The sequence below is a fragment of the Bartonella sp. B23 genome, from assembly GCF_053793815.1.
In genome coordinates this window covers 230,687-346,029 of sequence record NZ_CP200033.1, presented here as the reverse complement: position 1 = coordinate 346,029, position 115,343 = coordinate 230,687, and the positions used below count along the sequence as shown (strand labels likewise).

Here is a 115,343-nt window from a genome sequence, read left to right as displayed (position 1 = left end):
ATTACCTTTTATCCCTTTGACCATTGATCGAGTAACGGGTATTGTCTCACGAGGTGGCTCTATTATGGCAAAGTGGTGCCTACATCATCACAAAGAAAGTTTTCTCTATGAGCATTTTGATGAAATTTGTGATATTGCACGCACATATGACATCTCTCTTTCATTGGGGGATGGATTGCGTCCTGGCTCTATCGCCGATGCCAATGATGAAGCCCAATTTGCAGAGCTTAAAACTTTGGGAGAATTGACAAAAATTGCTTGGGAAAAAGATGTACAGGTTATGATTGAAGGTCCTGGACATGTCCCAATGCACAAAATTAAAGAAAATATGGAGCAACAATTAGATCTTTGTCATGAGGCACCTTTTTATACTTTGGGACCTCTTACAACCGACATTGCTCCTGGTTATGACCATATTACATCAGCAATTGGTGCTGCTATGATTGGATGGCTTGGAACAGCTATGTTGTGTTATGTAACGCCTAAAGAACATCTAGGACTCCCCGATAGAAATGATGTAAAAATTGGTGTAATTGCTTATAAAATTGCTGCCCATGCCGCTGACCTTGCCAAAGGTTTGCCTAGAGCACAATTGCGCGATAATGCTCTTTCGCGTGCACGATTTGATTTTAGATGGCATGATCAATTCAACCTTTCTCTTGATCCGGAAACAGCCTGTGCTTTTCACGATGAAACAATGCCTAAAGAAGCCCATAAATTGGTGCATTTTTGTTCCATGTGTGGACCAAAATTCTGTTCTATGCGTATTTCTCATGATATTCGTGAGGATGCAGCAATAAGAAAAACAAAAGGGGAAGGTATGACCGCCATGGCTGAGAAATATCAAAAAAATGGTAGCCTTTATATGGAAATTATTTCTCCTCAAAAAGAGAAAGTAGACAGTTGAAAAACATTCTTATCAAAGGTGCAGGCGTAGGAGGATTAACGGTTGCTTTTATGTTACAGAAAAAAGGTGCTTCTGTTACTATATCATCCCCCCCTCATTCACCCATAGGAAGTGCTAGTTGGTATGCAGGAGGGATGCTCGCACCTTACTGTGAAAGAGAAAATGCGAAACAGATTGTTGAAGATCTTGGTATACAAGCCATACAGTGGTGGCATAAAACGCTCCCAAACCTTGTCATACAAAAAGGCACTTTGGTGGTTGCACCTACACGAGATAGAGGAGAGCTTGAACAATTTTCTGTACGCACGCATAATCACAAAACCATAGATAATACAGAGATAGCTCATCTTGAGCCAGATCTTGCAGAACGTTTTAACTGTGCGCTCTTTTATGAAAGTGAAGCCCATCTTGATCCTCGCAAAGCACTTATGGCTTTGAAAGAAAAACTTCTCAACAATGGAGCATGCTTTGTTGATGTAGAGACGGCTGAAACAAATTTTGATATTGTTATTGATGCGACAGGAATAGCACGTTTAGGAAAAGACAAAAATATACGGGGCGTGCGTGGCGAAATGCTTCTCGTGCACTGCACCGATATTAGAATTTCGCGTCCAATTCGTCTCCTCCATCCACGGTTTCCTCTCTACATTGTACCACGACAAAATAATATTTTTATGATTGGTGCAACAATGATTGAGAGTGACTTTGATGGTGCCATCTCGGTGAGATCAATGATGGAATTGCTCAATGCAGCTTATACCTTGCATCCTGCCTTTGCTGAAGCAGAAATTATTGAATCTGGCGTTGGTGTTCGTCCATGTTATCCTGATAACTTCCCTTCTGTGTATAAAGATGGTAACTGTATTTTTATTAATGGATTTTATAGACATGGTTTTCTTTTATCTCCAGAAATGGCAAAACAAGCAATGAAATTAGCATTGGAATAAAGTATGCAAATATTTGTTAATGGTGAAAAAGTCCGAACAGAAGTTATGACTCTCGATCTCTTGCTTGAAGAATTGGGGTATGAAGGAATTTGGCTTGCAACCGCTGTTAACGCTGAAGTTGTTCCCATAGATGCACGAAGTCAATTTGTCTTACATGAAGGAGATAAAATTGAAATTTTAAGCCCAATGCAAGGGGGCTAAAATTATGCTGAATCTTTATAAACGGCAATTTTCTTCCCGTCTTCTATTAGGTACAGCGCAATATCCTTCACTAAAAATCCTTCGTGATGCTATCCATAAATCAAATACAGAAATTGTGACTGTTTCCTTGCGCCGTGAAACTGCAGGTGGAAAACAAAGTGGACAATTTTGGCAATTTCTTCAAGAACTTGGAGTCACAGTACTTCCTAATACTGCTGGTTGTTATACTGTTAAAGAGGCCGTAATCACAGCGCAATTAGCAAGAGATCTTTTCAAAACAACTTGGATTAAACTCGAAGTCATAGGAAATCCAGATACCTTACAGCCAAATGTTTTTTCCTTAATTGAAGCAGCGAAAATTTTAAACAACGAAGATTTCAAAATTTTTGCTTATACAACGGATGATCTTATTGTTGCTGAAAAACTTTTCGATATTGGTTGCCGTGTTATTATGCCTTGGTGTGCTCCTATTGGTTCTGCCAAAGGACCTCATAATACTGATGGACTGCGTTCTATCCGTACTTACCTTCCTGATGCTACTCTTGTTATTGATGCCGGAATTGGACGCCCGTCACATGCCACCATTGCGATGGAACTCGGTTATGATGCAGTGCTGCTCAATACCGCAGTTGCTAAAGCAAGTGATCCTGTCTTAATGGCTGAAGCATTTTCCAAAGCTGTTCAAGCAGGACGTATGGGATATAAAGCTGGCATGATCGAGGCACGTGATGTAGCAATCCCTTCAACACCAATCATTGGAAAAGCAGTCTTTTCATGAAACTAGATCCATTTTATCTCATCGTTAATAATGCTGATTGGGTTGAACGTTTGCTCCCTCTTGGTATCAAGCTCGTACAGTTGCGTATAAAACATGAAAATCAACAAACAATCCGTCAACATATCAAGCGCGCAAAAAACATATGCAGTAAATTTGGAGCACAATTAATTGTTAATGATCATTGGGAAATAGCAATTGATGAAAAATGCAATTTTATTCATCTTGGACAAGAAGATTTAAACAATGCTGATCTTCACGCAATTCGTAAAAGCGGTATAAAAATTGGTCTTAGTACACATGATGAACATGAATTGGATATCGCACTCTCTGTTAATCCTGAGTATATTGCACTTGGTCCTATTTATCCGACAATCTTAAAAAAAATGAAATGGATACCGCAAGGACTAGAAAAAATCAAACAATGGAGAAAGCGGATTGGCACTTTACCTTTGGTGGGTATTGGTGGTTTAACGCCAGAACGCGCAGTTGATATTTTAAAAGCAGGGGCAAATAGTGCTGCTGTTGTAACTGATGTTATCCTTCATGAAAAACCTGAAGAGCGTGTACAGCAGTGGATAAAAGTGACAAAAACATGGCGTTGATACCTTCCATTCTTATTGTTGCGGGCACTGATCCAACGGGAGGTGCTGGTATTGTTCGTGATATAGAAACCGCTGCACATTTTCAAATAAAAGCAAATTTAGCAATCACTTGTGTTAACGTACAGGATGATGATTGCGTTGCCGAAATCATTCCAATGCGTGGAGACTTCGTCGCTGCGCAAATGCGTGCTGCCCTAAAAGCAAATCCTATAAGCGCAATAAAAATCGGTATGACGGGAACAAAAGCAATTATAGCAGAAATCTGTAACGTGCTGAAAGACTATCCCCATGTTCCAGTTATTCTAGACCCTGTACTTGTCGCTTCATCAGGAGGAAAACTAACAACGGAAACAATCATCGACACTATGATCGATAAACTACTTCCTCATGTTGATCTTTTAACACCAAATAGAGAAGAACTTGCTCTTCTTAGCCAAAGCCCATTGGCATCTCATAATGAGCAAGCAATACAACAAGCAAAAAAACTTCTATCTTTTGGTCCACTCTCGATATTGATAAAAGGTGGACATGCAGAGGGCCATTTAGTAACGGATAGCTTTATTAATGAAACTGAAATTCTGCATATTTCTGCACCACGTTTAACAGGAACAATGCGAGGAACAGGTTGTACCCTTTCCAGCGCTATTGCTGCGCATTTGGCGTTAAATGAATCTATAACTGAAGCAGTAAAAAAAGCAAAAGCATATACCCACACATTACTTTTAAACCACTGTCAAAAAGAGCTCTAAAATTAACATCACGTTATATTTCGTCAGCATCCCTATAATAATATTAGAAACGAGAATATTATAAAGCTTGAAGAATAATTCTATCTGCTTTATTCATAAGAGGATCGATAGTAAGAAAAAATAATGTCACACCAAACTCAGTATTCAATCTCATATAAAGAACTTCTAAGCTTCTATAAAGAAAGTGGTGCTGATGCCGTGCTGACTGATGCACCTATTAACCGTTTTTGCCAATCTGCTTCTTCAGAGAAAAAATCAACACAAAAAGCAAACATTTCTCATAATCAACAGACATCGCCAACTATCAAGTTGCATCATCATCTGCTGCCCAATCCTAGTGTAGTGCAACGTGAACCTTCTGCTACAGAAATAGCTAAAAGTGCGAATACACTTGATGAATTAAAATCTGCTCTTCTCGCTTTTAGTGGCTGCTCCTTAAAACTAACAGCGAAAAATACCTGTTTTTCAGATGGAACAGAGGGGAGCGCACTCATGCTTATCGGAGAAGCGCCAGGACGCGAAGAAGATATGCAAGGCATTCCTTTCGTTGGAAAAGCTGGTATATTGCTTAATAAAATCCTCGCAGCAATCGGACTCACAAGACAAAACGTTTACATAACCAATACTATTCCATGGCGTCCACCAGGAAATAGAACACCAACACCAAGAGAAGTCGCACTATGTCGTCCTTTCGTTGAACGACATATTCAGCTGGCTAATCCTCGTATTTTGATAGCATTAGGAGGAGTTGCTACGCAATTTCTTACAGGAACTCAAAATGGAATTATCCGAACAAGGGGGAAATGGCATACTTATGCAGGGGAAGGTGAAATTGAAATACCTGTTATGCCAACTTTTCATCCAGCTTATCTTCTCAGAACGCCGAGTCAAAAAAAGCTTACATGGATAGACTTCTTAGAAGTAAAAAACCGCTTAGATAATCTCTCGTAATTCTTCAGCCTTACCTGCCCCTAAAATAGAAACGTCTTTTCTCTCATTCGCACTCTTAAAATACAGTCAGGAAAAAATTATGGAACAACCAACAACACCCATTTATCGTTTGGAAGATTACCAACCAACACCTTACGCTATCCTCAAAACACAGCTTTACTTCTGTTTAGATCCCAAAAAAACTTCCGTGACAGCAACATTGTTGATTGAAGCGCGCCACAATACAAAGGAGGGAATGCCTCTTGCGCTTTCTGGTGATGATCTTACTCTCATTTCTGTCGCTATCAATGGTGAGGCATTGCCCTCAAACGCTTATAAAAGCACACCTTCATATCTAGAAATTACAAACCCACCAGTAACCCCTTTCACATTGCAATTGATCACAGAGCTGAATCCTGAAAGAAACCACAAACTCATGGGACTTTATCTTTCAAACGGTGTTTATTGCACACAATGTGAATCGGAAGGTTTCCGTCGTATAACTTATTTTTACGATCGCCCAGATGTTCTTTCTACCTATACAGTAACAATTGAAGCAAATTCTCAGAAAATCCCTATTTTGCTTTCCAATGGAAATCTCGTAGAAACAGGAACTCTTGAAGGTAACCGTCATTTTACCACTTGGGAAGATCCTTATCCTAAACCATCTTATCTCTTCGCTTTAGTTGGTGGTGATCTTGATAAAATAGAAGATTATTTCACCACCGCATCTGGTCGGCGTATCAAGCTTGGTATCTATGTAGAAAAGGGAAAAACAAAACGAGCAACTTATGCAATGGATGCTCTCAAACGTTCCATGCGCTGGGATGAGCAGTATTTCGGACGCGAATACGATCTTGATGTTTTTAATATTGTCGCTGTCTCCGATTTTAACATGGGAGCAATGGAAAATAAAGGACTTAACATTTTTAATGATAAATATATTCTTGCAGATGCTGAAACAGCAACTGATCATGATTACAGAAATATTGAACGCGTCATTGCACATGAATATTTTCATAATTGGACCGGTAATCGTATTACCTGTCGCGATTGGTTTCAACTCTGTTTAAAAGAAGGGTTAACTGTATACCGTGATCAGGAATTTTCCTCAGATCAGAATGTACGTAGTTTGCAGCGAATTAAAAACATAAAAACATTGAAATCTCAACAATTTACTGAAGATTCTGGACCACTTGCTCATCCTGTTCGCCCTCGCCAATACAGTCAAATCAACAATTTTTACACTGCAACCGTTTACGAAAAAGGAGCGGAAGTGGTTCGCATGGTGCATACTCTTTTAGGTTCTACGCTGTTTCGTAAAGGTATGGATCTCTACTTTCAGCGTCATGATGGACAAGCTTGCACAATTGAAGATTTCATTGCTTGTTTTGCTGAAGTCTCTGGTCGAGACTTCTCACAATTCATGCTGTGGTATGAACAAGCCGGCACACCCCATGTAGAAATCGACCATCATTATAGTGACGGCATTCTCACAATCCATGCAAAGCAACATATTCCAACAACACCGCAACAAAATATAAAAAAACCTATGCTTATCCCTATCGCTTTTGGACTCTTAGGACACAACGGAGAATCTCTCACCTATGAAGCTGATGCGGATATTCAATCAGATGTTATGCTTCTCTCCAAAGAAAACCAAACATTCATATTAAGAGGAGTGAGGGAAAAACCGGTTTTATCACTGCTTAGAAACTTCTCTGCACCTATCAATCTACACACTCCATTCAATGAAAGCGAACTCACCTTTCTTGCCCAAAATGATAGTAACCAAATTAATCGCTGGCAATCACTGAACCATTTAATGACGCAAACGCTCATTCAAGCCATTCAAGATGAAACAAAAGCGAAAGAGGGTATGTCCTCTGCTTTAATAAAATTGATTGAAACTATCATTACAGATGAAAGTCTTGAACCTGAATTTCGTGCATTTTGTTTAAGTTTACCAAGCGAAGTTGAACTTGCCCATACACTTGGTAAAAATGTTGATCCAGAGCGTATTCACCATGTGCGCAATCAGTTTTTAGCTTCACTAGCGCATACACATCAAGGACTCTTCACAAAAGTTTATATGCAAATTGGAACTCATGAACCTTATTCACCAAACACTATACAAGCCGGAAAACGAGCATTGCGGAATGTTATGCTAGACTATCTCTCCATCGCTGAAGCACAACCAAATCGTGCTGCTACACAATATGCAACTGCTAATAATATGACTGACCGTATGGCTAGTATAACTACGTTAGTAAACCGCTTTAATAAAAGTGAGCAGGCGCAAAATGCCTTAAATGATTTTGAACGTCGTTATCGCCATGATCCTTTGATCATGGATAAATGGTTCTCCATTCAAGCAATGGTTGCAGGAGCATCAACACTTGACCATGTTCAAAAGCTTATGCAACATCCTCTTTTTGCAAAAAATAACCCCAATCGTGTGCATGCCTTAATTGGTGTCTTCGCGTCTCATAACTTAACAGGCTTTAACAGAGTTGATGGTGCTTCCTATGATTTTCTTTGCCAAATTATTTTAGAAATTGACAAAAAAAATCCACAACTTGCTTCGCGATTGCTAACAATGATGCGCTATTGGCGACAATTAGAACCCATTCGGCAACAAAAACTTGAAACCGCATTAAAAACAATTGCAGCAGCTCCTCAATTGTCAAGCGATGTAGCTGATATCAGCAATCGTATACTTGCTTAAAAAAACATTATAATCAATATGCCATAGTATTTTTCATGCAAACACATGATTTAGCTCTTCGGCAATGGTAAGCCTCATAAACAGGTTATTTAGATCTGTTTATGAGGCATATTCAGATTCCTTTTCATTTCCATACTCCATGCTCATAAAAGTAAAATTGCTTTTTTTAAAAAAAAGACTGGACAGAAGACTCCTGTTTTGATTCATTGCTCCCTATGGGTTTACTATGAATATTGAAGCAGTTTTTAAATTACATTATTCCATAATTAAAGGAACTAAAGATGGCTAAATTGGACGCATATCATGCGCCAACGGAGGTGTATACTGATTCAAAATCAAGCGCTCAAAATCATAAAGCGCAGAAAGAGCATATTAATCTGTTTTCCGGTTCAGCCTATCAAAAACTTCTTTTTGTTGAACCTTGGCTGCGACGTTCACTCCCATTTGTAATTCTTGCATTTCTTGTTATACTAGCAGCAATCCGTTTCTTATCAATCTATGATTGGCGCAATACAATTGATACGAACACGCGTTCCACCATCACTCTCTTAGCTTCTCATATTACCAATACAATTGATCGCGACTTGCTTGCCGCCGCTCAACAAAGAAAAGCCACTGCTCTTTCTCATAATCATTTGCAAAACATCTTTACCAATCTTCGTAACAAAGGTCTTATCAAAACCAGCACTATTATTGCTATTGTCGATCAAAAAGGAAATGTCTTAGCCTCATCAAGTTCAGAGATTCCTTTTGGAAAGCCTTTAGAGGATTTTACCTCTGAGAGCATTGCTTTACAAGCTCTGGGACAACACGCTGGAATTATGAAAATAACAATAGGAAAAAATGCCCCTGCACTTGCTTTACTGCACAAAACAGAAAATGGACAATATGGTGTTTTCGTCAGCGAAAAAACGCAACATATCTATATGGAATGGCACAAAATTTTCTCGCTAAATATGACCCTGTTTATAGCAACTACAGGTGTTATTTTGGCTCTTTTCTATGCTTATTACAATCAAATTGTACGTGCACGTAATACAGATTTAATTTCAGAAAAAATTCAAACCCGTATTGATATGGCCATGATGCGTGGACGCTGTGGACTGTGGGATTGGAATATGGCACGTGGACGTGTTTACTGGTCACGGGCAATTTATGAAATGCTCGGTTATATACCTCAGGACGCATTGCTATCAATTTCCCAAATTACCGCCATTATTAATCCAAATGATGCAAATTTTTTTGATCTTGCTCAGGAATTAATGGGCGGTAAAAAAAAGCATATCGATATTAATGTCCCTATGCGCCACGCCGATGGTCATTATGTTTGGATGCGCATTCGTGCTGAAGTTACGGATGAAGAAGAACCTCATTTAGTTGGTATTGCCTTCGATATTAGTGAACAACGCCAATTGGCAGAAGAAACAGCACAGGCCGATCTTCGTATCCGCGATGCAATTGAAAATATTTCTGAATCTTTTGTGTTATGGGATTCGGAAGGACGTTTAGTCATGTCCAACAGCAAATTTTGCGAATATGCTGCGATCCCTAAACAAGTGTTACAATCAGGTATCCAACGTGCAACCGTCGAAGCTATGGCCCGCCCTGCAATTAGTGAATATCCCCTCAAAGACGATGGTACCGGTAATTTAACCAGTATTCGCCAAACTGCAGATGGTTGTTGGCTAAAAATTAATGAACGGCGCACACAAGATGGAGGACTTGTTTGTATTGGTACAGATATTTCTGAGCTTAAACAACAACAGGAAAAATTTGAAGACAGTGAAAGACGCCTTTTTTCTTTCATTCAAGAACTCAAACGTGCTCGAGGAAATGCTCAACAACGTGCAACAGAAGTTGAAAAACTTAATAAAAGTCTCAAGGCAGAAAAAGAGCGTGCTGAAAGTGCCAATAAAGCTAAATCAGAGTTTTTAGCTAATATGTCCCATGAATTGCGCACTCCACTTAACGCTATTCTAGGATTTTCGGATATCATGTTGCAATCCACCTTTGGCCCTCTTGGTTCAGAACGCTATAAAGAATATATGCACGATATTTACAATTCAGGAACACACCTGCTAACCCTTATTAATGATATCCTTGACATGTCAAAAATCGAAGCTGGTAGATTTTCCCTTAATTACAACAACATAAATCTCGAGCCCATTATCAGCGAAGCGGTGCGAACACTCACACCACAAGCTCAAGAAAAAAATATTTCTGTTACAACAAATATTGCTCCAGAACTGCACGCAGAAGTTGATATTCGTGCCATGAAACAGATCTTCCTTAATCTTATCTCTAATGCTGTTAAATTTACACCCTCTGGAGGGAGTATTGATATTTGCGCTTTTAGGAAAAAGAATAACCTTATTTGTAAAATTAAAGATACAGGAGTTGGTATTCCTCAATCAGCGATAAAAAAACTTGGACAACCTTTTGAACAGGTCGAAAATCAACTCACTAAAACCCATACTGGTTCAGGTCTTGGCCTGGCTATTTCACGCTCCTTGCTGGAACTCCATAAAGGAAAACTTGAAATTGTCTCTAAAGAAATGAAAGGCACAACTGTAACCATTACAATGCCTATTAAACAAAGTTAAATTCCTCTTTTTGTTCCCTTTGTAGTAAAATCTTTTTTCGCCTTATGCCCCAACGATAACCGGAAATAAAACCATTCTTGCGTACCACCCGGTGACAAGGAATAACCAACGCTAACTCGTTACACGCACAAGCATTAGCAACTGCACGAAAAGCTTTAGGCATACCGATATGTTGTGCTAATGATTCATATGAAATTGTCTCTCCACACGGTATCTTACATAACACCGCCCATACTTTCTGTTGAAAGACTGTGCCATTTATATCTAAGGGAAAATTGTATTTCCTTGCCAACTTGGGAGTTTCTATCATTGCTATAATGTGTGCAACTTCTCTCTTAAATATATTGTCATTATCCACTTTTTTTGCATCACCAAAACGTACCATGAATTCCTGTATTAATTGTTCTGTAGTATCTCCAAACGCTATATTACAAATCCCCTTTTGAGACTTTGCTACCAAAAGCCCCCCTATTGAGACGTTTCTCAAACAAAATATTTTCTTTTGAGAACTGTTCAGTATTTTAGCCTTTCTTATATTTCTAAAAGATTTAAACAGCACAAATAAAATAAAGAGATTTCCTCATCGCACTCTTTACAAGATAAAACAAAACAAATTCCTAAGGAAACAGAAAAGTGATTCTTACCAAAGGTATTTCAAACAAGATAACTTCTCTCTTTAAAAGAGATGTTTCACAATATATACTTGAAACAATAAAAGCTCCATTCAAAAATGGAGCTCTTTTAAAATTCAAAATTGCAACAAATTAAAATTTGTACGCTACGCCAATACGGAAATCATTCGTTCTGTAGTTAATTTTTACCCTTTCATGTGCTAATTTCTTCTTACGATAATCTGAATAGCGATATTCTGCACGTACAATAAAATTATCAATCATTGCAAAATCAATACCACCTCCAAGGGTATAACCAATCATCTTCTTTTTCTCATCATGCCACAAATCTGTAGAATCATCTGCTCTACTTGTTGTATCACCTGTTATCTCATAAATATTTCGAAGCTGCGTATAAGCGACGCCTCCTGCAACATAAGGCATTATACGATCAGCAGAAAGACCAATTCGCACGCGCATAGCACCAAACCATTTTTGTTTTAAAGTATGGTGCACAATTTGATCAGACATCATCTCATTTTCTTCCACGAGATCTTCTGTTGAACCCGTTATTCTGAGCTCTTCTGATACGACTGTAGTTTTGTCCTTCCTCGACGACTTAATGTCTTTTGTACTCTTTTTATCAGACCACATTATATCTGTATCAATACCTATAATAAAACCATCATCGATATCAACATTGTAACCTGCATAAACACCACCTACGAAACCAGAAAGTTTAGGAAAAAGCTCCTTTCTAATTGGAATCCACTTTCCTACACTCTGATCTCTTAAATAACTTGAATTAACCTTACTTGAAAAACCACCAATTTGACCCCCAAAGTAAAGCCCCGCCCAAGAAAACGCCGGAACCGTAACAATAGGTACCGGATATTCTGGTACATTAACATCCACTGCTTGTACTTCAGAAACTAAAATTAAAGAAAGAATAGATGCTGTAATTAAGTATTTTGTAGCCATAATTGCTCCCCTAAAAGCTAATGTTACAACTAATAATTGAATTTATTCATATTTTTTCAAAAAATCTATAGTAAAAATGATACAGTTACATAATAAATAAAATTTATATTCAAAAATATAATAAAAATTTAAACAAAAATTATGATAATCTCTAAAGTATTATAAACTGTACTTGTTGCATCTTTCATCATTGCGCAGCAGTGGGCATATAATCATAATATCAATTACTGAAAAAAATGAGATTTTCTTACGCAATCAGTAAAGCTTGTTGCTCTCCTTCACTCAATATATTTTCGTTCTGCATCTGTTAAAAACACACATAACTACAATCTGTGTGAAATTTTGTAGCATCTCTGGGCTTATGACTGTATATGATTTAGTATGCTTTTCTATAATTAAGTGGATGATATGTCATGGATACACATTAACTAAGAAAAACTGATAAAGGGTGCTATCCATTAAAAGACGGAAAAAAATTTTCCAAACTTTCTTCATGAACAATAATACCTAGAATGAACTGATTTTAGTACAAAAAACATAAAAACCAGTGTAGGAGATGAAATACAAATAGGTTTTGCTGTTTATTCTCTTAAAATCCACGCTTAAATAAAATATAAAAAAGATAAAAAGTTATTATAATGTATTCAGTATTTCATTACACGTGTAAAAGCTGAACATACTGATTGTTCAGTTTCCTCAAGTAATTTTTCGACACGAAGCAAATCCGGCTCTCCAACGCACCTTAACAAAAGATCACTTAATCCAGGTGGCATATCATGAGAATCAATAGAAGAATTTAAGCAAAGTCGTATAATTTGGCTCAAATTTGTATAGAGTCTATAGGCATGATGTAAATCAGAAATAAATGACTGATTAAGAAAACTGTCTGGCAACTGGGCTAAAATATCCGTTGTAGTCGCTCCAATTTGAAATACAATCACATGCGTAATAAGAGCAAATTGAGCAATAAACTCTAAGTCCATGATACCACCAGGCATTGTTTTCAAATCCCATTGATTCTCTGGCGGCTTTTCTTTTGCAATCAAAGTACGCATTTCACATACCTCTTTTGCTACATCCTTCTTATTACGAGGAAAAGAAATAATTTCACACACTTCTTTCTCTAACTTTTGTAAAAAATCAGGATCCCCTGCAATGCCCCGTGCCCGTGTTAAAGCTAGATGTTCCCATATCCACGCTTCTTTGCGATAATATTTTTTAAAAAATTGAAAAGAAACAGCAACAGGTCCTTTATTTCCTAATGGTCGCAATCTTAAATCAACAGCATAAAGGATACCTTTGCTTGTAAAAGCAGATAAAGCTGCAACCAAACGCTGTATCAAACGGGTATAATATTGAGGGATATAGAGAGGTTTTTCTCCATCAGATATTTCTGCATCCTCATCATGTTCATAAAGAAAAATAAGATCAACATCTGAACCAGCCGTTAATTCATGGCTTCCAAGCTTTCCCATACCCAATATTCCAACACGTCCTCCTTTAATACTTCCATGAAGACTTGAAAATTCTTTTTGAACCGCAGCAAATGTTTTTGCAATCATAATATCGGCAAGTGCGGTAAACGCAAAACCTGCTACTTCTCCCGTAATTGCACCATTTAAAATCCTAACACCAATCAAAAAACGTTGCTCATCAGCAAAAACCCTTAAGTGATTCAAAATTTCTTCATAAGAAGTTATACCTTCAAGAAAACACTCAAGCCGTTTTTCTAGATAAGTTTTCGTTGGTAATTCTGAAAAAATAGTTGGATCTAACATTCCATCAAAAACGTGTGGTTTACGTGTAATAATTTCCGCAAGACGTGGAGCAGCTCCCATGATGAGCACCAGCATATCCAAAAGAGAGGGATTAGATTGTAACAAACTAAAAAGCTGAATTCCTGAAGGTAAACCTTGTAAGAAACTATCAAAACATAACATCACTTCATCAGCCCGTTTTGTCGCACCAAAAGCTTTCAAAAGCGCTGGGGTTAATTCCGTTAATCTTTCACGCGCCTCTGCAGATTGCGTTGCTTTATAACTCCCACAATGAAGTGTGCGCATAATACGACAAATATCACTTGCTCTTTCAAAACCTAAACGGCTTAACGTTATTAATGTCTCTGGATCATCTTCTTCTCCTGTAAAAACTAAATTGCCAATTTCTAAACCAAGTTCTTGTTCATTCTCAAACAGCGCCGCATAATGTTTTTCAACAACTCGGAAAGTTTTTAATAAATCACGGATAAAACTGCTGTTCTCTTGATAGCCCATCAAATATGCAACACTGGTAAATTGCAAAACATCATTTGGGAGAAAATGTGTTTGTTCATCTGCAAGCATCTGAATACGGTGTTCCACATTTCGTAAAAAAGCATAACTTTTTACAAGACTATCTCTTGTTTTCTCACTGATCCAACCAAGCTTGTGAAGTTCTGTTAACATTGCAGCTGTCTGACGTCCACGCAATTGAGGAAAGCGCCCACCAGCAATGAGTTGTTGTGTCTGAACGAAAAACTCAATCTCGCGAATACCCCCCCGTCCTAACTTTACATTATGACCGTAAGCGGCAATTTGACCATAATTTTTATACGCATGGATTTGACGTTTAATCGAATGAATATCAGCAATTGCAGCATAATCTAAATATTTCCGCCACACATAGGGAAAAAGCTCTTTGAGAAAGTTAAAGCCTGCCTTTTTATCGCCAGCTACCGGACGTGCTTTAATCATAGCCGCTCTTTCCCAATTTTGTCCACGCCCCTCATAATAACGCAACGCAGTCCTTACCGGTAAAGCCAAAGGAGTTGAACTTGGATCTGGTCGAAGTCGAAAATCAAGACGGAAAACATACCCCTCTGCAGTACGTTCTTGAATGATATGGATTAATCGGCGCACCATTTTAGAGAATACATCGATACTTTCAGAAAGATTCCCAATATGCGGCGATGTCTCATCAATGAAAACAATAAGATCAATATCAGAAGAATAATTAAGTTCTCCTGCTCCTAATTTTCCCATTCCTAATATGATTAAACCACAGTCTTTTTCTGGATCATCACGATTCGATAAACTTATCTTACCGTGATCATGTGCTTCTCTTAAAAGAAAACGGAGAGCCACACCTAATATCACTTCGCCCAAATGCGTCAACCAAGCGCATGAAATTTCGTAAGTAAAAACACCGCTCAAATCAGCTAAAGCGATGAGAATATGTGCTTCCAATTTTTTGTGTCTTAAAGCCGCCATCAATGACGTTTCATGTATGGATTCATTCTTATCTATAAGTGCAATATCATCCATAATTTCGCTCAGTCTTGTTTCTATGTCAACATTCAATAGGGGACTGAGATAGGATGGATTAGCGATTAAAACCTCACGTAAAAAAGGCGATAAGGTCATGACCGCACTTATGAAGTCAATCTGCTTTCCCTTGCCTAAAATATAGGAAACAAGTGGTTCTAAATTTTCTTTCCTCGCTTGTTCTTCCATGTCTTTTAACCATTGAGAGCCACTCTCATCAAGAGGACATAAAGGGAGAAGCTGTGTTTTTAAAAAAGCATTTTTCATCTGCACTTCCTTAAAAGGCATTTTACCTTTTTTCTACGCATTATACTGCAAAGAAAAATAGTTATCGGTGTTAAAATCAAATAGTGAAACAAGACCAAATTCAAGGAAATAATAAAACAGCCCTAAGCCCTGGATTTGCATTTTCAAGCAATAGTTCTCCCCCATGCAATTTCATAACAGCTTTTGCTATACTTAACCCAATACCAAAACCTGGCCGTGTACGACTTTCTTCAAGGCGAACAAATCGTTCTGTCACTTTTTCACGTTTATCTGCTGCAATTCCTGAACCATTATCGCTAACGACAACCAACAAATGTTCACCACGATATTCCATCGATAAGCAAACTTCTGCCTTCCTTCCATCTTTGGGCGCATATTTAATCGCATTATCAATAAGATTAAAAATTGATTGTGCAATAAGCTCACGATTCAACTTGAGCTCTTTATCAAATATATCTCCTAATCGAAGCAGAATACCTGATTCTTCAGCAAAAGGTTCATAAAGCTCAACGGCATCTTCAAGGATTAGCTTCACATTCATCGTCTCAAGATGCTCAATCGTACTGCTTGCTTCAATACGCGAAATCATTAAAATAGCATTAAAAGTCCGAATAAGTTGATCTGATTCAGTGATAACACAATCAAGTGCTTGACGATATTCAAGCTTAGTTTTTTGCCCAGAAAGCGCTGCTTCAGCACGGTTTCTAAGGCGTGTCAGTGGCGTTTTGAGATCATGAGCAATGTTATCCGAAACTTGACGAAGACCAATATTTAATTCTTCAATGCAATCTAACATAACATTAAGATTAGCAGACAAGCGATCAAATTCATCCCCTACCCCAGAAACAGGTAAGCGCCCACTAAAATCACCATCCATCAAGCGCTGTGACGCAGCCGTCACATGATCAATCCTTTGCAGTGCGCGCCTACCAACGAAAAACCATATGAGTAAAGCACCACCAACCATTGCTGCAAGAGCAATCATGACTGCTTTACGAATAACCGCTGCAAAACGTTCTGGTTCATCCAAATCCCGTCCCACAAGAATCTTCATAGCATTGGGTAAATCAACAATAATTGCCAAAGCGTGATGTTCACCTGTTTTTCCATGTTCTTCCAAACGTGAATACAAAAAAGAATTCGAATGAAAACCATTTTGATTCAAAATACCTAATTCAATGCGCGCAACATTGCCTGCTAAAATACGTCCCATAGGATCAGTAACAAGATAAAGAAAAGCTCCTGGCTGTCGTGAGCGATAATCAATCGTGCGTATCAGTAAAGGTAATCCACCGTAATTATAAGCATTTTCGATACGTTTCAACTCTTCACGCAAAGCCTGTTCCGTTTGCTCGGTTAACAATGAAATAGAAAATGCCGTTATATAAATAGAAAGCCCTGTTGCAACTAACCCAAACAATAAAATATAAAGTGCTGAAAGTCTTAGCGCTGTTGTGCGCATTATATTGATCAAACGATTCATCGTTTTTTGTCTGGCGCTTTCAACATGTAACCAGCTCCACGCACAGTATGAAGAAGTGGAACATCAAAATCTTTTTCAATTTTTGCTCTTAAACGGGATATATGAACGTCAATGATATTTGTTTGTGGATCAAAATGGTAATCCCAAACATTTTCTAAAAGCATAGTGCGTGTAACAACCTGCCCAGCATGCCGCATTAAATATTCAAGTAAACGAAACTCTCGTGGTTGCAATACGATATTTCTATCACCTCGTTTCACCGTGTGTGTTAGCCTATCAAGTTCAAGATTGCCTACGTAATAAACAGTTTCTACTCCTTTAGAATTTTTTCGCCGTTGCAACACTTCAACACGAGCAAGAAGCTCAGAAAAGGCATAAGGCTTTGTTAAATAATCATCACCCCCCGCACGCAAACCCATCACACGATCATTCACTTGCCCTAAAGCTGAAAGGATGAGAGCTGGTGTTTTGTTGCCTTTAGAACGTAATTCAGTAATGATAGAGAGACCATCACGATGCAAAAGCATCCGATCAACAACCATAACATCATAATTTTCCGTCTCAGCTAGAACATATCCCGTATCTCCATCATATGCAACATCAACTGAGTGCCCTGCTTCTCCAAAAGCTTTTTCGAGATAACTCCCCGTCTCATGATCATCTTCGATAACGAGTATCTTCATAAAACGCATCTCCGTTATTTTATTAAATCGTGTTGTAGGATAGAAGTCTACAAACCCCCTATCCTACCATTAAATAAGGTATTATTTTTTGAAAATTGGCAGAGGAACAAAACGATTTTGATCCTTTGTTCGCACTTGTAGAAGTATAGCTGGCCGTCCCAGCTTTTGCGCATTTTTAATTGCATCAGTAATATCAGAGACTTTTTTAATAGGTTTATTATTTACTGTCACAATCACATCACCTGGTTGTATTCCTTTATCTGCAGCATCTGAATCCGAATCTACATCAGTGACAACCAATCCCAAACCATCATCAGACGGCGCTATAACCAAACCATAATCTTCTAATGTTTCATCTGAATCACTGCGTTCATCTGAATATTTTGAACCCTCTTGCTTATCTACATTTTCAGACATTGAAGCAAGTTTAACCTTAATATTTTCCTCTTTACTCGCTCTCCAAACACCTAATGTCACTGTCTCCCCTGGACTCATATTTGCAATACGCTTCGCTAAATCACGAACATCATTAACCTTTTCACTGTTCACAGAAATAATCACATCACCTGCCTTAATACCAGCTTTTTCTGCTGGTCCCTTTGACGGATCAGCCACTAAAGCGCCTTTAGCCTCTTTCAAACCTACAGAATCAGCAATCTCTTTCGTTACAGGCTGAATCTGAACCCCTAACCAACCACGCTGAACTGAACCTTTTTTGATAAGTTGTTGCACAACCTGTTTGGCTGTCGCTGCCGGAATAGCAAAAGCAATCCCAACATTTCCTCCAGAAGGAGAAAAAATTGCTGTATTAACCCCAACAACCTGTCCATTAAGATCAAAAGTCGGACCGCCAGAATTTCCTCGATTAACAGCAGCATCAATTTGAATAAAATCATCATAAATATCAGCGCCAATCTCACGGCCACGCGCCGAAACAATACCTGCTGTTACCGTTCCACCAAGACCAAATGGATTGCCGATAGCAACAACCCAATCACCAACGCGCAGCTTTGAATCATCACCAAAATCAACATAGGGGAATTTTCTTTTTTCATCTACTTTCAAGACTGCAAGGTCGGTTCGCTTATCCGTTCCAATAAGCTTTGCACTCACTTCTGTACCATCGTCAAGAACAACAGTGTAACTTGTGCCATCAGAAATTACGTGATTATTAGTTACAATATAACCATCAGACGAAATAAAAAAACCCGATCCAAAAGCTATAGGACGAAGTCTATCCGAACGTGTCAAAGGCTTTTTTTTAGACCTATCACGATCATGAAATTCTTCAAAAAACCTTTTCAACGGATGCTGATCTGGCAATTGGTCAAGCCCCGGACCACTGAAAAATTCACTAAAAAACCGATCTTTTCTCTTTTTATTGCTCTTCACTTGCACTGAAACAACAGCAGCTTTGACCTGAGAAACAATATTTGCAAATCCCTGCTGTTGTACTAACGAAGTAGATGTGGAATTCGCACGAGCCTCTGTCGTCCACAAGCTTGCTCCACCTCCACTAAAAAGCAATGAAGTTTCTAAAGCAGCAGAAAAACTTACTGCCGCTAATGCTGTGAAGAAAGTTTTTTTAACCATTTGACATATACTCCTATTCAGTCATATTTTTTTATCCAGATTTCGATTACTTATAAAACACTAGACCTTACTGTTTTCTATCTAAATTATTAAAGTTTTGTAAGATTTTAGATCACAACAATGCATAATTATCAACAAAGCTGAGCGATTCATTTCAACGACCTTATTTTTTCGCATCTGTACCGTCTTATCCGGAAGAAGATGACACTTGCACCCATGATGATAATGACAAAAGGTGATAACCATAAAAACCACGTTGTTTTATTAAATGGTGGTTTCAAGAGAATAAATACACCATATCGCTCAACAAGAAAATCAATTACCTGCTGATTGCTCTCCCCCATTTTCAGTCTTTTGCGGATCAAAAGCCGTAAATCACGTGCTAGTGAAGTATCTGAATCATCAATTGTTTGATTTTGGCAGACTGGACAACGCAAATATGATGAAATCTCACGTGCTTGCGATTCCAAAGCTTTATCCTGTAAAATTTCATCTGGCTCCACGGCTATCGCTAACGACAGAGAAAAAAAAATGATAAAAAAAAGCAAAGCTAAAAACAATCTATTTTTCATCTCAATGCCTTTTCAACAAATTTAAAGCAAGAGGCTATACGTCGATGCAACTCAATACGAAACAAATACCCCAAAAGAGAAAAACATCCGCCCATGGCCATCATCAAAGCTCCTAACCAAACACAAATCACGTAAGGCTTCCACCATACATGCACAACAAGCCCCTGATCATCTATATGTCCTGGCACAATATATAACTGGGATAAGCCATGATTTTGAATACCAATTTCCGTTGTTGAGGTATTTTTGCTTGAATAAAACCGTTTTGAAGCTATTACGTTGTGCACAGCATTTTTATTTTCATATACTGTAAAATGGAACTCCACTGCAGAATAATTCGGTCCAGCGCCATCGAGCACTTCATCCAAGTAAAGAGTTTTGCCTGCTATTGTTACCATATCTCCTATGTGCATGGTTAGAATACGCTCTTGTGTAAAACTTGCAACACAAGTAATACCAAGTAATGTCACACCCAATCCCATATGCGCCATTGCAGTACCAAAAGCGGACCACGGTAATCCAATAAATCTCTTAACCCTCACTGACAAAGCTATCTTTCGATGCCCACTCTTTCCCCAAAGATCAGCTAAACTGGCTACAACAACGAAAGCTGAAAGACCCACTCCTAAAGCTGCAAAAATATCGCGAAAAGATGCTGCGTAAAATATTATAAAACAGATTGCACAGACTAATATAAAAACGAACCACAACCGCTCAAAAACTGCGAAAAAATCACCGCGTTTCCATGCCATCATTGACCCAAACGGAACCAACAACAACAGTAACACCATTAAGGGCCCACAGGTAAGGTTAAAAAAAGCAGCACCTACAGAAATTCTTTGTCCAGTCAATGATTCAATAAAGTAAGGGTAGAGTGTGCCAATTAATACTGTCGCTGTTATTGTTGCAAGTAACAGATTATTTAAAACAATAAAACCTTCACGCGAAATTGGCTGAAATAATCTCCCTGTTTTGAAAACAGGTACGCGCAGCCCAAAGAGAAGAAAAGCTCCTCCCGTGAAACAGAATAAAAGTGCAAGAATTGCCAAACCACGTGCTGGATCAACAGCAAAACTATGAACAGACGTTAAAATACCCGAACGAACAAGAAAAGTTCCCATAAGGGAAAGGGAAAAAGTCAGAAGTGCTAAAAATAAAGTCCAACTTTTCAATGTCTCCCGCTTTTCAAGAACAAGAGAAGAATGCAAAAAGGCCGTACCTGAAAGCCAGGGCATCAACGAAACATTTTCAACTGGATCCCAAAACCAATATCCTCCCCATCCCAATTCATAATAAGCCCAATAGGATCCAACCATAATACCCAATGTTAAAAAGCACCAAGAAAGGAGAAGCCAGGGACGAACCAAACGCGCCCAAACCCCATCAACATGTCCCATAATCAATGCTGCTATTGCAAAAGAAAAACAAAGTGAAAAACCAACATAGCCTAAATAAAGAAGTGGTGGATGAATTGCTAATGCGATATCTTGTAAAAGGGGATTGAGATCATTTCCCTGCAATGCCGGTGGATTAACACGTAAAAACGGGTTGGACATAAAAAGAATAAACAAAAGAAAAGCGCTTGTAATCCAACTTTGGCATATTAAAACGAGTGCCTTAAACTGTTCTGGCAAATTTTGACTAAACAACGCCATCAATGCACTAAAAAATGCGAGACTCAAAACCCATAACAACATGGACCCCTCGTGATTCCCCCAAATACCAGTGATTTTATACAACAGAGGTTTTTCCGAATGAGAATTCTCAACAACATTCAAAACAGAAAAATCAGATACGATATAGGCGTGAACAATAATCAAAAAAGATAAAAGCGATAATGCAAAAGTAATATATGTTAGGGGAACTGCCGTTTGCATCAACGAACGCTCCTTCCACCAAACACCCAAAGCAGGCAAAAATGCTCCCAATAAACTCACTGCAAAGGCTGAAGCTAAAAAAATATGACCAAGTTCAACGAGCACGATCGAATTATTTCTCCACACTTTTATGTTTATTCAAGCGAGCAGCTGTTTCTTTAGACATATAAGTTTCATCATGTTTTGCCAAAACGCGCTTGCCGATAAACAACCCCTGTTGATCGAAATATCCTTCCACGATAACCCCCTGTCCTTCACGAAAAAGATCGGGTAAAATACCACAAAAAATAACTTTTTTGTGCTTTGCATTATCCGTTACGTAAAAAGTAACTTTCATCTCCCCAAGATATTGAACCGTTCCTTTCTCAACAAAACCGCCTAAACGCAAAGGGCGCCCCATTAGCATATCTTCTTTTGTGATTTCAGATGGCATTCGGAAAAAACTGACTGTATTACGCATTGCATACATAATGAGACTTATCGCAATTCCCATGACGAAAAAGTATAAAAAAATCATCAGCAATCGTGTTTTTTTTCGCTGCTTTAAAATAACCTTCAATGAAGGAGAATTCTTAAAAGATTGACTGTTCATAGATATTCTACGAAAAATACTTTTATAAATGCATTGTATAAACATTCATTTATAATTATGCCCTATCTTTAGTAAGAGTTTCGCACATCTTGTATACGAGTGCAACTTTTTATCCAATACCTCTCTTCCCCAAGTGATGATCTTCTGATTTCAATACTCTTCAACTGTCCACACTCACTTTCTGGGCATTCTATTTGGATAAATCACGTAATTGAATTATCTTCGCTTCAACGCGCAATCGCCCTACAAAATCCTTAGGCATTTTATCAAGAAAATTTTCTAAAAACTGCACTGCCTGTGCATGCTTACCCTCTTGGCTAAATGCTTCAGCGAGTAATAAACGAGGATAAAAATCTTTTGGCGCTAAATCCGCTGCTTTTTGAAACGCCTTTTGTGCTTCTTGCGTAATTATTCCACCCTCATAACCAACCAATGCCAACCCATATCCAACAAGCCTTGGAGCTGTTTCCCCATTTAGGCGCATTGCGTCTAAATAAATGTTCACTGCATCCTGAAATTGACCTTCCTCGAGGTATCCTACCGCCAACGCATCCGCTAACCTGCCATCATGAGGTGCACGAAGGAAAAGGACTTGTAGACGAACGAGTTGTTCACGTTTACTGAGCGTCTTTGGATCCTTATCTATTAAGGCACTAAAAAAATAACTTTTAACTTCTGGATTGCCTGTTAAAGTGTAAATGCTCCATGTCATAAGAAAAACAAACAAAATACTAAGAACTTTAATAGTTTGTATAGTTTTACAATGCTTGCAAGACTTATTGTATTCAACAAAACATGTACAATTTCTGTAAATATTATCAGCTGAAATACTCCTATTTTGGAAAAATTTACAGTTAAAATGTAACGAGAAAAAAAGAAAAACCGTCAATAAAATAAAAAAAAATGCAACCAAAATTAAAAAAAGCATATCACTTTGGTACCAACAAGAACAATCAATCATCCTACCTCTCTCATTCGTTAGAACATTGATGTAAAATGATAGAAAACTATTTTTTCACATGTAAAATTATGAGGTTTATCATAAATTTTTCTAAAAATCTTATTTCTCTATTCTCATTACAGACAGATAGATACGGATTCAAAATCCTGAAATCATTCCATCCTTTATACATTATACGCACAGATATTACTTCATTTTTACAAATTTTAATATATACACGCCGCATAGAAGTAAAATACGTTCATTTCTTTGGTAATACAATTTTTGCATATAATCCACCTAAGTTAGAACGCGATAATAAAAGACTTCCGCCATATTCGTTGACCATATCTGAAACAATCGCTAACCCTAAACCTGTCCCCGGCTTACTTTCATCAAACCGATGCCCTCTTTTTAATGCTTCATCAATTTGTTCTTCTGTTAAACCAGAACCGTCATCTTCTACAAGGATACTAAAATATTCTGCTTCTTCAATATTTTCTTCTAGACAACAAGAGATTAGAACTTTTGTAAGAGCCCACTGAGCAGCATTCTCAATCAAATTCCCTACAATTTCTTCCAAATCTTCTCTTTCTCCAGAAAAAACAATATCATTAACATCCATAATAAATTTAAACTGTTTTTCAGGATTAAGCTTTTCCATGACCCGCACCAAACGATCAATCACTGTGCGAACTGATGTGTGATAAACAACACTGCCACATTGTGCGGCAATCCGAGCACGCTGTAAATAATGATTTATTTGGTTTTGCATTATTTGCACTTGCTCTTTCAATAAAAGATCCTGTTCTCCAGACATCTTATCAATCTCATTCACAATCACTGACAAAGGTGTCTTTAATGAATGTGCAAGATTACCAACCTGTGTGCGAAACCGTTCAATAATACGCTGATTATTATTGATGAGAGCATTCATCTCTTGCGCTAACGGCATAACTTCGCTTACTAAATCCGTATTCACATAATTAACCCTGCCTTCACGAATATCATTCAACGCTTGTCGGATAAGTTTTAACGGTTGAAAACTAAAGAACATAATAGCAATGTTAATAAGAACGCTCCCTATACCAAAACTCCATAAAAAAATTTGTAAAGTCCGCTTAAATTTCTGCACTTGTGCATGTGCTTCATCGATATTCCCAACGAGGCGAAAACGCGCAACACGATTTTGATTATCAAGAACCACATCACTCTCAATCACTTGCAGCTTCTGACCGTTTTTTCCCGTTATCCGGTAAGAACGAAAGAATTTATTGTCAAAAGGTACATCGACATCGCCAGGTGAAAATATTTTCTCAGTTCCTAATGATGGAGATGTCAGTCTTCCTTGTAAATTAGGTGATACAGAAACGACCTCCCAATACCATCCTGATGCTGGATCTAAATAGCGAATATCATCAATTCCAAAACTTCCTTTCAAGCTTCCATCAGGTGTTACAGTTACTGTTGCAATAAGACTGTACAGTTGAGTAGAAAGGATACGTTCTAGATTTTCTTCACTTGAACGCCGATAAAATAAAATACTGACTGCAGAAATCAATGAAAGAGAAATAACAACCCATAATGTTGATAAAATCATAACGCGTAAGCTAAGAGATCTAACAATTAGAGAAATCATTTCCCTAAGCGAGCCCTTATTTTTTGGAACTCTCATTAATCACCTAGCTTTTTCACTCTATAACCTAATCCACGAACGGTCTCAATTAAATCAACCCCAAGTTTTTTACGTAACCGTCCCACAAAAACTTCAACCGTATTCGAATCCCTGTCAAAGTTTTGATCATAAAGATGTTCGGTAAGTTCTATCCTTGAAATCACCTTGTCGCAATGGTGCATGAGATACGAAAGAAGTCTGAATTCATATGATGTCAATTTAATCAACTGACCATCAACAAAAACACGAGAAGTTTTAGTATCCAATAAAACCTCTCCACAACGTAACGCACTTGTCGCGTGGCCTGTAGCTCGGCGAATTAACGCTCGCAACCGCGCCATCACTTCCTCTAAATGAAATGGCTTAGCAACATAATCATCAGCACCTGCATCAATGCCAAGTACCTTATCAGACCAGCGATCTCGCGCCGTTAGCACTAAAACAGGCATTAAATAACCTTCTTTGCGCCATTTTTCAATAACACGAATCCCATCTAGACGTGGCAAACCAATATCAAGAATCACCGCATCATAAGACTCTGTGCTTCCTAAAAAGTAAGCCTCTTCACCATCAAAAGCGCTATCTGAAACATATCCCGCATTTTTCACAGCTTCTGCTAATTGATGATTGAGATTTCGATCATCTTCAACAATTAAAATACGCATTACAATATCCGCTAAATACTAATCTAGAGGAACAGAAACTTCAACACGGCGCAACTTTTCACCCCCACGAGCAGGAACAATAACCACAACCTCACACATATTTTTTCCGTCCTGGATAATGGGAATTGAACGCACTAATACCCCACTCTTCTGGACAGCTACTTTCTTACCCATTTCGGCGCAATCAGCAGCAAGAACGGAATCTGCTCCCAAAAGAACCACTGTAATTATAAATAAAAAAGATTTTTTCATCATAAATATTTTATAATCTACCGTAGATGAATATAAAATGAATAATATTTTTATCCATTCAAAAGTCACGCAAGAAAAATACATGATCTCTATGCAACAAAATAACACGTGGATGTTCCTTAGAGCTTTAATGATTTTAAAATAAAATCTTCTTAAAGGCTACATCAAAAATTGGAAGAGAAAATCTACAAGAACTAAATTGTCATAATTCTAAAATAAACTCTTTCTTTGTTAGCACTATGGCAAAAAACTCTCTTCACTCCATATAGTCATGAAAGATTTGTTCCGTCCTATCATTTTGTCACAGGCTCTCTTTTAAATGTTTCATTTTTTTAAAAAAAAGAAAGCACAAAACAATAAACCATTTCGTAGTCCTGCACTCATCGAATTAGATGCATGGTTAGACACAGCACTTTATCGCATCCGCTCTGCCAACAGTTCCTTCTGGAACAAGGAAAAAGTAGCTTCACAGTGTTTTCATATACAAGGGTGGAAACGATTGATTGTTGAACTTCTTGATGAAACAATGACATTAGGATTAATTGCTTTTACTCTCTTCACCATAAATGGTATCTCTGTTTTTGAATTAACTAAAAAAGACTGGTCTTCTCCTAATAAGTTTTCTATCCTTTTTCTAGATCGGTATGGAAATCCCATCGGCCACCGTGGTGCATCACCAGCTGCATCTGTTTCTGTTGAAGAAATGCCCGATTATCTTGTTAAAGCTGTTATTGCAACGGAAGATCGCCGTTTTTTCAATCACTGGGGCATTGACTTGCATGGTCTCACGCGGGCAATCTCAAAAAACATGCAAGCTAAAAATGTAGTCCAAGGCGGCTCAACCCTTACACAACAATTGGCTAAAAATTTGTTCTTAACAAATGAAAGAACCATAGCACGCAAAATAAAAGAAGCTTATCTTGCTCTTTGGCTCGAAGCAAATTTTAGCAAAAAACAGATTTTGCAACTTTATCTTGATCGCGCATATATGGGAGGAAATAATTTTGGTATCGCAGCAGCTGCAAAATTTTATTTTGGTAAAAATGTACGCAATGTATCTCTTAGCGAATCCGCTATGTTAGCAGGATTGTTCAAAGCCCCAAGCAAATATGCTCCTCATAATAACCTTCTTGCCGCTCAAACACGTGCCAATGTAGTCCTTTCTAACCTTGTTGATGGTGGATTTGTAACTGAAAGCCAAATTATTAATGCCCATCGCCATCCTGCCAGTGCTGTTAAAAAAATAAAAAATAGTCAGCCTGATTATTTTCTTGATTGGGTTTTCGAAGAGGTCAAAAAAATGAGTGACAAACTTCCAAGACATAATTTGATTGTTCAAACTACCCTTGATCCAGATATTCAAAAAGCTGCAGAAGAATCAGTCACCTATTATTTGCATCAATACGGCCAACAATACCGCGTAACACAAGCTGCTACCGTCATACTCGATAATAACGGAGCTGTATGCGCAATTGTTGGAGGATTGGATTATAGTAAAAGCCAATTCAACAGAGCAACACAAGGGGGAAGACAACCTGGTTCTTCATTCAAGCCTTATGTTTACGCAACCGCAATGGAACGTGGTCTATCTCCCTCAACGACAGTCTTAGATGCCCCCATCAATTGGGGAGGTTGGTCGCCAAAAAATAATTCTGGTCGTTATCTTGGTAAAATCGATTTAGCAACGGCTTTAGCCTTTTCTATCAATACAGTGCCTGTATATCTTACCTATCAATATCTTAACCGCGATACCCAACCCATCATAGATCTGATCAAAAATATGGGGATTCATGCGCATATTTTATCACACAAAACTATGGTTCTAGGCACATCCAATATGACACCCATGGATCAAGCGACCGGTTTTAATGTCTTTGCTAATGGGGGTATAGCTGGAAATCGCCATGGTTTCACACAAATCAGCACACCAGATGGACATGTAGTGTGGAACTTCGAGCATAACGGGAATAAACCACATCGGATTCTCAGCGGACAATCAGCAGCTTATATGAACCAAATGATGGTTGGTGTCACAACACGGGGATCTGGTAAGCGTGCCGCGCTACCTATGACTCTTGTTGCCGGAAAAACTGGAACATCACAATCCTATCGCGATGCATGGTTTGTTGGCTTTACCGGTAATTATACGGGGGCTGTATGGATGGGTAATGATAATTTTTCACCAATGAATCGCGCTTTTGGTGGTGGTGTTCCTGCCATGATATGGCACCGTATCATGCTCTCTGCACACCAAAATATCATGCTCAAACAGCTCTACGGTGTCGAAAACTCTCTCCTCCCTTATCAACCACCACCATTCCCTTCCCGTAGTGATTTTGAGCCTACACCCCAAATACCCCACACGCTCTCCCGCAAAACATTAAATATTGTGCAACTGATTAACAAAGATTTGAAAAAGACATCTGCAATCTCTTTGAAATTGAAAGCACTTGGAGATTTAACACATTGAATTCAAAATATTCTAAAGTGCTTGTTAACATTGCGATTCCCTTTTTCATCTTCACCTTTTCCATTTTTTTTGGAACAATCAGTGTTGGTTATGGACTCAAGTCCTTTAAAAATTTAGGGCGTTTTACAATTGGTGAATGGAGTGCTTACCCAGAAGCAGGAACCGCTAACACTGATCCCTATACCCGCGCACGCACTGCCAAAAGAGGTGAAATTTCGATTGGGCGTACAGAAGGGCTTATTTTTCAACTTTGGAAGGATGACCATGGGCATCCACTACGCTCCCATTGCCACTATTTGCTCAAAGGACATATCCCTAAAACACGCCTCTTTACCCTTTATACAGCTGACAAATCCCTCAAACCTTATACTTCGTCCAAGGAAATACCTTTCAAACTTTATACCGATAATATTATCTATGAAAGTGACGGCTCTTTGCGCATCAACATCGCACCCACACCACAAATTGGCAATTGGCTTGCAACAGTCAGCCAAAAAGAATTCGGACTTATTCTTACTTTGTACGATACCTCAATTATCTCTGCAACGGCATTACAAAAGCTTACGATGCCCTCTGTAAAACAAATTCCAACAGGACAAAAAAACTGTGACTAAATTTATTCACGCCGCACTTCTTGCAAGCATTGGTGCTATCATTGTTCATATTTGTGTTTTGTTTCTGACTCCATATTGGGCACAAAATAATATATGGATACAGCTTAAAAAATCCGGAGATCCTTATCAATTTGTTAACTTGAACGCTCACAATCCTATCCAGCAGGCTACCGATCCCTTCTTTCTTATTAAAGTCTGTAGATTTAATCTCGAAAATGGCCCTGTTCACTTAAAAGCTTTAAAGACAACTCAATTTTGGTCACTCGCTGCCTACACACACGACGGAATCATTTTCTACAATCTTAACGACAGAACAGCCCCTGATACGACTCTCGATCTTATCATTGGGAAACCTATACAAATCATAGAACTCAAAAAGTCAAAGTCTACAAAAAATACCAATTCAGTTTTAATCGCTCAAAATTTGAATGAAGGTTTTGCACTGCTACGCGTTTTTTCTCCTTCTTCGCTTGCAAAGAAAAAAAGCGAAACCTTCTTTTCATCTGCAACTTGTCGCATATTTAATGGGTAAAAGCACCACGAATTATAATTGTACAAATTTTTTCTATAAAAGTGAACAAAAGCATATCAAAATGACTATTTTCAACCTAAATCAACTAAATATTAGAATTAAGGTATAGTCTTTGTTTTAATTTTTCAATACATAGATTTCTGATAAAAATAAAAAACCACTAAAAATGATCTCTATAAAAACAGTTACAAACTTAACCTTTAATGATGTACATGGTATAGTTAAATTGGCACCAAAATGAGCAGCACTAGCACGGGTAGTTATCATAGCACATTTCCCTTGAACAATTGAAAAAAACTACCTCTCGTAAAATTATAATCGAGAAATGGGCGCTATAGTAAAATAAACCCCTCCTATTACTGCTAGTGATGTCGGGATCGTATCATGTTGCCTTTCCAAACTTTGCTAATCTTTATAACCATTCCTATCCATTTGCCTCGCTGCCAATTAGTATATAGGAACAATCAATCCTTTGATGTCTGGATTAAAAATTCATTGAGAAATTTAAAACATACCACTGCGGTAATAACAACAGCTACCATAAGCACAATATTTTTCATTACGGACAGTCCCCCATTGAATCAATAAAACGCACCCATCTCCTTAATTATAGTTTAGAAAAAACTTAATTTCTTTATACATACAGCAACATCAATTAATGCACATTCAGCGTTTGTTACATAATTGTTATAATTGTCAACAATAAATTCGTTTCTTTTTTCTTTCGTTAAATATAACAAAATATATGATGCTATAACCTCTATGCCATTTATATAGCTTAACATTTCTCTGTTAAGATATAAATCTTCAAGTATACAGAACAAATCAAATTCGGCTGAAATATAGTAAAAACGCAATTAAACAAAAACAAATAGTAAAAAATTTTTGACTAATAATATACGTATCAACATTAAAGTTTTCTGCATTTATGGTTACGTGATTAGAACTATTGCTTATAAAATTCAATCAACATATAGAAAAGGTGAAAATTGCTCACACGAATTACTGGCATAATTACCGAAAGTTGGTGAGACACAAACCATCCTTGACCTTTAAAATAAGTGCTTTACTTTTGTCATATGACTGGAATCTTTCTATGAGATAAGAAATTTCAAGAGAGTTTTGCTTATGGTTCATGGTTGAGGGGAAAGAGCTTCATGAAGAAGATATATGTTCGGTTAGTCTCGAGGGCAGCGGTATGGTCTCCCCGTTTTGGCGGATTGGCATTCTTGATTTTGTTATTTTCAATGTTTTTACAGCGCTTTTCTGTGATTGACGTAACTGACTTCATATCGCTAATAATCGTTTCTGCTTGTTGTGTCGCTGTTTCTCTTTTTCTTGCTGTAAAAGCACTTCATAGCTTATGGGTATATGGCGCTCTAGGTGGAATGAAAGCTTTAAGAGGTATCATTTATTCGTTGATAACAGCCACACCATTGGTGTTATTTTTTGGATTTTGGTTTTCTTTTCCAGCTCTTCATGATATTTCTACCGACACACAAAATCCACCAGCTTTTTTTCGAAAGACACGCCCTAGCGATGCTTTACCGCTTAAGAGCATTTTGGCTAAACAAGCAGCTGTACAGATGGCATCATGGCCGGAAATGTCAGGACGTCGCTATGATGGTTCACCTGAGCGTATTCGCGAATCCGTTCTCAATGTTTTAGCAGCCTATGATTGGCCTGTTGTAGCGCAACGAAAGTTTCAAGGTGAAGAGGATGCACTATATATTGAAACAATGGCAAAAACTTTTTACCTTGGCTTTATTTCAGATATTGTTATTCGTTTAACTGACGAAGGGGATACAACTTTTGTTGATATGCGTTCTGCTTCGCGTTATTTGCCAAGAGATTTGGGAACGAATGCTGCTTTTATTATTGATTTTATGGACGCACTTGATACAGAAGTCGCTTCTCTCCCTCTTTCTCAAGATGATGAATAAAATTTTAAAACATAGTAAGTTACATTTAGTAAATCAGCTTATTTCAAAAATAAATTTTGAGACACACAAAAACGAACAAATCGATTATAACTTCTCAATGACTGTGAGCAATTGACGTGTTCTTGACTACTCAAAAACAACTTATAGCCTCTTTTTAGTGCGTCACACGCAGATAAAATATCTAAATTCAAATTCTAAATTTCAATGCCATACTTGATTTACGCATATTTTTTATGCTCAGAAATATCATCATAAGGATGGGAAATAAGACTTCTATGATAAAGAAATTAAACATTCCATACAGACTTATTTTTCTAATGAGAGCAGAAAATCGTATCTCCATCAAGATAGAGAAACATATTGATCTAACATGATGTAAACTCACATAGTTACAGAAAAAATTAACAATAAAAAACACACTTAATTATAGATGATAATGTTTTACAAATTTTTTTAAAACTGTAGGTATTAAATCTTCAAAACAACAATACAGTACACACAAATTCACAGATAATTGTCACAATCAATGATGATTGCAGTTTTGTAAACAAAATGTATAATAATAAAATGAAAATTATATATAATTACAAATATACGATGTTTTCTTGTATGTAATTACAATTATTTAATTTTTGTACATTTATTAACCAACAACTATAACAATATTTACTTCAGAGATATCTTTCTGAATATTATCTATAAATTGCAATTAGCACATCACCTCTACCGGTTGAATCACTCAGTGTAGTTATCCTCCAAAGTGGATTACATTAGAAATTTGAGTGCACATTTACATCCATGTTTTAGGTTGATCCCTGCCCACTTTGCACCACTGGCAAGTGGAGAAATTGATAAAATCTATGATCTCTTAACGGAAAAATCTATGTAAAAAATAATATGCACAAGATAAATAAAAGTATAATTATTGTCACTAATAATTCAATGAAAATACCTATAACAAAAAATCAAAAATAAAATATCTATTTATCATAAATAATAAATATCCCTGAAATCATTTTCAGCTATATATTTTAAATTATGTTTACAATATTATTGGTATTAAAAACATCTTTCCAGCTATTTTCTAATAAATTAGAAACAGCATTCCTTCATTTTATCGACATGGTATTTGATCTAATTTATCTACCAAAGCGTCACTAGATCATAATATTATGCCTCTTACTATTCAACCGGCAAAAAACAGCACCTACGGGGCTTTGTACCGTAACAGAATCTGCTGTTGCTTCACTTAATTCTCTTCCTATGAGATCATTTATATTTGTTTCATAGAGATAATTAATTTTATTATCACCTTCATAGTGAATAAAATTCATTAAATTACTAAATAAATTTTAACTACACATTTTATCTATTTAAAAAATATGTTGTAATGGTATATTTTAAATATATTATCATGCGTTTTAAATAATTGTAAAAATTACATTTACATTGTTTCTGAGATCAATATTGTTGTTACTATTTTACACATAAAAATTGAATAAATATAATTGTTATAATGAAATTATTAATTTGCATCTTACTTTTTTATCGCGCAGGAAAGCTTTATGATATTTCTGTCCTTACGGTAATTACTATTCTTTTTTATTCAAGTGATAAAAAGCACCAAACCATGAAATCAACGAAAAAACTTAGAATAGAAAAACAAACGAAATTCAAAAATACAGGATTTCCAGAATCTAAGATCTTTGAACTTGTAATTTAAAATTGATTTAATTCACTAAGAACCGGCTGGGGTACCTGGATTCGAACCAGGGAATGCCGGTACCAAAAACCGGTGCCTTACCGCTTGGCTATACCCCAAAAGAAAAACACGCTCACTGTTATTTTTGCACCTTATAGCGATTCCCGTGATTATGCGCAATATCTGAAAATAAAAGCTTTTGCTTTTTTATCATAAATTTTTTGTTAGTATTGCTTTGACGTAAAATTTACAACAAAAATTTATATTAGCTTGTAAAGTTAATATAAGTAACAGCTCTTACTCCGTCATTTATTTTGCATTTTTCGTATTTTGCTATTTTATTTATTCATTTCAAGGCAGTAAAAATGGAAATTTTATGCCTTACTGTAATGTATTTATAGAATGCCATAAAACCGCATGTTTCCTTCATGTACTCAAATCCAAACATTGAAATAAGGTAGGAGAATAAACAGGCTTTATATGCTGATGATTTTTTGTCTTTTTAATCACATTATCAACCTTTATCTGTTCAATGTACAACAATGCACTGCCTCTTACTTATAGCTTAGACGAATACGCATAATAAACATAAATTAGCTTATCATGAATAAGTGCATCTAAGATCAATATCTGCAAACTATCAGATACTATTGATCTTATATAAATTTTCACAGTCTATGCAGAAATCAATAATATCTGCAAAATAATCGCTAACACTCTTTTACAAACACTGTGATAAAGCGGTGTATACTCGCAAACAAAACAGGAAAAATTATGTAAACATCAAAGATACTTTTATGATATTTATAGGGATACTTTAAAAAACAAAAAAATAACTTATGGCTGCCCAAATTCACCTTTCTAGCTATTAATTGATACACCTCTTAAACAAGATAATAACATTTTTATTAGTTCGAAGATGGAAAAAACTCTTTAAAAGCTGTATGATACAAATCAATGATATATTTGTTAATTAAGCACATATATTTAAAAATATCCTTATAAAGAATGATCATCAAAATTAATTTAATGCAAGTGGATATTCAACATTTGCTTTTAAATTCTGTAAATGGCAAATTGAATTTGTGAAGTAAACTTAACAATTAGAATCGAGGAGATTTTAAATGGCTTTTGAATTGGCTCCGTTGCCTTATGATTATGATGCCCTTTCGCCTTATATGTCACGCGAAACACTTGAATATCATCATGATAAGCATCATCTCGCTTATCTTACCAACACCAATAATTTTGTGAAAGATTTAGGCTTAGAAAATGAAAGCCTTGAAGATATTGTTAAAAAAAGTTTTGGGAAAAATATTGGGTTGTTTAATAATGCAGCGCAGCATTACAATCATAGTCATTTTTGGCTTTGGATGAAAAAAGACGGTGGTGGTCAAAAGCTTCCTGAAAAGTTAGCAAAAGCTATTGACTCTGATCTAGGTGGTTATGACAAATTCCGCACTGATTTTATTGCTACTGCCGTCGCACAATTTGCTTCCGGATGGGCATGGGTTGCTGTTAAAAATGGGAAGCTTGAAATTATGAAAACGCCCAATGGTGAAAACCCTTTAATTCGCGATGCTCAACCTATTTTGGGTGTCGATGTATGGGAACATTCCTATTACATTGATTATCGTAATGCGCGCCAAAAATATCTTGAATCTTTTGTAGATCATTTAATTAATTGGGACTATGTTTTGAAACTTTATGAAAACTGTGGATTTTAAGCGTAGTTTTCTATCTTTTATTAAGGCTCCAAAAGCGTATAAACGATTGGAGCCTTTCAAAAGAATAAAGATGTTTTAATTAACAGCAATTTTTTTCGCTATTTTTAGAATATACGCGTAGATATATGCAACTTCTTCTAGCTTTGAAAAACGTCCAGCTGCACCTGCATGACCTGAGTCCATATTAATACGCAATAAAATCGCATTGTTGTCTGTTTTTAAGTCTCGTAATTTTGCCACCCACTTCGCGGGCTCCCAGTAAGTTACACGAGGATCTGTTAATCCTGCTATCACAAGCATAGGGGGGTATTTTTGAGCTTTGACATTATCGTAGGGTGAATAGGAAGTAATAAGCTTATAATCCTCTTCCGATTCAAGAGGATTTCCCCACTCCGGCCATTCTGGAGGTGTGAGTGGCAATGAATCATCTAACATAGTAGTTAAGACATCAACAAAGGGCACGTCCGCCACGATTGCAGCAAAATCCTGTGGAGCTATATTGGCAATGGCTCCCATCAACATCCCTCCTGCTGAGCCACCATGGGCAATGAGTCGGTCGTAAGAAGTGAATTTATTATTTACAAGACAACGCCCACAAGCAATAAAATCTGTAAAAGTATTGTATTTAAAGAGGTGTTTTCCTTTTTCATACCATTCAACCCCCTTTTCTTTTCCTCCACGAATATGAGCAATGGCATAAATAAAACCTCTGTTAACCAAAGAAAGTACATTGCTGTTAAAGCTAGCTGGAATGGAGATTCCATAAGCACCATAACCGTAAAGCAAACAGGGTGCACCACCATTAAGAGCGGTAGTTTTGTGATAAAAAAGTGAAATAGGGATTTTCTCGCCATCGTCTGCTGTTGCTGTAATACGCCGTGTTACATATTCATCTTTATTATGCCCAGAGGGAATTATTTGCGTCTTTAAAAGCGTTCGTTTGCGACTTTTCATCTCATAGTCAAATACTTGATCAGGTGTTATCATAGATGAATAGGAAAAACGAATAGTTTGACTGCTATATTCTACAGCACCTTGTAAACCTAAAGAATAAGCTTCTTCAGTAAAAACAATAGAATGAGTTTTCTTGGTAGCACGCTCCATTACTTTTATACGAGGAAGCCCTTCAAAACGCTCAATCCAAATCAGAAAATCTTGATAAGCATCATGGGATAGTATCAGACGTCCAAGCTGATGTGGAACAAATTCAGACCAATTTTCTGATTGTGGAGATGTGTATGGCGCTACCATAATTTTGAAATCTTTTGCATTATCTAAATTGGTCAGGATATAAAAGACATCACCGCCTTCTGTAAGTGAATATTCAATACCTTTTTGTCGCTTCCGCACACATTGGGGAGCAGTAAAAGGTGCCTCAGCAGGAATCAACCAGATCTCTGACGTTTCATGATCATGAATATTAACATAAATAACGTCATTAAGCTTAGAACCACTTACGTGTAAAAAAAATCCTGGATTATCTTCATGAAAAATAAGCTTATCTTGCGATTGGTCTGTTTTTAATCGGTGATAATATAGCTCAGAAGGTCGGTGACTTTCATCTAACTTAGTGTAGAAAAAACCTTCAGATTTAGCATCCCATACAATTTGTCCGGATGTATCAGCGATTGTATCCATATAGTCAGACAATGTTTCCAAATTACGAATTTTCGCTCTGTAGAATTCTGATCCCTTGTCATCATAACTCCATACAACATGTTTATGATCAGGAGATTCTTGAACTGAACCAAAATTAAAATATTCTTTACCTTCAGCCAAAGCATCACCATCAAGGTAAACATTTTTTTCTCCACCATTTCTTGGTGTACGAAAATAATGTGGTTGTTGACCTCCGGTAACATAAGAGAATCCGTAAGCAAAAGGACCATGTTTTATAGGAACAGAACTATCATTCTCTTGAATACGGCTTTTCATTTCAATAAAAAGGAAATCCTGTAATAGCCTTGTATCAGCCATTTGGGCAGCTTGATAAGAATTTTCATTCTCGAGATGATGTCGAATATTTGCGTCAAGACAATTAGGGTTTTTTAAAACATCTTGCCAGTTAGATGCACGCAGCCAATGATAGGGATCAATACGACAAATGCCGTGATGTGTTTCTTTATGAATAATTTTAGATGCTTTTGGGGGAATTACAGAAGAGCTAGTCATACACAGTCCTATGTTAAAATATGTTGACAATTTTGTTTATATGTTAGAATCATACTGCTTATACAGGTGCTTCGATCCGCAAGTTTTACTCGCTCACAAAAAATGCAGCTACAACAATTTCTGTAATAATACTCTGTATTTCTATTTATTGCGTATTACAGGTATTGCCTTCTAGACGTGTAATGTTTGCCTTTATGAAAGATAATAGGCCAAAAAATAAGGCTATTTTGTAGCAAAATTGATTTTTTTTCAAACAGTAGAAATAGCTTTTGGATATATACAATAAAATTTATTTTATTAACATACCTATAATATTGTTGTTATGTAATGTAAATAAAAAATACTTCATGTATCATTATGGAACGTTATTATGTATTTATTAGTGATATTATATTATATATATTATTATATATATTTTTTAATTTCATTAAATACACTTTTTTAAATTAAAAAAATTATAATATAATTATTATTTTATAATGAATTATTATTATATAAAATTAAAATTAATTAAAAATAAATAATAAAATATTATAATAAAACTATTTTTTATATATAAAATTTTTTATTATATATATTTTATCTATAAAATAAATAACTTTATGCTATATATTTTTTTATATTTATGATAATATTTTATATCATACATGATGTTTTTATATAATAATACTACATTATAACAGGTAAGAAATCGGCTCTTCTTATTGAATATTATGACTAAAAAGGGGTGTTTATTTGATTTTTTTGTGTTTTTGCGATTTTATAAAATAATTGAATTGACAAAAAAGATTTTTGTACAATATGAAACCTACGTGCATGCGATCTCTGTATTATGAGTATATATGCCGTATCTCGATTTTAAATTACTCAATTTTAAATTAAAGGAAACAAGAATGGAACATCGCCCAGTCTTAGAGACTGAAAGCAATTTAGTTATTACATTGGTTGCTGATATTGTTGCTGCCTACGTGAGTAATAATTCTATCCGACCGACTGAAGTGCCAAGTTTAATTGCTGATGTTCATGCCGCTTTTCGTAAAGCGGGGAATGTAGAATTAACAGAAGTCGAAGTTGAAAAGCAAAGGCCAGCCGTTAACCCAAAACGTTCAATCTTTCCGGATTATCTCATCTGCCTTGAAGATGGGAAAAAGTTTAAATCTTTAAAGCGTCATCTTATGACACATTATGGAATGTTGCCAGAAGAATATCGTGAAAAATGGCAGTTGGACAGTTCTTATCCTATGGTGGCACCTAATTATGCAAAAGCACGCTCGGCTTTGGCAAAAGAAATGGGACTTGGCCGCAAAAGCAAACGGAAGAAAAGTAAGTAATTGCATTTTGCAAAAAAGTATATATCTCTGACACATAAATGTGTTTTTAGCAGGCGTGTTTTCTGTAGAGGTTTTTTGTAGTTTAGTTTTTGCTATGACATGTTAGTTTTATAAATAACTTTCGTTACGAATCCGTTCAATCATTGATTTGAGACCATTTGATCGTTGTGGTGTAAGATTTTCATTTAAACCAAGTGTTTTAAAGAGTCCTTCAGCATCAGCGTTACGAATTTCAGAGGCTTTTTTACCTGAATAGAAAGCAAGAAGAATGTAGATAAGCCCGCGTACAATATGAGCATCGGAATCACCTTGAAACGTTAATGTTGGATTTTCTGAATTATTACGTGAGACTAAAAGCCATACTTGGCTGACACAACCAGACACTTTGTGAGCATCGTTTCGAGCGCTTTCAGGAAAAGGTGGTAGTTCGCGACCAAGTTCAATCACGTAACGATAACGATCTTCCCAATTATCTAAAAATGAAAAATTCTCTATAATATTATCAATCGTTTCTGCCATAAACTCAATCCTGTCTTTTTTTCATGATTATGTTAAGCGCAATTGGTTGATAGATAGGCACCTATTCTTCTTAGCATAACCCCAATGATGAACGTTAAAAAATTTCATCTTATGATAATGCTATATGTTTCTATTTTTGTATGGACTCTTGTGTTTCTACTTTAGGAGTAACACTTGAAGAAGCTACTGTATTCTTCTCTTCCAATACACGTCCTAAATATTCGTAAGCTGCTTTTGCACCATGATATGCACGTTCACCAAGTGAATTTAAAAAGGACTTTCCGACTTTGCAAGCTTCTATATTACGATCGCAGAATGTTCCTAAATCATTTAAAGTTTCCTTAAAAGCAGTAATCACATCGCTCACTGTTGCCTCGCTATTTCTTTGAGAAGAGAAATGATCACCGCTCGGCTTTGCTAAAAACAATGAAATGATAACAAAAACAAAAAACAAAAATAGTGACGATTTAATCAAAAAGCGTATCATAAGTGACCAGCGTACTGCAATTGTAGATGAAACAAAAACAGCATTCTATATTCTCCTTCTTTATAAAAAATTTATAAAATTGGTATTTTATGAAATTGAACATCTGTTTAGCAAATTTACATTCTACATGATGGAGTTGTACAAAACGAGATACATCATTTTCGATTAAAAAATTATCGTCAAAATTACACAGTAAAGAATAAGAATATTGAAGACACGTAAACTTACACTCTCATTACATACAATGAAAGACAATCTGTTTAAACAGAAAAAAATATAGGTAATAACCATGGCAATGAGTAAATACTAGAATATTGTACAATACAATAGTATAACTTTATATTTTAAAAAATTACATTTATAAAACTATAAGGATTAAGTAGCTAGCTTATTTTCTGGAAAATATTTAAAAATCACTTCTGTTAGCATTTATAAAATTTATTAAATATTAATAGGATTGTATTTATACTAAAGTATGTATGATATTGGGAAATAGTTATGCTCAGTACTCCACATTGTGCATGAGTTTTATCCTCTGTAAATCTGGGGTATCGAAAAAAATACATCCTGCTCTCAACTGTGTAGCGTGATGAGCGAATGTGTTTCAATTTGATTTCAAATACTACCAAATATGTGCGCGAAAAGAATGAGAAAATGATGTAGCGCCTTCTGTTTACATGGTGATATGTGGTGATGTAATTTATAAGTGTAAAAGGTTATCACGTGGTTTGGAGCTTTTTTTATGCATACTAAAATGCTGTAGAATATAAAATTAAAAAAACTGCATGAGAGCTATCATTCATTTATCAGCTTATATAGTCTATATGGCAACTTATTTGTTCAGCAATTTGTAAAGAGAAAGCGATAATATGGATGCATCTCCCTCTCACCAGAAGAAGAATCGTTTCTGTTCATTTCTGTGTATTAAACAATCGCAATTGGAATAAAAAATAAGAATAATGACAAAAAAAACAAAAACACGCAAAACAAAAACCGTGAAAAAACATAAACAGTATAGTAGCTTCGTTGTAACATTTTTTCTTATGAGTGGTCGTTTTCTCTTTTGGACAGCAAAAATGCTTTATTTTTATACACGCAAAAATACTTTATTTTTTGTGGGAACTTTTCTTTTCATAATCAGTTTTGGATTTGTTTCATTTAATGCCTTATTTTTACAAATGATAATGCATGAGGATGTCTTTGCTAAAATGAAATTCACATTTGCTCCAGATATGGAGCAAAATTCTCCTTTGTTCAAAAAAAAAGCAAAACTTCACGCAGTTTCTCGTGTTACTTCCGTACCCTTTTCAAACCATCTACATAAAAACCCATTGTCGCATTCTCCATCAAAAAACACGCTAAAAATGCAAAAAAAACTCGCAAAATTGGGGCTTTACGATGGTTCTTTAGATGGAGTAGAGGGACCTAAAATGCGTCAGGCCATAGTGCTATGGAAACAACAAGCTGCTCAAGAGGTACAAAGCGATATTTTACCTGACTCCACAGCCGATGAAGTTGCAGTATTAATTAAACAGAGTGAAATAGAAATGGCAAATGAGACAACAAAGACAAAAGATGTATCGCACTCAAAAAACACTACTTTGAAACCTCTTGCTGCAAGCACTACACAAGTACAAAAAGCTTTACGCACTTTTGGCAATCAGGATGTCATTGTCACGGGTATAGAAGACCAGAAGACAAGAGAAGCTTTAAAACAGTTTCAAAAAATATTTGACCTTCCTATAACAGGTAAAGTTGATCACGCAGTTTTGACGAAAATGCATGAAGTTGGCTTGTTGAATTAAGAAAAAACCTCTATCTTACAAAGCAGACAGTGAAAATATGGAGACAACGTACTATTCTGTCTTATGCTTTTTTTATCAGCACATAAAGGGCACGTCGTCTCTCTCTAATATATACAATTCACAGCATCTTCTAGAAACTTCTTTTTCATTTTTACGAAAAAATAGAGAGTACACACAATTTATTCTGTACATTATTCTGTACACCGCAATAAATATATTGGCTTATAAAGATAACGCATTATTTTAGCAATTTGGAAGAAAATGCCTCATGTAGAGATCCTCTTATCTCTCTATTATAAATCAAAAGAAGCATCGCTTATATACAACAAGAAAAGTGAATGTATGAATAAAATACCTCTTATACATCCACACAATGAAAACATCTCAAGACCTCTCTATGTCTTTTTTACTATTGCAGCTTGAGCTGCTGCTAAGCGGGCAATTGGCACCCGAAAAGGAGAACATGAAACATAGTCCAGACCATTTTCTTCACACAAAGCAATAGAAGCAGGATCCCCTCCGTGTTCACCACAAATTCCCAATTTAATTTTTGCACGCTTTGAGCGTCCACGCCGTGTAGCAACGGCAATGAGCTCCCCTACTCCATCACGGTCAATAGATACGAAAGGATCTTGTTCTAAAAGTCCTTTTTGAAAATACATTGCTAAAAAAGGAGCTGCATCATCCCGTGAAATACCAAAAGTTGTTTGCGTCAGATCGTTTGTTCCAAATGAAAAAAATTCTGCAGTTTCTGCAATTTCATCCGCTCGAAGAGCCGCTCTTGGAAGCTCAATCATAGTCCCAACCATGTACTGAATAACGCCTCCCTTTTCCTTCATCACCTCACAAGAAATCTTATCAATATGTGCTTTTACAAAATCTAGCTCAGATTTAAGTGCAACAAGTGGCACCATAATTTCAAGCATAACAGGAGATCCAGATTCTTGAGCAGCTTCTGCTGCTGCTTCAAAAATTGCTCGCGCTTGCATTTCCACAATTTCAGGATAAGTAATAGCCAAACGGCATCCTCTTAACCCAAGCATAGGATTAAATTCACGCAACTGTTGCGCGCGCTCGGTAAGCACTTCAGCAGAAACTCCCATAACCTTTGCAACATCAAGAATTTCTGCATCAGTTTTTGGTAGAAATTCATGAAGTGGAGGATCCAATAAGCGGATAGTAACAGGCAAACCAGACATAATTTTAAATAACTCAGCAAAGTCTGAGCGCTGCATTGGAAAAAGCTTATTCAGAGCTTTACGACGCCCACTTTCATCATTGCTTAAAATCATTTCACGCATGGCGACAATACGATCTCCAGAAAAAAACATGTGCTCAGTACGGCATAGACCAATACCTTCAGCCCCAAAAGAACGCCCCATACGTGCATCAGACGGTGTCTCAGCATTGGCGCGAACTTTGAGACGCCGCATCCCATCAGCCCACTCCATCAATTTTGCAAAATCTCCACAAAGCTCAGGTTGCAACATCGCAACCTTCCCTTTAAAAATTTCTCCACTACCACCATCAATTGTAATGACATCGCCTTTTTTAAAGTTTTGTCCTGAAACAAACATCATGTTTGTGTTATAATCAATCCGTATACTCCCTGCACCAGAAATACATGGTTTTCCCATACCACGTGCCACAACAGCAGCATGACTTGTCATGCCACCGCGCGTCGTTAAAATTCCTTCTGCTGCGTGCATACCATGAATATCTTCTGGACTTGTCTCTATGCGTACCAAAATCACTTTACGCCCTTCTGTTGCTGCCGTTTCTGCCTCTTCCGAAGTAAAAACGATTTCACCAGTTGCTGCTCCCGGCGAGGCAGGTAAACCACGAGCAATAATAAAACGAGCTGCCTTGGGATCAAGTGTGGGATGGAGAAGTTGATCTAGCGATTTTGCATCAATTCGCATTACCGCCTCTTCTCGGCTTATCAACCCCTCCTCAACCATTTCAATAGCCATTCTTAGAGCCGCACGTGTCGTTCGTTTTCCCGAACGAGTCTGCAACATCCACAATTTACCCTTTTCAATTGTAAATTCGAGGTCTTGCATATCACGATAATGCTGTTCAAGTTTCTTTGCGATCTGACACAACCTCAAAAAAGCCTCCGGCATGATTTTTTCCAAGGATGGTTTATTTGAACCTGCAACAATACGCGCATTTTCTGTGATATTTTGGGGGGTTCGAATGCCTGCCACAACATCTTCACCTTGCGCATTCACTAAAAACTCTCCATAAAGCTCTTTTTCACCCGTCGATGGATTGCGGGTAAAAGCAACACCCGTTGCTGAATCCTCACCCATATTGCCAAATACCATCGCTTGTACATTCACTGCTGTTCCCCAACTTTCAGGAATATCATGTAAACGACGATAAGTGACTGCGCGTGCTGTCATCCAACTTGAAAAAACTGCTCCAATTGCTCCCCACAATTGTTGCTCAGGATCCTGCGGAAAAGGTTTCCCTAATTTTTCTTCAACATATGCTTTATAAGAAATAATAACATCTTTCCAATCAGCTGCTGTCATTTCTGTATCGATAGCATAACCATTGCATACTTTTGCGTCATCAAGAATTTCTTCAAAATACGAATGATCTAATCCAAGAACAACATTAGAGTACATTTGAATAAAACGACGATAACTGTCATAAGCAAAGCGCTCATTGTTGGCTTGTAAGGCAATTGCTCTTACGGTCTCATCATTCATACCAAGGTTAAGTACTGTATCCATCATCCCTGGCATAGAAGCCCTGGCACCTGAACGAACAGAAAGTAAAAGTGGCCTCTTTTCATCACCAAACTCACGCCCTGTTTGTTCACCAACTCGTTCTAGTGCCTGCTTAACAACTCCCCTTAATTCTTTTGGATATGATTTATCATATGCATAATAAAAATTACAAACTTCTGTTGTAAGGGTAAATCCGGGAGGTACAGGCAAGCCAAGATTACTCATCTCCGCCAAATTAGCCCCTTTGCCACCAAGAAGATTTCGCTTACCCGCACTTCCTTCTGCACTACCATCCCCGAAACTATAAACCCACTTTTTCATAGCACAAGTCCTCTCATATCAGCACCAAGATATCATTTGATTCTAGGTTCACCATCATAAGTAATGCTTAGCTTCATAATTGATAAAACTAAAGAAAATAGCATCGTAAACACACAAAACAAATCTTCTCAATAGGGAGATAACCACAAAGATTAATACACATCTTCTGTAAAGAAAATTTAGTTTTTGAGAAAACTATCAATCACCGAAAAAAAAGATTCTACCGACATAACACCTTCATACTTATTGCCATTAATGAAGAATGTAGGTGTTGCTGTAACACCAAGTTCTTTACCACGCTCAAAGGATGCATTTACCTCATCTAAAAGGGTCTGATTTTTCAAGCAAGCAGTAAAACTTTCATCCGTAAAATCTGCCATTAAGCCAATTTTCTTCAGCGGCGTTAGAGCATCTTGTCCCCAAACCCACTCATGCTGTTTTTGAAATAAAATTTCTATCAAAGGAAAATAACGATCTTTTGGTGCACATCGCGCCAACATAAAACCTGCTGTTGCTCTAGGATCAAAGGCATATTCTCGGAAAATAAGTTTTACTTTTCCCGTTTTGATATACCTTTTACGAACTTGGGGAAGTATATCATTATAAAAATGTGCACAATGAGTACAGGTTAACGAGGCATACTCAACAATTGTTACAGGCGCATTCGCCTCTCCTTCAAACTGATCTTCCACTTTTCCCGATTGAAGAACCTCTGCCATATCAACCGTTGCAACCGGTTTAATTTCACCAGCGCAAACAACAATTGCACTGATTTGTAAGGTTACCACTGAAAGAAAAATAATCGCGCAGGCAAAAAAAGAACGAAACTTTATCATAAATAATACTTTTCTGTTTATCACAAATAATACTTCTCTGTTATTATTAAACGAATAAGGATTCAACACCTTCTCATATACTAAAGGATAATACATAAAATATCTTGCTATTTATTATTTTTTTCTGCAAAAATGCAACAGCCAAGTTTATAAAGTGATTGGCGTAAATTTTCATTTTTAACTTCCTCAAGCATTTTTTTTATACGTTTTTTATCTTTTTCATTCAGAACAGGTATTATCGGTAAGTGATTTTTTAGGTCGGATATACATCTTTGCTCAATCTTGATACGATCAATAGCAATATACCCAAAAAAAACGTTAATCCTATGGAGCAATGCATCTGTTTCGTGCATCAATTTCAAGGCAGTAAATCCTTCACATGCTACAATAAGCGTTGCAGGTTGGAACACTTCATCTTGAACTGAACGAGACTTCCAAATAATCTTAATCGGCATTGTATGTTCACCGATATCATAACCTGCAATCTGTGACCAATGCTCCATCAATGCGATATTAAACCCTGTCCGTTTACGTAAAACTGGATCAAGCATTTTGGATACCATCTCAGAAAGAGAATAAAAATGGTGCTTTTTAAATTGTTTGCTCATTTTTCTAGATCATCATTCAATTAATCTACTCAATTATAGCAATTTATTTTATTAAAAAATTGTTCCCTGAACCTGACTAAATACCAACAAAGCCTAATTCTCATCTAATTAACGTTTTGGTAACAAAAAGATAAAAATAAAGTAGGAATTTTAAAACAAATATTTTTTTTTGCATTTTATACCATCCTATGGTTGAAAACAAACATGCATGAAATTTCTTCGCGCCTCCTTTCCTGGTACGATCAGAAGCACAGACTTTTGCCATGGCGGATCACCCCTGAAGAACAAATACAAGGCATTCGCCCTGATCCTTACCGCATTTGGCTTTCTGAAATCATGCTTCAACAAACAACTGTCGAAGCTGTAAGACCTTATTTTAAAAAATTTCTGAAACTTTGGCCTGATCTCTCTTCTTTAGCAAAAGCCTCACAAGATGATATCATGAAAGCATGGGCCGGACTTGGCTATTATTCACGTGCACGTAATCTTAAAAACTGTGCTAGACAGCTTGTGGAAAATTACGGAGGACAATTTCCACAGTCTGTAAAAGCACTGCGAACTCTCTCGGGTATTGGAGATTATACTGCTTCTGCTATTGCTGCAATTGCTTTTAACCATCCTGTAGCAGTTGTTGATGGTAACGTGGAACGCGTTGTAACCCGCTTATTTGCTATCACTTCAACATTGCCAAAAGCAAAAGCTGAAATCAAAGAAAAAACACAAAAAATTACTGCTTTAAATCGTCCTGGAGACTTTGCTCAAGCAATGATGGATCTGGGAGCAACCATTTGTACACCACGTAAACCATCTTGTTACCTCTGCCCTCTTCAAAGTTTGTGCAGGGCAAAAAAGATGCAAATGACAGAATCTTTTCCAATCAAAGCCCCCAAAAAAGAACGCCCTTCAAAAAGTGGTGTTGCTTTTGTTGTTCTTAATGAAAATAAACAAATTTATTTAGAAAAACGACAGGGGAAAAAACTTCTTGGTGGAATGACCCAGATTCCTAACAATATTGGAATAAATAACGAAAACAGTCTTCAAAACGCACCCTTTATCGCAAACTGGCAATTTAAAGGACAAATTACGCATGTTTTTACTCACTTCTCTCTAAAACTCGATGTCTACTATACTAACAGTGTTCATGAAATAAATCATGAAAATGGCTGGTGGTGCGATATCCACAATCTTGCTGAGGAAGCACTGCCTACTGTTATTAAAAAGGCTATTTCTGCAGTGATCCCCGATTCTTTTAGATCTCGATAACCCTCATTAATAAATTTTTGGTTTAATACGTAACATCTCATGTTTTATTTTTTACAAGGTACACCAACCTATAATGGTCATTCACTGTTTGCCAATCAAAAATGAAAGTCTCAAATACAATGATAATTTCTTATTTTTGCCCATTTTATGATAAATCATCATAAAAGCATTCACTTTTACATCACAAGTGGAATTTGTATACAAATAAAAATGTTAGAAGAAAGCAAGTATCCCCCTTTATCAACAGTTCGAGCACAAAAATGCAGAACTGGAAGTTGGTCCATGTAATTATGCTGTTAACTTAGTACTTCACAGAACACCAGTTTTTAGCATTTGTGAACGTATTATCGTTCTTAAGTTGTCTATAGATTTCAACTGTCCCTTTTCCTCATAATACCAAAAAGTCCAACCATTACAGCTTTGTGAATCTTGAGCTTTTCTCCCCATTGCATGAATAGAACCAGCCTCACCACCATGCATGATCGTACCATCGGCTCTTACAATAGCAGATACTTGCTTCTTGCAATCGTACAAAATTTCTCCTGGATAAAGTAAACCCGCTTCAAGTAAACTGTTGAATGCTACACGCGGTTCTGCTTTTTTCTTATCTAAAATTGCTAATTCTGGTTTGTCTAAAGGTTTAACCGCAGCAATCCTCTCACATGCCGCATCAATATAGTGTTGCTCGCGTTCAATACCTACAAAATCACGCCCTAAAAGTTTAGCAACAGCACCTGTCGTTCCCGAACCAAAAAATGGATCAAGAATGACATCACCGGGCTTACTAGAAGCCATAATAATACGGGCCAATAGTGCTTGTGGTTTTTGTGTTGGATGCAATTTACGCCCTGCTTCATCTTTTAAACGTTCAGCACCAGTACAGAGAGGAAAAAGCCAATCTGAACGCATTTGTAAATCTTCATTTGCAGCTTTTAAGGCATCATAATTAAATGTATACTGTCTGTCCTTTTGATCTCGAACAGCCCAAATAAGCGTCTCATGAGCATTTTGAAAGCGACGCCCCCGGAAATTAGGCATGGGATTATTTTTGCGCCAAATAATGTCATTAAGCACCCAAAAACCTACATCTTGTAATGCCGTACCAACACGGAAAATATTATGGTAGGACCCAATAACCCAAAGCGTCCCGTTTGGTTTCAACACACGACGACAAGAAAGCAACCATGCACGCGTGAAAGCATCATAAGCAGCAAAACTTTCAAACTGATCCCATGTATCATCAACTGCATCAACAAGCGAGTGATCTGGACGATATAAAGCACCATTTAATTGCAAATTATAAGGTGGATCGGCAAAAATTACATCAACTGAATGTTTTGGAAGTTTTTCCAATACTGCAACACAATCTCCTTTAAAAATTTTATTGCGCCATGGTACCCATGAAGGAGTGTGAACGAAATCTTTTTTAAGCTGAATAACTGTCATGAAAAACCCAACGAAGTGAACTGAATTTGCCCTATAATCAATCAAAATGGTTTATAGGCCCGCGTTACTGATCCATATTTACAAAATAGAGTAAATGTATAGTTAAAATCCTATAAAATTGATGGATATTTTCGCTATTTCGGGAAAAGTAAAGAAATTTCATGCTGATAAATCCTTATTCTCTTCCCTTCAATATACTGTTCTCGTATCCTTTATTTCGTCAGATGAATAGAAATCACTTTTAAAGCATATTTTTATGAAATAGAGTTATCTTAGTGATATTTTTATAAAAGCTTTCAAGATAATAGATAGTATATAAAGGAACATCTCATGCATCAAATAGATCTCATTATTTTTGATTGTGATGGAGTTTTAGTAGACTCTGAATATCTCGCAGCAAAAATTGGATCTCAATTACTTAAACAAATAGGATATGAAATATCACCTAAAGGATTGAGTGAACGTTATGCGGGGCTGGTTTTTCGCGATATTCTTAAACAAGTTGAACAAGAAACAGGAAAACCAGTTTCTGCTCATCTCATAGATAAAATGTCAAATCTTTTTCGCGCGCAAATAACAACTGATTTACGTGCTCTTGATGGTATAAGGGAAGCAATAGAAATCATTCAAACTCGCTATCCTTACTGTATCTGCTCTAATGCACAAAGCATAGATATAAAAGATATGCTCTCTGCTGTTAATCTTTATGATCTTTTTGATGATAAATATAAGATATTTTCTGCCCCTGAAGTTGGAACGAAAAAAACTAAACCAGCTCCTGATGTTTTTCTTTTTGCTGCACAACAATTATATGCAGAGCCAGCAAACACCATTGTTATAGAGGATTCAATTCATGGCGTACATGCCGCGTCTGCAGCGGGCATGCGCGTCATCGGCTTTACTGGAGGATCGCATAATTATCTTGGACATTCTCACGCACTTGCAGAAGCTGGTGCTGAAACAGTTATCGACAAACACGCCCATTTGCTAGAAGTTTTAGAGGCAATGGCAGTATGGCGCGATTTATCATAAAATTTGTTATGAACCACGATACACCTTTCGATTCTAACGGTATAAATACGACAATCAGGTAACGATTCAATACTGTCTGGTAGAATATGCACCCCAATAATAATCAATATTATGAAATAAGATTATCAATGAACTTAGTATTTCATCTGGTAAGAAACATCATATCATAATTTTCATGTTTATTATATGATAAATATTGAATAATAAACGATGCATTAAAATTTTATATTATAAAAATAAATTATACTTTTTAAATAATTTATAATAAAATTATTATGATTAATATTTTTATATCGATATAGAATATTATATACAGTAAAATATTTTAAAAATATATTTACACGTGCATTATAAATATCCATCATCTCTCCTGATGAATTATATCTTTCTTACAATTTTTGATACATATTGCTATCATCTTAAAACATATTTTTTGGCAATTACAATTATATATCATTACGTATTTTTATTGTTGACTAAAAATACGTAATGATATATTTTTTCTGAAAATAGGTAATTTTTTGTCACAATTTTTATATTATAGTATTTTTGTTTACTTATTTGAGTAAAAAATATTTGAGGTAGAAGTTATGGTAAAAATTTTTAAAAATTATGTATTAGGTATTTTTATAGCATATGCTTTTTTTATTTCACAAATTGTGAATGTTAATGCAAATTATTTAAGAAACGGCCATCAAAAAGAGGATACTTTTGTTTTTTTAATGGAACAAGCAGGAAATGCGGAATCTCAAGCAATTAATATGACTGCTCTTTATGCTTCAACTTTAGATTATGAAATGGAAAACGGAGCTATCATAGAAGGAACAGTTGAAAGGGTAGTTGAACCCATCACGATAGGAACGGGGCTTCTGATTGCCGGACATGTAGTAAATCTCATAAGCGCAATAATAGGGTGGGTAAAGGAGATATTATCAATGGTTAAACAAAGTCGTTCCGTATAAAGCTCTTAGAGTTATATTGTGTGTTTTAACATACTATTTATAGAAATACATAGCAGATCGACTTTCCATTGCTTCAAACAGTGAAAATGGGAAATATGTTCTAGTTTCTAAGTTCATTTATTACACTGATGCATTCATCCACTAATGTTATAAAAGTATAAAATATGTTAGGTGGAATTATGACAAGAATATTTTAAAATTACGTGTTAGATATTTTTTAATTATTATTTTTTTACTTTTACAAGTTGTGAATATTAATGTAGATTGTTTGAGAAGTAGTCCTCAATGAGGCGATATCTCTGTTTTCGTAGCGGGATAAAAAAGAAAAAATAGTCAGTATGGTTGCTATATATCTCCTAGCTTTAAAGCAAAAAGTCGGACTGCTATTAAGGAAGGAATTTAAGGGATATTTTGGTTCATTACATTGGGGCTTCTTATTATAGTAAGGGCTGTGAATTTTGGATCATTAACTGGATCTGTTGTGATTATTGTAACCGCAGTGATCCGGGTGGGCAATGAGCAAGGTTAAAGTCAAATAATCCAAAGTTATTTGGTTACTTTTTCTTGTAAAATATAATATTTAAATTGCGGTCTGCCTAATACAATTAGGCAGGATGTTTTTGTGCTTTCTATGGATAACCTTGTTCATCACCAATAATGCTGCTTAGCATAAATACAATACCTATCAGCATGAAAACGGATAATGCAGACTAAACAAAGATTACTCAATATGCACAAGGTTATGCACAAAATACCATGAAATTACCTCTTAAATTCTCCAACATGAGTCATGCTATACCATTTCGAAAACATTAATTGTCATATAAGTTTTTGCAAAAAATATCTTCGATAAATACTATCTTGTATATTGATCTCAATAATCAGGCAAATGTGTAAGTTGACACGAGTTATAAAATAAGCGAATAAATAATAGAGAAAACCCTCTAAACTATGACAAATTTTCATTAATATTCAATGTATTATATCTCAAAATCAAAAAAAACTAATAGCATTTTTTTATTATTCATAAAAACAAGCAAACAAACTTCTATTCATTTAATAATTTAAATATTATGAAATAACATGGAATAAATACTTCACCAACTTGCCGGAAATAAACGAAAGAAAAGATTTATGAAATATATCAGCACGAGAGGTGAGACTCCTGCTCTAGACTTTACTGAAACTGTTATAACGGGGTTGGCTGGTGATGGTGGACTTTATCTTCCAGAAAAATTCCCCCAATTATCATTCGATGCACTAAGAGCACTCCGCGGTCAATCCTATACGACGATCGCTAAAACCATCCTTTGGCCCTTTGTAAACAACGAGATCGAATATAACTCTTTTGAAAAGATGATTACTGAATCTTATTCTTCCTTTCATCATCCAGCAGTCTGTCCATTGCTGCAAACTGGAGTGAATGAATTTATCCTTGAGCTTTTTTACGGCCCTACTTTAGCATTTAAAGATGTTGCAATGCAGCTCCTTTCTAGACTAATGGATCATATTCTGACTAAAAAAAATAGACATGCAACGATTGTTGCTGCAACATCAGGCGATACAGGTGGTGCTGCAATACAATCCTTTGCAGGAAGAGAGCACTCAGATGTTTTTATTTTATTTCCTAAAGGACGCGTATCATCCGTTCAACAGCGTCAAATGACCACCAATCAAGACACAAATATTCATGTCATCGCCATTGACGGAAATTTTGATGATTGCCAAGCACTTGTCAAAGCAATGTTTAATGACCATAATTTTCGTCAAAAAAAAGCGCTTTCTGGAGTTAATTCTATAAATTGGGCGCGTATCATGGCGCAAATTGTTTACTATTTCTCATCTGCACTTTCCTTAGGAGCTCCTGATATATCTGTTTCATTTACTGTTCCTACTGGAAATTTCGGTGATATTTTTGCAGGTTATGTTGCTGCCCGTATGGGATTGCCCATTGCACAACTAGTTATTGCAACGAATGACAATGATATCCTCGCACGCACATTGACTAACGGTATTTACGAAACAAGACCTATAACAAAGACAACATCACCCTCTATGGATATTCAAATCTCTTCTAATTTTGAACGCTTGTTATTTGAAAGTGGCGATCGTGATCCAATGTGGATTCGCAGTGCGATGGAAAACCTGAAAAAATCAGGATATTTTAATCTCAATGAAAAACAGCTCAAGAATATTCGCTCCCTATTTTCTGCCGGAAAGAGTAACATAGCTGAAACGGCACAAACAATTAAGAGTGTTTATGGGGAAAGTGGTTATCTCGCTGATCCACACACAGCTGTTGCACTTAAAGTAGCGCGTGAAAACAAGCAGCCACATATTCCAATGATTGTCCTTGCCACCGCTCATCCTGCAAAATTTCCTGATGTCATCAAAAGTGCCTGTGGGATTAATGCCCCATGGCCATCTTATCTCAATGATTTAATGGAACGAGAAGAACATTTTATAGGTCTTGCTAATGATGAAAAAATAGTAAAAGATTATATTTCTTTAAAATCGCGTGCATCTTATTAAATTTAGCTGCATTAATTCAAATCAAGAATATTCCAATGCCCTTAAATGGGGTATTTGGCCTCTTTAATGGAGTCGTAAACACATGGGTGTAGATATCAGTCGCCTTAGTAATGGTTTGACGATCGCCACGCGTACGATGAAACACATTGATAGTGTAGCGCTCGGTATATGGGTTAAAGTTGGCTCACGCAATGAAACTTTCGCACAACATGGTATCGCCCATCTTCTTGAACATATGGCTTTCAAAGGAACAGAAAACCGTACATCTTTTCAAATTGCAGCTGATATTGAAAACGTTGGCGGTGAAATCAATGCCACAACCAGTACTGAAACAACTGCCTATTTTGCGCGCGTACTTAAAAACGATATCTCACTTGCTATTGACATTCTAGCTGATATTTTGATGCATTCAAAATTTGACGAAGATGAATTAGAACGAGAAAAACAGGTAATTCTTCAGGAAATTGGTGCTGCCCATGATGTTCCTGATGACATTGTTTTTGATCACTTTACTGAAACAGCCTTTCGTCATCAGTCGCTTGGTCGCTCTATTTTAGGAACACCGAAAACAATTCAATCATTTACATCTGCTGACCTTCATAATTTTATGAATAAACAATATAGTGCAGACCGTATAATCGTGGTTGCAGCAGGAGCGGTACAGCACGAAAACTTCCTGCAAGAGGTTGAAAGCCGTCTTAGCACTTTCCGCTCCCATTCAACAGCGCCCCTCACCAATCTTGCAAATTATGTCGGCGGAGATTTTCGTGAATATCGTGATTTAATGGATGCACAAATTGTTCTTGGTTTTGAAGGGCGTGCTTATCATGCACGTGACTTTTATGCTACCCAAATTCTTTCAATTATTCTTGGCGGAGGCATGTCATCGCGCCTCTTCCAAGAAATAAGAGAGAAACGTGGATTATGCTATTCTATTTATGCTTTTCATTGGGGATTTTCAGATACTGGGCTTTTTGGAGTCCATGCTGCCACTGGACAAAAAGGACTAAAAGAACTACTTCCCATGATTCTTGATGAGCTTTCAGAGATAAGCGAAAATATTCATGACGATGAACTTAAACGAGCACAAGCGCAATATCGCGCTAATCTTACAATGTCGCAGGAAAATCCATCTAGTCAAGCGCATCTAATTGCCCGCCAAATGCTTCTTTACGGTCGACCAATTCCGCTATCTGAAACAATTGAACGTTTAGACCTCATCACTCCTGCAAGATTAACCGACTTAGCTCATCGTCTTTTTATCAATTCCACCCCAACATTAGCTGCTGTCGGACCTGTTGGCTTCCTCATGAATTTTGATGATTTAACATCAATTCTTTCATACAAAATAAAGTAATATTAAACAAGGTTTTCTCAAAATGCTTTCACGCATATTGGAGATGTACAAATTGCTTTTAAAAGCAGCAGCATAATAACGTGCACAAGTTTTATGCTAAAATCTACCACAAACATTCTTCTCACCAAATAAGTTTGGGAAATATTTATCAAAGAGGTGTACAAAACTACCCAATTCCTCCTTGATGTGATAGAGTGATTAATGGGCGAAATTATCTCTATGAAATCTGAAAACTCATAATTTGATTTTGCTCTGCAAAAATATAAAAACCTATCAGATTCAAGCTTCACTGAAGTAAATGAGGGATTGATCTATTTTTGTATAATTTTACAACTTTTTAAAAGAAAATAATAACCGCTTATTGTGTAGAACAACTTACAGAAGGTGGATATTTTTTCTCGAAAATCTAATTAAAATTAAACATCCTAAAATACTGAGAGTGGGACATTGTGAAGAGTTTGCGTAAAATCATTGACATAATTTTCATTATAATCGTCAGTTCTTTTATCCACTTTACGTCAGCACAGGCAATTGAGCCAGTTAAAATTTCTTCTCATGATGCAGCTCTTGACCTTTCAAAAGCAATTGAAATTTATCATACAAACAACTCTATCTTTCAAACAAGTACAGCACCGGGGCAAGATGGTATTGTATGGCGCATTGAAGTGCAGGCAAAAAGCGAAAAATTTTCTGGAAACTGGGCAGTATTTTCTCTTGCAAATCCAACAGATGAACAAATCGACCGTCTCATCGTTGCACCCCATTATCGCATGGCTCATTCAGGATTTCTTTGGCCAGATCTGGGATCGGCACGGATCCAATCAATTACTCCAAGTGAAGGCTTTTCTCTCGATCGTCAAGCTAGCGCAAACTCTGATATCTTTCGTATTACACTGAACCCTGGTGCTGTTGTTACATTTGTTGCTGAGCTTAACTCTGCAAATCTACCGAAAATCTATTTATGGCAGCCTGAAGCCTATAAGGATGCAATCAATTCTTATACACTTTATCATGGTATTCTTCTTGGTATATCAGGTCTTTTAGCACTTTTGTTAACCGTTCTTTTTGTTGTTCGTGGAACAGGACTCTTTCCCGCAACAGCTGCTATCGCTTGGGCAGTACTTTTTTATATTGGCATCGACTTTAACTTTTTAAATAAATTTTTTGCAGTAACATTGACAACACAACCAATTTGGCGTGCTAGTACAGAAGTAGCGCTTGCCGCCACACTCTTCATTTTCCTTTTTACCTATCTATGCCTTAACCGTTGGCACTATCACTTTAGTTATGGTGCAATTGTATGGACTATCGCTCTTTGTGGTCTTGGAGCATTTGCTATTTATGATCCGACGAGAGCAGCTGGCATTGCCCGTCTGTCATTTGGACTGACTGCCGTGCTTGGCATAATTCTAATTGGCTATTTTTCGATCCGAAGCTATGATCGTGCGATCATGCTTATCCCAACATGGTTGCTCATTAGCTTCTGGTGTATTGGAGCTTATGCCTGCATAGCAGGACATTTAAATAATGATATTATCCAGCCAGCATTAGCAGGAGGATTGGTGCTCATTATTCTCCTTATAAGTTTTACTGTCATGCAACAAACTTTTTCTAATGATGCTTTCCACGAAGGAATATTTTCCGATCTTGAACAACAAGTGCTTGCAGCAAAGGGAGCTGGAAATATTATTTGGGACTGGAATGTTGAGCGTGACCGCATTGTTGTACACCCAAATATGGCAACCCTTTTTGGTATTGAAACCGACAAACTCAATGGTTCTATGCACAACTGGATTTCAGCCTTGCACCACGAAGATCGTGAACGCTTTCAAGCCATATTGGACATTATTCTTAAAAATAAAAAAGGGCGTATTGATCAAGTTTTTCGATTGTCTTCTGGTGGTGGTTATTATCATTGGTTCTCCCTTCGTGCACGACCGGCTATGCAAAAAGATGGAAAAATTACGCGTGTCATTGGAACAATTGTCAATATTACTAACCACAAAAAAGCTGAAGAACGTTTGTTGCACGATGCCATTCATGACAGCTTAACAGGACTTCCAAACCAACAAATTTTCTTTGACAGACTGCAAAACTATACTTCTTTGGCAAAAGCAAATATAAAAATTAGACCAACTGTCTTTATGATCGATTTTGACAATTTCCGTCAAATTAATCGCAAATTAGGCATAGCCGTTGGTGATACTGTACTGCTCATAATAGCACGCCGTTTAAGCCGCCTTATTAATTTTCAAGATACCTTATCACGTCTTTCCGCAGATCGTTTTGCAATCATTTTACTCAGCGAAACTGAACCACAGAAAATTGCAGCATTTGCAGATCATCTGCACAAAACAATTTCAGCACCCATTTCACTTACAGAAAAAAAAATAACACTTTCAACATCAATTGGACTAGTTACATGGAGTGAAAGTAGATCAACTGCTAAAGATATTTTAAGTGATAGCGAACTAGCAATGATCCGCGCAAAACAAATGGGTGGCAACCATATTGAACCTTTTCGCCCAAATTTTCGTACTTTCAGCATTGAGCATAACACTATGGGGAAAGATATTCATTACGCCATAAAACGTAATGAAATAAAAATCCTCTACCATCCTATCCTTAATTTATCAGACGGACATATTATTGGTTTTGAAACAATTGTAGAATGGCATCATCCAAGTTATGGAAATTTAAATGTCTCTGATTTTATTAAAATCGTAGAAAATGAAAAAATCGTTATGGATTTATCACAATTTATTATCGATAATGCCGTCACTGACCTTACAAATGTGCAGGAAAAATTCTCCCAACAATCTTTCTTTATTTCAATTAATTTACCAAGCTCGGAAATGGTTCATCCTCGTTTCGTCAGTCAATTGCGCTCCGCTTTACTTCGCTACCCACTCAATAAGGGAGGTCTGATGATAGAAATATCCGAGTTTGTCTTAAGAAAAAACCCTGAACAATCAGCACACTTTCTTGAACAAATTAAAGCACTTGGAATGAATCTTGCACTCGATAATTTTGGAACAGGTTATTCGTCACTTGCCTATCTCGTGCGTTATCCATTCGACATGGTTAAATTGGATCGTTCACTTATCTCAATCGACTCCCTCAAGAAAAAGCTCGTTCTAAAGTCTATTATTAATATGGCAACCGATCTTAATTTGCAAATTATCGCAGAAGGTGTTGAAAACGAAAAAGAAGCAATCTTCCTACGTCAAGAAGGCTGTAAATATGTTCAAAGCACACTTGTGACTAAGCCAATTGCTCTTGAAGAATTAATTACTCTCGTTCAAAATCATTTCCCTTATACAGCCAGAACGTAATGGATAAGCAGCACATGATGGGGTACGACATTGTATAAAATTAAAAATTCGAAAAAGAGCGAAATTCTACGCGTGCCCCATTTCAGAAGCGAGATAGGTCGGGTTGATCCCCATTCGAATCAAACTTTCATCATATTTGCGACTTAGATTGCTCTCAAAAAGAAAACTAGGCGACGTAGAGCTAATTAACCAACCATTCGTAGAAATTTCTGCTTCGAGTTGTCCTGCTTTCCATCCAGCATAACCTAATGCTATCAATGCATGTTGTGGGCCTTGTTCACAACTGATCGCTTTTAATATATCAATCGTTGCTGTAAAACAGATTTTATCTGCAATAGAAACAGTTTCTTCACAAGCATAATCATCAGAATGCAGTACGAAACCCCGTGAAGGGTCTACAGGTCCACCATAGCGTACTGGAAATTTTTTTATTGGTTCAGAAAGACATTTTTTTTGACCGCTGTTTATGACTCCAAGATGAATCAAAAGCTCTGGAAAATCAATATGATGCAATTGATTGAGAATAATCCCCATGGCACCAACATCAGAGTGCGCACAGACATAGATAACGGAACGCATAAAACGTTTGTCATTCATACCTGGCATTGCTATAAGCAACTGCCCCCCCAAAAAGCCATTACACTGCTTCATAAATCTGTTATTCTCCGTAATTTACATGATAAAATTCACTTTAGTTAGTACAGCAGGAAAATAAAGCTCCAATGCAAAAAATTCAAACATTTACAAATTTACAGAATAGCCTAATTTCTCTTTATAAAAAGCTTTTGGTTACTTTAAGCTTAACATTCATAATTTTAGAATTATTTGATATTCCTGTCAGTGCTCAAACAGAACAAAATACATGCTTTTTTGCAACATCCTGGTATGAATCAGATGGTGGCCGTGTCAGATTAGCTATTACTGAACCTTCTCTTTCTGAAAAAAGAGATGGTATTATTGAAATTATTCTAAAACCAGGATGGAAAACCTATTGGCGTAATCCAGGTGATTCAGGCATGGCACCGTTTTTTAACTTCAACCAACAGGTTTCTTACGAAATCTTTTATCCCGTACCACAACTTTATGAAACAGAAAATGGCTGGTCACTAGGTTACAAAAACAGAGTAGTATTACCTTTCAGTCTTTCCGGTTCAAGTAAAAATTTAAGCGGTACTTTAACTCTTGGATTATGTCATAAACTTTGTCTTCCCTTCACTGTTAATTTTGATTTTTCTTCATCTGTTCAAAAAAAGAAACAACTTCCTTTATCTTTGTTAAAGGAAGCTCAAGCTTCTCTGCCCGATACAACGCATCATGAATTTAAAATCAGTGCTGAAAAAGATACAAACAACATTTTCATAAAAATACAAAATAACAGTGAAGCGACACCTTCTTCTCTCTTTTTAGATGGAGGAGAAATGCAAATTGGACCAGCAAAAAAAGTAAATGAGAATGCAGAGTATACACTCTTTAGCGCTCCGATTTATTTTATACCAAATGAAGAAAACCAAATAGTGTTTTATACGATTTCTTTTAAAAGTCATGCTTTGAGTGGCACCTTTACACTCTATACACAACAACCCCCTCTCACTGCTCCATGATAGAAGAAAAAGGATTGCAAAAAAGACTATTTCTTAAAATATCCGTTTTCGCGATATTCAGTAATTGCTTTCCGAGCAAGAGCGTCTGCCCGTTCATTATCGGAGTGTCCTGCGTGCCCTTTTACCCAATGCCATCTGACGGTGTGACGAGAACAGGCCTCTTCAAGAGCCTGCCACAACTCTCTATTTTTCACAGGACTTTTTGATGCAGTACGCCAATTATTTTTCTTCCAACCTTCAAGCCACATAGAGATGCCATTGCGTACATAAACTGAGTCCGTATAAAGATCGACAATGCAGGGGTTTTTTAGTGTTTTCAATGCATGAATCGCTGCCATCAACTCCATTTTATTGTTGGTCGTGTACACTTTTCCACCATAAAGTTCACGTTCATGACCATTCCAACGTAAAATTGCTCCCCACCCTCCAACTCCAGGATTCCCTGAACAAGCGCCATCTGTATAAATTTCAACGACCTTTTGCTTATCTAACATATAATTTAAAAACCTAACTCACTCAGTGAACCTACATTACTGAAAAAACGAAGCTTATGCCAATATTCCCGTGGATCTTTCTTAACGACAAAGCTCTCTGGCGGTGTATTGAACCAATCATAAAGACGCGTGAGTAAAAAACGTAAAGAAGCACCACGCGCCAATAAAATAATAGCCTTCATTTCCAAAGGTATCAATGGTCTTATTTTTTGATAATTTTCCAACAATCTACGTGCTTTGATAAGATTATAAGAATTATCCGGTTCAAAACACCAAGCATTCAGGCAGATAGCTAAATCATAAGCCAAAAAATCATTACAAGCAAAATAGAAATCTATAATACCAGACAGACGATAGTTTAAAAAAAACACATTATCATTAAATAAATCAGCGTGAATAACGCCTGTTGGTAAATTTGATGGCCAATTTTCTTGTAAAAAAGACAACTCCGTATCAATTTTTTGCTTAAACTCTTTCAACAATTTACCTTTGCTCGTTTGACATTTTTCCCACAATAATTTCCAATCCATAATAGAAAGAGTATTTTTACGACTAAGTGAAAAACTCTGTCCTGCTAAATGCAATTGTGCTAAACTAGCTCCTACCTCACCACAATGGCATATATTGGGTCGACGAACCCACACTCCTTCCAGAAAAGTAACAATAGCTGCAGGGCGTCCTGCTAATTCACCAATCATTGTCTCATCATTTTGCACGACCAGCTGAGGGCAAGGAACTCCACGCTGCCTTAAATGTTGCATGAGGCTGCAAAAAAAAGGCAAATCATCTTTTGAAATACGTTTTTCATAAAGTGTTAAAACAAATCTCCCTTCTGTCGTATGCAGTATGAAATTAGAATTCTCTATCCCCTCCTCTATACCTTGATAAAACAAAAGTGAACCTATTGAATAACGTGTCAAAAATGTCCTTAAATCATTAGGATGAATATTTGTATAAACTGCCATTATCTTTCTTTCGTTACAGGCATCTATGTATCTTAATTTTTATTTTTCAACGTCTCAGCTCGACCACTAACAAAAGCTGTATCTCGAGGAGTTAAAATGACATCACGTAATTCGCGACTCACCAAAAATGTTTCTGTTTCCACTACAGTTTCAGCTAATTCTATTGTAACATTATAGCACTCGCGAAAAGCTGAAATGATTTCATCAACAATAATTTCAGGAGCAGAAGCTCCCGCTGAAAGGCTTACAATGGAAAGGTCTCCTAAACGATCAAAATCAATTTCATCAGCACGTTGAACTAAAACAGCCCGCTGTGCACCAAACCGTTCAGCAACCTCTACCAAACGTCGCGAATTGGAAGAATTCGGCGCTCCAACAATCAAAAATAAATCGCTCCCCTTTGCTGCTGCCTTAACAGCATCTTGTCGATTCGTGGTAGCATAACAAATTGATTCTGCAGATGGAGCTTCTAATGTAGGGAAGCGTTTTTGTAATACACCAAGAATCCCTGCTGTATCTTCAACAGAAAGTGTTGTTTGCGTCACAAATCCTAATTTATCTGGATTATTTGGTTGATAGTGTAAAGCATCTTCAATCGTTTCAATTAATGTCACAGCCCCTTTTTCAAGCTGTCCCATTGTTCCTATCACCTCAGGATGACCAGAATGGCCAATCAATATAACATGACGGCCATGGCGTTGATGTCGTATCGCTTGTTTATGAACCTTAGAAACCAACGGACATGTTGCATCTAGGTAGAATAAGTTATAGCGACGCGCCTCTTCTAACACAGATTTTGGCACACCATGGGCAGAAAATATAACTGGCTGACCACGGTGTTCCTCTGGAATCTCATCAAGTTCTTCAACAAAAATAGCTCCACGCTGCTGCAATCCCTCAACTACATAGCGGTTATGCACAATTTCATGACGAACATACACTGGAGAACCATATTTTTTTAACGCAAGAAGGACAATCTGAATAGCACGATCAACCCCTGCGCAAAATCCACGCGGACCACAAAGACGCATTGTTAAAGGAGGAAGTACGATCATAAATCATCCTTAATGATATCTATAATTTTTACCACAGTTTCAAACAGATTATTGTTATGCATGACATCATCCGTGTAAAGAAAAAACTGGAAAATACTACCTTTTCCCGTAACAGCACACATATTCAACGTCTAACGCTCTCTTATCACATTTTCTTCACGCAACATTATTTTTAAAGTTGGCTCTTTTCATTTCACTGTGCTAGAGGGCGATAAAATGCCAAACTAGGGTTTCAATTAAAAGGGTTCCAAAGAGAGCCGCCAAGTAGAATAACGAAAAGAAAAATGTTTTTTTTGCTATTAAAATAGTTGCATCGTGCGTATTAGCTTTCCACAAACGATAAGCAAAATAAATAAAAATAATACTCAAAATCGTTGAAAAAATGCCATAAAAAATTCCTGCGAATCCAGCAATATAAGGTCCAACACCGCATATTGCCATAAGAACAGTATAAAATAATATCTGTTTTTTTGTTGAGTACTCGCCTCGTACATTAGGCATCATAGGAATACCTGCTGCACCATAATCAAGAGATGAAAATAAAGAAAGGGACCAAAAATGCGGTGGGGTCCACATAAAAATGATTAAAAATAATAGGAAGCTATCAATGCTCACTGTACCCGTTGCCGCAGCCCATCCAATCATTGGCGGAAAAGCTCCGGCTGCACCACCAATAACAATATTTTGTGGCGTTATACGCTTTAACCAAATTGTATAGATAACAACATAAAAAAAGATTGTGAACGCGAGAAAAATGGCTGAAAACCAATTAATAAAGCTCCCCATAATTGATACAGAAAGCACAGAAAGAATCATGCCAAAAATAAATGCCTTCTTAGAGCTGATTCTTCCACTAGGAATAGGGCGATTTTTGGTACGTTTCATCACTGCATCAATGTCAGAATCATACCACATATTAAGTGCTCCTGCACCACCACCACCTATAGCAATACACAAAATTGCTAAAGAACCATAAAATAGACTAATAGAAACTGGAGATACAACCAATCCAACTAGAGCTGTAAATATAACGAGCGACATAACCCGTGGTTTTAATAGCGTGATATAATCACCAATACCAGATTTTGACAAAATTGACTTATCACCTGCAGCCGATGATTCTCCTGAAATAGACATTCCACTCAAAGACCTTTTCCATTTCTGTCATCCACAAACAAATATTGTCTAGCATAAGAGAAGTACCAATTAATAGCACAGCATTTTGAAAACATATAGAATACCCCTCCTCTTCCCCAAAAACAGACCGAGATATTTGCAACAAAATTTTTTCAATACACGTTATTTCTTACCCGAAAAGCGTACCATATACATCATACCAGACATCATAAAGCAACGCTAAAAGCCTTATCTTCTATGACATGCTATTTTTCTGCTTTTATTTTGTGCATGTGCATATGGATTAATAGTTTGTGGAGATAATGGTCTCATGTTATAATTTCAGCCCGAGAATTGATTTTTTATGCAGAGCTATGTGTAATAATGTAGTGCTGAGGTGGTTGGGGTTTTCTGTGGTATTTTGTAAATTGATAAAAAAGGCTTTCCTTGTTGGTATTATTGTCTATACACTCTACAGTATTTCTGCCCATCACGCACTGGCAGCGGTGTCTCATGTGCAAAATGTTCCTGCCCCACAAACCTACGGTGCGTGGACAAAGGTTTGTTCTCTACCACCAGGTACACCTAATATACAATGTGAAGTTGTACAAAATGTACACACACAAAGTCGTCATGATATTTCTCTCCGTGTTATGTTTTATAAACTCCCTAAAAATCAGGGAGCTTTGATGCGTGTTTTTGTTCCGATCCGCGTTGAGTTGCGCCCTGGTGTTGGACTTAAAATTGACGGTAAAAATATGGGAAGAATAGAATATCGCCGTTGTTTTGGTGATAATTGTGTTGCTGAAGCTTTTCTTAAAGAAGATATGCTGCAACTTTTTTTTAAAGGTAAAATGGCAACCTACTTTATTTTTACAACTCCTGAGCAAGCAATTGGAAGTATTATTGATCTCCATGGTCTTAGCGATGCCTATGCAAAATTACCAACATAATAAAACTTACGCATATTGAATGATTAAAATCTCATAGTGCACTTCACAGCTTTTTAAACAAGACAAGTGGAAATTTTTTAAGTACTCATGAAAATAGGATAACCACCATGAAATCACTGATTGACCATTTTGATATTGCTTCATCTAAAGTACAATCACTGGTAGAAGAAACGCTTCATCACGCTGATGATGGTGAACTTTACCTAGAGTATACAGAAAACGAAACCCTTTTATTTGATGATGGACAGCTTAAAAATGGATCATTTCATCAAGACATGGGATTTGGTTTGCGCGTTGTTGCTGGAGAGGCCACTGGATATGCACACTCCAGTGAATTATCCGCTGCTGCACTCAAACGTGCCAGTGAAGCAGCGAAAGCTATTACCTATAACAATCATGCAGGGCCTTATAACGCAGCACCTCAACAAACAAACAAAAGACTCTATCAACCACATAATCCCCTTGATACTCCATCATTTGAAGAAAAAGGTGCACTTTTGCAAAAAATTGATGCCTATTTACGCGCAAAAAATGATAAATTGCATCAAGTTACTGTTTCTCTTTCCGGCTCACTACAGCATGTTGAAATTCTACGTGCAGATGGACATCTGGTTCGTGATATTCGTCCTCTTGTACGACTTTCTATATCTATAGTTGCTGCTGAAGGTAATCGGCGAGAAAATGGCTTCTATGGATGTGGTGGACGGCAAGCATTTAGCCAATTCATTAGTGAAGAAAATTGGAAAAAAGCTGCTGATGAAGCCTGGCGTATGGCCTTAATAAACTTAGAAGCAGAACCAGCACCAGCAGGAACATTTGATGTCGTTTTGGCCAATGGATGGCCTGGTGTCATGCTTCATGAAGCTGTTGGTCATGGTTTGGAAGGTGACTTCAATCGCAAAAAAACATCAGCTTTTGCTGGACTTTTGGGCAAACAAGTTGCCGCAAAGGGTGTTACAATCGTTGATGATGGCACAATTCCCCAATGTCGTGGCTCACTCACTGTCGATGATGAGGGAACCCCATCAGGATATAACGTTCTTATTGAAGATGGAAAGCTCATTGGTTTTATGCAAGACAGGCTAAATGCTCGGCTTATGGGGGTTAATCCAACCGGAAATGGACGGCGTGAATCCTATGCATATGCGCCAATGCCGCGAATGACGAATACGATCATGCTCGGGGGAGACAAAACACCTGAAGAAATTTTATCCTCACTAAAAAATGGTATCTATGCTGTTTCGTTTGGCGGAGGACAAGTTGATATCACTTCTGGAAAATTCGTCTTTGAATGTACCGAAGCTTATAGAATAGAAAATGGAAAAATTGTAGCACCAATTAAAGGTGCGACCCTTATCGGAAACGGACCAGATGCCATGAAACGCATTACGATGATTGGAAATGATAGCAAACTTGATAATGGTGTTGGTATATGCGGAAAAGCCGGACAAAACGTTCCTGTTGGCGTTGGGCAACCTCATCTGCGAATTAATAATATGACGATCGGTGGAACAGCAATTTCATAAAATATACCAAATCAACTTGATTAAAAAAATCATCAATGGAATTTAGAATAACTGTTCAATTTAAGCTAAAGCTTCCAGCTTGCCTTTGCTCTACACTTGCTCAAAACAGCAACAATTTCAACATGTGGTGACCATAAAAATTGATCAATCGGTATGATTTTTTCCACTGTATAACCACCTGCAACAAGGAGAGATAAATCACGAGCAAATGTAATAGGATTGCACGAAATAGCCACTACGCGTGGTATTGTTGTCTTAGCCAATTCACGCACTTGTTCTTCTGCACCAGCGCGTGGAGGATCAAAAACGACACTATCAAAACACTCAAGTTCCTTTGCAGAAAGTGGATGGCGAAAAAGATCACGTTTTTCACAGGTTACAGTTTTTAAACCAATCGCAAAACGTGCTGCTAAATTTAGATTTTTTAAGGCTGTCTTATTATTTTCAACTGCATGAACATTCATCTTTTTGGCCATACGCAATGTGAAGGTTCCAATTCCTGAAAACAAATCAGCAGCATTCTTTGCTTTTTTTAAATGAGTCAAAATAATATTGCTTATGGTATTTTCAGCTGCGTAAGTTGCTTGGAGAAACCCACCAACCGGAAATTCAACACAGACATCTCCGAAATAAACCAATGGTTTTTCTCGCTCGACAAAAACTTCGCCTTCGACAGACAACCGCGTAACTCCGCATGAAAGAGCTGCATGAATCATTTTTTGACGAATAACTTCATCTTGCACAAAACAACCACTTAAAGCAACATCTAAACCATTTTGCACAGATGTTATTGTAACATGAAACCGTTTTACATGATTGCTTAGAAAAGCACATAACATCCTAATATCACTCAACCGAGATATAAGCTCTGGACAGCACACTGGACATTCCTCAAAAACAACAATATCATGAGAAAGATAACGATTAAAACCGACTCTATAACCTTGCGATGTCATGGATGCTGTTAAAGTAATTCGCCGGCGGCTGTAAGGCTTGCATTCGATTAAAGGCGAAAGGATAACATCGAGTCCATACCTTTTAAGGGCATCAACAACCAGCTGTCGTTTCCATACACGATAAGCATCGGCATGCCAGTGCTGAAGTGCACACCCTCCACATTCTCCAAAATGCTGACAAAGAGCATTAATGCGTTCTGGTGATTTTTTCTTTAATGCTATGAGTGTACCATATTTTCCGCGAACAGAGATTTCAGCAAACTCTCCTGGTAAAGTAAAAGGAACATAAACTAAGCCATGCAATGTTTTAATTATACCATTACCATTCGCTCCAATATGGTTGATTATGACATCATTATTCACTCTTTTTTTTCTCCGAATAACAAATATTCCAAATTACCATCACTACCTGCAATGGGCGAGAGAAGAAAACCTTTTGCACTCCACCCTATTTGAGTGTCCAGCCAATTAAAAAGCCTTTTAGCAGTTTCTTTAGCCATTGATGGATCTTTTAATACCCCACCCTTACCAAGGTGCTTACGTCCAACCTCAAATTGAGGCTTTACCAATAAAACGGCTTGAGCCCCCTTCTTGGCTAAAGACAAAACAGGAGGTAATGCAAGCTTAAGAGAAATAAAGCTGACGTCTGAAACGATGAGATCAACTTCCCGTCCGCCTAAATGTTCCTGTTTTAAATCTCTAACATTTAAACCTTCTAATAAAGTTATTGCATCGTTTCCAGATAAACGTTTATCAAACTGATGATGACCAACATCAACAGCAATAACATAGGCCGCCCCACGTTCTAAGAGAACCTGTGTAAAACCACCTTTCGATGCGCCAATATCAATAGCCGTTACTTCATTCGTTACAACCGGAAATGCATCAAGTGCACTGATTAATTTTAATGCTGCACGTGAAACATAATTCTGCGCTGGATCGCAAACCACAATCTGTGCGTCATCAGAAATGAGTTTCCCAGCTTTTAAAATTATTTCGCCGTCAACTTTAACGGTCTGGCGTATAATAGCATCACGTGCTCGTGAGCGCGTTGTAAAAAAAAATTTTTCAACTAAAAGAACATCAAGCCTTTTCCTAACAGCCATCTTACACTCGAATTTTCTGTACTGTCCGAATCTTGCGTCCCAAAGCAGTAAAAACGGTATTAACAATACCAACAGCATCAAGTCCAACACGCGAAAGAACTTTCTCTGGTGAACCATGATTTAAATATTCGTCAGGAAGTTTTAATGTACGAACTTTTAAACCATGTTCTAAGAGCCTTTCTTGTGCAAAAAATTGTAATAAGTGCGCTCCAAATCCACCTATTGCGCCCTCTTCAATTGTCACCAATACTTCATGCTCACATGCTAAACGGCGCATCAAATCCTTATCCAAAGGTTTTGCAAATCGTGCATCCACAACCGTCGTAGACAATCCCTCTGCCATCAATTCACCAGCAGCCACCAACACTTCTGACATCCGCGTTCCAAAACAAACTAGAGCTATCCTGTTTCCTTCACACAGAACACGTCCTTTTCCAATTTCTAATAACTCACCACGCTGCGGTAAATCTATACCAATACCTTCACCACGCGGATAACGAAAAGAAATGGGTCCTTGATCATAAGCTGCAGCGGTACGCACCATATGCATCAGTTCAACTTCATCAGAGGGTGCCATAACAACAAATCCAGGAAGAGTTGCCAAAAAAACAATATCAAAACTGCCAGCGTGAGTCGCACCATCTGCACCTACAAAACCTGCTCGATCAATTGCAAAACGTACCGGTAATTTTTGAATCGACACATCATGAATAATCTGATCATAAGCACGCTGCAAAAAAGTAGAATAAATCGCGACAAAAGGTTTATACCCTTCACAGGCAATACCTGCAGCAAAGGTTACAGCATGCTGTTCAGCAATACCAACATCAAACATCCTTTCAGGAAACTTTTCAGCAAAAGCATCAAGACCTGTCCCCGTTGGCATTGCCGCCGTTATACTAACAATCTTATCATCATGCGTAGCTTCTTCTATTAAAGCCTTAGAAAATACCTTAGTATAAGGAAGAGCATTGCTGGGTGCTTTAACCTGTTTACCTGTTATAATATCAAAACGATCAACACCATGATATTTATCAGATGATGCTTCCGCAGGTGCATATCCTTTCCCTTTATGCGTAACCACATGTACCAAAACAGGACCATTAGGATATTCACGAACATTTTTAAAAACGGGCAATAAGTGTCCTAAATTATGACCATCTATTGGTCCAACGTAATAGAAGCCAAGTTCTTCAAACAAGGTTCCCCCAACCAAAAAACTGCGTGCAAATTCCTCTGAACGACGTGCTTTATCCAAAAAGAACTTGGGCAATTTTTTACCTAGTACCTTTACTCGTTCGCGCAAACTACGGTAAGCAGGACGAGAAACCAATCGTGCAAGATGAGCACTCATAGCACCTGTAGGAGGTGCAATAGACATATCGTTATCATTAAGAATAACAATCAAACGTGCATCCAAAGCACCAGCATTATTCATCGCTTCATAAGCCATACCAGCAGACATAGCACCATCACCAATTACAGCAACGATGTTTCTTCTTTCCTCTTTTTTCAAAGCACTAGCCACTGCCATGCCAAGGCCAGCTGAAATAGAAGTAGAAGAATGACCTGCACCAAATGGATCATACACACTTTCTGAACGCTTCGTAAAACCTGACAACCCGCCTTCTTGACGCAATGTGCGAATTTTATCTCTACGCCCTGTTAAAATTTTGTGTGGATAGGCCTGATGACCAACATCCCAAATAATCCTATCCTCAGGTGTATTAAAAACATAATGCAACGCAACAGTGAGTTCAACAACACCAAGCCCTGCACCAAGATGACCACCCGTCACGGAAACCGCATCAATTGTTTCAAGCCGCAACTCATCAGCTAATCTTACCAAATCAGACTCAGGCAATGCCCGTAAATCATGTGGTAAACAAATACGATCAAGTAGTGGCGTCAATGTCCGAGACAAAAAAACTCCTTAATATTATCTTACCAAGAGAGTGAAACGGTAAAAATATGTCTTCTCCCCCTCTTCCATTTATAATTTCGCCTATTTTTACTGAAAAATGCTCCCTATTGGTAATGATTTATAGATTCTCTCATTTCTAACTTATTTCATAAAAAAGAAACCGATAAAACTTGTTTCTTCAAACTAAAATCCTGCATCTTCTACTTTGCAATACATACCCTCAAATTACTTGAATATTATTCAGAATCAAGAAGCTCTGTACCTACTGGGAAGCCTCCTTCTGAAAGTTGAATTTTCTCAACTTTAGCTTCAGCCACTTTCAAGAGTTTCTCACAATGTTTTTTAAGAGATTCACCACGCTCATAAATATCAATTGATTTTTCTAAAGGAACATCTCCGCGTTCTAAATTCTCGACAATCACTTCAAGTTGCTTAAGCGCCTCCTCAAAACTTAACGCTGAAATATCCCCTTTTTTTATCTCTTGTTTCATGCAATCCTCACAAAGTATCTGTCCTGAATATACGAATTCCAAAATCTTCTAAACCCGTACAATGGCGTCCTTTAAAAGCATAAACGATAACAGAACGAATTCCTAAATGTTTCAAAATTTGTGATCCTAAACCAATTTGGCGCCATTCTTCTTCACGTTCAATTGCTTGCACGTGATTTTCTGAACCTTTTTTCGCCATCTCCTGAATGCCAATAGATGATTGCACAACAACAGATCCTTCACGTAAATAAACAAACACACCACGTTTTTCTTTTGCCATCATACATTGCATGATGGCTGTAATATCTGAAGATTTACCAAAAACATCGTTCATAATATTTTCACGATACAAACACACAGGAATATTCTCACCGTCACAAATATCACCAAAAACGATTGCAATATGCTGAACTGCTCCCCAAGGTAATTGATAACTTTGAGCAACAGCCGCCCCTATTGATGTTTCAATATGCATTTCTTCAACATGTCTGATCAACATTTCCTTACGTTGGCGATAAGAGATCAAATCTGCAACCGTTATTATATGCAATTGATTATCCTGTGCAAATTTTGTAATCTCATCTCCATGTTTAACACTCCCATCATCGTTGACCAACTCACCGATAACACCAACTGGCGGCAAACCAGCTAATTTACATAAATCAACAGCTGCCTCCGTGTGACCTGAACGCATAAGAACTCCCCCTTCATGCGCGATCAAAGGGAAAACATGTCCTGGACGAACAAAATCATTCGCACCAGCATTTGGATTAGCAAGACTACGAACTGCTAATGTGCGGTCATGTGCGGAAATACCCGTCGTTATCCCATATTTAGAATCCACAGTAACAGTAAATTGGGTACGGTGTGTAGAGTCATTATCTGATACCATAGGAGCAAGATTAAATCGTTGCGCTTCTTTTTTTGGCATAGGGGCACAAACAATACCCGTTGTATGACGAATGATAAACGCCATCTTTTCTTCTGTACAATGTACAGCAGCAACAGTTAAATCACCCTCATTTTCACGGTCACCATCGTCGGTAACCACAACAATTTCACCACGTTCAAAAGCGTGAATTGCAGAAACAATTTTTTTTTCGTCATACGCCATTATTCACCTTTTCAATCACCCAACCTGACCGCGATGTCTTAGATAATGATCAGCAATAGCACAAGCAACCATCGCTTCTCCAACAGGAACAGCGCGAATCCCAACACAGGGATCATGACGTCCCTTCGTTACAACGTTTACATCGTTACCATCAACATCAATTGAACGACGAGGCGTTGGAATTGATGAAGTAGGCTTCACAGCAAAACGTGCAACTATTGGCTGCCCACTTGATATGCCACCTAAAATACCGCCTGCATGATTGGATAAAAAAATTGGTTTTCCATCACTTCCCATCCGCATTTCATCTGCATTTTCTTCTCCTCTTAAGCGAGAGGCTGCAAAACCATCACCTATTTCAACCCCCTTCACCGCATTAATCGACATGAGTAATGATGCAATATCCTGATCAAGTTTTGCGTAAATAGGTGCCCCTAAGCCTGCAGGAACATTTTGAGCAACAATCTCAACAACAGCGCCAACAGATGAACCATCTTTACGAATTTCATTTATATAATCACCAAAAACCTGCACCATTTCCGCATCAGGCGTAAAAAAAGGATTTTTATCAACCTCTGACCAATTCCAACGATCACGATTAATCATATGAGAGCCAATTGCTATCACAGCTCCCCGTATTATCAAGCCAGGAACAATTTTACGCGCAATAGCGCCTGCCGCAACACGTGCTGCCGTCTCACGCGCTGAAGCACGTCCACCACCTCGGAAATCACGAACGCCATATTTAATATCATAGGTATAATCTGCATGACTGGGACGATACTGATGGGAAATTGAGCTATAATCTTTCGAACGTTGATTTGTATTTCGAATCAATAGAGAAATTGGTGTCCCTGTTGTCACCAATGTCGTCCCATCATTTTGAATAATAACCCCTGAAAGCACCTCTACTTGATCTAATTCTCTGCGCTGTGTTGTATACCGGGACTGTCCTGGTCTACGTTTATCAAGATAGGCTTGAACTTCTGCAACAGTAAAAGTAATACCTGGGGGACAACCATCAATAACACAGCCAAGAGCAGCACCATGACTTTCTCCCCACGTTGTTACACGAAACAAATGTCCAAATGTGTTATGTGACATAAAAAATGACTCGTTTCTTTATAAAATATACGTAACTACAACTTCTGTCGAGTGGTATACAAACAGCCCCCTATTATGAAATACTGCTGGCTATCCTAGATACGGCCAAATCACTACCGTCAAAGAAAACTTTGTAAACCAAATTCTATTCTTTAACGACGGAAATGTCTGGTGCATCAACAGCTTTCATACCTATGACATGATAACCTGAATCTACATGATGCACTTCACCCGTAACAGAACGAGACAAATCAGACAGAAAATAAAGAGCAGAATCACCCACTTCTTCAATTGTCACCGTGCGGTGTAAGGGAGCGTTATATTCGTTCCATTTTAAAATATAGCGGAAATCACCAATACCAGAAGCAGCCAACGTTTTTATTGGCCCAGCAGATATAGCATTAACACGAATATGCCTAGGACCTAAATCTACTGCTAGATATCTCACGCTCGCTTCAAGAGCCGCTTTCGCAACTCCCATCACATTATAATTTGGAACAACCTTTTCTGCACCATAATAGCTCAGTGTTAAAATTGAACCACCATCTAACATCAATTTCTCTGCACGCTTAGCTAGAGCCGTTAAGGAATAAACAGAAATATTCATGGTCATCATAAAATTTGATTCGCTAATATCAATATAACGACCACTCAACTCATCCTTATCAGAAAAACCAACAGCATGAACTAAAAAATCGAGCTTGCCCCATTTCTTCTCTATCAATTTAAAGACCGCATCAATAGATGCGCCATCAGAAACATCACAATGACCGCAAACTAACCCTTTGACTTCCTCAGCCAAAGGCTCAACACGCTTTTTCATCGCCTCACCCTGATAGGTAAAAGCAAGCTCTGCTCCTGCGCTACTCGCCGCTTTAGCTATTCCCCAAGCGATAGAGCGATTATTGGCTAATCCCAAAATTAAACCACGCTTGCCGTACAATAAACCATTACTCTTAGCCATTAGCACTGCCCCATTGTTACTTAAAATCAATATTACTTATCTGCCTATGGCATAGGTCAACTTTTTCTTCAAGCAATTGGTTAAAAATCAAACAAAAACTAATCTTTTTGCATTTGTAAAAATTGTTCTAACGCAGCATCTCTACTTTCCGGCAACATGATGCGAACGTGCACATAAAGATCGTCTCTTGTGCCATTTTTTAAACGAAGCCCTTTTCCTTTCAATCGTAAAACACGATCAGAACTTGACCAAGCAGGAATAGTTAAAACTATACGCCCTTCCAAAGTCTCAACTTCTTCTTTTGTCCCCAGAACAGCATGTTTAAGGGGAACCGGTAAATCAAGATGGAGTGCCCTTCCTTCAACTCGAAAACGAGGATGTTTTTGAATCTGGATAGTTATCAATGCATCCCCTGCTTGCCCTAAAGGCACCTCCTCTCCTTGACCTTTTAAACGAATAGTCTGGCCATCTTCAACATAAGCTGGAAGTTTAATTTTTAATTTTTTTCCATTAGGAAAAATAGCTTCTACCTTTTCTGCTCCAACCATCTGCTCCAATGTTATTGCAAGATTTGCACGAACATGAGCCCCTTGTTGAGGACGATTATATTGTGCAGAATTTGAAAAATTTCCTCCTCTGCCAAACAAATCGCGAAAAATATCGCTCGCATCAAAACCTGCACCGCCCGAAGAACCAAAATCAAAGCCTTTTGTCCCTCCTGAAAAAGGATTGCGACTCTTGCTAAAATTTTCACCAGCACCATAGGTTTGATAAAGCGGTTTACCCTCCATATCAATTTCACCGCGGTCAAATTGTGCTTTTTTGTCTTTATCACCTATAATTTCATAAGCTTGATTAATTTCAGAAAATTTCTCTTTAGCCCTTGCATCGTCCATATTATGATCTGGATGATACTTCTTTGCTAATCTTCTGAATGCAGATTTTATCTCTTGCGGTTTTGCGGTACGTGCCACACCCAAAATTGCGTACGGATCACGCATATTGCCCTCTTTTCAATTTTTCCGTTTTCAAAATATCAACTGATATGTTGCTCAACATCCCTTATAGACTCATCAAGCTATCTCTAACGATGTCATCACCTCTCTTTATATGTCTATAAAGAAACCAAAATACCAGATAAAAGAAATATTTTATTTTAATATATCTCATCACAATCGTGCTAAAAACAAAAATGATTAAATACTTCATAATAGTACATGATGGCATTGGCTTTTTAAAATAAGGAAAACTGTACTTTTCTTCTTGATAAGAAAGTAAATTGAAAAAAACCACTCGTACTCACTGATATTCGGAGATATTATGAACAATAAAGTACAAACAGACGATGGTTTTATGCAAATGCAAGAACCTTTTACGCTTTTTGCAACATGGCTTGAAGAAGCAGCAATGAGCGAAATAAATGACCCTAATGCTATGGCATTAGCAACAGTTGATGAAACGGGCTTACCCAATGTTCGTATGGTCCTTCTTAAAGATTTTAGTCCTCAAGGCTTCGTCTTCTATACAAACTATGAAAGTTGCAAAGGGCAAGAAATTTTAAAATCAATGAAGGCATCTTTATGTTTTCATTGGAAATCTCTCCGCCGTCAAGTCAGAATTCGGGGAATCGTTGAAAAAGTTAGCGCCAAAGAAGCAGATGCGTATTTCCAATCGCGACCACGTGGCAACCAAATTGGTGCATGGGCCTCAAAACAATCTCAGTCATTAGAAAACCATTTTGCCCTCAAAAAAGCAATTTCTCAATATACTATGCGTTATGCGGTAGGGAATATTCCGCGCCCACCTCATTGGTCTGGATTTCGTGTTAAGCCGCTTTCTATCGAATTCTGGCGCGATCGTCCATTGCGTTTACATGACCGCCTACTCTTTACACGAGATTCTGTTAAACATGATGATTGGCAAAGGCAACAACTTTATCCCTAATCCTGCAGGCTTTAAAGCATGAAAACCCCTTCTTCATGAAGATTAAACAACTCTTTACAAAATAACAAGAAGCCGATTGAATTTAGTTTAAAATAAAAAATTACATCTTCAATATAAAACTTAATTGATAACAATTTGTTGTCCCTGCATCGCTTGAAAACAAGTTATAGTTACGCATTTATTCAATTAAAAACTGCTTCAGAAGTCCTTTAATAAAGTGATCAACAGTGTTAAAATAGAGCGTAAAAAAGATGAAACGATCTTGCACATTTCAATCTTGGTGGCATAAATAAGAAGCTAAAATTTGAATTCAAGCAAGGGTAGCTCATTAGGATATCCTTCCCCCTGTTATTAAACAGCAGAATGAAATATCATCCATATACCACCACATACTAAAGCAGAAAAAATCACAAAACCAATAAATGAATTCGATTTGAAAAGCTTTAAGCATTGTAAATTATCATCTATATCAAGGACTTTAATTTGAATAAACATATGGATACTTGCAACAAAAATTCCAAAAAAGCTCAGAAAGGGAACTTGTGCCACATAAAACGCTAAGCTGACGAATATCACAAAACCACTATACAAAAATACCAAAGCACGTTTGGTGGCTTTACCAAAAAGAAGTGCCGTGGAACGTACGCCGACAGTAACATCATCATTCTTATCCTGATGCGCATAAATTGTATCATACCCTATCGTCCATAAGATAGATCCTATATAAAGTAAGATTGGTGCCCAACTCAGGCTTCCATACACCACTGCCCATCCCATTAATGCCCCCCAATTAAATGCAACGCCTAAGAAAAATTGCGGCCAATAGGTTACACGTTTCATAAAAGGATAAAAGGCAACTGCTATCAGTGATGAAATACCTAGAAAAAAACTGTATCTATTAAATTGCGATAAAACACCTAAACCAACCAAACATTGCACCAATATAAAAATTTTTGCCTGAAACCGACTCACATGCCCTGTTGGCAGTGGGCGAGAGCGTGTTCTCTCCACCTGAAAATCAATTTTATGATCAATAAGATCATTCCAAGTACACCCAGCACCCCGCATCGCTACAGAACCTAGAAAAAAAAGAAAAAGATACCAAATCCAATGAAAAAGTACTGATAAAAGAGGTGATCGATGCATTTCATAAGAGAGAAAGGCCATTGTTGTTGACCAGAAACAAGGCCACATCAATAATTGCCATCCTATAGGCCGATCCCAACGTGCCAATTGAGCATAAAACCACAAAGAAGAAGGAAGAAAATGGTATACCCACTGTTTGGAAGATGCATCCATCACTCGTCCCTGACTCTCACAGGATTGAATATGTGCTATATTTTTATTTTTTTTCATCAAATAATTTTACCTTTGATCTTGCGATAGAGATATTTCATTCTTATGACAAGAAAATCTTTTTAATCTTCTTCTATGATAGGAGCAAGCAATGAACATTCTTCTTATCGGCTCAGGCGGACGAGAACACGCTTTAGCATGGAAAATAGCAGCATCTCCACTGCTAACAAAATTATATTGTGCTCCTGGAAATCCTGCAACAATGGAACTTGGGGAAAATATTAATTTGAACATTGATGACCATCCTACCATCATTGAATTTTGTAAAACACATTTTATTGATCTTGTAGTTGTTGGACCAGAGGCACCACTTGTTGCTGGTATAACAGACTCTCTTAATAATGCTAACATCTGTGTCTTTGGACCTACTCAAAAAGCTGCTCAGTTAGAGGGTTCAAAATCATTTACAAAAGATCTATGCTACAAAAATAACATTCCTACAGGAACTTACCAGTGCTTTAATGATTCTGTAAAAGCTAAAATCTATATCCGTCAACAGGGTGTTCCCATTGTTATTAAAGCCGATGGCCTAGCTGCCGGTAAAGGTGTTGTTGTTGCAACAACAATAGAAGAAGCATTCAACGCAGTTGATATCTGCTTCGAAGGTGCCTTTAGTGATGCAGAAAAAAAAATTGTTGTAGAATCTTTTCTTGAAGGTGAAGAAGCCAGCTTCTTCTGTCTTTGTGATGGTAAAATCGCCATTCCCTTTGGATCTGCTCAGGATCATAAACGCGTTGGTGATGGTGATACAGGAGCTAATACTGGCGGTATGGGCGCTTATTCACCAGCTCCTATCATGACACAAGAAATGATTAATCGTACTCTCAGAGAAATTGTTGAACCAACTCTATACAGCATGAACGCAATGGGATCTCCCTTTAAAGGTGTTCTCTTCGTCGGATTGATGATAACACAAAGGGGGCCTGAATTAATCGAATTTAACGTGCGATTCGGTGATCCTGAATGTCAGGTTTTAATGATGCGTCTCAAAGATGATATTCTTCCTCTTCTTCTTGCAGCAGCTCAAGGAAATCTTGAAAAGAAATCTCTTCAGTGGTCTGAAAAAACTGCTTTAACTGTTGTTATGGCCGCTAAAGGTTACCCAGCTTCTCCCCAAAAAGGCACTGTTATTCGTAATGTTGATAAGGTGAATGCTCTTTCTGATGTAAAAGTTTTTCAAGCCGGTACAGTATTACACAATGGAGAACTCATTGCCAATGGAGGACGTGTTTTAAATATAACAGCAATAGGAGAAACTGTCATGCATGCGCAGAAACGTGCCTATGAAGCAGTCGATTGTATTGATTGGCCAGAAGGTTTTGTCCGCCGCGATATCGGATGGCGAGCCGCTGCACTAGAAAGCTAGATTCTTTGAAAAGTCTTTTTTATAACTTGACGTGATAACATGCTGTATAAATTTGCCAATTGTTCTGTATTGCTCGTAATTTTGAAAAAATACTGAATTTACTTGAAAAATAACATACTATAGACAGGTTGTTCATGTCCGACAGATAAAACAAAATTGAACAGATTTCGCAGTGAGAACAGATACTATGACCTTATCATTGCCTTTGCACAGAGAAAACCTAAAATCTCTCCTATTCTAACGTACCAATGTCCTAATGTTGTGAGAACCACAAAGAAAAAAATATCTAACGCAAATGCTAACTGCAAACTTGTCTTGTCAAATCAAAATTTTTATTATAGCCAATAAAATATAAAATAGATGTATATAGCAGCACAATAGAAAAAAATGAATGCATATCAAAATTTCTGCAGCACAACCCGGTTCGCGATCACCAATCGTAAACCCAACAAATTATCGTAACGAATTGAAAAGCACTTTTGCTTAGAATGCAGTGTTGTACAAAAAAAGCGACGTAAGTCAGAACGATCTTCGACAACCATGATGCGATTATCCTCATTAGTCATAAGCATAGGAAGACCATAAGTATCCGCCCATAATCGCCAATCTAGAAGAACATTATTTAAATCCCTAGAAACTAGAAGCGGGATGCACGCCTCCTCATCTGCATGAAGTAATTCCAATGCAACAGCTTTCTCACCCGAACGCATTTTTACAGTGCGTGCCACAATTCCTTTGAAATGATAAGATGGCACCAAACGTGATAAGCTTGAAGGAGTATCCGTTTTAAAAAGAACACCGCACTCACTTAACGAACAAATAATTTGATTGCCCGTTTTTGATGAAAAATATACCGCTGTTTGTGGCAAATGGCACGGATTTAACCGAAATTCAAGCACCGCTTTTGCCCGATTAAAGCATTGATTAGCCATATATAGTGTCCCAATTTATCTTAACAATATACACCATTTAACAGCTTTTCCCCATTGGATTATTAAAAGATTGAATAAAAAACAACAGGTTTCTTTTTTGGTTATTAAAATCTAAACAAAAATACATGATAAAATTCATCTCTCTTGAATTATAGTATTTTTCCAGGATTCATAATCCCTAAAGGATCGAGCATTTTCTTAATTCCTTGCATAATATCCAATGCAACAGGTGATTTAAAAGCGCGAAGCTCCTCACGCTTAAGTTGACCAATTCCATGCTCAGCAGAAAATGCACCTTGATAGTGCATCACTAAACTATAAATGCTATGGTTGATTCGTGACCATAGCTGCAAAAATACAGCAGTATCACCTCCTACAGGCTGTGTAATGTTATAGTGTAAATTTCCATCACCCATGTGGCCAAAACAAACTACCCGTGCACCCGGAATAATATCTTCAACAATATGTGCCGCCTCAACGATAAAATCAGGAATAGACGCTGTGGGCACTGAAATATCATGCTTAATGGATCTTCCTTCTAATTTTTGTGCATAGGATATACTCTCACGCAACTGCCAAAAAAAACCTTGCTGCTTTAACGATTGCGCAATAACCGCATCATCTATCACAGCACCATTTAAAGCTTCTTCCAAAATAATATTGAGCACTGATAACGCTTCGCCATCACCATGCAATGATGCAATATTAATCAATACATACCATTCATGCTCATGCTCAAAAGGAGATTTCTCGCACATATTATAGCTTAAAGAAATTTGCAAACTGAATTTTGACATAAGCTCAAAACCAGTCAACATCCCCCCTCCCTGAGATTGAGCAAGAGATAAAAATTCTAGCGCCTTAGCTGGGCTATGCAATCCCACAAAAGCAACGGCTATTTCTTTTTCTTTTGGAAAAAGCTTCAAAACTGCGGCAGTTATAATTCCTAAAGTACCCTCCGCACCAATGAAAAGATTTTTCAAATCATAACCGCTATTGTCTTTCTTCACAAAACGTAAATCATCTAAAATACGCCCATCAGGCAAAACAACTTCTAAACCAAGGCAAAGCTCACGCATATTGCCATAAGCTATAACAGCTGTTCCTCCAGCGTTAGATGAAAGGTTTCCCCCTATCTGACAGGAGCCTTCAGAACCCAAAGAAAGAGGAAAAAGGCGACCTGATTCATCAGCTTTTTTCTGTAAATCTCGTAAAATAACGCCTGCTTCCACCACAGCAAAATTGCCCTCAAGATTAATACATCTAATCTTGTTCAATCGTTCCATAGATAAAAGGATACTACGCCCATTTTCATCTGGTTGTTGGCCACCCACGAGACCTGTATTTCCACCCTGTGGCACGATTGGTATGCGCGTTTGGCTAGCTAATTGCATAATTGATGAGACCTCTGCACAAGAAGATGGCTGTAAAAGCAACGGTGTTTTTCCATGAAACCGTCCACGCTCTTCAACTAAATACGGTGCAATTAATGCTTGATCTGTTATAGTGTGCGCAGAACCAACAATTTTTCTAAAGCACTCAATTAAATCCTGCTCCATCTTTATGCCTCCTTTGGAGCCGCAGCACGCATTAAACGATCATTAATAGCCTCGCCTAATCCGTACGATGGAATAGATTCGACAGCGATACATTTCACTCTGAGTGAATCCAACTGTTTCATATATTCAAATAAATGCACTGCTGCTTCTTCCAATTTCCCTTTTTTGCTAAGATTTAAAACAGTAACAGCATTTTCAACACCTGCAATGCGTTTAGGTCCAAATGCTAAAAGAGCTTCACCACTTTCTACCTTTTGTACATTTAAACGAACCATAGTATTGGGTGCATAATGCGACCTTAACATACCTGGTGCTTCAATCACTGTCCACTGATCCCGCCGTTTTAGTGGTTTCCCTGCTACTTCTTCAATTTCTTCAGCAGCAATCCCCCCAGGACGTAAAAGATAAATCTTCTCATCACAAATCTTAATAATCGTTGATTCAAGCCCTATCTTAGAAGATCCCCCGTCAATGATTAAAGGAACAGATGCGCCTAATGATGCAAAAACAGCTTCAGCTGAAGTCGGACTAAGACGTCCTGATTGATTTGCACTCGGAGCAGCTAAAGGGCGACCAAAACATCGTACAACTTCCGCAAAACCGTTCGTTGGAAAACGGACAGCTAATGTATCAAGACCAGAAGTCGCTAAGGGATGGATGTTATTATATGCCTTTAAAGGTAAAACTAATGTTAAAGGCCCCGGCCAAAACACTTCCATTAATCGACGCGAGAGAGAATCGATTTTTACAGAACATTCAGCCATAGCGATGCTACTCACATGAATAATGAGAGGATTAAATTGTGGTCGCTTCTTTGCAGAAAAAATAGAAGCTACTGCCCTCCCATTGGTTGCATCACCAGCCAATCCGTAGACAGTTTCTGTTGGTAGTGCTACTAATTTGCCCTGTTCCAAAAGTGCAACGGCCTCTTTTATTGAAGCACTGTTGAGAGGCAAAATCGTCATGAGATATCTTTCCTATCTCCTTTGAGTAATATTATACTCTTTTTATTCATGTACCATATTGATTTTATATGTTTTTTTCAAGGTGCGAAATTCGTAAATAAAAGTTAGGTAATAAAATTTTTCAACATGCCTCTGCAAAGCACATACTTTTTGCTAATCTCCACAAAAAATAAAAACGGCACAGATATATCTAATTTCTTAGCCATATCTAAAAGATGTTCAGAATGATCAATACAAAGTTTACGTGAGGTTTTACCAAATGGTGTTAGCATCTAAAAAGATCCTATTAGAAAAAGAAGCTCTCGCGTGATTCTAGCAGAAATTTTCGGGTTTTGGTTGACATTTTTTAAAAATTATCTTCCTATCATCATTAATACACAAGGTTGTGCGGCGTGACGGATAAATCCTTTAAAATCAGCTTGAATTGTAGTACCTTGTAGTACAATTAAAGAGGAGATTTAGTAATGGGAAAAATTAAATCGTATACCTGATGAAATTCAAGAAGTTGCAAGTGCAGTTATTAAGTCTACAGGTTTAACTGCATCAGATGCAGTACGCATGTTTATGATTCGCATTGCTAGAGATCGAGCATTACCGCTTGATCTGTTCTAACAAAATCCGGAAACATCACAAGCTATCGGGGATGCCGAAATGGGACATGTCAAACGCACGTCATTAAATGGTTTACGAACCATGATTCGCAAAGATAGAATAGAAGTGCACAAATCTGAAAAGCAAACCTAAGCTTGCTATGCAGAAGATTATCTATATGCGTTTATTTCGCCGTGACCTTAAACGTGAAAGCAAAAGCAGATATGCTAAGCTGCTTGTGGCAAAGCGTTAGCGGAGAATGAACCGCTAAAGACGCGTTGGAGAGATCATGAACAAACGGGTCAGTGGCGCAATTATCATGATTGTTATATTAAGCCAGATTTTATTTTGATCTATCGAAAGCAAGATACCAGAATACTGGAACTTTTACGGTTTGGCTCACATTCTGAACTACGCTTATGACTGAATCTCCAATTCATGATAAAAGGAGTTTTTCAAAGTTTTTATTTTATAATAGTTGTTCAGCTCTTTGAGAGTTGTTGTATTAAATGAGCGAAGATATTGTCTATCACATCCATGAGGTATGCAAAATCAAGGATAAGCAAAAGGTAAAGAACGCTCTTCATTCCATAAAGAAAAACATCTCGTCGTACTAACTATCTAGAATAGAGCCATCTTTTTATGAATAAGTGGGCAGCCTATATCACCGATCAAATTTAAGAAATAGGATACAATACCTCTGTAGCTTCGCACAAAATTTTGCCTAATTTGGCATTAGGTTTTGTACCAATTTATTTTTTTCAAAGAGTTTTTAAGAGAAGATTCAAAAACGCTTCAAAAGGTATTTCAAACCCCTTTTACGAATCTTTTTTTTCTTATAAAAATCTCAATTTGAGAAGATCAACTCCTCAGCAAGAATCGTGTTATTTGAAGAACAGTATTTTCCATTATTTGGTTGGTAAGGTCAGCTATCATCATCGAAGATGATAATGCTAAAAACAGTCTCGGAAGAGCAAAGATCATGCAATACCGCAGCAATATCACCACGATTATTGATAAGAGCTGCAGCGCTTTTATTAATCAGTGCTTGAACACCTGCCTGTATCGCGGAATTCATGGCTGTTCTAGAGCCATCCCCTAGAGCGTCGATAGAGGGCACCAGCAGCTTTAAAAGCTGCTCCGCCTGTGGCAGCAAATCCTGATAGCCGCACTAGCTTCTATCAATCTTTTGGCTTTATAATCCCAGTATTTAAATTCAGCCTTAACAGCTTACCAATCCACTTTCTTGGATAACATGGGATCATCACGCAGTTGCTTAATCCATGCCATCTCCTCCCCTTAGGAGCGAAACAATTGCTTAAGAGACTGATCAAAATCACTGATTCAACAGCAATACTATTGCCCGTATAAATCTTAATGCCGCTACAAGCATCTATGGTTACATGCTCGATAGTCTCCTTCAATCCTTTACGCTCTCACTCCACCACACCAGATTCTCGAAAGAGTCAACATCTATTAGCAAATTACCACGTGCTAAGATGTAAGATGTCCCTTCCTTGAAGGTAGCATCCTGTTGCTTCTGCAACGATGTGTCTTGTTGTCCTGTATCTGTTGCCTCTGCGCCTTTATTGGTTAACGCTGCAGCGAAAAGATTCATCTCGCCTGTAAAACTATTCAAAATACCCGCTTCATTAATTACACGCCCTACACGTTCTTTCTCAAGCCCACCCATGGTCAAATTGTCTTCAGAAATGATCTCGTTCATGCTTATTGGTAAAATCACCATTCGTAGAGAGCATTGTGGATTTTTTGACGTAAATCAGCTCGCTATTGTTAACATCCCCTGCCGCATTGATAGCAACGCTCATCACTGGAGCCAAACGCACCAGTATTATCTGATTGTCCTACTGACAAAACAAAAACGCCGCCACTTTGAAGTATAACTTCGTATGTATTCTTCAAAAAGGTTTGTTGAGAGAAAACCTGTTGTAGTTCGGTACCCTCTTATGCGCTTATTATCAGATGCAAATCATGGATTGCGATAAGCATGCCTTGATTAATGAGTGAACCGACATGAATATCGACGCTATCGCCACGCATTGTGCTGTCATTTATGAACCCATCACGCACTTTAAGGATTAATGCTCCTTCTTGTACTTCCACAGTTCCCGCTCGGGTTAAAACGTCAGCACTCAAAACTACACCATTACCTAAAAGAGCACACCGTTCGCGCTGGTTGTGAGTATGCTCCCCACTGTCAACGCAACATTCTGTACACTAACAACATCACCCGTGTGATTAAGTATATCATGGACTTGAAGTGTTGCTTCCCCATTATACCAGACAGCGCCTTCTTGAATCAGAGCACCATGATGCGCATAAAGGTCAACTTTTTGCTTTGCCACTAAATTGGTGCATAATGTAAGCTCTGCAGCTTACATCAAAAGAAAGCCGCCAACACTGCAATGATCAGCACCTACAGTGGACACATCACCAACTTTCAGTACAATATTCTCATTGACACCAATATGGTTGTTTAACGCACTGATTTGATTGATTTCAATGATCATATCACCAAGAAAAGAAACCTCTGTTTGATTATTGTCTTGCATGCGAATCAGATCAATTGTTGCTGCCTGGATCTCTAAAAGATCATCGGATACTACCCACCAATTCCCTACATCAAAATTTGTTACCTTTAAGTGCAAAGAACCCGTGGCTAACTGTGTGCCATCATTGCCAATACCACTTGCTAAAAGGGCATGAGATTAGAGCCTAATCACACCGGCGCGCGCATCAACAACACCGTTCGCCGCAACGTGAGCATGCTCAGCTAGCTCAATACACTTCAAAGTCTTCAATTCAACTGCTTCTTCTAAAAAATCGATCTTTCACATACACACTCACACTATCGTGGTAAGAATGAACCTTCACAGCTCCTTTTGCACGTGCTTTAGCAATCACTAACTTGCCATCGCTTGTTAATCTCATGGCGTCTACATTAGCAACCATGCTCCCAAGCATACAAATACCTTTATCGTCGGCAATTACTCGGATTTGACCCGCACACATTCCACCAAATTTACTGAAATCAATCGCAAATTCCGCTTCTTTACCATCAGAGCCAAACGATGTTTCTTTCCGCTTATGATAATCAAAAGGTTGTGCCCCGCTATAACTGCCAGATCACCATTGGCTTGAATGAGGATCACGACACTGATCTTACGCGAAATAAGATCAAAAATATCTAATGGGCTCCCTCTCATCTTGTAAAAGAAATTGTACACCATGGTAAAATTATATGGTATATGTGTATTGGACGCGGTCAACACATTGAGTGCGTGAAACCTATGAAGCATAAGAGTTTGTAGATAATTCCTAAAATGCACTTGCCGCATTATAAGGGTTTATGCTCCCAAAATCTAAAACCAGTGAACTTGTTGAATGGTTGTTTGCATAGCTGCTTAGATAATATTTTAATAGCATAAATTGAGATAATCTCGCTAAAGCCACAAAAAGACGAAGATAAATCATCATTATGAAGGTGTGCGATTATATAGGTCATATTCCATATCAAGTAATCGAAAAGAAACATATTATAGCCAGTGTTGAGAGTCGTAAAGAAACACCTGGAATGGATAGAGACTTTCTGAAATCACCAACAGGCTCTTTAAATGGGAGATGGAACGGGGACTTTTGAAAAATAATCCAGCTTTAGGAGTTAAAACACCACTTCTCAAAACAAAGACGGATTTCCAGTTTTGCCAGAAGAAGATATTGAAAAATATTATAAAAAATGAGCTGTTGGTACTCATGAACGCGTCTGGATTAACGTTCTTCTCTACACGGACTTGAAACAAGGTGACACCGTTCGTATCAATTGGAAAGACGTAAAAGACAATATCATTCATCTCAGAGTAGAGAAAAGTAAATTTCAAACAAATGTCTTTTTTCCTATTTTACCAAAATTAGCAGAAACACTTAAAGCTGATCCTATCGAAGATGAAGCATTCATTTGCGGAAAAATCGGAAATAAGCTTATTAAAGAAAGTTTTGGCCGGGCAGATGATATCATGGTATCTTTTTATACAAAGAGTGCAAACCGCAGAACACTCGCTCTTAAAGCAATAAAAAAGCTCCAAAAAGATGAGGGATAGACATCAAAAAAACATAATAGAATCAATGATTATAAAATCCCTTGCTCTTGTAATAATTTATTGATTTTAATCACTTTTTATACCATCTTTGAGTGGTGCAAAACTATAACGATGCAATCCCACAACTGGCCCATATTTATCAAGCGCTTCGCGATGTGCTAGCGTTGCATAACCTACATGCTTCTCAAAACCATAATCTTTATAAACTTGTCCCGCACATTCCATCATTCGATCCCGCGTTACTTTAGCAATAATAGATGCTGCTGCAATTGAAACCGAACGTTGATCTCCTTTAATCAAAGCAGCTGCTGGACATAGCAGCTTAGCGGGAATATCACGTCCATCAACAAGTGCATAATGAACCGGAATTGCTAGTCCTGTAATACAGCGGCGCATCGCTTCTAAAGTTGCTTTTCTAATATTAAACTGATCAATCGTATGAGCACAAAAACCAGCAATTGAAATCGCTAATGCACTTTCAAAAATTTCATTGTACAATTTCTCACGTTTTGAGATAGAAAGCTTTTTTGAATCATTTATTCCCTCAGGAATATGGTCTTTATCCAAAATGACCGCCGCTGTCACTACAGGTCCAGCAAGAGGACCACGTCCCACTTCATCAACACCTGCTATATGAAAAAACCCCTGTTTCTGCAAATCCATTTCACATGAAAAATTTGGTTGAAGTGGTAAATTAAGCATCTTTTATAAATCACAAATACAATGAAACATATATCCATTTTTGCAGATTGCTTCTTTTCTGCAAATTCTACAGTAAAAATAGCTTTCCAAGCACTCTAATAAACTCTCGCATAAACACAAAAATAACAGAACGCGATTATGAAGCTCCCTGCACTGTTATTTACTTCCTTTGCTAAAATACTACCCAAGCATATGCCAATTCGATCTAGAAAATAGAAAATAATCGTTTTGCTGCTTAATCGCTCCATTCAACATGATAGAATCATTGCCAAATAAACTCTTTTATCTTTATGTTTATTTATCAAATCTTTCCTAAAGTCATGATCGGTTTCACAAACCAATTTGGATGCATCGATTTGATAAAAAAAGCTGCCTTTTTGGCTGCTTGCTGATCTTTAAAAATACCAAAGCAAGTTGCTCCCGTCCCAGACATACGAGAAAAAAGAGAGCCACACTCATCTAATGCAGATAACACCTCGGCTAATTGAGGTGCAATTTTTAATGCAGGAGCAAAAAAATCGTTACGCGTTTCTTGTAGAGTTTCAACCAATGAATAAACATTTTTTAAAACCTTTGGATCAATTGTTAAATGGGGATGATCGCACTTTTCCAAGGCCTTAAAAATAGCTTGCGTTGGAATTTGTTGACCGTGATTAACTAATACCATTGCAAGAGAACAGGCCTCTTTGAGCCGTGTTATATCTTGACCAATTCCCTTAACAAAAAGTGGCTGCTGATATTCCAATGCAAACAGACACATTGGTACATCGGCACCAAGTGCTAAGCTCATTTCTGCTAATTTTTCACAAGAACAATCAAGATTCCATTGCTGACGCAATACGTTCAGAACACTAGCAGCATCTCCTGAACCGCCGCCGATTCCTGAAGCAACCGGCAATGTTTTAACGAGACGAAAAAAAGCAGGCTTAGCAAACTTAGGAAATGTCTTACACATAAAATTACGTGCACGAACAACTAAATTGCTTGTATCAGAATCGAGCCCATTGGCAAAAGGACCTGTTAAAATAAAATGATCGTTCTTAAAAGGTTTATAGCCTAAACAATCACCACTAAGACTAAAATAAACCAAACTTTCTAATAAATGATAACCATCAGCACATTGGCCCACAACATGCAAGGCCAAGTTCAACTTAATAGGAGTAAATACATAAGAATACCCTTTGAACGAAGTTTGTACATCCGAGATCATCTGACGTAATATTCACCCACACAGGGATCTTTCACAAATGTGCCCCTCTTCTCCATACTTGGCCTAAATTTTGCACAATAAAAACCCTGTAATCTCCTCTGTAATCGTTTTCTTAACAAACAATAAACATGAGAAGCCATAATACACAATAAACTGAATGAATCCATACGTACCATTTAAATTTTTTCTTCCTCACAGCCGTTTTTAGGTAAAATTATTTACCCTCTTGTATTATTTATCAAATTGTATGTTTAATCATAAACCATAACGTTGCCAAAGCGCACGTTCTTGTGCTGCCATCAGTGCACTATCAACTGCTGTATAAACCGCATGAGCAGTGACTCCTGAAGGAGCTTTAGGGCCTAAAAGGCTTTTTGGAGGTGTAATTAAGCGAAGTTTGGCATCATCCCCAAATCGCTCCTTAATAACGGAACGCACGTCATTCAATCCGTCAATAAGTCCAAGTTCAAGGCTTTTCTTTCCACTCCAAAACATTCCTGTAAAAATATCTGGATCATTTGATAGCTTCGCTGCACGTCGCTCTTTAACCAACTCGATGAAAGTTTGGTGAACTTCGAGTTGTAAAGATTTCAAATGCTCAATATCTGCCTTCTTTTCAGGCTGAAATGGATCTAATGTAACCTTATTTTTTCCTGCAGTATAAACACGCCGCTCGATACCAATCTTCTTCAAAAGTTCAGGAAAACCAAAGGAAGCTGAAACAACTCCTATAGAACCAACAATCGAAGAAGGGTCAGCAAAAATTTCATCTCCAGCACAAGCAATCATATAACCACCCGATGCTGCTATATCTTCAACAAATACAAGAACCTGCTTGTTTTTTTCCTCTGCCAAATCACGAATACGCTTGAAAATAAAACGTGACTGTACAGGCGATCCCCCAGGAGAATTGACAATAAGTGCAACAGCTGGTGCTTTTTTGTACGCAAAAGCCTTCTCTAAAAGATTCGCATACCTACCTAGTGAAAGAGACCGTGCTATCAATGTAGTCGAATCCATAATTGCTCCATGAAGGCGCACAACAGGAATCTCAAGTTTATTAGGACAAAAACGATGTGGAATAATATTTCTGATAACGTTCATCAAAACAAAATCTCCTCATAAATTCAAGCAAGGACAGCAAAAGTGGGGAACACGATAATAGCCAAAAGCAGCAATCAATCCCCATATTACAATTAGAAATAAAACTTCATCCAAATCAAAAGCCTTCCTAGAGACTAAAGACTCATTTTAAATTTAAGCAATAAACCAGAAAACACAAGATATCATTTTAAAAGTTCCCACAAACTTATACGTCCGTTATTGATTGCATCAATCTGCGGCGAAAAAGCGTGACCATCACCCTCATGCATAACCAACGCCGGTAATACGGATAAAGCCGCTCTGCTTCCCCGTTTTGCATAAAATAAAATACGAATTGCTACCGATGTTGCACGTGCATGAACAGGAATTATACAGATACTACCAAAACGTCCCTCTAAAGCATTTAAGACATCAGACAGTGATTGCGGGCGTGCAATTAATCCTAAGAATCCACCTGGCTTAACGATTGCTGCTGCACTCCGTAACCAATTATCAAACATCGCTTCAGGCATAACATGTGCTTCGGATTTTTGTTGATCAGGAGTTTTACGATCTGCAGGACTATTAAAAGGTGGGTTCATGATAGCAAAATCAAAAGAATTATCTGTCAATCCTGCTGTTAAGCGACTCTTGCCTTTCAAAGTAACGTCTGCTTCTAATAAACAAATTCGCCCAGCAAGCTTCTCATTTCGTTTTAGCATAAGTGTCTTCTTTGCATAAGACACCATAAAAGCTGATCGCTCGACTAATGTAACATGAACTTTCAGACAACGCGAAGCAACTGCCAATCCTGCTGCACCAGCACCAGCACCTAAATCAACAACTTTTCCTTCTAAATTGTTGGGAACCAAACTGGCTAATAACATAGCATCCATGCCAGAACGATGACCATATTTACGCGGTTGAACCAAATAAAACCTTCCGCGATGAAAACTGTCAATTGTTTCATTAATCTGATTCGTTATTTCATCCATTTGAAAACCTATTTCATAAACTGCACTTTTGCCTGTCAAATGCCTTTTAAACAAAGCTTTTTCAAATCTTTTCTATGACCTCGGAACAATAACATTACACAAACTTAGAAAACATTCCTTGCCAATTATCATTTAAGACTTCCGTTTTAAAGCGTTATCAAAAGCTTGTATCAAAACAAAACCCCCTTTATGCTAGTAGAGGAAATAAAATCATATATGTCTATTGCAATACTCTAGGAGTAAACACATTGAGTGTAGCCACAAAACCAGACAAGATAAGAAATAATCAAATGTCTCTCCAATCCCTCATCAATCTTACCAAACATGACATGGAATGCGTAAATCAACTCATCCTTTCTATGGCAAAATCGGAAGTTGAAATGATCCCTGAAATTTCTAACCATCTTATTTCATCAGGCGGAAAGCGGTTACGGCCAATGATCACATTATCTTCCGCTCGTATGTTTGGTTATCAAGATAATGGGCATATAAAACTTGCAACAGCCGTTGAATTTATGCATACCGCAACCTTATTACACGACGACGTAATTGATGAAAGTAATTTGCGGCGTGGAAAATCTACTGCACGAATGATTTGGGGAAATCAAGCAAGCGTACTTGTTGGTGATTTCCTTTTGGGGCAGGCTTTTAAAATGATGGTTGATGTTGGTTCTATAGAGGCACTCTCTGTCCTAGCAAATGCTGCTGCAATTATTGCTGAGGGAGAAGTTATGCAACTTTCAGCTGCAAAAAATATAGCAACCAGCACTTCAAACTATCTCAAAATCATTGACGCAAAAACAGCAGCACTTTTTTCAGCTGCCGCTGAAGTAGGACCAATTATTGCTGGCTATAAAGAAAAAGAGCGCTCTGCATTGCGCGAATATGGATCATTGTTAGGGTTGGCTTTCCAATTGATTGATGATGCACTTGATTATGGTGGCACCGCTCAACATTTAGGAAAAAATATAGGCGATGATTTTAGAGAAGGAAAAATTACAATGCCTGTTATTCTCGCGTATACACGCAGTGACTCAATAGAAAAAGCGTTTTGGAAACAAGCTTTTGAAAACGGCAATAACAATGATGAAGCCTTCGCACATGCACAACACTTAATAAAAAAATATGATAGCCTCACAGACACAATAGAACAAGCACGCATCTATGGTAAGCGTGCAACCGATGCTCTTACTTCGATAAACGAAAGCCCTGCTCGCAATGCCCTTATTGAGACTGTTGATTTTTGTATCGCGCGTATAAGCTGAGTTATTTGTAAGAATCACGTATTTTTCAATAAAGTAATCGGATATGATCTATAAACCATACAATTTGCTGATTATCTTGAAGAGGATTAGTTTTATGTGCAGCGCAACAATATCCCGCTTTTTTACTATTTTTGTCGTGGGTATTATGCTGATGCCCACTGTTGCATACAGTAAAATAAATACCACTACTAATACAACATCATTTACAGGCGCCTATCTAGCTGGGAGAATTGCAAATCGTGAAAATAAGACGAATATTGCCATAAATTATTTTAAACAAGCGCTCGTTTATAAACCTGATAACATAGAAGCACAAAAAGAGCTCCTTGAGGCTATGCTCTCCATGGGAACCTTCAAAGAAGCTATTCAGCAAGCTCACAAACTAAAAGAGCAAGGTGTCATAACTCCCTTCTCTTCCTTGGCATTATCCGTAGAAAGTCTTATCAAAAAAGACTATAAAAATGCAAAGCTTTTTCTAGAATTAAAAGAACCTCCTGCGCTCAATAACCCAATAGCTGAACTCATCGATGCGTGGGCGACATTCGGATCTGGACAAAAATCTCAAGCAATCGCTGATCTTAAAAAAATCAAAGGACCTGATTGGTATGACCTTTTTATAAGTTATCATATCGCACTCATGAGCGACCTTGCAGAACATACAGAAGATGCAAAAAAATATTTCATTCAAGCGCTCAATAATAAACAAGGGAATCTTATAGCCCCTAATGCTTATGAGCGTATTATCATAGCTTATGCCTCATTCCAATTGCGCCATAATATGCGTAATCAAGCTCTTCAGACTATTAAAAACGGCGAAAAAATGTTGTCAGGCCGAGAAGTACTCAGGAATATCCGAGAAAAAATTGAAAAAGGTGCTCCCTTAGAAAGATTGATTAAAACACCCCAACAGGGAGCAGGTGAGGTATTGTACAACTTCGGAACAACCCTCAACCACAAAAACTCAGGACGAATTGCTCGCATTTTCAAACAATTATCTTTTGCTTTATATCCTCAAAATGATGCAATACTGTTTCAACTGGCACATATTTCTGCCAAATTAGGTGATCCTAACCAAGCAATTAAACTTTACCAAGCTTTACCACCTAAATCCCCTTATTACAGAGATGGACAGCTTCAACTTGCATTCCTGCTTGCAGATCACAATGATTACAACAAAGCTATCAAATTACTTAACTCATTAAGGAAAAAATTCCCCAAAGATCGTCCTATTTTGATAACATTAGCTGCTTTCTATATGCAAGATAATAAATTTGTTAAAGCCATCAAAACTTTGGATCATGCAATCACGCAAATCAAAAATTTTCAACAAGAGGATTGGAAGCTCTTTTATCAGCGTGGTATTGCTTTCGAACGTTTAGATCAATGGCCAAAAGCCGAGATCGACTTACGAAAAGCACTCGATTTTTTTCCTAATCAACCGCAAGTCCTTAATTATCTAGGCTATTCACTTGTTGACCGTGGTCAAAAACTTGAAGAATCACTCCATATGCTGCAAAAAGCCTCCACCTTACAAGAAAAGAATAGTTATATTCTAGACTCTCTAGGGTGGGCCTATTACAAACTCAAACAATATAACAAAGCTGTTCAAATATTGGAATCTGCTGTCAAATTACAACCTGAAAATCCAACATTGAATGATCATTTAGGCGATGCCTATTGGCAAGTTGGACGTAAACGTGAAGCAATATTTCAATGGAATCACGCAATTGATGGAGAAGCAAAAAATTCTAAAAAAATCCAAGAAAAGCTGAAATTTGGCTTGCAATAGATAATGATGCTTGACCACAATCTTATGAAACAATAGACAGTCGTGAAGGCTGAAATTCCTTTAGTCGTTATCTATTGATCAAATATTAAAGAGTATAAAGCGTGAAACTGCCTGAATATCTTAATCCTACACGTTCTTTTCAGGGACTAATTTTAACTCTACAAAATTATTGGGCTCAGTATGGATGTGCAATTTTGCAACCTTACGATATGGAAGTCGGAGCTGGAACTTTTCATCCAGCAACAACACTGCGCTCATTGGGTCCGCGCCCTTGGAAAGTGGCTTATGTTCAACCATCCAGACGCCCAACGGATGGCCGATATGGTAAAAATCCGAATCGCTTACAGTATTATTATCAATTCCAAGTGCTTCTCAAGCCATCTCCCCCCGATTTACAAGAGATTTATATTAAATCTCTACAAACTATCGGTCTTGATACAAAGCTCCACGATATTCGCTTTGTTGAAGATGATTGGGAAAGCCCAACCCTTGGTGCTTGGGGTCTTGGATGGGAATGTTGGTGCGATGGGATGGAAATTTCTCAATTCACTTATTTTCAACAGGTTTGTGGCATTGAATGCGCCCCAGTTTCAGGAGAACTTACTTATGGATTAGAGCGTTTAGCAATGTATATTCAAGGTGTTGATAATGTCTATGATCTTAACTTTAATGGTTTGGATGGAGAAAATAAAATAAGTTATGGGAGTATTTTTTTACAAACAGAACAAGAATATTCATATTATAATTTCGAATTTGCTGACACCAAAATGCTGCATCGGCACTTTATTGATGCAGAACATGAATGCATCGCACTCCTTGAAGCTGGAAAACCAAATAAAGAAAATATTTTACACCGGTGTGTTTTTCCAGCTTATGATCAATGCATTAAAGCCAGCCATATCTTTAATCTTCTGCAAGCACGTGGCGTTATCTCTGTGACCGAACGACAAAGCTATATTCTTCGCGTTCGCGATCTTGCACGCCGTTGTGGAGAAGCCTTCTTACTCACTGAAGCTGGTCAAATGTATACAAAGGAGAAGTTTAATGTCTGATCTTCTTCTTGAACTTTTTAGCGAAGAAATTCCTGCTCGCATGCAGCGGAAGGCGGCTATTGACCTTAAAAAATGTGTTACAGATCAACTTGTAAATGCAGGCTTAACCTATAAAGCTGCGCGCGAATATTGGACACCCCGTCGACTAACATTAGATATACGCGGTCTTTCTATGCGCTCAAAAGATATCCAGGAAGAACGCAAAGGACCTAATACAAAATCACCACAACATGTAATTGATGGCTTTCTACGCGCAACGGGACTGAATGATATTTCTGAGGCACACATTGCACATGATCACAAAAAGGGTGATTTTTATATCGCTAAAATCATCAAAAAAGGACGAAGTGCAGAAGAAATTATTGCTGATATTTTACCAAATATTATTCGCAACTTCCCATGGCCAAAGTCTATGCGTTGGGGCAAAGATTCAGCAAAAAGTGGTGCACTGAAGTGGATCCGATCTTTACAAAACATTCTTTGCGTTTTTGGACCGGAAATTGGTGAAACGCATGTTGTTCCATTTACAATTGGTTCTCTCAAAAGCAATAATCTAACTTATGGTCACCGTTTCTTAAGTGATGGGAAACCGCTCAAAATCCGTCGCTTTGAGGATTATATCACCAAACTTGAAGCACATAAAGTCATTCTGGACGCGGAAAGACGAAAGAATATTATTTTGGCCGATGCTCAAAATTTGTGCTTTGCAAATGGATTGGAACTTGTGCAGGATAGTGATCTCTTAGAAGAAGTTGCAGGACTTGTTGAGTGGCCAGTTACCCTTATCAGCGATTTTGACAAATCTTTCCTTGATATTCCTCCGGAAATCATTCGCCTGACTATTCGAGCCAATCAAAAATGTTTTGTAACACGCAAACAAGGTGAAAAAATAAAACTTTCTCATCATTTTATTCTTGTTTCTAATATTTTAGCAAGTGATGAGGGCAAAGAAATTTCTAAGGGCAATAGCAAAGTTGTCTGTGCTCGTCTTTCCGATGCACTTTATTTTTGGCAAACAGACCAGCATGATATGCCAGATATTAAAAATTTGAAACCATCCAGTCAAAAATTTGATCTTGATTTAAAGAAACCTCTCGATCAAAGAATGGCACGACTTGATCATTTAAATGTTACTTTTCATGCAAAACTAGGAACACAGGGTGCAAGAGTGGAGAGAATCGCTTTTCTAGCACAAAAAATTGCACCTTTAGTGCAAGCAGAGCCTCTTTTAGCTAAACGTGCAGCAATACTTGCAAAAGCTGATTTACAAACAGAAATTGTCGGAGAATTTCCTGAACTGCAAGGAATTATGGGACGAAAATATGCACTCCTTCAAGGAGAAGATCCTCGCGTCGCTGAGACAATCGAAGACCATTATAAACCTCAAGGACCAAAAGATCGTGTTCCACAAGAACCTCTTGCTATAGCAGTTGCTTTGGCAGATAAAATTGATATGCTCGTCGGATTTTGGCTCATTAATGAAAAACCAACAAGTTCAAAAGATCCCTATGCGTTAAGACGAGCAGCATTGGGAGTTATCAGGATTGTACTTTCGCGTGAGTGGGAAATTAATCTTATGTCACTGTTTAATCTGGCAATGGATTTTTTCTTACAACAAAAAGCCAAATATGAAACATTTCAAATAGAATCTGAACAATCGCTGAACCAATTTCTGGAAAAAAAAGAATATATTTTGTTAAATCTGTTGTCATTTTTTCATGAGCGTTTAAAAATTTATCTAAAAGAAGAAGGCGCCCAGCATGATGTTGTTGAAGCAGTCTTAAACAAAGACACTGATGATTTTTTATGGATTGCGCGAAGTGTCGAAGCGCTTATCGCTTTTGTTAATACAAGTAATGGAGGAAGCTTTTTAGGCGCTGTAAAACGCACTATAAACATTCTTGAGAATGAATGTCAAAAAGGCTCAACAATAGCAAATGGAATTAATCCTGAACTCTTTATTGAAACAGAAGAAAAACAGCTGTATCAAGCAGTCATTGAAATAGAAAAAAGGGTTTGTGACAACATCAGTGCTCAAAATGTATCAGGCGCACTCAATACACTAGCGCAATTGAGAGAATTTATCGACACATTTTTCGAAAACGTATTGGTGAATGATAAAAACCCCGATGTTCGTACTAACCGTCTCGCGCTTCTCAAACGTATTCATAGCATTACACAAGCAGTTGCAGACTTCTCAAAACTTGTAGTCTAAAATTTATAAAGTAAAAAAATATTATGAAAAATTTCAGTATGAAATTTAAAACCATTTTAAGATGTTGTAGAATTTGTGGCGTAAATGATATTTTATAATCATTGATTATAAAAATTAAGTAAACCATTAAAAAACAAGTATTTGATTGATAATCATAATTCATTATTCTCCATATTAAATTAGAATATCAATTACAGTAAGAATCTCCCACTTCAAACTTTCTCATCACATTGTGTAGCAAAAATCATTTGCTTGTGCATCATAAGAAAAATCAACATATTCATAAAAAACATTTTAGAAAAAAGGCACTCTAATAAAGCATCTTAATTCAAGAGCAGTCGCAACACTTTAGGTTGATAATATACTATTTTGTGCCTGCATAAGCGCAAAGATAGCAGTATGCTATGAATCCTACGTTACACCTTATGACAACAGTGAAAAATTGACTTGAAAAGTGTAAAGACGCTTATCTAAATTAAATGCGCAAAATACTGGTGCAAGACAACGCTGAAAAATACTAAATATACCTAACATTAAATCACTTACTTTGCAACACTTCAAACTGCCGTTAATTAAGACATGTTTTAATTTTGGTAAGAGATTCTTCACTAAGAGAATCATTAATGAGTTCATTCGCTTTATGAGAATTCAATTCTTTTGTAATAAGCGTACGAGCAGCAGAAACTGCCAAATCGATAGCAGATGAAGAAACCATTCGTATTGCATCAGCTTCTGCTTGAGAAATTTTTTGCTCTGCCAACTTATTGCAATTTTTTACATACTCTTCTGCTTTTGTACGAGCTTCAAAGATAATAGCTTCAACTTCACGCTTAGCTGCTGCAATAATCTCTTGCGCATCCTTTTCTGCTTCCGCATGTTTGCGTTGATACTCAGCTAACACCTCCTGTGCTTCTTCACGAAGACGAAGAGCCTCATCAAGCTCATCTTTGATACGCTTTGCCCGTGCATCAAGGTGGCGCACAGCCAACTGTGGAATTTTGAAATAGACCAAAAGAGCCAAAAAAAGAACTAACCCAACAAAAGCCCAAAAAGTATCTGTCATCTTTGTATCCTTTGGTAATCTACAGCGTGAACAGCTGAACTAACAGATTCCTGGCTGACTTCAACATCAATCAATTTCTTTACAATCTCAAGAGCTACTTCTTCAGCAATTGAACCAACATTTTGCATAGCCTTATCTCTGATCTTTGCTATTTTTTTTTCAGCATCTACCAGCTTTTTTTCTAAACTTGCTTCAATTTCTTTTCGTTCGAGCTCAGTTTTTGCCTTTATCTCCTCACTAGCTGCCTGCGCTATAACATAAGCTTGTGAACGCGCTTCCACTAATTTCCGCTCGTAAGTTTCAACTACACTGTCTGCTTCTTGCTTCAGACGCATCGCCTGATCCAAATCAGATGCGATTCGATCTCGACGTGTTTCAATAACACCACCAATACGTGGTACAATTACACGGGAGATAAAAAGATAAAAAAGCCCAAAAGAAATCGCTAACCAAAAAAGATGTGACCAAAAATGCACAAAATCAAAAGGTGGAAATACACGATCCGCATACTCTGCCGCATTTTTAATATGCCCTACTGGTGTTTCAGTGTTTTGTGCATAAGCGCTAGAAATAAGCATTCTATCTCATCCTTAAAACAGCTTACTAAAGCTCTTTAATTGAAAACAAATGATAGCTGATTAATGGTTTTTTTCAATGCAAAATCCAAATAGCATGCCTGCCTTTCATAAAGAAAGCAGGAATACCCCCCCCTTAAAATGATCAAACCGCAAAAAGAAGCAACAAAGCAATGAGCAATGAAAAAATGCCTAAAGCTTCTGTTACAGCAAAACCAAAAACGAGACGACCAAACTGACTATCTGCTGCCGATGGATTACGCAGTGCGCCAGAAAGATAGCTACCAAAAATGTTTCCAAGACCCAAAGCCGTTCCCGCCATACCAAAGCAAGCAAGACCAGCACCAATATATTTTGCTGCAAGCACCAATTCCATATTATTCTCCTTTAAAGCGAAATTGTACAATCGACGGAAACCCGCCAGTTTTGTTAATGTCCCGGATGGACTGAATCGTTGAGATACATACAAGTTAAAACCGTAAACACGTACGCCTGAAGAAATGCAACCAAAAATTCAAGAGCAGTAATTGCTACGGTCATGATAAGAGGTAAAATTGAACCGCCAATGCCCATGATCCCTGCCCCAATCATTGAGACAATAAAACCAGAAAATACTTTGAGGGTAATATGACCAGCAAGCATATTAGCAAAAAGACGGAGTGAAAGACTAATAGGGCGAGAAAAAAAAGAAATAACCTCAATCATCGTAACCAAAGGCAAAATCATAACAGGCACACCACTGGGAACGAATAGTCTCAAAAAACCAGCCCCATGCTTATAAAAACCATAACCAATAACCGTCAAAATCACCAACATCGCCAGTGAAAATGTGATCATAATCTGAGAGGTAATCGTATAAAAATAGGGAAAAAGCCCAATAAAATTAGCAACTAAAATAAAAGTAAATAAAGAAAAAACTAGAGGGAAAAATTGCATTCCCTGCACCCCAGATGATTCCCGCAAAGTCGATGCCACAAATTCATATGCCATCTCTGAAAGAGATTGCATTCTTGTCGGAACTAATCCACGACTCGATGATGAAACGAATAGGAAAGTAGAAGTCACAACAACCGTAGCTACTATAAAAAACGATACATTTGTAAACGACAAATCTATATTTCCTATAGAAATATTAATTAGCCGCGTAATCTCAAACTGATGGATAGGATCTGGAGCGTGCGATGTCACTTCAACCTCATTTATCGGACCTCTTGGCCCCTTTATCTTTGCGCAATGCGCCTTTTTGCTCTAATTTGCTGGGAGCAATATACCCCACAGACCGAAGAACACTCAATACACCTGCAGCGAATCCAAGAAAAAGAAAAAACACCAAGCCCCATGGCAATGATCCAATTAACTTATCAAACCCCAATCCCAAAACAACGCCCACAACAACACTTGCCAAAAACTCACTAGAAAGCTTAATTGCACGGGCCACTGTCCGCGACTCTTCTCCCTTATCCTCATATCTCCGCTTCTTTAATGCTTCTTTGCGCATTAAAGCTAAACCCAAATTCTTACTACGACATTCCAAATCCTCTAAATGAAAACAGTCCTCTTGCCTTTTCTCTTTAGCTTCCTTTCCCTGCACAACGTGTTCGTTGCCATTCGCCATAATTGGCTCCCTAACAAAAAAGCAAAGTCAAAATGCATTTTACAAGACCGTCATTAGCATATTGTTCCCAAATTTATTCGTCAAGACACTAAAAGAAATCTATCACAATTTATCGCATAAATAACGTGTCCTTCAATTTTATGAACTCTGACTATTCATGCACCCTCAAATGATCACCCTCATCTGTGTGATAAGATGTTACTGCTTCACCTTAAGTAAAGCTATACGCATCCTCATATGACAACTCTAAGAACAGATTGAGAAAACGTCTCTTGAAACAGATTAATTGTCGTACATTCTTATCCTTCATTCATAAATAAAATAAACCTTAAGGATTATTCGTCTTTTAAATCATGTGTTAATTCCTGGTTTATAATGACAAGCTTTGCAAATATTGCCATTCTCTTTTTTCTGTACACACAGCTGTGAACCATGGTGTTTCCGTCCACCAATATATCCTTACTGACCAATAATAAGATGGTAAAAGATTCCTTTCGCAAAAAAATTATTATCTTTTGATAATGACCAATTGCTTTTCAATATTAAAACTCCGTACTTTATGAGAAAGCTTATTTTTTTACTTTCTTTTCAACGCAAACTTCATGAATTTTAATAATAGAGAGGGATTATTTTTTGGAGCTTGGTGCAAAAGGATTTTCAGATGCCCGTAACGATATGCGAATTGGTATACCTGGCATCTCAAATGCATCGCGTAATCCACTGGAAAGATAACGCAAATAGGATTGTGGCATTACCTTTGGCCGTGAACAAGAAATCACAAACCCAGGCGGACGTGTTTTAACTTGTGTTATATATTTAACTTTAAGTCGACGCCCTGAAATTGCAGGTGGGGGATGGTGTGCAATGACGGTTTCAAGCCATCGGTTGAGTTTTCCGGTAGAAATACGGCGATTCCACACACGGTGCATCATCGTGATATTTTTCATCAGTTTATCAATCCCTTGACCATACTGACCCGATAAAGGAACAGCTCTCAAACCACGAACTTGAGGAAGAAGGCGGGCGCATTTTTCATGTAAATCAACCAATGTTATCTGGCTATTTTCAACAAGATCCCATTTGTTAAAAGCAATAATTGGAACACGCCCTTCACGAATCACAAGATCAGCAATTTGTAAATCCTGCTTTTCAAAAGGCGTGTTTGCATCAAAAACAATCACAACCACTTCTGCAAAACGGATTGCACGTAAAGTATCCGCAACAGAAAGTTTCTCTAATTTTTCTTGAATTTTCGATTTTCGACGCAACCCTGCAGTATCAAAAAGTTTAATATGACGACCACGCCATTCCCAATCCACAAAAATAGAATCACGTGTAAGCCCCGCTTCAGGTCCCGTCAACAGACGATCTTGTCCCAACATCCTATTAATGAGAGTAGATTTCCCTGTGTTTGGGCGACCAGCGATTGCAATCCGAAGGGGTTTATTTTCATCATAAACAGAGTCCTCTTTCTCCAAATCATTCACATAATCATCAACAAATGCGGGCTGTGCAGCAATATGTTTTTCTTCGCTTTTGCTTTCAAAAATTCTCTCTTTACCAAGAGAATTCACAACTGCATCGCGGAGATCTGAAAGACCAAAACCATGTTCAGCGGATATTTGACAGGGCTCACCAAAACCTAATGACCACGCCTCATACTCTCCCTCTGTTGCTGCTTTTGACTCAGATTTATTGGCAACAAGCACAATCGGTTTTCCTGATTTGCGAACCAATGAAGCAAAATTTAAATCACTCGATGTTATTCCGCTTTTCGCATCAAACACGAACAAAATAAGATCAGATTCCTCAATAGCAGCTTTTGTATGAGAACGCATACGGCCTTCAAGTGTATGATCGCCCGCTTCTTCCAACCCAGCTGTATCAATCGCATCAAAACGTAGATCTTGAAGTTTTGCCGCATGAATACGTCGATCACGCGTAACGCCTGGCTTATCATCAACCAAAGCCAATTTCCGCCCAACCAAACGGTTAAAGAGTGTGGACTTTCCAACATTGGGGCGACCGACTATAGCAATGGTAAAGCTCATAAATTTATTCCTTACTTGCCTTTCCCTCAGCTTGTATAAGCTCGAGCATAATTCGAGCTCGATCCGCCACTTTTGATCCTAAAACATTTTCTTCAGAAATTTTTCGAAAATAAGCAATTGCATCATCCATTTTATATGCTTTATACGCTGCTAAACCTAAAGCCTCTCTTGCAGACATGCGCATAGGATCAATATCATTCGCCATATCTTTAACACGCTTTTTAACATCATCGAAAGTTCCTGTATCAACCAAAATATAAGCTGCCCGAATTTTTGCCACTTTTCGTAAAATCTGCGGTGCTGCTTCATCAACTGCAACAGAGTCAAAAACCTCAACCGATTTGACAGCATCACCTTGCTCCATAAGTAAAGACGCCTCACGCAAACGAGCAAGAAAAGGATACCCCCCAAAATTAGAAGCTTTAACATTCTCCAAGTGCTTTATCGCTTCATCAAAATGATGTGCATCTGCAAACTCAAGGCTTTTTACAAATGTATCACCAATATAATCGGCTTTCTTTATTTGTTCATGATGATAAATCTGATAAGCAACGATCATCAGTATAAAAATTATGGCTGCCCCAATAATCAAAAAACCGTAACGTCTCCAAAAAGCAAGAGCTTTTTCCTGACGAAATTCAGCATTAACTTCAGCAACAAAACTATCATACGACATATATCATACCCTGAAAAAAATTCTTTTCTGTGCTTTTACGCATAAATGAACAAAGATGGTAGTCTTAATTAACTAAAAAACTTAAAATTTCTTACTCACTAGTCTCAAATCAATGTATACTTGAATCGATTAACCTCTTACAGCTGCAATAAAAAATGATGTAACCACCTTTTGGTTCACATTATAGTTTTATATCTCTTTATATTTTTATTTTGCAAAAAAAGTTACCACTACCTTCATATCTCTCATGTATGCTTACCTATAATCTCAAGAGCTGTTTGAAGCCTCATCATCACATGCAAGAAACTATCTTAAAAGCCTTAAGCTCAGCAATTGTATTTCACTTTTTAAAACTCTCAGTTGTAGCATCACAGTGGGAAAGCAATTTATTAAAAAATCTTTACAAAAAAATATTGTTTAATTCCCATGGAAAATACCTATAACAAAATAAATAAACTTTGTTCTCAACATAAAAAGGATACTAAAATACTATGATAGAATACAATTCAAAATCCAAACTTTCAGCAAAACTCTTTACATAAAATATATTTTTAAAACCTGTCTTTATCTGATTGGCAAACTTTTTGTCGTTGATACCTACAATTTCTAAAATACTTTATTGTAATGGCCAAATCCACATAAGCATTGGAACCGCAGTAATGACTATTAATACCGCCAACGGAGCACCAAAACGTGGGTAATCACTAAAACGATACCCCCCTGGTGCCATCACAAGCATATTGCTTTGATGTCCAATAGGAGTGAGAAACTCACACCCTGCACCAATTGCAACAGCCATCAGAAAAGCCTCCGGCTTATAATGGAGAGAATGGGCAAAACTTGACGCAATTGGTGCTACCATCATCACTGTTGCTGCATTATTCAAAAATGGCGTTACCAGCATAGATGTAATCAACATAAGTGCTAATGCACCAGATGGTGGAAAAAACACTGCTAATTGGCTAAGCCACTGACCTATGAGATCCGTGCATCCTGTCTTCTCTAGTGCTTCACTCACTGGAATAAGAGCTGCTAATAACACTAATATTTGGCCATCTAATGCCTGATACAAGTCACGCGCTGGCAAAACCCGAAAGATAACCATTGCAGCGGCAGCAGAAAAGAAAGAAAATGCAACTGGAATGATCTGGAAAGCCGTAAAAATAACCGCTATAAAGAGGATAGCTAAAGATACGAAACCATGTCGTAAATTGCCAAACACAATATTACGTTTTGCCAGAGGCAAACATTTCAGTTCCCTTAACAAAGTTGGAATAATCGCATCTTGCCCCTGCAAAACAATCACATCTCCAAGATGGAAGATAATATCACCAAGCCTTCCCCGCACCCTTTCATGCTGACGGCTTAGCGCAAGCAAATTCACATCATAACGATCAAAGAGTGAAAAACTTTTCGCACTGATGCCAATAAGAGGCGAATTATGTGTAATAACTGCTTCAACAATATCAATGTCACTATCCTTATCACCTGTGGAGACAGTGCGATCCGTAGAAAATTCTAAACGAGCAGCACTCATTACACTATCTAACCCTGTGTGAGAACCTTCCAGTAAAACAATATCTCTTTCAGACAAAACAAAATCTGGAAGTGGCGAAATGGATACCTCGTTTCTGATGATTTGAACAACCATGACATCACCACCAGAAGGTTTAACAAGATCAACGATGGTTTTCCCAACAATTGGTGAATTTGTTGAAATATGCACTTCAGAAACATAATTACGAATGTCAATAGCATCATCAAACGAAACACCTGAACGTACACGCACAGGTAAACGCCAAGAAAAAAAGATCAAATATAGAACACCGGCAGTAGCAACAGCTGCACCAACCGGCGTAAAATCAAACATGGTAAAAGCAACCCCCGTTAAACGTTCTTGCATAGCTGAAACAACAACGTTGGGGGAAGTTCCTATCTGTGTCATAAGGCCCCCCAATAAAGAACCAAATGCCATTGGCATCAAAAAAATAGATGGTGAAATCTGAGAACGACGAGCAAATTGAAAAGCAATAGGAAGCATAATAGCCAAAGCACCAATGTTTTTAACAAACATTGATAAAAACACTACAGAAATAACCAAAAAAGCCAATTGAAGGCGCACTGATTTCACATCTGGCCATATTCGTTGGATAATGAACTCCATTATACCAGAACGCGATACAGCCGTACTGACAACAAACACACTCCCTACAATAATAACAATATCATTGCTAAAACCACTAAATGCCTCCTTCGGACTAACAAGACCAACGGCGCAGGCAATCAATAATGTACAAATAGCGACAAGATCATAACGAAATCGATCCCAAATAAAAACAACCATCATAAGACCAATGATAGAAAAAGCCATTATTTGATTTTCAGTCATGATACCTATCTCTTCCCGTTAGATTACAATGAGCAACATATCTTTTATGTTTTAACTGTTCCTACAAACAGCGGCAAGATAAAAGCAAACACGATATTACTTTAGAGCGATTTTAAAGTGGTAAAATTATGGTAAGTATGTACTCTCCTCTGTCTGTTATACGTTCTTATCATAACATACTGAAACTAAATAAAATTGGTGGCAGTTAATAAACGTGTTGCAAACAAGATAAAAATGAATCTACATAACATAAAAGGTGCTGAAGGCAGATTATTGAAATTGATGCACACAATATCTGAAGCATTGTTGTTGCTTTAAAGGAATTTCTCTCCATCCTCATGGAGAGTAATAAACGCGAAAGAAGAAATGATGATTAATCTTAATAGTGGGTATCGAGGTAATCTAAAATACTGGCTGACTTTTGTTCTTGGATTGATTGGTGTCCTAGCAATCATGGCTGTCGGTAGCTTTTATGTAGCAAAACCCTATCTTGACAGTTTTATCAGACGAGAAATAGCTCGCCATTCTATAAAAGCCGAAACATCCGAAGTCAGCATCTTAGGGAAAGTCAATTTAACAAATGTTACGCTAAAAGTTCCTTCTGGCACATCACTTAAAATTGGTGCTATCTCTGCCCGTCCTCCTATTTTCTTTATTCCTGGAACCTTCACTCTTTATAATGTTGACTTAAAATACAACGATAAGCATAATGATATCCATGTAAACATTCCCCGAATCTCTCTCAATCGCGTTTCCTTAAAGGAAAAGGATACCACGATCACATCACGCCTTTTGCAATTAATTATGCGTATTGAGCTTTCCTCTATCGTCGCTCCAAATATACAGCTGTTTGCAGACAATACAAATGGACTGGTCGAGAAATTTGAGATAAAAAATTTTCAGCTTTCTGATTTTAAAAATGGTCGTATTCGTTCTGTTGGCATAAAAAATATAGATCTTAAAACGACGGTCATCGATGGTGACAAACAGATACATATGATAGCTAAAAGTGATGTAATAAAAGCACATGATATTGACATAAACTATGCCTGCAATGTTCTTTTGGGAAAGGCTAATTCTGTCAATCAAGTAAAAAACATTACTGGTCCCATTTCTCTGAATAATGTAGTGATCGGCGTTTTCAAAGGAAACGAGAATAACGTTTCTCTTTCTCTTGGTGCATTTAAAACGGCTGGTTTTAAAGTGAATCCGCCCAAACAGATACCCCGAAAATTGTTTAACGCTTACTTGGGTGCACGAGAAAAAAATACACTGCGTGATACTATTATAAATGGCTTGTTTGACATCACCTTAGATGATGCAGAAGTGAATAATCTCACCGTCGATACACCACGATTTAAAGAAACACTCGATTCATTTCAATTTAAACAAAGCTTATGGAAGTATCCTATACCAAAAAAACTTCTTATCTCTTTCAATAACTTGTCAATTTTACCTAAAAAAGTAAAAGAAAAAGACCTAGAGCTCTTTAAAAAAATAGGTATTGAACATTTTGATTTTTCAAAAAAATTGGATATTTCTTATGATGAAAAAAAGCATACGCTTTCTCTTAATACAATGTCTTTTAACATAAAAAATGTTGGATCTGGAGAAATATCAGCAAAGATTGTTAATGTTGATGAAAAGTTATTTTCTGCTCAAAAAGACTTAATGATTGCTGCTTCTCAAGACGTTTCCGTCATGGATGTTGGTGTTCGTTATACGGATGCTGGTTTTATTGATAAGCTTTTTTCTTATCTTACACTGAATCTTAATGATACAAAACATGATCTCAAAAAAGAACTCTATGATAATTTTTATCTGATTATGACACAAAGTCCAAAAATACTTCTAAAAGATCATGATGAAGCTGAAAATATTTCCAAATCTCTGGGTGACTTTGCTAAAAATCCTAAAACATTGACCATAAAAATAAAAGCGATAGACAACAAAGGTCTCACAATAACTGATCTCGAAAAAGCTCTACAAAATGATTTGTCCACAGTTTTAAACAAAGTGCATCTCACTATAAAGAATGAAGCATTACCTTAAAAGACGTGTTCAACTTTTAATATGATGGTCTTAGCTATAAATTGAATACTTTATTTCTCTTTTTTCTTTTGTATGATACAAGGGAGCATCGTATAGGGGGGTTATGCAAAAATATATATTAATAGAATTGCTGATGGTTGGAGTTGTTCATGTCTGATTTATCTTCGAATCGCTTGCCTAACCGTGCTTCTCGTGTCACGAAACAAGCGCTTTCTGCCATTGAGCGTTTTCTCCATATTGAAGCTCTCAGCGGCGTTGTTCTGTTATCAGCTGCTGCTGCTGCACTTGTTTTTGCCAATTCTCGATATGCTTCTCTCTATGAATCTTTCTGGCATACACCTTTTGGCTTTAACTTTGGCCATTTCAACCTCTCATGGGATTTACATTTCTGGGTTAATGATGCTCTCATGACTGTTTTCTTTCTTGTCGCAGGAATGGAAATCCGGCGCGAAATTCATGAAGGTGCTCTCGCTGATTTTAAACAAGCAATTTTGCCAATTGTTGCAGCAATAGGCGGGGTTTGTTTCCCTGCAATTATTTATTTCAGTTTTAACTTTCACGGGGGGCATACGAATGGTTGGGCTGTGCCAACAGCAACAGATATTGCCTTTGCACTAGGAATTCTAGCTCTTCTCGGAAAAAATATTCCCTCTAATCTTCATATCATTCTCTTATCCCTAGCAATTATTGATGATATTATTGCTGTTCTCATCATTGCTTTCTTTTACTCAACGAACATTGATCACAGTGGTTTAATTATTGCCACAGCAGGCATTGCCTTAGTATTATTTTTTCAATGGATTGGTCTCGCTTCAGCGTGGATTTATGTTTTACCTGGTGTAATCATCTGGTGGGGTTTAATGGTAACAGGTGTCCATCCATCACTTGCTGGTGTAATTTTAGGTATGATGACTCCGGTTTTTCCTACCAGAACCTTAGTAGCGCCGCTCACCATGTTAAGCAATGCGATGCAAGTTCTCCAAGAAAAAAATGTAAAAACAGATTTGCATCACATCTCAACTGCATTGAAAAAAATGCGCAAAGGACAACGTGATATGATTGCACCAGTTACACGTGTTCAGAAAGCATTGCATCCATGGGTTGCATACGGTGTTATGCCAATTTTTGCCTTCGCGAATGCCGGTGTTAGTTTTGCAAATTTCGACCTTTCTTCTCATGAATCATTCTTCATTGTACTTGGTATTGTTATTGGTCTCTTTGCTGGTAAACCCTTGGGTATTGTTATTGCTAGTTATTTAGCAGTAAAATCGGGGTTGTGCCGCCTGCCTCCTCAAATGACTTGGACAGGTGTTTTGCTCATTGGATTTTTAGCAGGAATTGGCTTTACAATGTCCATCTTTGTTTCAATGCTTGCTTTTAAGGATATCATTTTACTTGATTCTGCAAAAATTGGTGTCCTCTGCGGATCTGGTTTGTCTGCTCTTTTCGGCCTTGGATATGGGTTTATTTATATTAAGCATAATAAAAAAAATTCTCATAGCTTTTAGTAAACAGAAAGACAATGTCCTCTATGTTAACCTTTTCAAAAGCAATGTGGTTTATTTATTGAGCTGCAGTTTCGCATAATCATAGAAACGAACAAGGAAAAGTACCATAATATATTTTGCTTCTTCGTAGATGAATAAGTGCATTGCCTTTTTGATCTATTCAATTTTATTGTGAAGCTATATGAAAAAAGTCTACCATAGTAGTGTATAACTTGTAAAATAATATGTCTTCGTCTGATTTCATCATTCAGATCTTAATCGATTCATGTAGATAAACTGCACGTGCAAGATAATCAACAAGAAGCAAGGGATACGGAACAAATTGTCTATCAATATCTTCTTCTAAAGTTGTCGATGGCTAGCTTTCGAGTGTCTCAATCTTTATTACTCTTCTAATTATGAAAACTGTGGTTTTCATAATAGGTTGGATTGTCATATTCTTCATTGAGAATTATGGAGCAATCTTTTATTTCGCTTGGTATAAATAAAGAGATATCCAGAGCCTACAAAAATAGGTAGATTAGAATCAAAAATCCATATGCAAAGAAAAAATTCTTCCACGCGATACACATAAAGTTTTTAATAATCATCTGAGAAAAGAAAAACATCAATGAAAAATATCTCATCAACTCTATTTTGCGTAATTTCATGCACAATCTGATAAAATAAAATTTAAGGATTGTATAACTTCACTGAGTATTTGCAAAAATTCCTACCGGACGGGCATATTTGAACACGTAGAAAACTTTTCTTCTTCCTCTAAACTCTTATAGATAAAAATTCCAAACTTATTTATATATATGAATGTATTATATTATTTGAAAATCTTTTTAGAAATAAAAAATGCTTAGCCTTTATCAAGCCCATAAACGGCATGTAGTGTTCTGACCGCAAGCTCAGTATAAGCACTATCAATTAAAATAGAAATCTTAATCTCTGAAGTCGTAATTGCTTGAATATTAATGCCCTTTTCCGCCAAAGCCTTAAATGCTGTAGCTGCAACACCTGCATGGCTGCGCATTCCAATGCCAATAACAGATACCTTGGCGAGATCGCTTTCAAATTGAATAACGTCAAATCCTATATCTCTACGATTTTTCTTAAGAAGCGCAACGGCTTTATCTACATCTGTTGACGGTACAGTAAAAGTCATATCGGTTTTTGAGCCATCTTCAGAAATATTTTGTACAATCATATCGACATTAATCCGCTCTTCAGCTAAAGGACCAAAAATTGCTGCGGAGATCCCTGGGCGATCTGCAAGTCTACGAAGAGAGATTTGCGCTTCATCCTTAGCAAAAGCTATACCAGTAACATTCCGTTGTTCCACAATTTCATCCTCATCGCAAATAAGTGTTCCAGAAGAACTCATTGGATCACTCATGCCTAAAACACCAGGATCCTCAAAACTTGAGCGCACAAAGGTACGAACTTTATGAACCATTGCCAATTCAACAGAACGAACCTGTAAAACTTTTGCTCCAAGAGAAGCCATTTCTAGCATTTCTTCAAAAGCAACTTTTGGTAAACGACGTGCCTTAGGTTCTATACGAGGATCCGTTGTATAAACGCCATCCACATCTGTATAAATATCACAGCGATCAGCTTGTATAGCCGCCGCTATAGCAACAGCACTCGTATCTGATCCGCCACGCCCTAAGGTAGAAATCCGATTATCCGGCGCTACTCCTTGAAAACCAGCAATAACTGCTACCTGACCTTCTTGAAAACGCTGTATTAAAAAAGATCCATCAATATCTGTAATACGTGCACGACTATGTGCACTATCTGTATGGATAGGAATTTGCCAACCGAGCCATGAACGCGCTTTCACCCCCATTGCTTGAAGTGTAAGAGCTAATAAACCCGCTGTTACCTGCTCACCAGAAGCAGCAATCACATCATATTCGTAATCATCTTTATGCATCGGTGAAGCATCACGTATCCATTGAACAAGTTCATCGGTTTTTCCAGCCATTGCAGATACCACAACAGCAACCTCATTACCTTCTTCCACTTCTCTTTTGACATGCCGCGCAACATTACGGATGCATTCAATGTTTGCCACAGACGTCCCACCGAATTTCATGACAATACGTGCCATCAATAACACTCTCACCTTTACGTTTCTTATCTCAAACGATAATATAGATAAGATCTTACTGCCGTATCAAAAATTGTTTTCTCACATACCGAATATCTACAATTTGTGCAAGTTTAGTTATATTTATATTAATTTCTCTTGACTTTATCATAAAATCTACCTGTCTTGATCATAAAAAAGAAAAACGACATGGTAAATGAAATGCGTACCACCATCGATCAAAATGAAATTGACCATTTTTCCCGTATTGCCGAAGAATGGTGGAATCCACAAGGAAAATTTCACTCACTTCATCAATTCAATCCAACACGTCTTGCTTATATCAGAGAAAAAATCTGTTCAGAATTTAATCGCGATCCAGTTTCACTTATGCCATTCGAAAACTTGAGAATTCTTGATATTGGTTGTGGAGGTGGTTTGTTATGCGAACCAATGGCACGCCTTGGTGCTACAGTTGTAGGAGCTGATGCGGCACAAACCAATATTGAAGTCGCAAAAATTCACGCAGCTCAAAACGGCCTTTCCATTGACTACCGTGCCACCACTGCAGAAGCGCTAGCCAATAAAGGAGAGCAATTTGATATCATCCTCAATATGGAAGTTGTTGAACATGTAGCTGATGTTAACCTCTTCATAGCAGCAACAGCAAAAATGCTTAAACCACAAGGACTGATGTTTGTTTCAACACTAAACCGCACGTGGAAAGCGTGGGGACTGGCTATTATAGGCGCTGAATATATTTTACGTTGGCTTCCGAAAGGAACCCATAACTACAAAAAATTCCTAAAACCTCAGGAACTTAAGAATTTCTTATCAAAAAACGCCCTCACTGTCGTTGATGAGATCGGTATTACTTATAATCCATTAAATGATAGCTGGAATCGCTCAAGAGATATGGATGTTAACTATCTTCTTCTAACAAAAAATCTTAAATGAACATGCTCTTATAGCTTCTGTACATCTTGCAACAAAGAATTGAGCTTTCCCTCATCTTCTAAGACGTATAGATCATCACAACCACCGACATGATAATCCCCTATAAAAATTTGTGGAAATGTATTACGCCCATTCGCTCGCTGCACCATCTCTTGGCGAAAAGAAGTTGATGCATCGATATCTGTATATTTTATCCCTTTTTTATCAAGTAAATCACGCGCTCTCGCGCAATAAGGACAGTTAGGACGTGTATAAAGTGTTACTTCTTTCATAGTATCATTCTCCAATGTTTTCAAAATAGTGCCAACCTCAATCTCTTCTCAAGAATCAGGTGATATGGAATCCTCTTTTAGTGCACGCGAAAATGTTAGCACATCCACCTGTCGTACACCTGCACGCTTTAATGTTGCAGCCGCTGCTGTAACAGTCGCACCTGTTGTGAAAACATCATCAATTAATAAAATAGAACGCCCCTTTAAATGCTTTTTAACTTTATGTGGCACCTCAAATGCATTCAGCACATTTAATTTTCGTTCCCTAGCAGATAAGCTCACCTGTGGACGAGTATGTCGACAACGAACAAGCCAACCAGGCTTAAAAATTTTGTTCTGCATTGCTGCGATATAACGAGCAAGCTCTGCAGATTGATTGTAGCGCCGTTTCAAAAAACGACGAAAATGCAAAGGAATGGAAATGATAACATCACAATCATCAATAATTTCGCGCCCGGCAGATACCATCCAACTAGCCATAAAAGATGCTAATTCTATATGATCGCTGTATTTCAATCGCTTTACCAAAGCTTGCGCCACCCCTTTATGAACAATAGCCGAGCGAACACGCGAAAAAGGAAGGGAATTTTTAAGAGCTTCACCACTAAGAAAACCATCTCCCATATCACAAACAAAAGGAATTCCCATAACAGGACAATAAGGTTTTGTGATAAATTGAAGACCCTTCCAACACTCAGAGCAGATCGTGCCACAAGCAGAAACTCCTTGCCTACATCCAGGACAAACTGGCGGATATAAAATTGTCAGCAAGCGCTCAATGAACTTATTTAATATATTTCCGCCATTTAAAGTCACTTCTTGAAAACATAGCATCGTTAATTCGGGCTCTTACAGCTTCCCTGCATAAAAAATCTTCTATATCTTTTAACTTTAATTCCTTTATAAACTCTTACTCTTTACAGTTTTTTCTTTCACACCATAAACTTGACGAAGCTTGTATAAAATGAACCTTCTCAAAACGTATGCATTATAGATCGAAAGACCTTAACGATATGTCGCATCCTTTAATTTTTGATCATGACCGCATTGAACAATTTCGTAAACGCGCTTTCCAAAAAGCAAAAGAGGGACATGACTTTTTGCTGTCTCATATGGCTGAAGATCTCTATAAGCGTCTTTGTACTGTTGATCGTCTCTTTGCATTAGCTCTCGATTTACACAGCCATACAGACCTTGCCGCGCAAGCTTTGATAAAATCTGGAAAAGTCCATTCTATAGAACGTGTTGAAACTGACATACTCTATCAAAGCCACGACAAAAAATTTCATTTACGTTATCGAGAATTGCTTGATTTTCCTCAAAATTATTGTGATCTTATCGTTTCACTCCTTTCATTACAATTAACCAATGATACCCCTGGTGTTCTTAGTCAGATAAAAAATACCCTCAAACCAGATGGCTTATTTTTGGCTGTTATGGCTGGAGCTGGTACCTTAAGAGAATTGCGCGAAAGTTTGCTGCAAGCTGAAATTGAAATCTACGGCGGAACAAGCCCCAGAATCTATCCTTTTGCCGACATTCGTGAAGTAGGAGCTCTCTTGCAACGTGCTGGTTTTGCTCTACCTGTCGCAGATATTGAAGATATCACAATACGCTACAATACAATGTTTGATCTTATGCATGATCTTAAAGCTATGGGAATGCAAAATGCGCTCATCAATCGTTCACGGCGCCCTGTATCTAAGCGCTTTTTTCTCCGTGCAGCCGAAATCTATGCACAACAATTTAGCGATTCTGATGGCCGTATTCGAGCACATTTTTCTTTCATTTGGCTTTCTGGTTGGGCTCCTCACCCAAATCAGCAAAAACCTATAAAGCCCGGATCAGCGCAGATATCTCTTGCAAATGTTTTAGCAAAACAGCAAAAAAAATCATAAACTCAACATGCAAACTACTTTTCAAAGATGTTTTTATCTATTGTTCTTAACATCTGACTGGTTATAGTTCCAGCCAACATTGAATCGCTTACATTTAAAGCTGTACGTCCCATATCAATTAAGGGTTCAATAGACATGAGTACAGCAACCAAAGAAACAGGAAGCCCCATAATTGGCAACACAATCAAAGCTGCAAAAATAGCACCACCACCAACGCCGGCAACACCAATAGAGCTCAGTGTTACAACACCAACAAGAGTGGCAATCCAAGTAGGATCAAGGGGAGAAATACCTATAGAAGATGCAACCATAGTTGCAAGCATTGCTGGATAAAGACCTGCACAACCATTTTGTCCAATTGTTGCTCCAAAAGAGGCTGCAAAACTCGCAATGGATTGCGGAACACCAATCCATTGCGTTTGAGCCTCAATATTTAAAGGAATACTTGCAGCACTTGAACGACTGCTAAAAGCAAATATCAAAACCGGCAAAACTTTTTTGAAAAAACGAAACGGATTAATTCCAGATATACTGAGCAATATACCATGAATCCCAAACATAATGATAATACCAACATAGGAAGCAGCAATAAAGACCAATAAATTTAAAATATCTGTAATATGCGAAGTTGCTCCTACCTTTGTCATGAGGGCATAAATACCATAAGGAGTCAAAGCAATCACAATACGAACTAATCGCGTAATCCAAGATTGTGATACTTGAATAAATAAAAGCGCTTTTTCTCCTTTTTCTCGATCATCTTTCTTTAAAAGGAGAACTGCAGCTCCTAGAAAGGATGCAAAAATAACAACACTGATAATTGATGTGCCCTTAGCTCCGCTTAATTCAGCAAATGGATTTTTAGGAATCAAAGATAAAATCATCTTTGGAACGTTCGTACCTCCAAGTTGAGAAATACGATCATCAAGAATAGTGGAAACATTTTGCCCTTCATGTACCAAACCATTTGCTGTTAATCCAAAGAAATTAACCACAAAAACCCCAACCAACGCTGAAAGAGCAGTTGTAAAGAGCAATATTGAAATTGTTATTATACTCATTTTACCAACCGCATAAACAGAATGCAAATGAGAAACAGCCGAGACAATAGAGACAAAAACCAATGGCATAACAATCATTTGCAGTAATAAAATATAGCCATCACCAACAATGTTAAACCATTCAACGGATTTCAACAAAGTTGTTTCGCCTTCCCCATAAATGATTTGCAAAAAACTTCCAAAAATCAATCCAAGGACAAGTCCTAGCATAACACGCAATGAGAGGCTCCATTTCATTCTCTTACTTTGAACAAGCCATAACAAAAAAATAACAAATAGAAATAAATTGATGAAAAAGTTAAATGTCATTGTTTATGTCCACTACTATCATGCTTGATGTTGAATAATATGCATAGTTCAAAGTCGATGAGTAATACCTTTACATAAAATATAAAGCTTACAAGTTTTTTAAAAATCATTATTTTTTAATTTATCGGTTAGAAGAGAATTTTTTCTCTATTAACAGCTGTTTAAAGAAGATAAAAAATCAAATGAAATTATTTCATGCCTTATTTTATACGGTACTCAATCACCCTACCAATGTAGGAGCGCCATTACCAGCAGCTTTTATCACTGCTTCGTTTACAACGTACAGCACTTTTTGGAATAATAATTTAATTTATAATGATAATTGATCTTTTTGCATATCGAATAAGAAGTTTAAATATCTTAGTTTTTTTTCATTTTAAGCTCCTTCATATTTATTGAATAAACGGAAATCATCCATTCGCACGTCATAACCAAGATTAGCGTGTGGGCAGAAACCATTAAAGAAAAGAGCAAAAATTCCTCTTTTATGAACGCTCTCACCTGCATTATACCCTTTCATGAACGACACAAAGAAGTAGAACGGAAAACAAGATGAAAGATATCTCTAAAAAAAACCGTGAAGGAAAAACAGCAATAATATGTCCTTTTCGAAAGTGCAAAGCAGCTTTTTTGCTTTAAAATTTAATAAA

95 protein-coding genes, 1 tRNA gene and 4 pseudogenes (2 of these 100 running past the window's edge) are annotated in these 115,343 nt (G+C 37.4%); 38 read left to right on the top strand and 62 right to left on the bottom strand.

Going from position 1 to position 115,343, the window contains the following annotated elements:
* From thiC to V4B17_RS01380, 9 genes are all read left to right on the top strand, one after another.
* Window positions 1–907 carry the 3' end of a phosphomethylpyrimidine synthase ThiC gene (gene thiC, locus V4B17_RS01420; RefSeq protein WP_455479740.1) on the top strand. Its footprint begins 929 nt before the window's first position, so 907 of the gene's 1,836 nt are visible here — the last part of the coding sequence; its start codon lies off the left edge, out of view; the stop codon is at window positions 905–907.
* Window positions 904–1,854 carry a glycine oxidase ThiO gene (gene thiO / locus V4B17_RS01415; RefSeq protein WP_455479739.1) on the top strand — a complete coding sequence of 317 codons (951 nt, stop codon included), beginning with the start codon at window positions 904–906 and terminating at the stop codon, window positions 1,852–1,854. The genes thiC and thiO overlap by 4 nt, the downstream gene beginning before the upstream one ends.
* Window positions 1,855–1,857: 3 nt before the next feature.
* Window positions 1,858–2,055 carry a sulfur carrier protein ThiS gene (thiS, locus tag V4B17_RS01410; protein ID WP_455479738.1) on the top strand — a complete coding sequence of 66 codons (198 nt, stop codon included), beginning with the start codon at window positions 1,858–1,860 and terminating at the stop codon, window positions 2,053–2,055.
* A 4-nt stretch (window positions 2,056–2,059) separates the two neighbouring features.
* Window positions 2,060–2,833, top strand: a complete 774-nt coding sequence (locus tag V4B17_RS01405; protein WP_455479737.1) for a thiazole synthase — start codon at window positions 2,060–2,062, stop codon at window positions 2,831–2,833.
* Entirely contained in the window at window positions 2,830–3,435 is a 606-nt protein-coding gene (locus tag V4B17_RS01400) for a thiamine phosphate synthase (protein ID WP_455479736.1), read from the top strand. The genes V4B17_RS01405 and V4B17_RS01400 overlap by 4 nt, the downstream gene beginning before the upstream one ends.
* The gene (locus tag V4B17_RS01395) at window positions 3,426–4,184 is read left to right on the top strand and encodes a hydroxymethylpyrimidine/phosphomethylpyrimidine kinase (RefSeq protein ID WP_455479735.1); all 759 of its coding nucleotides are present in this window, start codon (window positions 3,426–3,428) and stop codon (window positions 4,182–4,184) included. The genes V4B17_RS01400 and V4B17_RS01395 overlap by 10 nt, the downstream gene beginning before the upstream one ends.
* 123 nt (window positions 4,185–4,307) lie before the next feature.
* Window positions 4,308–5,135: a uracil-DNA glycosylase gene (locus tag V4B17_RS01390; protein WP_455479734.1), complete on the top strand. Its 828-nt coding sequence runs from the start codon at window positions 4,308–4,310 to the stop codon at window positions 5,133–5,135.
* Window positions 5,136–5,214: 79 nt separating this feature from the next.
* Window positions 5,215–7,842 carry an aminopeptidase N gene (gene pepN, locus V4B17_RS01385; RefSeq protein ID WP_455479733.1) on the top strand — a complete coding sequence of 876 codons (2,628 nt, stop codon included), beginning with the start codon at window positions 5,215–5,217 and terminating at the stop codon, window positions 7,840–7,842.
* Between the two features lie 281 nt (window positions 7,843–8,123).
* Window positions 8,124–10,445, top strand: coding sequence for a PAS domain-containing sensor histidine kinase (locus V4B17_RS01380; protein WP_455479732.1), 2,322 nt, complete (start codon window positions 8,124–8,126; stop codon window positions 10,443–10,445).
* On the opposite strand, the gene V4B17_RS01375 is transcribed toward V4B17_RS01380, so the two are convergent.
* The 13 genes from V4B17_RS01375 to V4B17_RS01315 form a co-directional block, all read right to left on the bottom strand.
* A complete protein-coding gene (locus tag V4B17_RS01375; protein WP_455480154.1) occupies window positions 10,432–10,965 on the bottom strand; it encodes a methylated-DNA--[protein]-cysteine S-methyltransferase in 534 nt (177 codons plus the stop codon). The two genes, V4B17_RS01380 and V4B17_RS01375, sit on opposite strands and share 14 nt — an antisense overlap.
* 244 nt (window positions 10,966–11,209) lie before the next feature.
* Window positions 11,210–12,037 (bottom strand): outer membrane protein, encoded by an 828-nt coding sequence (locus V4B17_RS01370; protein ID WP_455479731.1) that lies wholly within the window; start codon window positions 12,035–12,037, stop codon window positions 11,210–11,212.
* Window positions 12,038–12,681: 644 nt separating this feature from the next.
* Window positions 12,682–15,606, bottom strand: a complete 2,925-nt coding sequence (locus V4B17_RS01365; protein ID WP_455479730.1) for a bifunctional [glutamine synthetase] adenylyltransferase/[glutamine synthetase]-adenylyl-L-tyrosine phosphorylase — start codon at window positions 15,604–15,606, stop codon at window positions 12,682–12,684.
* A gap of 100 nt (window positions 15,607–15,706) precedes the next feature.
* On the bottom strand, window positions 15,707–17,089 hold the full coding sequence (locus V4B17_RS01360) for an ATP-binding protein (RefSeq protein WP_455479729.1): 1,383 nt from the start codon (window positions 17,087–17,089) through the stop codon (window positions 15,707–15,709).
* Window positions 17,086–17,772, bottom strand: a complete 687-nt coding sequence (locus V4B17_RS01355) for a winged helix-turn-helix domain-containing protein (RefSeq protein WP_455479728.1) — start codon at window positions 17,770–17,772, stop codon at window positions 17,086–17,088. The genes V4B17_RS01360 and V4B17_RS01355 overlap by 4 nt, the downstream gene beginning before the upstream one ends.
* An 81-nt stretch (window positions 17,773–17,853) precedes the next feature.
* On the bottom strand, window positions 17,854–19,365 hold the full coding sequence (locus tag V4B17_RS01350; protein ID WP_455479727.1) for a Do family serine endopeptidase: 1,512 nt from the start codon (window positions 19,363–19,365) through the stop codon (window positions 17,854–17,856).
* Between the two features lie 149 nt (window positions 19,366–19,514).
* On the bottom strand, window positions 19,515–19,937 hold the full coding sequence (locus V4B17_RS01345) for a cytochrome c-type biogenesis protein (protein ID WP_455479726.1): 423 nt from the start codon (window positions 19,935–19,937) through the stop codon (window positions 19,515–19,517).
* A complete protein-coding gene (locus V4B17_RS01340) occupies window positions 19,934–21,919 on the bottom strand; it encodes a heme lyase CcmF/NrfE family subunit (protein WP_455479725.1) in 1,986 nt (661 codons plus the stop codon). Before V4B17_RS01340 ends, V4B17_RS01345 begins: the two co-directional genes overlap by 4 nt.
* Before the next feature lie 7 nt (window positions 21,920–21,926).
* Window positions 21,927–22,406 carry a cytochrome c maturation protein CcmE gene (ccmE, locus tag V4B17_RS01335; protein WP_455479724.1) on the bottom strand — a complete coding sequence of 160 codons (480 nt, stop codon included), beginning with the start codon at window positions 22,404–22,406 and terminating at the stop codon, window positions 21,927–21,929.
* A gap of 190 nt (window positions 22,407–22,596) precedes the next feature.
* Window positions 22,597–23,334, bottom strand: coding sequence for a tetratricopeptide repeat protein (locus V4B17_RS01330; protein WP_455480153.1), 738 nt, complete (start codon window positions 23,332–23,334; stop codon window positions 22,597–22,599).
* A 274-nt stretch (window positions 23,335–23,608) separates the two neighbouring features.
* On the bottom strand, window positions 23,609–25,021 hold the full coding sequence (locus V4B17_RS01325) for an ATP-binding protein (protein WP_455479723.1): 1,413 nt from the start codon (window positions 25,019–25,021) through the stop codon (window positions 23,609–23,611).
* On the bottom strand, window positions 25,021–25,686 hold the full coding sequence (locus V4B17_RS01320; RefSeq protein WP_455479722.1) for a response regulator transcription factor: 666 nt from the start codon (window positions 25,684–25,686) through the stop codon (window positions 25,021–25,023). Before V4B17_RS01320 ends, V4B17_RS01325 begins: the two co-directional genes overlap by 1 nt.
* An 18-nt stretch (window positions 25,687–25,704) precedes the next feature.
* A complete protein-coding gene (locus tag V4B17_RS01315; RefSeq protein ID WP_455479721.1) occupies window positions 25,705–25,941 on the bottom strand; it encodes a hypothetical protein in 237 nt (78 codons plus the stop codon).
* A gap of 316 nt (window positions 25,942–26,257) precedes the next feature.
* Between V4B17_RS01315 and V4B17_RS01310 the strand changes: the two genes are divergently transcribed.
* The 4 genes from V4B17_RS01310 (at window position 26,258) to V4B17_RS01295 (ending at window position 31,497) form a co-directional block, all read left to right on the top strand.
* Window positions 26,258–28,408 carry a transglycosylase domain-containing protein gene (locus V4B17_RS01310; RefSeq protein ID WP_455479720.1) on the top strand — a complete coding sequence of 717 codons (2,151 nt, stop codon included), beginning with the start codon at window positions 26,258–26,260 and terminating at the stop codon, window positions 28,406–28,408.
* Window positions 28,409–28,425: 17 nt separating this feature from the next.
* Window positions 28,426–29,022 (top strand): DUF1214 domain-containing protein, encoded by a 597-nt coding sequence (locus V4B17_RS01305; protein WP_455480152.1) that lies wholly within the window; start codon window positions 28,426–28,428, stop codon window positions 29,020–29,022.
* Window positions 29,015–29,554 (top strand): DUF1254 domain-containing protein, encoded by a 540-nt coding sequence (locus V4B17_RS01300; protein ID WP_455479719.1) that lies wholly within the window; start codon window positions 29,015–29,017, stop codon window positions 29,552–29,554. Before V4B17_RS01305 ends, V4B17_RS01300 begins: the two co-directional genes overlap by 8 nt.
* Window positions 29,555–30,711: 1,157 nt before the next feature.
* Window positions 30,712–31,497, top strand: coding sequence for a DUF1499 domain-containing protein (locus tag V4B17_RS01295; protein ID WP_455479718.1), 786 nt, complete (start codon window positions 30,712–30,714; stop codon window positions 31,495–31,497).
* A 1,749-nt stretch (window positions 31,498–33,246) separates the two neighbouring features.
* Here V4B17_RS01295 and V4B17_RS01290 read toward each other — a convergent pair.
* A tRNA-Gln gene (locus V4B17_RS01290) sits at window positions 33,247–33,318 on the bottom strand.
* 1,005 nt (window positions 33,319–34,323) lie between these two features.
* On the opposite strand from V4B17_RS01290, the gene V4B17_RS01285 reads away from it, so the two are divergent.
* Complete coding sequence (locus tag V4B17_RS01285; protein WP_455479717.1) at window positions 34,324–34,926, top strand: superoxide dismutase; 603 nt, start codon at window positions 34,324–34,326, stop codon at window positions 34,924–34,926.
* Window positions 34,927–35,001: 75 nt separating this feature from the next.
* Here the strand turns inward: V4B17_RS01285 and V4B17_RS01280 are convergent, their stop codons facing one another.
* On the bottom strand, window positions 35,002–37,098 hold the full coding sequence (locus V4B17_RS01280; protein ID WP_455479716.1) for a S9 family peptidase: 2,097 nt from the start codon (window positions 37,096–37,098) through the stop codon (window positions 35,002–35,004).
* 893 nt (window positions 37,099–37,991) lie between these two features.
* Between V4B17_RS01280 and V4B17_RS01275 the strand changes: the two genes are divergently transcribed.
* Window positions 37,992–38,429: a MucR family transcriptional regulator gene (locus tag V4B17_RS01275; protein ID WP_455479715.1), complete on the top strand. Its 438-nt coding sequence runs from the start codon at window positions 37,992–37,994 to the stop codon at window positions 38,427–38,429.
* A 108-nt stretch (window positions 38,430–38,537) separates the two neighbouring features.
* Here V4B17_RS01275 and V4B17_RS01270 read toward each other — a convergent pair whose 3' ends face one another.
* Entirely contained in the window at window positions 38,538–38,948 is a 411-nt protein-coding gene (locus V4B17_RS01270) for a SufE family protein (protein WP_455479714.1), read from the bottom strand.
* Between the two features lie 130 nt (window positions 38,949–39,078).
* Window positions 39,079–39,435, bottom strand: a complete 357-nt coding sequence (locus V4B17_RS01265) for a DUF5330 domain-containing protein (protein WP_455479713.1) — start codon at window positions 39,433–39,435, stop codon at window positions 39,079–39,081.
* A 959-nt stretch (window positions 39,436–40,394) separates the two neighbouring features.
* On the opposite strand from V4B17_RS01265, the gene V4B17_RS01260 reads away from it, so the two are divergent.
* A complete protein-coding gene (locus tag V4B17_RS01260) occupies window positions 40,395–41,240 on the top strand; it encodes a peptidoglycan-binding domain-containing protein (RefSeq protein WP_455479712.1) in 846 nt (281 codons plus the stop codon).
* A gap of 395 nt (window positions 41,241–41,635) precedes the next feature.
* On the opposite strand, the gene ppdK is transcribed toward V4B17_RS01260, so the two are convergent.
* The 3 genes from ppdK to V4B17_RS01245 form a co-directional block, all read right to left on the bottom strand.
* Window positions 41,636–44,302 (bottom strand): pyruvate, phosphate dikinase, encoded by a 2,667-nt coding sequence (ppdK, locus tag V4B17_RS01255; protein WP_455479711.1) that lies wholly within the window; start codon window positions 44,300–44,302, stop codon window positions 41,636–41,638.
* Between the two features lie 179 nt (window positions 44,303–44,481).
* On the bottom strand, window positions 44,482–45,138 hold the full coding sequence (locus V4B17_RS01250) for a DsbA family protein (protein WP_455479710.1): 657 nt from the start codon (window positions 45,136–45,138) through the stop codon (window positions 44,482–44,484).
* A gap of 107 nt (window positions 45,139–45,245) precedes the next feature.
* Window positions 45,246–45,746: a DUF721 domain-containing protein gene (locus V4B17_RS01245; RefSeq protein WP_455479709.1), complete on the bottom strand. Its 501-nt coding sequence runs from the start codon at window positions 45,744–45,746 to the stop codon at window positions 45,246–45,248.
* A 204-nt stretch (window positions 45,747–45,950) separates the two neighbouring features.
* On the opposite strand from V4B17_RS01245, the gene mutY reads away from it, so the two are divergent.
* A complete protein-coding gene (gene mutY / locus V4B17_RS01240; RefSeq protein WP_455479708.1) occupies window positions 45,951–47,009 on the top strand; it encodes an A/G-specific adenine glycosylase in 1,059 nt (352 codons plus the stop codon).
* A gap of 309 nt (window positions 47,010–47,318) precedes the next feature.
* On the opposite strand, the gene V4B17_RS01235 is transcribed toward mutY, so the two are convergent.
* Window positions 47,319–48,455: a DNA methyltransferase gene (locus V4B17_RS01235; RefSeq protein WP_455479707.1), complete on the bottom strand. Its 1,137-nt coding sequence runs from the start codon at window positions 48,453–48,455 to the stop codon at window positions 47,319–47,321.
* 330 nt (window positions 48,456–48,785) lie between these two features.
* Between V4B17_RS01235 and V4B17_RS01230 the strand changes: the two genes are divergently transcribed.
* The 5 genes from V4B17_RS01230 (at window position 48,786) to V4B17_RS01210 (ending at window position 57,673) form a co-directional block, all read left to right on the top strand.
* A complete protein-coding gene (locus V4B17_RS01230; protein ID WP_455479706.1) occupies window positions 48,786–49,487 on the top strand; it encodes an HAD family hydrolase in 702 nt (233 codons plus the stop codon).
* Window positions 49,488–50,077: 590 nt separating this feature from the next.
* On the top strand, window positions 50,078–50,449 hold the full coding sequence (locus V4B17_RS01225) for a hypothetical protein (protein WP_455479705.1): 372 nt from the start codon (window positions 50,078–50,080) through the stop codon (window positions 50,447–50,449).
* A 1,134-nt stretch (window positions 50,450–51,583) separates the two neighbouring features.
* Window positions 51,584–52,981: a threonine synthase gene (thrC, locus tag V4B17_RS01220; protein ID WP_455479704.1), complete on the top strand. Its 1,398-nt coding sequence runs from the start codon at window positions 51,584–51,586 to the stop codon at window positions 52,979–52,981.
* 82 nt (window positions 52,982–53,063) lie between these two features.
* Window positions 53,064–54,338 (top strand): M16 family metallopeptidase, encoded by a 1,275-nt coding sequence (locus V4B17_RS01215; protein WP_455479703.1) that lies wholly within the window; start codon window positions 53,064–53,066, stop codon window positions 54,336–54,338.
* 449 nt (window positions 54,339–54,787) lie between these two features.
* A complete protein-coding gene (locus V4B17_RS01210; protein WP_455479702.1) occupies window positions 54,788–57,673 on the top strand; it encodes an EAL domain-containing protein in 2,886 nt (961 codons plus the stop codon).
* A gap of 66 nt (window positions 57,674–57,739) precedes the next feature.
* Here the strand turns inward: V4B17_RS01210 and V4B17_RS01205 are convergent, their stop codons facing one another.
* Window positions 57,740–58,324, bottom strand: coding sequence for a YqgE/AlgH family protein (locus tag V4B17_RS01205; protein ID WP_455479701.1), 585 nt, complete (start codon window positions 58,322–58,324; stop codon window positions 57,740–57,742).
* A 71-nt stretch (window positions 58,325–58,395) separates the two neighbouring features.
* Here V4B17_RS01205 and V4B17_RS01200 point away from each other — a divergent pair, with 71 nt between their 5' ends.
* On the top strand, window positions 58,396–59,274 hold the full coding sequence (locus V4B17_RS01200) for a protein-disulfide reductase DsbD domain-containing protein (protein WP_455479700.1): 879 nt from the start codon (window positions 58,396–58,398) through the stop codon (window positions 59,272–59,274).
* 26 nt (window positions 59,275–59,300) lie between these two features.
* Here the strand turns inward: V4B17_RS01200 and rnhA are convergent, their stop codons facing one another.
* The 4 genes from rnhA to cyoE all read right to left on the bottom strand — a co-directional run bounded on the left by rnhA (window position 59,301) and on the right by cyoE (window position 62,925).
* A complete protein-coding gene (rnhA, locus tag V4B17_RS01195; RefSeq protein ID WP_455479699.1) occupies window positions 59,301–59,768 on the bottom strand; it encodes a ribonuclease HI in 468 nt (155 codons plus the stop codon).
* Window positions 59,769–59,773: 5 nt separating this feature from the next.
* Window positions 59,774–60,733: a homoserine kinase gene (locus tag V4B17_RS01190; RefSeq protein WP_455479698.1), complete on the bottom strand. Its 960-nt coding sequence runs from the start codon at window positions 60,731–60,733 to the stop codon at window positions 59,774–59,776.
* A gap of 32 nt (window positions 60,734–60,765) precedes the next feature.
* Entirely contained in the window at window positions 60,766–61,788 is a 1,023-nt protein-coding gene (gene ispH / locus V4B17_RS01185) for a 4-hydroxy-3-methylbut-2-enyl diphosphate reductase (RefSeq protein ID WP_455479697.1), read from the bottom strand.
* 201 nt (window positions 61,789–61,989) lie between these two features.
* Window positions 61,990–62,925 carry a heme o synthase gene (gene cyoE / locus V4B17_RS01180; protein WP_455480151.1) on the bottom strand — a complete coding sequence of 312 codons (936 nt, stop codon included), beginning with the start codon at window positions 62,923–62,925 and terminating at the stop codon, window positions 61,990–61,992.
* 353 nt (window positions 62,926–63,278) lie between these two features.
* Between cyoE and V4B17_RS01175 the strand changes: the two genes are divergently transcribed.
* Window positions 63,279–63,857: an invasion associated locus B family protein gene (locus tag V4B17_RS01175; RefSeq protein WP_455479696.1), complete on the top strand. Its 579-nt coding sequence runs from the start codon at window positions 63,279–63,281 to the stop codon at window positions 63,855–63,857.
* A 107-nt stretch (window positions 63,858–63,964) separates the two neighbouring features.
* A complete protein-coding gene (gene tldD / locus V4B17_RS01170; protein ID WP_455479695.1) occupies window positions 63,965–65,383 on the top strand; it encodes a metalloprotease TldD in 1,419 nt (472 codons plus the stop codon).
* A gap of 65 nt (window positions 65,384–65,448) precedes the next feature.
* Here the strand turns inward: tldD and V4B17_RS01165 are convergent, their stop codons facing one another.
* From V4B17_RS01165 to V4B17_RS01130, 8 genes are all read right to left on the bottom strand, one after another.
* The gene (locus V4B17_RS01165; protein WP_455479694.1) at window positions 65,449–66,702 is read right to left on the bottom strand and encodes a class I SAM-dependent RNA methyltransferase; all 1,254 of its coding nucleotides are present in this window, start codon (window positions 66,700–66,702) and stop codon (window positions 65,449–65,451) included.
* Complete coding sequence (locus tag V4B17_RS01160) at window positions 66,699–67,445, bottom strand: TlyA family RNA methyltransferase (RefSeq protein WP_455479693.1); 747 nt, start codon at window positions 67,443–67,445, stop codon at window positions 66,699–66,701. The genes V4B17_RS01165 and V4B17_RS01160 overlap by 4 nt, the downstream gene beginning before the upstream one ends.
* Before the next feature lies 1 nt (window position 67,446).
* Entirely contained in the window at window positions 67,447–69,369 is a 1,923-nt protein-coding gene (gene dxs, locus V4B17_RS01155; RefSeq protein ID WP_455479692.1) for a 1-deoxy-D-xylulose-5-phosphate synthase, read from the bottom strand.
* A gap of 236 nt (window positions 69,370–69,605) precedes the next feature.
* Complete coding sequence (locus V4B17_RS01150) at window positions 69,606–69,860, bottom strand: exodeoxyribonuclease VII small subunit (RefSeq protein WP_455479691.1); 255 nt, start codon at window positions 69,858–69,860, stop codon at window positions 69,606–69,608.
* 7 nt (window positions 69,861–69,867) lie between these two features.
* The gene (ribB, locus tag V4B17_RS01145) at window positions 69,868–70,974 is read right to left on the bottom strand and encodes a 3,4-dihydroxy-2-butanone-4-phosphate synthase (protein ID WP_455479690.1); all 1,107 of its coding nucleotides are present in this window, start codon (window positions 70,972–70,974) and stop codon (window positions 69,868–69,870) included.
* Window positions 70,975–70,989: 15 nt separating this feature from the next.
* On the bottom strand, window positions 70,990–72,078 hold the full coding sequence (gene aroC / locus V4B17_RS01140) for a chorismate synthase (RefSeq protein WP_455479689.1): 1,089 nt from the start codon (window positions 72,076–72,078) through the stop codon (window positions 70,990–70,992).
* Window positions 72,079–72,223: 145 nt separating this feature from the next.
* Entirely contained in the window at window positions 72,224–73,042 is an 819-nt protein-coding gene (fabI, locus tag V4B17_RS01135) for an enoyl-ACP reductase FabI (protein ID WP_455479688.1), read from the bottom strand.
* Window positions 73,043–73,140: 98 nt separating this feature from the next.
* On the bottom strand, window positions 73,141–74,043 hold the full coding sequence (locus V4B17_RS01130) for a DnaJ C-terminal domain-containing protein (protein WP_455479687.1): 903 nt from the start codon (window positions 74,041–74,043) through the stop codon (window positions 73,141–73,143).
* A gap of 319 nt (window positions 74,044–74,362) precedes the next feature.
* Between V4B17_RS01130 and pdxH the strand changes: the two genes are divergently transcribed.
* The gene (pdxH, locus tag V4B17_RS01125) at window positions 74,363–74,986 is read left to right on the top strand and encodes a pyridoxamine 5'-phosphate oxidase (RefSeq protein WP_455479686.1); all 624 of its coding nucleotides are present in this window, start codon (window positions 74,363–74,365) and stop codon (window positions 74,984–74,986) included.
* 351 nt (window positions 74,987–75,337) lie between these two features.
* Here the strand turns inward: pdxH and ubiA are convergent, their stop codons facing one another.
* The gene (gene ubiA / locus V4B17_RS01120; protein WP_455479685.1) at window positions 75,338–76,342 is read right to left on the bottom strand and encodes a 4-hydroxybenzoate octaprenyltransferase; all 1,005 of its coding nucleotides are present in this window, start codon (window positions 76,340–76,342) and stop codon (window positions 75,338–75,340) included.
* 91 nt (window positions 76,343–76,433) lie between these two features.
* Between ubiA and purD the strand changes: the two genes are divergently transcribed.
* A complete protein-coding gene (purD, locus tag V4B17_RS01115; protein ID WP_455479684.1) occupies window positions 76,434–77,708 on the top strand; it encodes a phosphoribosylamine--glycine ligase in 1,275 nt (424 codons plus the stop codon).
* Window positions 77,709–78,106: 398 nt separating this feature from the next.
* On the opposite strand, the gene V4B17_RS01110 is transcribed toward purD, so the two are convergent.
* The 4 genes and pseudogenes from V4B17_RS01110 to V4B17_RS01095 all read right to left on the bottom strand — a co-directional run.
* On the bottom strand, window positions 78,107–78,640 hold the full coding sequence (locus V4B17_RS01110) for a DUF6101 family protein (protein WP_455479683.1): 534 nt from the start codon (window positions 78,638–78,640) through the stop codon (window positions 78,107–78,109).
* 149 nt (window positions 78,641–78,789) lie between these two features.
* A complete protein-coding gene (locus V4B17_RS01105; RefSeq protein ID WP_455479682.1) occupies window positions 78,790–80,199 on the bottom strand; it encodes an FAD-binding oxidoreductase in 1,410 nt (469 codons plus the stop codon).
* A 2-nt stretch (window positions 80,200–80,201) separates the two neighbouring features.
* On the bottom strand, window positions 80,202–81,164 hold the full coding sequence (locus tag V4B17_RS01100; protein WP_455479681.1) for an L-threonylcarbamoyladenylate synthase: 963 nt from the start codon (window positions 81,162–81,164) through the stop codon (window positions 80,202–80,204).
* Between the two features lie 140 nt (window positions 81,165–81,304).
* Window positions 81,305–81,436: pseudogene (locus V4B17_RS01095) on the bottom strand (XRE family transcriptional regulator); the annotation flags it as partial.
* 192 nt (window positions 81,437–81,628) lie between these two features.
* Here V4B17_RS01095 and V4B17_RS01090 point away from each other — a divergent pair.
* Together V4B17_RS01090 and V4B17_RS01085 are read left to right on the top strand one after the other, a co-directional pair.
* Window positions 81,629–81,908 (top strand): annotated as a pseudogene (locus tag V4B17_RS01090) (type II toxin-antitoxin system RelB/DinJ family antitoxin).
* 7 nt (window positions 81,909–81,915) lie between these two features.
* Window positions 81,916–82,178 (top strand): annotated as a pseudogene (locus V4B17_RS01085) (type II toxin-antitoxin system YafQ family toxin).
* A gap of 502 nt (window positions 82,179–82,680) precedes the next feature.
* Here V4B17_RS01085 and V4B17_RS01080 read toward each other — a convergent pair.
* From V4B17_RS01080 to V4B17_RS01055, 6 genes are all read right to left on the bottom strand, one after another.
* A complete protein-coding gene (locus tag V4B17_RS01080) occupies window positions 82,681–82,833 on the bottom strand; it encodes a DUF637 domain-containing protein (protein ID WP_455479680.1) in 153 nt (50 codons plus the stop codon).
* 342 nt (window positions 82,834–83,175) lie between these two features.
* A complete protein-coding gene (locus V4B17_RS01075) occupies window positions 83,176–83,481 on the bottom strand; it encodes a hypothetical protein (protein WP_455479679.1) in 306 nt (101 codons plus the stop codon).
* Between the two features lie 239 nt (window positions 83,482–83,720).
* Window positions 83,721–83,912, bottom strand: coding sequence for a hypothetical protein (locus V4B17_RS01070; RefSeq protein WP_455479678.1), 192 nt, complete (start codon window positions 83,910–83,912; stop codon window positions 83,721–83,723).
* A gap of 14 nt (window positions 83,913–83,926) precedes the next feature.
* A complete protein-coding gene (locus V4B17_RS01065) occupies window positions 83,927–84,121 on the bottom strand; it encodes a hypothetical protein (protein WP_455479677.1) in 195 nt (64 codons plus the stop codon).
* 30 nt (window positions 84,122–84,151) lie between these two features.
* Window positions 84,152–84,424 carry a hypothetical protein gene (locus V4B17_RS01060; protein WP_455479676.1) on the bottom strand — a complete coding sequence of 91 codons (273 nt, stop codon included), beginning with the start codon at window positions 84,422–84,424 and terminating at the stop codon, window positions 84,152–84,154.
* A gap of 154 nt (window positions 84,425–84,578) precedes the next feature.
* Window positions 84,579–84,740: a hypothetical protein gene (locus V4B17_RS01055; RefSeq protein WP_455479675.1), complete on the bottom strand. Its 162-nt coding sequence runs from the start codon at window positions 84,738–84,740 to the stop codon at window positions 84,579–84,581.
* A 254-nt stretch (window positions 84,741–84,994) separates the two neighbouring features.
* Between V4B17_RS01055 and V4B17_RS01050 the strand changes: the two are divergent.
* Window positions 84,995–85,873: pseudogene (locus V4B17_RS01050) on the top strand (tyrosine-type recombinase/integrase).
* 66 nt (window positions 85,874–85,939) lie between these two features.
* Here V4B17_RS01050 and V4B17_RS01045 read toward each other — a convergent pair.
* From V4B17_RS01045 to V4B17_RS01030, 4 genes are all read right to left on the bottom strand, one after another.
* Window positions 85,940–86,575, bottom strand: a complete 636-nt coding sequence (locus V4B17_RS01045; RefSeq protein ID WP_455479674.1) for a ribonuclease HII — start codon at window positions 86,573–86,575, stop codon at window positions 85,940–85,942.
* 301 nt (window positions 86,576–86,876) lie between these two features.
* The gene (locus tag V4B17_RS01040; RefSeq protein WP_455479673.1) at window positions 86,877–87,785 is read right to left on the bottom strand and encodes a 4-(cytidine 5'-diphospho)-2-C-methyl-D-erythritol kinase; all 909 of its coding nucleotides are present in this window, start codon (window positions 87,783–87,785) and stop codon (window positions 86,877–86,879) included.
* Between the two features lie 255 nt (window positions 87,786–88,040).
* Window positions 88,041–88,889, bottom strand: coding sequence for a S49 family peptidase (locus V4B17_RS01035; RefSeq protein ID WP_455479672.1), 849 nt, complete (start codon window positions 88,887–88,889; stop codon window positions 88,041–88,043).
* A gap of 182 nt (window positions 88,890–89,071) precedes the next feature.
* Entirely contained in the window at window positions 89,072–89,863 is a 792-nt protein-coding gene (locus tag V4B17_RS01030; RefSeq protein ID WP_455479671.1) for a tRNA1(Val) (adenine(37)-N6)-methyltransferase, read from the bottom strand.
* A 248-nt stretch (window positions 89,864–90,111) separates the two neighbouring features.
* Between V4B17_RS01030 and V4B17_RS01025 the strand changes: the two genes are divergently transcribed.
* From V4B17_RS01025 to glyS, 4 genes are all read left to right on the top strand, one after another.
* Window positions 90,112–91,128 carry a polyprenyl synthetase family protein gene (locus V4B17_RS01025; protein WP_455479670.1) on the top strand — a complete coding sequence of 339 codons (1,017 nt, stop codon included), beginning with the start codon at window positions 90,112–90,114 and terminating at the stop codon, window positions 91,126–91,128.
* 94 nt (window positions 91,129–91,222) lie between these two features.
* Window positions 91,223–92,917 (top strand): tetratricopeptide repeat protein, encoded by a 1,695-nt coding sequence (locus tag V4B17_RS01020; RefSeq protein ID WP_455479669.1) that lies wholly within the window; start codon window positions 91,223–91,225, stop codon window positions 92,915–92,917.
* 101 nt (window positions 92,918–93,018) lie between these two features.
* Entirely contained in the window at window positions 93,019–93,969 is a 951-nt protein-coding gene (locus V4B17_RS01015; RefSeq protein WP_455479668.1) for a glycine--tRNA ligase subunit alpha, read from the top strand.
* Entirely contained in the window at window positions 93,962–96,184 is a 2,223-nt protein-coding gene (gene glyS, locus V4B17_RS01010) for a glycine--tRNA ligase subunit beta (protein WP_455479667.1), read from the top strand. The genes V4B17_RS01015 and glyS overlap by 8 nt, the downstream gene beginning before the upstream one ends.
* 568 nt (window positions 96,185–96,752) lie before the next feature.
* Here the strand turns inward: glyS and V4B17_RS01005 are convergent.
* The 8 genes from V4B17_RS01005 to V4B17_RS00970 form a co-directional block, all read right to left on the bottom strand.
* A complete protein-coding gene (locus tag V4B17_RS01005) occupies window positions 96,753–97,247 on the bottom strand; it encodes a F0F1 ATP synthase subunit B (RefSeq protein WP_455479666.1) in 495 nt (164 codons plus the stop codon).
* The gene (locus V4B17_RS01000; RefSeq protein WP_455479665.1) at window positions 97,244–97,825 is read right to left on the bottom strand and encodes a F0F1 ATP synthase subunit B; all 582 of its coding nucleotides are present in this window, start codon (window positions 97,823–97,825) and stop codon (window positions 97,244–97,246) included. The genes V4B17_RS01005 and V4B17_RS01000 overlap by 4 nt, the downstream gene beginning before the upstream one ends.
* Window positions 97,826–97,967: 142 nt before the next feature.
* The gene (locus V4B17_RS00995; RefSeq protein WP_006589457.1) at window positions 97,968–98,198 is read right to left on the bottom strand and encodes a F0F1 ATP synthase subunit C; all 231 of its coding nucleotides are present in this window, start codon (window positions 98,196–98,198) and stop codon (window positions 97,968–97,970) included.
* A 53-nt stretch (window positions 98,199–98,251) separates the two neighbouring features.
* Window positions 98,252–99,010: a F0F1 ATP synthase subunit A gene (locus V4B17_RS00990; protein WP_455479664.1), complete on the bottom strand. Its 759-nt coding sequence runs from the start codon at window positions 99,008–99,010 to the stop codon at window positions 98,252–98,254.
* A 7-nt stretch (window positions 99,011–99,017) separates the two neighbouring features.
* Window positions 99,018–99,437 carry an AtpZ/AtpI family protein gene (locus V4B17_RS00985; protein ID WP_455479663.1) on the bottom strand — a complete coding sequence of 140 codons (420 nt, stop codon included), beginning with the start codon at window positions 99,435–99,437 and terminating at the stop codon, window positions 99,018–99,020.
* A gap of 626 nt (window positions 99,438–100,063) precedes the next feature.
* A complete protein-coding gene (der, locus tag V4B17_RS00980; RefSeq protein WP_455479662.1) occupies window positions 100,064–101,488 on the bottom strand; it encodes a ribosome biogenesis GTPase Der in 1,425 nt (474 codons plus the stop codon).
* 4 nt (window positions 101,489–101,492) lie between these two features.
* Window positions 101,493–102,164, bottom strand: a complete 672-nt coding sequence (locus tag V4B17_RS00975) for a DUF2659 family protein (RefSeq protein ID WP_455479661.1) — start codon at window positions 102,162–102,164, stop codon at window positions 101,493–101,495.
* Window positions 102,165–102,780: 616 nt separating this feature from the next.
* On the bottom strand, window positions 102,781–104,553 hold the full coding sequence (locus V4B17_RS00970; protein ID WP_455479660.1) for an SLC13 family permease: 1,773 nt from the start codon (window positions 104,551–104,553) through the stop codon (window positions 102,781–102,783).
* 369 nt (window positions 104,554–104,922) lie between these two features.
* Between V4B17_RS00970 and V4B17_RS00965 the strand changes: the two genes are divergently transcribed.
* Window positions 104,923–106,605, top strand: a complete 1,683-nt coding sequence (locus V4B17_RS00965; protein WP_455480150.1) for a hypothetical protein — start codon at window positions 104,923–104,925, stop codon at window positions 106,603–106,605.
* A gap of 149 nt (window positions 106,606–106,754) precedes the next feature.
* Window positions 106,755–108,113, top strand: coding sequence for a Na+/H+ antiporter NhaA (gene nhaA, locus V4B17_RS00960; protein ID WP_455479659.1), 1,359 nt, complete (start codon window positions 106,755–106,757; stop codon window positions 108,111–108,113).
* Window positions 108,114–108,960: 847 nt separating this feature from the next.
* Here nhaA and V4B17_RS00955 read toward each other — a convergent pair.
* Window positions 108,961–110,217 (bottom strand): aspartate kinase, encoded by a 1,257-nt coding sequence (locus tag V4B17_RS00955; protein ID WP_455479658.1) that lies wholly within the window; start codon window positions 110,215–110,217, stop codon window positions 108,961–108,963.
* Between the two features lie 189 nt (window positions 110,218–110,406).
* Here V4B17_RS00955 and ubiG point away from each other — a divergent pair, with 189 nt between their 5' ends.
* Entirely contained in the window at window positions 110,407–111,153 is a 747-nt protein-coding gene (gene ubiG, locus V4B17_RS00950; RefSeq protein WP_455479657.1) for a bifunctional 2-polyprenyl-6-hydroxyphenol methylase/3-demethylubiquinol 3-O-methyltransferase UbiG, read from the top strand.
* Window positions 111,154–111,161: 8 nt separating this feature from the next.
* Here the strand turns inward: ubiG and grxC are convergent, their stop codons facing one another.
* Together grxC and V4B17_RS00940 are read right to left on the bottom strand one after the other, a co-directional pair.
* Window positions 111,162–111,425 (bottom strand): glutaredoxin 3, encoded by a 264-nt coding sequence (grxC, locus tag V4B17_RS00945; protein WP_455479656.1) that lies wholly within the window; start codon window positions 111,423–111,425, stop codon window positions 111,162–111,164.
* 48 nt (window positions 111,426–111,473) lie between these two features.
* Window positions 111,474–112,259 (bottom strand): ComF family protein, encoded by a 786-nt coding sequence (locus V4B17_RS00940; protein ID WP_455479655.1) that lies wholly within the window; start codon window positions 112,257–112,259, stop codon window positions 111,474–111,476.
* A 179-nt stretch (window positions 112,260–112,438) separates the two neighbouring features.
* On the opposite strand from V4B17_RS00940, the gene V4B17_RS00935 reads away from it, so the two are divergent.
* On the top strand, window positions 112,439–113,323 hold the full coding sequence (locus tag V4B17_RS00935) for a methyltransferase domain-containing protein (protein ID WP_455479654.1): 885 nt from the start codon (window positions 112,439–112,441) through the stop codon (window positions 113,321–113,323).
* A 14-nt stretch (window positions 113,324–113,337) separates the two neighbouring features.
* Here the strand turns inward: V4B17_RS00935 and V4B17_RS00930 are convergent, their stop codons facing one another.
* A complete protein-coding gene (locus V4B17_RS00930) occupies window positions 113,338–114,693 on the bottom strand; it encodes an L-cystine transporter (protein WP_455479653.1) in 1,356 nt (451 codons plus the stop codon).
* 642 nt (window positions 114,694–115,335) lie between these two features.
* Window positions 115,336–115,343 carry the end of a glutamate--cysteine ligase gene (locus V4B17_RS00925; RefSeq protein WP_455479652.1) on the bottom strand. Its footprint extends 1,366 nt past the window's final position, so only the last 8 of its 1,374 coding nucleotides appear in the window; its start codon lies off the right edge, out of view; it ends in the stop codon at window positions 115,336–115,338.

Excerpts from the sequence above, each read along its gene's own strand:
- thiS (WP_455479738.1), top strand. The coding sequence starts at position 1,858 with ATGCAAATATTTGTTAATGGTGAAAAAGTCCGAACAGAAGTTATGACT.
- V4B17_RS01405 (WP_455479737.1), top strand. The coding sequence starts at position 2,060 with ATGCTGAATCTTTATAAACGGCAATTTTCTTCCCGTCTTCTATTAGGT.
- V4B17_RS01400 (WP_455479736.1), top strand. The coding sequence starts at position 2,830 with ATGAAACTAGATCCATTTTATCTCATCGTTAATAATGCTGATTGGGTT.
- V4B17_RS01395 (WP_455479735.1), top strand. The coding sequence starts at position 3,426 with ATGGCGTTGATACCTTCCATTCTTATTGTTGCGGGCACTGATCCAACG.
- V4B17_RS01390 (WP_455479734.1), top strand. The coding sequence starts at position 4,308 with ATGTCACACCAAACTCAGTATTCAATCTCATATAAAGAACTTCTAAGC.
- pepN (WP_455479733.1), top strand. The coding sequence starts at position 5,215 with ATGGAACAACCAACAACACCCATTTATCGTTTGGAAGATTACCAACCA.
- V4B17_RS01380 (WP_455479732.1), top strand. The coding sequence starts at position 8,124 with ATGGCTAAATTGGACGCATATCATGCGCCAACGGAGGTGTATACTGAT.
- V4B17_RS01370 (WP_455479731.1), bottom strand. The coding sequence starts at position 12,037 with ATGGCTACAAAATACTTAATTACAGCATCTATTCTTTCTTTAATTTTA.
- V4B17_RS01365 (WP_455479730.1), bottom strand. The coding sequence starts at position 15,606 with ATGAAAAATGCTTTTTTAAAAACACAGCTTCTCCCTTTATGTCCTCTT.
- V4B17_RS01360 (WP_455479729.1), bottom strand. The coding sequence starts at position 17,089 with ATGAATCGTTTGATCAATATAATGCGCACAACAGCGCTAAGACTTTCA.
- V4B17_RS01355 (WP_455479728.1), bottom strand. The coding sequence starts at position 17,772 with ATGAAGATACTCGTTATCGAAGATGATCATGAGACGGGGAGTTATCTC.
- V4B17_RS01350 (WP_455479727.1), bottom strand. The coding sequence starts at position 19,365 with ATGGTTAAAAAAACTTTCTTCACAGCATTAGCGGCAGTAAGTTTTTCT.
- V4B17_RS01345 (WP_455479726.1), bottom strand. The coding sequence starts at position 19,937 with ATGAAAAATAGATTGTTTTTAGCTTTGCTTTTTTTTATCATTTTTTTT.
- ccmE (WP_455479724.1), bottom strand. The coding sequence starts at position 22,406 with ATGAACAGTCAATCTTTTAAGAATTCTCCTTCATTGAAGGTTATTTTA.
- V4B17_RS01330 (WP_455480153.1), bottom strand. The coding sequence starts at position 23,334 with ATGCTTTTTTTAATTTTGGTTGCATTTTTTTTTATTTTATTGACGGTT.
- V4B17_RS01325 (WP_455479723.1), bottom strand. The coding sequence starts at position 25,021 with ATGAGAGTTCCAAAAAATAAGGGCTCGCTTAGGGAAATGATTTCTCTA.
- V4B17_RS01320 (WP_455479722.1), bottom strand. The coding sequence starts at position 25,686 with ATGCGTATTTTAATTGTTGAAGATGATCGAAATCTCAATCATCAATTA.
- V4B17_RS01315 (WP_455479721.1), bottom strand. The coding sequence starts at position 25,941 with ATGATGAAAAAATCTTTTTTATTTATAATTACAGTGGTTCTTTTGGGA.
- V4B17_RS01310 (WP_455479720.1), top strand. The coding sequence starts at position 26,258 with ATGTTTCATTTTTTTAAAAAAAAGAAAGCACAAAACAATAAACCATTT.
- V4B17_RS01295 (WP_455479718.1), top strand. The coding sequence starts at position 30,712 with ATGAAGAAGATATATGTTCGGTTAGTCTCGAGGGCAGCGGTATGGTCT.
- V4B17_RS01285 (WP_455479717.1), top strand. The coding sequence starts at position 34,324 with ATGGCTTTTGAATTGGCTCCGTTGCCTTATGATTATGATGCCCTTTCG.
- V4B17_RS01280 (WP_455479716.1), bottom strand. The coding sequence starts at position 37,098 with ATGACTAGCTCTTCTGTAATTCCCCCAAAAGCATCTAAAATTATTCAT.
- V4B17_RS01275 (WP_455479715.1), top strand. The coding sequence starts at position 37,992 with ATGGAACATCGCCCAGTCTTAGAGACTGAAAGCAATTTAGTTATTACA.
- V4B17_RS01270 (WP_455479714.1), bottom strand. The coding sequence starts at position 38,948 with ATGGCAGAAACGATTGATAATATTATAGAGAATTTTTCATTTTTAGAT.
- V4B17_RS01265 (WP_455479713.1), bottom strand. The coding sequence starts at position 39,435 with ATGATACGCTTTTTGATTAAATCGTCACTATTTTTGTTTTTTGTTTTT.
- V4B17_RS01260 (WP_455479712.1), top strand. The coding sequence starts at position 40,395 with ATGACAAAAAAAACAAAAACACGCAAAACAAAAACCGTGAAAAAACAT.
- ppdK (WP_455479711.1), bottom strand. The coding sequence starts at position 44,302 with ATGAAAAAGTGGGTTTATAGTTTCGGGGATGGTAGTGCAGAAGGAAGT.
- V4B17_RS01250 (WP_455479710.1), bottom strand. The coding sequence starts at position 45,138 with ATGATAAAGTTTCGTTCTTTTTTTGCCTGCGCGATTATTTTTCTTTCA.
- V4B17_RS01245 (WP_455479709.1), bottom strand. The coding sequence starts at position 45,746 with ATGAGCAAACAATTTAAAAAGCACCATTTTTATTCTCTTTCTGAGATG.
- mutY (WP_455479708.1), top strand. The coding sequence starts at position 45,951 with ATGCATGAAATTTCTTCGCGCCTCCTTTCCTGGTACGATCAGAAGCAC.
- V4B17_RS01235 (WP_455479707.1), bottom strand. The coding sequence starts at position 48,455 with ATGACAGTTATTCAGCTTAAAAAAGATTTCGTTCACACTCCTTCATGG.
- V4B17_RS01230 (WP_455479706.1), top strand. The coding sequence starts at position 48,786 with ATGCATCAAATAGATCTCATTATTTTTGATTGTGATGGAGTTTTAGTA.
- V4B17_RS01225 (WP_455479705.1), top strand. The coding sequence starts at position 50,078 with ATGGTAAAAATTTTTAAAAATTATGTATTAGGTATTTTTATAGCATAT.
- thrC (WP_455479704.1), top strand. The coding sequence starts at position 51,584 with ATGAAATATATCAGCACGAGAGGTGAGACTCCTGCTCTAGACTTTACT.
- V4B17_RS01215 (WP_455479703.1), top strand. The coding sequence starts at position 53,064 with ATGGGTGTAGATATCAGTCGCCTTAGTAATGGTTTGACGATCGCCACG.
- V4B17_RS01205 (WP_455479701.1), bottom strand. The coding sequence starts at position 58,324 with ATGAAGCAGTGTAATGGCTTTTTGGGGGGGCAGTTGCTTATAGCAATG.
- V4B17_RS01200 (WP_455479700.1), top strand. The coding sequence starts at position 58,396 with ATGCAAAAAATTCAAACATTTACAAATTTACAGAATAGCCTAATTTCT.
- rnhA (WP_455479699.1), bottom strand. The coding sequence starts at position 59,768 with ATGTTAGATAAGCAAAAGGTCGTTGAAATTTATACAGATGGCGCTTGT.
- V4B17_RS01190 (WP_455479698.1), bottom strand. The coding sequence starts at position 60,733 with ATGGCAGTTTATACAAATATTCATCCTAATGATTTAAGGACATTTTTG.
- ispH (WP_455479697.1), bottom strand. The coding sequence starts at position 61,788 with ATGATCGTACTTCCTCCTTTAACAATGCGTCTTTGTGGTCCGCGTGGA.
- cyoE (WP_455480151.1), bottom strand. The coding sequence starts at position 62,925 with ATGTCTATTTCAGGAGAATCATCGGCTGCAGGTGATAAGTCAATTTTG.
- V4B17_RS01175 (WP_455479696.1), top strand. The coding sequence starts at position 63,279 with ATGTGTAATAATGTAGTGCTGAGGTGGTTGGGGTTTTCTGTGGTATTT.
- tldD (WP_455479695.1), top strand. The coding sequence starts at position 63,965 with ATGAAATCACTGATTGACCATTTTGATATTGCTTCATCTAAAGTACAA.
- V4B17_RS01160 (WP_455479693.1), bottom strand. The coding sequence starts at position 67,445 with ATGGCTGTTAGGAAAAGGCTTGATGTTCTTTTAGTTGAAAAATTTTTT.
- V4B17_RS01150 (WP_455479691.1), bottom strand. The coding sequence starts at position 69,860 with ATGAAACAAGAGATAAAAAAAGGGGATATTTCAGCGTTAAGTTTTGAG.
- ribB (WP_455479690.1), bottom strand. The coding sequence starts at position 70,974 with ATGGCGTATGACGAAAAAAAAATTGTTTCTGCAATTCACGCTTTTGAA.
- aroC (WP_455479689.1), bottom strand. The coding sequence starts at position 72,078 with ATGTCACATAACACATTTGGACATTTGTTTCGTGTAACAACGTGGGGA.
- fabI (WP_455479688.1), bottom strand. The coding sequence starts at position 73,042 with ATGGCTAAGAGTAATGGTTTATTGTACGGCAAGCGTGGTTTAATTTTG.
- V4B17_RS01130 (WP_455479687.1), bottom strand. The coding sequence starts at position 74,043 with ATGCGTGATCCGTACGCAATTTTGGGTGTGGCACGTACCGCAAAACCG.
- pdxH (WP_455479686.1), top strand. The coding sequence starts at position 74,363 with ATGAACAATAAAGTACAAACAGACGATGGTTTTATGCAAATGCAAGAA.
- ubiA (WP_455479685.1), bottom strand. The coding sequence starts at position 76,342 with ATGAAAAAAAATAAAAATATAGCACATATTCAATCCTGTGAGAGTCAG.
- purD (WP_455479684.1), top strand. The coding sequence starts at position 76,434 with ATGAACATTCTTCTTATCGGCTCAGGCGGACGAGAACACGCTTTAGCA.
- V4B17_RS01110 (WP_455479683.1), bottom strand. The coding sequence starts at position 78,640 with ATGGCTAATCAATGCTTTAATCGGGCAAAAGCGGTGCTTGAATTTCGG.
- V4B17_RS01105 (WP_455479682.1), bottom strand. The coding sequence starts at position 80,199 with ATGGAGCAGGATTTAATTGAGTGCTTTAGAAAAATTGTTGGTTCTGCG.
- V4B17_RS01100 (WP_455479681.1), bottom strand. The coding sequence starts at position 81,164 with ATGACGATTTTGCCTCTCAACAGTGCTTCAATAAAAGAGGCCGTTGCA.
- V4B17_RS01080 (WP_455479680.1), bottom strand. The coding sequence starts at position 82,833 with ATGAATTCCGCGATACAGGCAGGTGTTCAAGCACTGATTAATAAAAGC.
- V4B17_RS01075 (WP_455479679.1), bottom strand. The coding sequence starts at position 83,481 with ATGAACGAGATCATTTCTGAAGACAATTTGACCATGGGTGGGCTTGAG.
- V4B17_RS01055 (WP_455479675.1), bottom strand. The coding sequence starts at position 84,740 with ATGCTTGGGAGCATGGTTGCTAATGTAGACGCCATGAGATTAACAAGC.
- V4B17_RS01045 (WP_455479674.1), bottom strand. The coding sequence starts at position 86,575 with ATGCTTAATTTACCACTTCAACCAAATTTTTCATGTGAAATGGATTTG.
- V4B17_RS01040 (WP_455479673.1), bottom strand. The coding sequence starts at position 87,785 with ATGATCTCGGATGTACAAACTTCGTTCAAAGGGTATTCTTATGTATTT.
- V4B17_RS01035 (WP_455479672.1), bottom strand. The coding sequence starts at position 88,889 with ATGAACGTTATCAGAAATATTATTCCACATCGTTTTTGTCCTAATAAA.
- V4B17_RS01030 (WP_455479671.1), bottom strand. The coding sequence starts at position 89,863 with ATGGATGAAATAACGAATCAGATTAATGAAACAATTGACAGTTTTCAT.
- V4B17_RS01020 (WP_455479669.1), top strand. The coding sequence starts at position 91,223 with ATGTGCAGCGCAACAATATCCCGCTTTTTTACTATTTTTGTCGTGGGT.
- glyS (WP_455479667.1), top strand. The coding sequence starts at position 93,962 with ATGTCTGATCTTCTTCTTGAACTTTTTAGCGAAGAAATTCCTGCTCGC.
- V4B17_RS01005 (WP_455479666.1), bottom strand. The coding sequence starts at position 97,247 with ATGACAGATACTTTTTGGGCTTTTGTTGGGTTAGTTCTTTTTTTGGCT.
- V4B17_RS01000 (WP_455479665.1), bottom strand. The coding sequence starts at position 97,825 with ATGCTTATTTCTAGCGCTTATGCACAAAACACTGAAACACCAGTAGGG.
- V4B17_RS00995 (WP_006589457.1), bottom strand. The coding sequence starts at position 98,198 with ATGGAATTGGTGCTTGCAGCAAAATATATTGGTGCTGGTCTTGCTTGC.
- V4B17_RS00985 (WP_455479663.1), bottom strand. The coding sequence starts at position 99,437 with ATGGCGAATGGCAACGAACACGTTGTGCAGGGAAAGGAAGCTAAAGAG.
- der (WP_455479662.1), bottom strand. The coding sequence starts at position 101,488 with ATGAGCTTTACCATTGCTATAGTCGGTCGCCCCAATGTTGGAAAGTCC.
- V4B17_RS00975 (WP_455479661.1), bottom strand. The coding sequence starts at position 102,164 with ATGTCGTATGATAGTTTTGTTGCTGAAGTTAATGCTGAATTTCGTCAG.
- V4B17_RS00970 (WP_455479660.1), bottom strand. The coding sequence starts at position 104,553 with ATGACTGAAAATCAAATAATGGCTTTTTCTATCATTGGTCTTATGATG.
- V4B17_RS00965 (WP_455480150.1), top strand. The coding sequence starts at position 104,923 with ATGATTAATCTTAATAGTGGGTATCGAGGTAATCTAAAATACTGGCTG.
- nhaA (WP_455479659.1), top strand. The coding sequence starts at position 106,755 with ATGTCTGATTTATCTTCGAATCGCTTGCCTAACCGTGCTTCTCGTGTC.
- V4B17_RS00955 (WP_455479658.1), bottom strand. The coding sequence starts at position 110,217 with ATGGCACGTATTGTCATGAAATTCGGTGGGACGTCTGTGGCAAACATT.
- ubiG (WP_455479657.1), top strand. The coding sequence starts at position 110,407 with ATGGTAAATGAAATGCGTACCACCATCGATCAAAATGAAATTGACCAT.
- grxC (WP_455479656.1), bottom strand. The coding sequence starts at position 111,425 with ATGAAAGAAGTAACACTTTATACACGTCCTAACTGTCCTTATTGCGCG.
- V4B17_RS00940 (WP_455479655.1), bottom strand. The coding sequence starts at position 112,259 with ATGCTATGTTTTCAAGAAGTGACTTTAAATGGCGGAAATATATTAAAT.
- V4B17_RS00935 (WP_455479654.1), top strand. The coding sequence starts at position 112,439 with ATGTCGCATCCTTTAATTTTTGATCATGACCGCATTGAACAATTTCGT.
- V4B17_RS00930 (WP_455479653.1), bottom strand. The coding sequence starts at position 114,693 with ATGACATTTAACTTTTTCATCAATTTATTTCTATTTGTTATTTTTTTG.